Here is a 115,343-nt window from a genome sequence, read left to right on the forward strand (position 1 = left end):
TGCCGGCGAAGCCGGCAGCCGCGCGGCGGTGCCCGCGCAGGCGGCAGCGCCTGCGGCGCATGGCGGCGCCCGCGCAGCGAGCGCCGCTGCTGCTGCTGCTGCTGCTGCTGCTGCTGCGCAGCTCGCGGGCGGCGATGCCTTCGCGCCGCAGCGCCAAGCAGCAGCGCGGCTGCGCAGCGCAGCAGAGCTGCTAGCGCCGCATTCGGCGCTAGCAGCAGCAGCTCGCGCGATGCGCGACAAAGCGGACCGGCTGCAGAGCAGCCGGTTTACGATTGCGCTGTTCGGCGCGTTCAGCGCAGGCAAATCCTCGCTCGCCAATGCGTTAATTGGCGCGCCAGCATTGCCGGTGTCGCCGAATCCGACGACGGCGGCCATTAACCGCATTGTGCCGCCAACCGGCACGCAGCCGCATGGCAGTGCCCGCGTTGTGATGAAATCGAAGGATGGCATGCTCAGCGATTTGCAATATTCGTTGGCGCTGTTAGGCGAAACGGACGTTCCGGCCGATGAAGAAGCGCTCCTTCGCCGCATCGCGGCGCTTAGCCCAGATGCTGTTCAGGCAGGCGGACGGCCGCATTATAGCTTTTTAAAAGCTGCCGAGAGTGGCTGGAGCAGATTCGCATCGCATCTGGGCAGCATATTGTCCGTCGATGAGGCGGAATACCGTTTGTTCGTTGCGGAAGAATCCCGTTCTTGCTTCGTTGCTGAGATTGAGCTCCATTACGGTTGTCCGTTGACTGATGCCGGCATCGTCCTTGTCGACACGCCAGGCGCAGACTCCGTTAATGCGCGGCATACGGGCGTAGCGTTTAACTATATCAAGAATGCGGATGCGGTCTTGTTCGTCACCTATTATAACCATGCTTTCTCGCAGGCAGATCGCCAGTTCCTGATGCAGCTTGGCCGCGTGAAGGATCAATTTGAGCTTGATAAAATGTTCTTCCTTGTCAATGCTGCCGATCTGGCAGCATCGCCAGAGGAATTGGACGGTGTGCTAAGGCATGTATCTGATAATTTGCTGCAGCATGGCATTCGGTTCCCGCGCCTTTATCCCGTTTCCAGCCTGCAAGCGCTGGATGCGAAGATGGATGGCGACCGCGAAGCACTCGCGCAATCTGGTGTAGAAGCTTTCGAGACTTCGTTCACTACGTTCATTCGCGATGATTTAGGGCGGATGGCGATTGAGTCGGCGGACCGTGATTTAGTCCGGACAGAAACCGTCGTAGGCGGCTGGATTCAATCCGCGCAAGGCAGTGCAGCAGAACGGGCAGAAGAACGTACGAAGCTGGCTGCCAGCGCAGATTCAGCGGTTCGTACCGTCCAATCGATAAGCGACCTCGCGGATTTGCAATATGATCGGTTGGCTAGAGAGTTAGAAGAGCTGTTGTTCTACGTGATTCAACGCGTAGGACTACGGTTTAGCGAGTTTTACAATCTGGCGTTTAATCCTTCCACGCTTCGGGATGATGGCCGGGATCTTCGCAAAGCGTTATGGACGTCTTGGCTGGAGCTCGATCGCCAGCTTGGTGTAGAGCTTGCACAGGAACTGGATGCAACGACGCTGCGTATGGATAATGCGCTGTATGCGTTGTTGAAGGAGCGTTACGAGCGTGTGGCAGCCGAGGCTGCCGAACAGCTGTCTGGCTTTGAAGCTGCAGGCTATATGCGGGCGGAGTGGGAAGCGCAAAATGTAGGTCAATTGTGGAGCGTTGGGCCTGTCGACGCCAAATGGTTCTGGAGCCGCTTTAAGTCGCCTCGCCAATTTTTCGAGGGTGATGGAAAAGCAGCAATGCGCACCGCAATCGAAGAGCTGCTAGCTGAGCCGCTGAAACGTTGGTCGGAGCAGGCTGCAGCAGCGTGGAACGCCATCTATGCAACACGGCTGCGCGAATCGGCAAGCACGAACGGCGTGAAGCTGGCCGAAGAAGTGCGTGCGTATGCAGAAGGCAAGTTAGCATCCTTGCAAGACGGCAGCGATCTGGCCCAATTAACGGAGCTTCGTTTGAAGCTGGCGGCTATTCGCCAAAACTAGCTTCTAGTAACGATAATCCAGTTATAGATCTTAACCTATTTGAATTGCAGTACACGCAGAAGAGCGGTCCACAGGGCCGCTCTTCTGCTGTCGAGAAAGACTCGACGGCTATTCACATCTAGCGGGGCAAGTTTTTTTGCCCAATTAATTCAGCCGACTAGCACGCCAGAGCGTCAATAGGGGAGTCCCCAGACCCACAGCGACTATGGGCGGCTAAGGCACACGCCTTGTTTTCACGGCTGCCAACAGTTGGCGTTATGTTTGCACGTGGACTGAGGCGTACATCGAACGCAAGGCAGTATTGGTGTGATCAGTAGCTAGCTCATTGCAGTTTGTACAATAACATCAACTCGAATGTGGAAGCGAGGTGGCGTCATTGCAATTTGTGCAACGGAAAAGGCGGTTTGCTAGGTTCTGGGCACATTTTGGCTCTTATGGGCTGGATCTCGTTGTTGCATGAATTGCAATGGGAACCGTCCAGGCAGGTCCCAAGCTCCCAAAGACCGCGCTCTTTTCTAAATCTCAAAATCGAAAACGCATTCGATTCTCAAAGCCGCTTTTTCCAATCGATAATCAAAAAAATGCTATGGCAATATGTGCAAAAACGGAGGTGGATTCATGCAAAAATGGAGGAATTGTGAGCATATCGAACGGATGGCAGACGATTTAGGAGCATACCCCCCAATAAGTTGCGCTCAGCGTGGCGAAGCGTCACAGAGCGATCCATACGTTCACATACTCTGTTTGAACATTCCATAGGTTGCTGTTACGATTCATTCGTATTTCCAATTCATCTGGGTTAACGGGAGAGAGGGATTCGTTGTGGACGTCTTCAGGCAATTAAAATCATTTTATTGGAGCGAGAAAAAGTACCTCATCACTTCGATTCTCTGCTTAATGGCAGCGACGGGTCTCGGCCTTGCCTATCCGAACTTGCTTCGGATACTTATTGACGATGTGATCATGAAACAAAAGTTCGGCATGGTTCCAACGTTGTCATTGACGGTCGTTGGCGTTATTGCGGTCAAGAGCAGCTTGCAATTTTTACACGGCTTCTTCGGCGGGCGGTTAGGCAACCGGGTCGCTTATCGGCTTCGTAACGCATGTTATGACAAGCTGCAATATTTATCGTTCAAATATTATGATACCGCGAAGACAGGCGACCTCATGTCCCGCCTGACCGCTGATCTTGAAGCGATCCGCAACTTTATCGGCTTCGGCTTTGCGCAAATTTTGAACATGGTGCTTATGATTATATTCGGCGGCATCATGATGCTGACGATCCATTGGCAGCTTACGCTGATGACGTTTGTAACGATTCCGCTGCTTGCGTTTACCGCGATTCGGCTTGAGAAGAACATCCATCCCGCATTCCGTGAGATGCGCCTTGCGATGAGCCGATTAACGACAGCGGTGCAAGAAAATATTACAGGCGTTCGTACGATAAAGTCGTTTGCCCGTGAATCGTTTGAAGTGAACAAGTTTTCGGAGAAGAGCCATGACTATCAAGCGAATCAAATCGGCGTTTCCCAGATTTGGGGCCGGTTTTTCCCGATGATGGAGCTGTTGGCAAACCTGAGCGCTGTGATTTTGCTGGTCGCTGGCGGCATGCTTGTCATTCATGATTCGCTCACAATCGGAGAATTCGTAGCCTTCTTCAGCTTAACCTGGTACATCATTGGCCCAATGTGGGGCATTGGCTTCCATCTTAACAACTATACGCAATCCAAAGCTTCTGGTGAACGGATGCTTGAGCTGTTGAACGAATATGTACATGTCAAAAACACAGAACATCCTGTCCAACTGGATCACGGCACGATGAAAGGGCATGTCCGATTCGAAAATGTAACTTTTGGCTACGGCAGCAGCGTGCCAGCACTTGACGAATTTACGCTGAATGCGGCGCCAGGGAAGGTAATCGGTTTATTAGGCGGCACTGGATCTGGCAAGTCAACGGCAATCCAGCTGCTCATGCGTGCTTACGATGTGAAAAGCGGGCGCATTACAATCGATGGCATCGATGTGCGTGAGCTGGAGATTGAATCGCTTCGCGGCGCAATTGCGCCGGTATTCCAAGAGACGTTCCTGTTCTCGGCTTCGATTCGGGACAACATCGCCTATGGCGCACTGGATGCGACGATGGAAGATATTATCAATGCGGCGAAGCTGTCCAAAGCACATGATTTTATTATGGAACTGCCACTGGGGTATGACACGGTTGTTGGCGAACGGGGGATGGGGTTATCCGGGGGGCAGAAGCAACGGATTGCAATCGCTCGCGCACTTATTCGCAACCCGCGCATTCTGGTGATGGATGATGCGACCAGCGCGGTTGATATGGAAACAGAGCATGAGATTCAAGCGGGCTTCCGTGAACTAATGGCCGGCAGAACGACGTTCATAATCGCCCATCGCATTTCATCGCTTCGCCACGCGGACGAAATTCTCGTACTGGACAAAGGCAAGACGGTACAATTTGGCACGCACGAGCAGCTGTTAGCTGAGCCGGGGCCATACCGCGACGTATACCGCATACAATATGCAGATCGCCCAGATCCAGCAAGTGAAGCGCCAGTGGCTGATGCTTGGGTGCCAGGTGAGCCGGAACCATCAGCGTTGCAGCGCGCTCAAGCTAATGCAGAAAGGGGGGCCATCCATTGAGCAACGAACAGGAGCAGCCAATGAAAAAGAAAGCGGCATCACGCCGCGACAGATTCGTCTATCAAGACGATGAATTGATCGAAAAACCGTTTAACTGGAGCCAGCTTGGCCGGTTATTCAATTATTTAAAGCCGTACCGCAAACAATTGCTGCCGGTCATTCTAGTCGGCATGGTGCTGGGGACGCTGACACGCCTAGCGATTCCGGCAATCGTCATTATGGCGATCGATGAGGCGATTAACCCGAAGTCAGGCGATTCTAGCGTGCCGAAGCTTCTGATATTCGCTGGCCTTATGTTTACCCTTTATATTATTCAATGGGGCTCCAACAGATATCGCATCAAGCATACGAATATTATCGGCCAACGGGTCATTCATGATTTGCGCAGCCATTTGTTTTCCCATATCCAGACGCTTTCCTTTAAATTTTATGACAAGCGTCCAGCTGGCTCCGTTCTCGTTAGGGTCACTAACGACGTCAATGCCTTGCAGGATTTATTTACGAACGGTGTTGTAAACTTGCTGATGGATTGCGTGCAGCTCATTGGCATTGTAATTATTTTGCTGGCGTGGAACTTTAAGCTTGGCCTTGCGGTCATGTTGACCGTACCGCTCATGTTCCTCGTGTCGAGCGCGCTTCGCAAGCGGATTCGGTTCGCATGGCAGGATGTGCGCATTAAGCAATCGCGCATTAACTCGCATTTGAATGAGTCCATTCAAGGCATTAAAGTAACGCAAGCCTACGTGCAGGAGAAAGACAACATTCGGTTCTTTGAACGGATGAACATGAGCAATATCAAGTCATGGAACAAGGCCTCGGCGTTGAACCAATCCTTTGGGCCTATTATTGAGCTGACAAGTGCAGTTGGAACTTTAATTTTGTTCTGGTATGGCTCTTATTTGATTCAACAGGATGAATTAACGGTCGGTTTGCTCGTCGGATTCGCGAACTATATCGGCAACTTCTGGGAACCGATCAACCGGTTAGGCCAAATGTACTCCCAGCTGCTGATCGCGATGGCTTCGTCTGAACGGATTTTTGAATATTTGGATGAGCATCCGGCTGTAGGCGAGTTGCCTGAAGCGAACAAGCTGCCTGATGTGAAGGGCGATGTGTTGTTTGACCGGATCGTCTTCGAATATGAAGCGGGGCGCCCAGCGCTTAAAGGCGTAACGATCGATGTAAAAGCGGGCCAATCAATCGCGTTGGTCGGCCACACGGGCTCTGGCAAAAGCACGATTATGAACCTATTGTGCCGGTTTTACGATCCGGTGGAAGGCCGCGTCGTGATTGATGGTACAGATATTCGCGACGTGTCGATTGAGAGCTTGCGCTCGCAGATCGGGATCGTGCTGCAGGATACGTTTATTTTCTCAGGCACGATCCGGGATAACCTACGATTCGGCCGCCTGAACGCCACGAATGACGAGATCGTCGAAGCGGCAAAAGCAGTGCATGCGCATGAATTTATTATGAATTTGCCAGACGGGTATGATACCGAGGTGCAAGAGCGCGGCAACGTGCTGTCGATGGGGCAAAGGCAGCTTCTGTCGTTTGCCCGTGCGCTGCTGGCGGATCCCCGCATCCTTATTCTGGATGAAGCGACAGCAAGCATCGATACAGAGACGGAGCTAAAAATCCAGAAGGCGCTGCAAACCTTGCTCCAAGGGCGCACATCGTTTATCGTCGCCCATCGGCTGTCAACCATCCGACATGCGGATTCAATCGTGGTGCTGGATCATGGCACAATTGTCGAGCAAGGCTCGCATGATGAGTTAATCGCGTTACGTGGCACGTATAACGGGCTAATTGAAGCGCAATACCGCTTTTTATTGGCATAGCCCAAGGACAAGCTTGATTTTTAACGGCATTCCGTCCAAAATGGAAAGAAAACGCAATACGGCGGCAAGTCTGGTGATGCGAGTGCCCAGGTTTGCCGCCGTCTGCATGATTTCAGGAGGTTCACATGTCTAAGTATGGTTCACCGCTATCGAAGCAAGCACGCCGAATCGTATTGCTCGGATCAGGCGAGCTTGGCAAGGAAGTCATCATCGAAGCGCAACGGCTCGGCATTGAGACGGTTGCCGTAGACCGTTATGCGAATGCGCCAGCGATGCAAGTCGCGCATCGGTCGCATGTCATTGACATGCTGGACGGCGAAGCCCTCCGGCGAATCATTGAGCTAGAACAGCCTGACCTCATCGTGCCGGAGATTGAAGCGATTGCGACAGAGACACTCGTTGAGCTGGAGAAGGAAGGCCGTACGGTTGTTCCTACTGCGCGTGCGGCGCGGCTGACGATGGACCGTGAAGGCATCCGCCGGTTAGCAGCTGAGACGCTGGAGCTTCCCACTGCACCGTATCAATTCGCAGATTCGTTGGATGAGCTTCGCCATGCGGTTGCGGAAATTGGCACGCCTTGTGTCATTAAACCGATCATGAGCTCGTCGGGCAAAGGCCAAAGCGTTTGCCGATCAGAAGCTGATATTGAAGGCTGTTGGGAATATGCAATGGAAGGCGGCCGTGCGAAGAAACAGCGCGTCATCGTCGAAGGCTTTATTCATTTTGATTCCGAAATTACGCTCCTAACGATCCGTTCCGTCTCTGGCACTTCATTCTGTGCGCCGATTGGGCATGTGCAGAAGGACGGCGATTATATTGAATCGTGGCAGCCTCATCAGATGACATCGGAACAGATTCAAGAAGCGGAGCTTATAGCGCGCAAAGTAACTGATTCGCTCGGCGGCTATGGCCTTTATGGCGTGGAGCTGTTCTTGACGAAGGATGGCGTATTGTTTAGCGAAGTTTCGCCTCGTCCGCATGATACGGGAATGGTGACGATGGTGACGCAGGACCTGTCTGAGTTTGCGCTGCACGCACGTGCGATTTTAGGGCTGCCAATCCCTACGATTCGCCTGCTGACGCCAGGGGCGACGCACACGCTGAAGGCAGACCGCGACTGTGCAACGTTCCAAATCGGGGGCATTGAAGAAGCGCTCTCCATTCCGAATACACAAGTTCGCGTGTTTGGCAAGCCAGAGACGAAGAAGGGCCGCCGTATGGCGGTTGCGATGAGCAGTGCGGACGGCGTTGAGCAAGCACGTGACATGGCAAGGCGCGCAGCGCAAGCGCTGCATATCGAGTACGAAGCTTAAATAATCGTTACTGTTTAATATTTAAGTGAATCATTGCCCGTAATGCCACTTATTCGGTGTGCATTACGGGTTTTTTATGGCCCGATTTGCATTCTTTAATCGTTAGATTTATGGTAGAAGGGTAAATTATCCATCGGATAGGGAAAGGAGCTTGTCATGATGAATCGAGGCACTGTCCTCTGGCGTGTGATCGGTATCGTCGCAGTACTTGCAACTATTCTATTGCTTGCCGGATTTGCTTACGCCGTGAAGGATATGCTGCGCCCTGGACAAGCCATAAGCCCGATTGTGGAAGATGGGCCATCAACGCCTAGCTTGGCTGACCAGCCAATCATTCGTGTAACGGCGTTAGGCGATTCGTTAACCAAAGGAACGGGCGATTCAACGGGCGAAGGTTACGTGAAGCCAACGATGAAGCATTTGGAAGAAATGTACGGCAAGCCGGTCAAGCTCTTGAACAATTTAGCGATTAACGGGCTTAGGGCTGACCAATTAAACGAAAAGCTTGAGACGGACAAAGGCTTTCAGCTTGCGGTTCGCGAGTCGGATGTCATTCTTATGACGATTGGCGGCAATGATCTATTTGCTTTCGCTGCGGGGAATGAGAAAGGCGTTGCAGCGAATCAAGGGCAGCTGTCGATGGATGAGCTGAATGCGAACCTCGCCATTGGAACGAAGCGGCTTGAGCAAACGCTTAAACGGTTGAACGAGCTGAATCCGAAGGCAAAAATCGTTTATATCGGCTTATATAATCCGTTTTACGATGTGAAGGACCTTCGCGAAGGCAGCTTGCAGGTGCAGGCGTGGAATAAAGAAGTGTATGCGATTATTTACCGTTATCCCAATATGAGGCTCATCCCAACTTTTGACCTTTTTGAAGCTAATTTGTCCAAATATTTGTCGTCGGATCACTTTCATCCAAACCACGAAGGATATGCTGCGATTGCATCGCGCATCGCACAAGCGATTAACTAGTGGAATGGCTGGCATCAGAGAGGAGAATGAAGGATGGCGTTTGTAACGAAAGCGTCAAGCGCAGCACCAGTTTCCGATGCGAATGCAACGAAGTTGGCACGGGATCGCAATGCTTCTTCGACGGTGTTGTCCGTGAGGGGCGTAACGAAGAAAATTCGCGGCCGTGATATTATTCGCGGCGTTAGCTTTGATGTGAAGGCGGGCGAAATCTTCGGCTTTCTCGGCCCGAATGGCTCTGGCAAAACGACGACAATTCGTATGCTCGTTGATCTCATACGTCCCACTTCGGGCGAAATTGAGATTTGCGGTTTCAATGTCCAGCGCGACCCTGAGAAGGCGCTTCGCCATGTTGGATGCATCGTCGAGAATCCGGAAATGTACAGCTATTTGACTGGCTGGGAAAACCTTGAGCATTTCGCCAGAATGCAGGCAGGCATTGATGAAAATCGCATTCGTGAAGTTGTGGAAATCGTTGGGATGGATGGCCGCATTCATGATAAGGTCAAAACCTATTCGCTAGGCATGCGCCAACGGCTTGGAATCGCACAAGCGCTGCTTGGCAATCCGCGGCTGCTTATTTTGGACGAGCCAACCAATGGCCTTGATCCCAAAGGCATCAAGGAGCTGCGCATCTTTATTCGATCTCTTGCGGAGCAGGGGCTTAGTTTATTTATTTCTAGCCATTTGCTTAGTGAAATCCAGCTGATGTGCGACCGGGTAGCGATTATTAGCAAAGGGCAAGTGTTGGCGGTCGGTGAAGTGGGTGAGCTTATTGCTCATGCGGGCACGTATGTAGTCTGGCAATTCGAGGATCGTGCGGCTGGGCTGCAGCGGCTGCGTAACGAAGCAAGCGTTACCGTATTGCCCGAAGATCAGCCGCAGGTCGATGAGGCTATACTAGCTATGCTGCCAGGCGCGATCGTAACAACTATGCCAATCCGCGATATCCCGGCATTAATCGAGAAGTTGACGCGTGATGGGTTGCGAATCAGCGCTGTGCAGCAAGTTGCGCCAACGCTGGAGGAACTATTTTTGAACATGACGGAGGGCGATGAGGTTGAGTAATCTGCTGCCGCTCGTACGCAACGAGACGATGAAAGTGTGGAAGAAAAAAAGGTTTCTCGTCGTCGTGCTAATTTTGCTTGTTCTCATTCCAGTGTTTACGTATGCTCAAATGAAAATGGCCGTCAACAATCGGGAGAAGTTCGAAGATTGGCGTTTTCAGCTGCAGCAGAAAATAACGGATTACCAAAACCAGCTGTCGAGCGACCGGATTCCCGAAGAATGGAAGCGATATCGCCGAGTTGCTGTGCAGCAGCTGCAATATTATTTGGATCATGATGTTAATCCTGACGCGCCGAATGCCGTTACATTTACAAGAGGGTTTCTCGATGCTTCGGTAACGATGTTTATTCCGCTGCTCGTATTAGCTATCGCTTCTGATTTGGTTTCCGGTGAGCGCTCATCCGGCACGATGAAGATGCTGCTTACAAGGCCGGTGAGGCGGTGGAAAATACTGCTAAGCAAGCTTGTTGCGCTAACGCTATATGTTTCCTTAACGCTCCTTGCAACGGTTGTGTTATCGTATTTAATTGCTGGGCTTGTGTTCGGGTATGGAGGATGGACGCTGCCTGTATTTACAGGATTCGTTATTAATGGAGCTGAATTGGACAGCTCAGCCGTTCATGCCGTGCCGCATTGGCTGTATTTGCTGATGATGTCAGGGCTCGTGTGGGTGTCCGCGATGACGGTAGCTTGCTTGGCGCTTATGGTGTCTGTTCTCGTTCGCAGTACGGCAGCAAGCATCGTTACAATGATGGCTGCGATCATTGCTGGCTCGATCCTCGCAACGATGGCATCATCTTGGCATAGTGCGAAATATATTTTTTCAGTTAACCTGGAATTAAGCAATTATTTGGCGGGTTCGCCGCCGCCGATTGAAGGCATGAGTTTATCTTTTTCTTTAGCCGTACTAGGCGTTTGGACGCTTCTTTCGCTGATCGTTTCGTTCAGCGTCTTTACGAAACAGGATATGTTGAATTAAAATAGACCTCTGACGGCAACTTTTTTATAATAAATCAATCCATAATAAGCGGACATGGATGTCCAACAGGCTACTGACCCGAGGCATCTGGGCAGAGGCAACACACATTTAGGGGGGCGCGTATGGCCGAGCAATTGGATCTGTTCGCGAAGGAATCACCATCCGCCGAACGGAAGTACGACGCGGACGATATACAAATACTCGAGGGGCTGACCGCCGTTCGCAAACGGCCGGGCATGTACATCGGGAGCACGAGCAGCTCCGGTCTTCACCACCTCGTTTGGGAAATTGTAGATAATGCGGTCGATGAGCATCTAGCGAAGTACTGCTCTGCGATCGATGTTACCATACACAAGGACAACTCGATTTCTGTTAAGGATAACGGACGAGGCATTCCGACCGGTATGCATAAAAGCGGGATTCCAACTCCGCAGGTCGTCTTTACAATGCTGCATGCAGGCGGCAAGTTCGGCGGCGGGGGATATAAGAAGTCTGGCGGCTTGCACGGCGTAGGCGCTTCGGTTACGAATGCACTCTCCGAGTGGCTGGAAGTCGAAATTTATCGCGATGGGAAAGTTCATAAGCAACGGTTTGAATATTGGACGGACGCAGACGGCAAGGAGCATGTCGGCGAGCCGGTAACTGGTCTGACTATCGTCGGCAATACGAATCGCACCGGCACGAAGGTTACCTTCAAGCCGGATAGCCGCGTGTTCCAAAGCGGGACGACAATTAATTTTGATTCGCTTTCCGAACGGCTCCAGGAGATCGCATTCTTGAATTCCGGGCTGAAGGTCACGTTAAAAGATGAGCGGAGCGGCAATGAAGTCGTGTTCCACTACGAAGGCGGCGCGAAACAATTCGTGCAGTTTTTGAATGAAGACAAGACGGTATTGCATGATGTTGTCCATTTTGCCGCTGAGAAAGACGACATTGAGGTCGAGATTGCCCTGCAATACAATGACGGGTATACAGAGACGATTGCGTCCTTCGTAAATTCAATCCCAACGCGCGGTGGCGGCACGCATGAGACTGGTTTTAAGACAGCATACACGCGTATCATGAATGATTATGCCCGCAAGAATGCACTCCTTAAGGAGAAAGAGAAGAACCTCGAGGGCAATGACCTGCGTGAGGGCATGATGGTTGTTATTAACATCAAAATGTCTGAGGTTGAATTCGTCGGCCAAACGAAGGACCAGCTGGGCAGTGCATCAGCACGCGGCGCAGTTGATGCGGTTGTAACCGATAAAATGGCTGTGTTCCTGGAGGAAAATCCGCAAGCTGCACAGATGCTCATGAAAAAAGCGATTCAAGCGTCCAAAGCGCGTGAAGCGGCACGCAAAGCGCGTGAAGAGATTCGATCAGGCAAGAAGCGGAGCGAAAGCTCCAATCTAGGCGGCAAGCTCACCCCTGCCCAATCGAAGGATATTGCCCGCAACGAGCTGTTTATCGTGGAAGGCGACTCGGCAGGCGGTTCAGCGAAGCAAGGCCGGGATTCGAAGCACCAGGCTATTTTGCCGCTAAAGGGCAAGCCGATGAATCCAGAGAAAGCGAAGCTGCTCGACATTCTTAAGAACGACGAGTACAAAGCGATAATTGCTGCAATCGGCGCAGGCGTAGGCCCTGAATTCGATGGCGAGGAATGCAACTATAACAAAATTATTATTATGACCGATGCCGACACGGACGGCGCGCACATTCAAGTGCTGCTCCTTACGTTCTTCTACCGGTATATGAAGCCGCTAATTGACGCTGGCAAAGTCTATATTGCTCAGCCGCCGCTCTACAAGCTGACGCGCAAGTCAGGCAAGTTGGAGACGGTTCGGTATGCGTGGACGGACGAACAGCTTCAGAACTATTTGAAGGAATTCGGGAAAAACTATGAGCTGCAGCGGTACAAAGGGCTAGGCGAGATGAACCCGGACCAGCTGTGGGAAACGACGATGAATCCAGAAACGCGCACACTGCTGCAGGTTCAGATTGAAGATGCTGCGAAAGCGGAACGTCGTGTATCCACGCTGATGGGTGACAAGGTCGATCCGCGGAAGCGGTGGATCATCGACAATGTCGATTTCACCGAATACGAGGAGTAGGAGGACAGATCAATGGGTATGCTGGAACAGTTTTTACCGGCGTTTCTCGAAGAGGTCGTAGGGGACCGGTTCGGCCGTTATTCAAAATATATTATTCAAGATCGCGCGATTCCTGATGTGCGGGACGGATTAAAACCAGTGCAGCGGCGCATCCTGTATGCGATGTATGATTCGGGCAATACGCCGGACAAGCCGTATCGCAAATCCGCAAAAACCGTCGGTGACGTTATGGGCAATTACCATCCCCACGGCGATTCCTCGATTTATGATGGCATGGTGCGGATGGCGCAGCCATGGAAAATGGGTCATATGCTCGTCGACGGGCATGGCAACTGGGGCTCGCAGGACGATGATCCGCCAGCAGCTATGCGTTATACGGAAGCAAGGCTGTCGACGATAGCGATGGAGCTGCTTCGCGATATTGATAAGCGGACGGTGCCGTTCAAGGACAACTTCGACAACACGACGAAGGAGCCAGTCGTTCTTCCGTCGCGTTATCCGAACTTGCTCGTGAACGGTGTCAGCGGCATTTCGGCTGGGTTTGCAACAGAAATTCCGCCGCATAACCTTCGTGAAATTATTGATGCATGCTTTGCCTTAATGGCGAATCCTGAGATGACCGTGCCTGAACTGATGAGCATTGTCAGAGGGCCAGACTTCCCTACTGGCGGCACGATTATGGGCGAAGAAGGCATTCGTGAAGCCTACGCATCGGGCAAAGGCAGAATTTACATTCGTTCCAAAGCTGTAATCGAGGATGTTCGCGGCGGCAAGCAGCAAATCGTCATCACGGAAATTCCTTACCAAGTCGTAAAGTCTCGTTTAGTTACAGCAATGGAGACGATTCGCTTAGAGAAGCGGGTTGAAGGCATCGCGGAAGTGCGCGACGAAAGCGGGCGCAATGGGCTTCGCATTGTTGTCGAGCTGAAGAAGGATGCTGATGGGCAAGGGATTCTTGCTTATTTGTTCAAGAAAACAGATCTGCAAGTGACCTTCAATTTCAACATGGTTGCAATTGTTAACAAAGCGCCTAAGCAGCTTGGGCTGAAAGATATGCTGGCTGCCTATATCGCTCACCAAAAAGAAGTGGTGACGAACCGGACGAAGTTCGATTTGGAGAAAGCGGAAGACCGTGCCCATGTGTTAGAGGGACTCGTGAAGGCGCTTAACTTATTGGACGAAATTATTGCAACGATTAAAGCATCTAAGAATCGCGGGGATGCTCAAAATAATCTCGTCTCGAAGTTCGGTTTCACGGAGCGCCAGGCAGACGCAATCTTAACGCTCCAGTTATATCGCTTAACGAATCTCGAAATTACGCAGCTTGAGAAAGAATTGCTAGAAACGCAGAAGCGAATCGCATATTTGCTTAGCATTCTTGCAAGTGAGAAGAAGCTCATTAGCGTCATTCGTGAGGAAATGCTGGAAATTCGGACGAAATACGGCATCGACCGCCGTTCCGATATTCGCGGAGAAGTCGAAGAGCTGAAAGTTAACCTCGAAGTTATGGTACAGTCCGAGGACGTACTGTTGACAGTTAGCCGTGAGGGCTACATCAAACGCACCACGATGCTCTCCTATACCCGCTCTGGCGGCGAACTGGAGAGCGCAGGCGTGAAGGATGGCGATGTTATTCGGCATCTGCTGAATGTTAATACGATTGACAGCTTGCTGCTCTTCACGAAGAAGGGGCAATACTTCGTGCTGCCTGTCCATCAGGTGCCGGAGTTCAAATGGAAAGATAACGGTACGGCACTCGTCAATGTCATTCCGCTGTCGAAGGAAGATAGCGTTATCGGCATCGTGCCGATTCGCGATTTTGATCAAGCAAGCGCGTCGTTATTGTTTATTACGAAGCGCGGCCAAGTTAAACGGACCGAGCTTAAGGAATACAAGTCGAACCGTTCGACGGCAATTGCGGCTTGTAAGCTTGCGGACGGCGATGAAGTGATCGCAGTGCTTGAGAGCAATAGCAACCAGGAACTGCTGCTTGTCAGCCGGCAAGGGATGGCGATCCGTTTCCCTGAGACAGAAGTTAATCCGATGGGACGCGTAGCTGCTGGGGTTAGGGGCATGCAGCTGAAGGACGATGATGAACTAGTCGGCTGTTCGCTTGTCGGAAATGATGAGGGAGAAGTGCTTGTCCTCTCTGATATGGGCTATGGCAAACGTTCCTTGTTAGCGGAATATCCGATCCAGGGCCGTGGTGGCAAAGGGATGGCGACATTCGAGTTTAAAGAAGGCAAACGGGTTCGTCCTAACGGCAATGGGCTTACAGGAGCCGTTTATTGCAAAGAAGAGAAGACGTTAGTTCTCATTGCAGCGAGCGGCGCCTCATGGACACTTTCAACGGATAAAACACCAATCGACGAACGTCGTTCGGTAGGCAAGCCGCTCGTCACACCTGATAAGAACGATCTCATCACAGAATGCTTCACTCGTCTCGTCTCAATTTAGTCATAAGGCAGATGAGGCGGTTCTAACCGCTCCATCACTTCAACTAGCGCTTCCAGAAGGACCCACAATGGTACCGGATCGTCCGGTTTATTCAACCATTGTGGGTCTTTCATTATGCCGTACGCGCGAACTTTCCTCATGATTTCCGCTTTCCGATCATCCATTGCGTAGTCAACCTCCTTCGCGCTGCTAAGCTGCTGGCGTCTTCCCTACAAGAACGTACAAGCTAATGTGTCGTCGACGCAACAAAAATCCGCAACTAAGCCGCATCTGCCTTGCCACGACTCATTGTATGTCTAATCTTGTCATTGCGTTCTCGGCTTTCGTCGATTAATGGCTCAAATTATTAAGTTGATTAACCTTTTATTCGACATTGTGAACTGGTATAATGAGGAATAGCAGGAATATAGTCAGGAAGCGGGGTAAGACGATGATTTCTGAAGATTTTGCTCGATTGTGGATGAAACTGACGAGAGAGTGGAAATTGCATTTGGAAGAAACGTTGGCACCGGGCTTAACAGAAGGGCAACTCAATGTATTGGAGCTGCTTCAGCAGTACCAGCCGATGAAGCCGTCGGATTTGTTGCAATATTTGGAGACGACGCCAGCAGCTATTACGACACTGCTTGATCGGATGGAGCGAAATGGGTTAATCAACCGAAATCGTGACGACTCGGATCGGCGTATCGTATGGGTGACGATGACGAGTAAAGGCGAGCAGGAAGGAAGCAGAGGAGTTGAGGTGCGTTCGGCATTTATTAGCGCAGCACTTAACCGCCTGTCCTCCCATAACCAGCAGCATCTCGTCTACCTATTAGGCAAAGTAATTAACGCACCAGAGCCAATCAGCCGCACATCCTAGTGCCGCCGATCCATTCACTCATTCAATCAGATTGTTTGACGCATATATGCAACAGATTAAGAGGGTGTCCTTACAGCGTAAGCTGGGGGACACCCTTCATTCGTTTTGTATAACAAAAAGAAACCGTTCCGATTGCAAATGGTCATACAGCTCACTCATTTGCAATAGGGACGGTTTTCTTAGGGTATAGCATCTCGAAAACGCTCTAATGGACCCAGGAGCCCTTAATTACCCACAATCAGCCTAATATTTGTTGTAACCGGACCGTACGGCCGCTATTTGGCCAATAATGCCCCGGTAGAGCGCCAAAATGGCTAAATAACGTCCCTCGGGTCCGTTACAAATTCCAAATGCGTGGATGGAGGCGGTAAGCGGCTCTGAGGTCCGTTAAAAAAAGCTTGGCAGGCTTTTATTAGATAAACCGCGTGGCAGCCCGCTCCAAATCATCTGCACTCCAGCGTGACCAGCCAGTCAGGCTGGAATCTGGAGTGGAACGAAACGTCATCATCTCCTTAGAGATGGGATGAGGCATGCTTACCGAAGTGGACCAGAGCAGGACAGAGCCATGCGACGTGTGGCGTTTGTCGTTGCCAGCAGTTGCAGGGGCGCCATACTTCGCGTCACCGTATAACGGGCATCCGATTGCAGCCATCTGTGCGCGAATTTGATGCGACCGTCCTGTATGCAGTTTTACTGCGACTAGCGACAGGCTGCCGATATGGCCCATCACCGCATAGTCGAGTATCGCTTCCTTAGCATCTGCCACAGGGCGATCAAACGTTTCAGACACGTTTCGCTTGCTATCCTTGCGCATATAGTGCTTCAGCGTGCCATAGGGCTGCGCAGGCTCGCCGTGAACGATCGCCATGTATGTTTTGCCAAATACACGACTGCGAACCGTTTCAGACAGCCTAGAAGCCGCCTTGGACGTCTTAGCGAACACCATCGCGCCGCCTACAGGGCGGTCTAGCCGATGCACAAGCCCGAGAAATACGTTGCCGGGCTTGTTATGCCGTTCCTTAAGATCCGCTTTTAAAAGGGTTAGCATATCTGGATCGCCAGAGTCATCCTCCTGTGAAGGAATGCCGGGCGGCTTCACGACAACCAACAAATGATTGTCCTCGAACAGGACCGGGATGCGCGAGTCAGCAGGCGCACCTTGCGATTCCGGCTGGTAGCCGCTTGTCATTCGCCGGACTCCCAGCGTCCCAGAATGCCGCAAGGCAGGTTTAAGCCCGATTGGGAAATCGGCAATCCAATTTCTCCGCAATGGATATTGCCGCCGTGTTTACGCCCGATTGTCATATGCAAAATGTTATGCAGGACCGATGGGGAGATGCCGGTCGTGTAAGAGTTAATCAAGACGAACAATGGCTTGTCCGACAAGATCGTCGTACAAAGCTCGAGGAATGGATAAAGGTTTTCTTCCAGCTTCCAAGTCTCGCCATTCGTTCCGCGGCCATAGGAAGGCGGGTCCATAATAATGGCATCGTACTGCCGCTCGCGGCGCTGTTCGCGCTGTACGAATTTGAATACATCATCGGTAATGTAACGAATTGGAGCATTTTGCAAGCCAGACAGCTCCGCATTTTCTTTGCACCATTGCACCATGCCTTTGGCTGCATCGACGTGCACGACATCAGCGCCTGCTGCTGCACATGCAACCGTAGCGCCGCCTGTATAGCCGAACAGATTAAGCACGCGGATCGGGCGGTTCGCGCTCTTGATCCGGTCCATCATCCATTGCCAATTGACTGCTTGCTCAGGGAAGAGGCCCGTATGCTTGAAATTCGTAGGCCGGATATGAAATGAAAGCGGACCGTACGAGACGGTCCACCGGTCAGGAAGCTTCGTGCGATATTCCCATTGTCCGCCGCCGGAACTGCTCCGGTGATAGTGCCCATCTGCTGTTTTCCATTGCTGTGATTCATTGGCGATTGGCCAAATAATTTGGGGATCGGGACGGCGCAAGATGTACTTGCCCCAACGCTCCAGCTTATCGCCGTCTCCTGTGTCTAGCAGTTCGTAGTCGTTCCAATTGTTAGCGATGTACATGCGGTAATTCATTTCCTTCCTCAACGTTAAATTTATAGCCGACGCCTCGCATGGTCACGATCCAGCGTGGATTTGCAGGGTCTGGTTCAATTTTTTTGCGCAAATTGCTCATATGTACCATAAGCGTTCTTGTATCCCCGATGCTGTTTACGCCCCAGACCGCTTCATACAAGTTAGCCAGCTGGAAAGCGCGATTCGGTTGCGTGGCGAGCAGGGCGAGCAATTCGAATTCCTTGACGGACAAAGATACATATTGATCACAGACCCGAACTGTACGGGCTGTCAGGTCAATGACGAGACCGTCGAATACGAGCTGGTCCCGCGCTGGCTTGTCGCGCTGCTCGGATTGCAGCGATTGCCGGCGCAGATGCGCCTTGACTCTAGCAACTAATTGGCCAGGGCTGAAAGGCTTAGTCATATAGTCATCGCCGCCAACGGACAAACCGTGTATAATGTCGTTATCGTCGCTCTTGGCGCTGACGAACAGCACCGGAACAGCCGTTATTTCACGGATTTGCTGGCATACATCAAGCCCGTTTAATTGTTTCAATAGGACGTCCAGTACAATCAAATCAGGGCGAACCTCGTCCACCAGTCGCAGCGCATCGGTCCCGTTGTCGGCCGCATAAACGGCGTAACCTTCCCGCTGGAGATAGAGGGTCATGAGCTCTATGATTTCCGGTTCGTCGTCTACGACCAAAATTTTGCTCACATTCATCTTCCATCCTCCTTGCTTTCTCGCTTATTATAATCGAAGCGCTGCATTTGAAGCAACGATGATCATAGGGAATGCCGCGATACATATACCCTCTAGGGAGTGATAGGCTATTCGTAAATCCGCTTGGATAATCGTGATCGTATTGATCGCGGTTGTCATATTAAACGTAGGCCTCTTTAATCAATACGATGCGAACAATGGGCCTAAACAGCCAGTTGCTGTTAATGGCGTGCTTGATCTGTCCAACTGGGACATACCGAGCGAAGGAATTGCCAAGCTAGACGGCAAGTGGGCGTTCTATGATGGTAGGCTGTTAGAGCCCTGGTCGAAGTGGGACGCCTCACAGAAAGCTGATTACGTGCCTGTGCCATCCTCATGGAACAGCTATTCCAGCGAGAAGGATTTTGCAAGCGGGCAGGGGTATGCGACCTATCGGCTTACGGTTCGGACACAGCCTAATATGGGAGCGTTGGCGATTCGTGTCCCGAATATCTTTAGCGCTTACAAGCTCTGGATCAATGGGAGACTGCTTGCCGAAGCGGGCCACGTAGCGACGGACAAGTCACATTCCAAGGCTGAGCAGTACCCGCGGATCATTACGTTTAATGCTGACAGCGGAACGGCGGATCTCATTATTCAAGTGTCGAATTACGAGCATCGTAAAGGAGGCATATGGTCCGGCTTTACGATGGGGACGAGCCAACAGATCGTTAGGCAAGAAATTATTGCCGTAGCGGAGCAAATGCTCATCATCGGCAGCTTATTTATTATCGGGACCTATCATCTGGGCCTTTATGCGTTCAGGAGACGAGAGCGGTTCACGCTCCCGTTTGGCTTGTTATGCTTGCTTGTGGCGCTTCGAATGGGCGTGACTGGGGAGACGATGCTGTTCCAGCGGTTCCCTAACTTGCCATGGGAATTTGGCATGCGGATCGAATATATCGCATTTGCCTTAACCGGCGTTGCCGGCTATGCGTACATTTTCCGGATGTTCCCGATGGATGGCTCCAGACGCTTCTTTAAGCTAGCTTATTTGATCGGAATCGTGCTCTCGATCGCAACATTGGCCTTGCCAACGATTATCTTTACGCGGTGGCTCGTCATTTATCAGCTGTTTATCATTTCAGTATGTGCGTATTGCTTCTATGTCGTCGTGAAAGCGAGATTACGAAAGCGAGAAGGCTCAACCTTAGTTCTCACGGGCTTGTCGATCTTTATCGCAACGGTCATTAACGATATTTTGTTCTATGGGGAGCAACTTGTTTCGGTGCAGCTGGTGCCAATCGGCGTGACGTTCTTTATTTTGATGCAATCATTGATTCTATCGAATCGATTCACATTTGCTTTGCAAAAAGTAGAGCTTGTTTCCAAAGAGCTGCGTGAGCTAAACATGCATCTAGAGAAGCGTGTTGTCGAGCGGACAGATGAGCTTCAGCGTTCGTATGCATCACTTGAGCAGTCGACTGGGGAGTTGGAGAAGCAGGAGAAATCAAGGCGGCATCTGTTGTCTAACATATCCCATGATTTGCGGACGCCCATGACGCTGGTGCAAGGGTATCTAGAGGCGATGCGCGATGGGGTCGTGGACGATAAAGAGCAGCAGCGGCGCTACATCCAGATGATGCTCGGCAAGCTGTCACGGCTCAACGGGCTTATTGACGACCTATTCGAGTTGTCGAAGCTAGAAGCAGGGCAGGTCCGGTTCCATTACGAGACAGTTGGCCTTCGGGATTGGCTGGAGTCGCTCTATCTATCGTTCGAAACTGATGTCGCTAAAGACGGCGGGGTATTGGAGTGCTACTACAATGGAGAGCTCCTTGCCTTTGATTCTATTGAGCCTGAAGGCAGTGTTTCTGTAATTTCTATCGACGTGCCAGCTGTTCGTATCGATATGGCTCGCATGGAGCAAGTCATTTCGAATTTGGTTTATAATGCACTGCGCTATTTGCCTGACGGCGGGCCTGAACAGCGGATTCGAATTGATGCGTATGAAGCAGGGGAAGTTGCGTTTATCGAGGTAAAGGATACAGGAAGCGGCATTGATCCTGAAGATCTGCCCCATGTATTTGATCGCTTCTACAAGAAGGATAAGTCACGCAATTCCTCTGAGGCAGGGAGCGGCTTAGGGCTAGCTATCGTTAAGGAAATTGTCTTGCAGCATGACGGCGTAATTGAAGCGCGCAGTGTCAAGAATGAAGGTGCTTTATTTATTATTCAATTGCCGATTGCCAAGTAGTTATGGTTAGGCAAACATCGATTAAGGGAGAGAGACCACTTGAAGAAACAGCAAATGATTGCAGGGGCGGCATTCGTCCTCTGCGTTGCCTTATTTGGTGTGCTTGCATTGACATTGCCTGAGGCAGGGCCATCACGTGTGGATGAGCGTGTTGCTCAGGGCGTCCGTACGATAGCTGGCAACAGCGGGGAGGAGTGTTGGAGAAGTGTGACCCAGCTTGGGTCTTCGGTGGCGATTGTCTATGCGGCATGGTTCGGTTGGCGCAATCGCACGATTAGCGCGTTATTGATACCGATGGCTGGTGCAGCCGCTTATGGCGTGAATCAAGTGTTAAAAGCAATTGTCGATCGGCCACGGCCAGTTGGCGCTTGGGGCATCGAAGTGGACGGTTCCAGCTTCCCGAGCGGCAATGCAATGCTTGCTATGGCAGTCTACGGCACGATTGCGGTTTCCTTCGTCTTGTATGCTGCAGCCAGCCGAGCCGTGAAGGCAACAGTCGGTGCGGTCGGCTTTCTCATCATCATCGCTGTAGGCTTTAGCCGGCTATACTTTAGTGTGCATTATTTCACGGACATCTTGGCTGGCTATGCAGCTGGCGGCAGTATCATGCTCGCAGCGCTCCATCTGCTGAACCTGACGCTGAGCCGGGGCAAGCGTTACTAACAGCGTTGTTGCTGACGGGAGCAATCAGCTATCTTTCTGTTCATCTGGCAGTTAATCTGACTGCCGGATGACGTCCATCATTTTGGTAATGGACTGCTTGCGCTTATCTTGATCCATCGTGTTCAGCAGCCGGAAGATTTCAACCGTCTCCGGCGATAACCCCGCCTCTGATTTTCCGTATTCCCCTCCGATAATATAATCCAATGAAACCTCGAAATAGGATGAAAGTTTAATTAAGGTGTCATAAACGGGTTGCCGATTGTTGATCTCGTAATGACTGTAAGCGGAGCGTGTAATGCCGATTTGTCTCGCCACCTCTTCCTGAGATAAGTTTTTTCGCAGTCGAAGTTCTCTCAATCGATCTCCCATCGTCATCGTCATGTCATTACTCCTTACGGTTAAACTGCAATCGTATTCAGTACTACTATTTAATTTATGATACAAATTGTATCATTGTCAAGTTTTTGAACAACTTTCCGCGCGGAAACGTAAATCTAAAGCAAAAAAGAGCCAGCTGTGGCCGGAATGCAGCCTTGCGCTGCCGTCGAAACAATGGCAAGGCAGTCGCCAATGGAGTATACTTTAAAAATAGACTTTTACCCGCAGGAATACTTCGTGTGGCATTGGAAAGGAAGTTAGGATAGTCATGATCGTTAAGACAGAGGAAGAATGGCAGGGCTTGCGAGAAATAGGAGCGATCGTTGCGCATGTGCGCGATGCGTTGATCGCACAGGTCAAAGTAGGCATCACGACGCTTGAGCTGGACAAATTAGGCGGCGAGCTGTTGGCGAAGCATGGGGCGGAATCGGCTCCAATAAAAATGTATGAGTTTCCAGGCTTCACTTGCATAAGCGTGAATGAAACTGTAGCTCACGGCATTCCAGGTGATTATGTGATCAAAGAAGGCGATATCGTCAATGTGGACGTATCTGCCTATAAGAATGGCTTCTACGCCGATACTGGCGCAACGACGGTTGCAGGATCAGACGTTACTCCACTTAAACAGCGCCTGCTTGAAACAGCAGAGCTCGTTGTTGATGTCTCGATTAAGAAAGCTCGCGCTGGCGCGAAGCTGAACACGCTCGGCGCAGCCGTATACAGGGAAGCGCGCAAACGCGGATTCCACATCGTGCAGAACTTGACTGGGCATGGCATCGGCCGTTCCCTTCACGAAGAACCGGAGCATATCGTAAGCTATTACGATCCAGATGACAAGACCATTTTGGAAGATGGCCAGGTTATTGCATTGGAATCGTTCGTCTCCACTGGCGCAGACCACGTTGTCCAAGGAACAGACGGCTGGGCATTACAGACGACGGATGGCAGCCTTGTTGCGCAGTTCGAGCATACGGTTGTAGTAACAAAGGATAAAGCCGTTATTTTGACGCTTGGCGGCCAATTGAATTAGTTCGTTGTTTAACGAATAAAGAGCATCGGGTGTTCGCCTTGGAAACAAGGAATGCCCAGATGCTCTTTTATTGTGCTATTGGTTATGTCGAACTACAAGGCGTTGTGATTCACTTGCCATTGAATGCCGAATTTGTCAGTGAGGTTGCCATAACTTTCGCTCCAGAAGGTCTTTTGCAGTTCCATCTGGACCGTGCCGCCAACTTTCAGCTTATTGAATACCTGTTGAGTCTCCTCAACACTGTTGCTTTGGTAGGACAAGCTAATGTTTGTGCCCTGCGTGTATGGCATGCCTGGGAATACGTCGGAGAACATCAAGATGCTGCCGCCGATTACGAGGTTTGCGTGCATAACCAAGTTTTTCGCTTCCTCTGGCAGTGGGAAGGAAGGGTCGGATGGCGATTCACCGAACGTATGAATTTGTGAAATTTCTACGTTGAACACCTCAGCATAGAACTCGACAACCTCACGCGTATTTCCGTTAAAGTTCAAGTAAGCATTGATAGACAATTCGATCACTCCTTGATTGGGATTCGGACAAGCTTTAGCCACCTCACCATTGTATACGATCTCATACCGTTCCATAAGTAGGGGAATGTTAATTTTAACAAATATCAACATGAAGTATGTAAATCGAGAGATCGGTCCCATTGGCGAAGCAGATGTCCGATGGCACTATTATCATAGAACATTTGTTCGCATTAATCAAGTGTGGAATATGAGATATTTTACAAAGGAAGGATATTACTTATCATTGTCGAAATATAGGGTTGCAAGCGAGAATTGTCGAATTAGAAGAGAAAAGGGGCTATACAGTGAATCCTAAATTTAGCCATACAAATTATCTGATTAGAAAAAAAGTGCTCTCTTTGGTCGGAGCAAAGTTTCATATTTATGATAAAAACGAGCAATTAGTTATGTTTTCGCAATTAAAGGCGTTTAAGCTGAAGGAAGATATCCGCCTTTATGGCGACGAGTCTATGAATCAAGAGCTGATTACGATTCAAGCGCGCAGCGTGATCGATTTCTCAGCCACTTATGATGTAATCGACGCTGTAACGGGAGAAAACCTCGGATCCCTTCGCCGTAAAGGCATGAAGTCGATCCTCAAGGATGAGTGGGTCATTCTTAGCCCGAATGAATCGGAGATCGGTTTGATCAAAGAAGACAGTACGCTGATGGCGATGCTCAGAAGATTTTTGACGAACTTGATTCCGCAAAAGTTTAACGTTGAGCTGCACGGCAGAAATGTGGCTTTGTTCTATCAAAATTTCAATCCATTCGTTAGCAAGCTGAATGTCGATTTTTCTTTGGATTCGTCCAACCAGTTCGACCGCCGGCTGGGAATTGCGGCAGCCGTGCTGCTGCTTGCAATCGAAGGGAAACAAGGTTAACACGCCTTCATAGTACAATGGCAACAGCGCGTATCGATGTTTAATCGGCGCGCTGTTTGCGTATAACGAATGGGATAGCCGTCAGATCGGTGCACCAAATGTCGGGTTACAGCTCGCAGCTTTTGATAATCTACAGATGAGGGAGGCGTTGTGCATGAATATGCTTGAGAACATGAACAAGGCATTGCGCTATATTGAACAAAACCTGGCAGATGAGATTGATTATAGCGAAGTGGCTAAAAGGGCTGTTTGCTCCGAGTATCATTTTAAACGAATGTTCTCGTTCTTAGCCGGGGTCTCATTATCCGAATATGTTCGTCGCAGGCGGCTAACGCTTGCGGCATTCGAGCTGCAAAACCGTTCAGGCCGCATCATCGACGTGGCGATAAAGTACGGTTATGATTCGCCCGACTCATTCGCTAGAGCCTTTCAAACGCTGCATGGCATCACGCCATCAGAAGCAAGAAACGCAGGGCAATCGTTGAAAGCCTACCCTCAAATGACCTTTCAATTAACGATTCAAGGGGGAAATGAAATGAATTACCGAATTGAGGAAAAGGAAGCTTTTCGTATTGTTGGGCTAATGAAGCGTGTTCCGATTGTGTTTCATGGCGTAAATCCGGACATTGCTGCGATGTGGCAGAGCTTGGATGAACACAAAATTAATGAGCTCAAGCAGCTTTCGAATGTATCGCCAACGGGTTTGGTGAGTGCATCTACGAATTTCTCAGAGGGGCGCATGGAGGAGAAGGGGGAGCTGGACCATTATATTGGCGTAGCTACAACGAACGAATGCCCGGCGCATCTTGCTTCGCTTGAAGTGAAAGCTTCGGCTTGGGCAATATTCGAAGCGGTGGGTCCATTCCCGGCAACGCTCCAAAATGTATGGGGACGCATCTATTCCGAATGGTTTCCTTCATCGAGCTATGAACAAACAGGCGGGCCTGAGATGTTGTGGAATGAGAGCAAGGATATAACGTCGCCGACGTATAGAAGTGAAATTTGGATTCCCGTGTCGAAAATGAAACAAAGCGAAGCTTGAGTTGCTTGTTACGCAACGAACGCAATGAGAAGAGGCAGCCTGAGTGTTTATAGGCTGCCTCTTGCTGTAGGGGAAGGATAGGGCAGGAAAACCTGCCCTATCTAGCCGATTGGCTCGCTAGAGCGCAAATAGGGCAGGAAAACCTGCCCTATGCGCTCACGTTACTTTTTAATTTTGAATCCCAAAGCTTGAGCGAGCTTGTCGAATACTTGTGTATTCTCATAAATGCCCGTGAACAGCTCTGCGTTTTGGCCCATAGCCGTAATTGGAATGTCAACACCTGTATGGCCGGAAGTCGTCCAGTCTACGACGAAATTCAGTTTGGAATTCGCGATCGCGAATGGCCCGTCTTCTTTGGAGATGCCGTCGCCAGTCTCGTCATCCGCATTCACTTCCTCGATCGAGAAGCCGCCAGTTTCATGGTCAGCAAGCACAAGGACGAGCGTGTCGGGATTCTTTTTGGCAAAATCTTTGGCAACTTGAACGGACTTGTCCAGCTCTTGGCCGGCTTTAATCGTCATCTTCGCGTTGTTGCGATGTGCGAACTCATCCGTTCCTTCTTCTTCTACCATTAAGAAGAAGCCTTTTTTGTTAGCGGAGAGCGTTTCGATTGCTTTCTTCGTCATTTCTGGAAGGGAAACGATTGGGTTATAAATGTCGCCTTTGCCTTCCTCGTTTTGTTGGAACATTTCCTCGTTAGCGAACAGCCCAAGCAGCTTGCCGCCTTTTGCTTTTTGCAATTCTGTTTTGCTAGATACGAAGTTATAGCCTAACTTTTTGGCTTTATCGACCAGGTTGCCCTGCGTTCCTTTGCTTTTCTCGGATGGATCTTCTGCAGGCGTATCTTGGAATTTGCCCGGTGTGCCAGCAGGGTACCAGAAATCTTCGCCGCCGCCGAGAATAACGTCGATTTTGCTTTGCGTAAGGAATTGGAGGGCGATATCGCTTTGCTTCGAGCGGTCTTCCACATGAGCGCCGAATGCAGCGCCCGTCGCATCAGTTACTTGGCTTGTCGTAACAACGCCAGTCGACTTGCCCGCGTCTTTCGCATATTCCATAATCGTTTTTACACTTTTCTTATCCGCGTCCATGCCGATAGCGCCGTTGTATGTTTTCACGCCGCTTGCATACGCCGTAGCAGATGCAGCTGAATCGGTAATAGGCACAGTCGAGCTTGTATATATCAGGCCTGCGTATGGCATGGAATCCATTGCAAGGTTGCCTTTCTCACCGACCGTTGCAAGGCGAATCGCATCACGCTGTGCCATGCCCATGCCATCGCCGACGAACAGAATAACGTTTTTCGTTTGCTTAGAAGCTGCGTTCACTTGCTCTGGGGCTTGTCCGCCAATGCTTGCTGTTACGATAAGAGCAGTTGCTGCCGTTCCTAGGATAGCAGCTTTCATGCCGTGTTTTTTTACGAGTTTCACGATGATTCCTCCTCTATTAGGTTTCGACTAGATCTTAGATTACGAGTATTAGGGGATTGTTTTCGTATTATCGAGATAATGTTAAGGCGTAATGCGCATGTGGCAGGCTCAATATTCATGTAAGCCTTTACACTTCCTTCATTTGGGTATAATATCCACATTATGATAACGAAACTTTAGGAGGGATTATGAGATGAGGAAAGCATTCATAGGGTCATTGCTGCTAAGCACACTATGTGTGGGATGTTCGTCACCAAGCGAGGAAGCGCTGAACGGTTCGTCTGGGCAAACAACAGGTGAAACGCAAAACAACGCGGCCCCCAACATCGAGCATATTCAAGTGGACAGCAAGTCTCTTGGCCGGGAGATGGCGGTCGACGTCTATTTGCCGCCAGGTTATGCTGAAAATCAGCAGTATCCTGTTCTGTATATGCTTCATGGGTATGGAGGGAACGCGAGCACGTGGTTTGATTGGCTGGACCTAGATGGGGCTGCTGATCGGCTGATCAATGAAGGGAAGCTGAAGCCAATCATCATCGTAAGCCCGGATATTGCCCGCAGCTTCGGCATCAATTCGATTCCGGGACAAGGCGTCAATCAAGGCGATGTGGATGAAGGTTTATATGAAACTTATTTGAACGAGGAGCTTGTAGCTTATATGGATAGCCATTACCGCACCAATGCTTCACGCGAAAACCGTTATATCGGCGGATTCTCAATGGGCGGTTACGCAGCGCTTTACTTGGCAATGGCACATTCCGAGGATTATAGCAAAGCTGGAGGGCATAGCGCAGCATTGTGGGATTATACGGGTACGGACCTGTATACGGGACAGAGGGATTGGCTGTATCCAACCGAAGAACTACGACAGCTTCGCGACCCGATCTTGATGGCAAGCAACAAGCCCCTGCCTGAGCAGGAGCTGGAAGTGTATTTAGACGCAGGCGATTCCGATGATTTGGCTGAGAAGGACGAGAAGCTATATGACGCGCTGAAAGCGGGCGGTTATAAGGTGGAATGGCATTTATCAGACGGCGGCCATGACATTAATTATTGGTCGAGCCAGTTGGACAATTACCTCTTATTTTATGCGAAAGCACGATAACCACGCACATGATTACAAGGGTAATGCGTAGGTGATTCGACAATTTACTCGTTAAACGAATAGGATAATAGTCTCATTTTAGGTATCGTTAGTTAATTATCTATTATTTTATTTTCTTTGACAAAAGATGGAGACCGGTGATAGAATCCGAATCGAAATAACGATAAACTTATCGCAATGAATCGTTTATTCGCAGCAGCAGTCTGCTTGCTCGAATAGAACGGTTAGAGGAGGTGTTTGTGCAAACGTTTGCGTAATTTGTGGAACATGGTGAATCAATTCGTAAACGAAGCAACGCTAGAAGCATACGAAAGATCGGCAAGACCAATAACGAGAGGGGCGTTTAGAGATGAGTGAATTGGCGGAACAAACAGTATTGGATTTTCGGGTAGATATTAACGGGTATTTGGACGGTTTGAAGGCTGTGCTTGACCAAATGGATTTGGACGAGATCAATACAGTGATGGGAAAATTGGTGGAGGCTAACAAGCGACAGGGCTTTATTTATATTTTCGGCAATGGTGGAAGCGCTTCAACGGCGTCGCATTTCGTGAACGATTTTAACAAAGGCACTAGCGAAAACTTACGCACCAAATTCCGTTTTTACTGCTTGAACGACAGCGTGTCTACTGTTATGGCAATTGCCAATGACATCGGTTATGAGCATATTTTCAAAATCCAGCTCGAAAACCTGTTGACGCCAAATGACGTGGTAATCGGCATCTCGGGCAGCGGCAATTCGAAAAACGTCGTAGCGGCAATCGAATATGCGAATTCAGTCGGAGCGGAAACGATCGGATTGGTCGGCTATGATGGCGGAAAAGTCAAACAGCTGGCCGATTGCTCGATCCACGTCCCGATTCACGATATGCAAAAGGTAGAGGATGTCCATATGATCATGGACCATCTTATGATGGGCATTTTGAAAGAGTATCTGGAGAGGTGCCAGGCATGATTATTAGCCAGACGCCGCTGCGCGTCAGCTTCTTCGGCGGCGGGACGGATCTGAGGGATTATTACGAGTTGCACAGCGGGGCGGTCACTAGCGTGACGATTGATAAGTATGTTTATGTCACCGTAAAACGCCGCTGTGACGACGATATCGTGTTGAATTACGCTGAGCGGGAGCAAGTGCGTAACGTCTGTGATATTCAGCATCCGATTTTCCGGGAAGCGCTTCAAATCGCTGGCATTACGAAAGGGATCGAAATAACGAGCGTTGCTGACATCCCTTCGCAAGGCAGCGGCCTTGGCTCATCCAGTACGTTCACGGTAGGGCTGCTCAATGCATTGTTCGCTTACCAGGGCCAGCCGAAAAATGCGCATGAATTAGCCGAGCTGGCATGCCATATCGAGATTGACCGGCTGGGAGAGCCGATCGGCAAGCAGGACCAATATGCCGCTGCATTCGGCGGCTTCAAGCAATATGTGTTTCAGCCAGATGGCAAGGTGGACGTCGAATCGCTAGGCTTGTCGCTAGAGCAGGCTCGCATGCTGCAGCGCAACGTATTGATGTTCTACACGGGCATCACACGCAGGGCATCGGCTGTTCTAGGTGACCAGAAGGCGAAGACTAGCGGCAATCTCGATCATCTGCATGCGTTGAAGGAGCTGTCCCAGCAAGGCAAAGGCAGTCTTGCTAACTGCGATATCCCGTTAATTGGCGAGCTGCTCGACCGGAACTGGGAGAGCAAGAAGCAGCTGTCAGACAAGATCCATAACGAGGAAATTAACCGAATTTACGATCTAGGCAAACTTGCCGGAGCGTATGGGGGCAAGCTGCTTGGTGCTGGCGGCGGCGGGTTTTTCTTGTTCGTGTGCCCGCCGGACAAGCAGCAGGCTGTCCGCAAGGCGCTTAAGGATTATAAGGAATTGCCAGTCGCGTTCGATGCATATGGCAGCCGCATTATTCTTAACCTGAACGACACCAGCGGATTTTTGCAATATCAGGAAGCAGACGCGCTTGCAACAGTTGGTTAACAATCGCAGCATCGGCCATCCGGCAGCAGGCAGCTATGCCCGTCGCCGGATGTTCGTTTATAGGCACTGCTGTGGGACAGCGGTAGCTGCGGAAAGGAAAGCGAAATGGACGATGAGGTCAAAAGTGCAGTAAAAACGAGGCGTGTACTGGCATATATCCTCTCCTTATGCAAGCCTTACCCTTTTGAAATCGCAATTTGTTTTCTTGGAGCGGTATGCGGCACGTTTTTCGATCTGATTCAAGCCCGGTATTTGAAGGATGTCGTGGACCAAGCGCTTGCAGGCGACAAGAGCGGGTTTCAGATGGCGGTTGCCGCCATCATCGTCATTTTGTTGGCTGGCTGTGCGTTCCGCTATGCGATCAAATATTTCTCGGGGCATCTGGGCATCCGAATTGTGCAAGATATTCGGCGCCAATTGGCTTACCGGTTAGGCCGGCTTCCCTCTGCGTACTTGGACCATTCGCATTCTGGCGATATCGTTGCCCGATTGAATAACGATGTCGGCTCGATTGCAGGGTTTGCCGAATGGCAGCTCGTTAATTTGATCTACTCGCCGCTCGTTATTATCGGCGTCATGTCTTATCTCCTTATTTTCAATTGGAAGTTGCTGCTCGCCAGCATGATCCTGCTGCCTGCTGCGATGTTCGCATCACGCAAGTTGGGCAAAGCCATCAGCAAATATGCGATTCAGCTGCAGAGAAGCTTCGCAGATTATAACGCCGTCATTCAGGACGCGACTGCGGGCATCGTAACGGTGAAAGCTTATCGGCTGGAGCCCGTATTATTTGCCAAAATGCAAAGCGTAACGGAGCGCATCCGCGATCTTCAACGGAAAACCGATTGGCGATGCCTCTTTATTGCGCCGGTATCGATGGTGCTGCAGGTGGCGCCGCAGATGAGCTGTGTGCTGTACGGCGGATATTTGACGACGACGGGCCAGCTGACGCCGGGGGAGCTGCTGACCTTTACGTATTTGCTCGGTTTTGTGACGGGACCATTATCCGGCCTGCCGGGCCTAATTGTGAACGTTAGGGTTACATTGGAGTCGGCAAAGCGAGTTGTAGAGCTGGTTGATGAGCCGGAGGAGCGAAGCGGGGGCGAAGTGTACGCACTGGAAGATGCAGCTGTGCCAGTCCGATTCGACGGCGTTCGCTTCGGCTATGAGGAACGGGAGCTTGTGTTGCACGAGTTTGGCGCGGAGTTTAAGCCAAATGCAATGACTGCAATCGTAGGGCCAAGCGGCTGCGGCAAAAGCACAATCGTTAAGCTGTTATGCGGCTTCGATGAGCGGTACGAGGGCTCGATTGCCTTGTATGGCGGAGAGCTTAAGCGTTGGGATATCAAGGAAGCGCGTGCGCAAATCGCAGTCGTTTCGCAATTTTCCTATTTGTTCCCGGGCTCTGTCTACGACAACATTGCTTACGGCAATTTAAGTGCGACTAGAGAAGAAGTGCTAGAAGCAGCCCGAATGGCAAACGCTGACGGCTTTATTCAAGCTTGGCCCGATGGGTATGACACGATCGTGGGCGAACGCGGAGCCTCTTTGTCGGGCGGACAGCGCCAGCGAATTGCAATCGCGCGCGCATTGTTGAAGAATGCGCCGATTCTTGTGCTGGATGAGCCGACCTCTGCGTTGGACGCCCAGGCCGAGGCTGAGGTGCAAGCCGTGCTGGAACAGCTCGTTCATAGCCGAACGGTGCTCGTTATCGCGCATCGGCTGTCTACGATTCGAGAAGCAGATGAGATTATTGTCATGGCGGAAGGAAAAGTGGCGGATCGCGGAACCCATCGGGAGCTTACGGCGCGCAATGATTGGTATAGCGAGATGTGCAAGCGGCAGCAAGCGGGAACCGAGGTGGGAGAGGCTGTATGATCATTACGCAATATTGGAAGGAATTCGTGCGAGTGATGGCCTATATGAAGCCTCGCGCATGGGATTATGGCATCGGAATTGTAGGCAATAACGCGATTGCTGCCATCGGCTTGAATATCTTGATGGCATTTATGTACAAGGACATCGTCAATGCGGCTGTTCAAGGGGATGGCGCGATGCTCATACGCTCGGTAGCTTCTGCAGTTGGCATATTAGCCGTTTCAAGCTTTGCATGCACGTTCTTAACCTATCGGTACAATACCTGCATCCGGTATACGATGACCGACATTCGGCAGCAGGCGTTCCGACATGTGGAGAAGCTGCCTTTATCCCGATTCGAGAAAACGCATAGCGGCGAGCTGTTATCCCGATTGACGAACGATCTGAATACCGTCGAGCATTTGTATGCGGATTCGCTTGGCGGGCTCGTGTATGCCATCGTCGTCGGCGTTGGCGCGATGATCGCCATGTTTGCTTTGAATGTACAGATCGCACTGTTCGCCATTGGGCTTGGCATCGTCACGTTCTTGTTGAACACAGCTTTTGCCGGGTCATTCCGAAGGATCAACGATGACATTCAGCGCGGCGCGGGCAAAATGACGCAGGCGCTGTCTGATGTATTGGCTGGCATGCCTATCGTCAAAATGTTCGCACTCGACCGTATCATTATCCGCAAATACGATGACACCAATGCGAACGTAGCGAATCTTAGCATTAAGCGCGTCCGCAAATACGCGGTGCTTGATGTCGTCAATTCCATTATGGGGAGCCTCAGCTTCGTCGGCATTGTCATTATCGGAGGCGTGATGGCGCTCAACAAAGGCACGGACTTTGGCACCGTCATGGCGTTCGTGAAACTGCAAGGCAACATTGGGTTTCTATTCGTGTCAGCGGGCAATCTCATGAATGATGTGCAGCGCGTGCTATCGGGCGCGAGCCGGGTATTCGAGCTGCTTGATACGGAAACGGAGCCAGAAGGGTATGCAGAGCGTTTGCCGGAAAGCGGGCCACATGCGATCGAGTTGAACGGGATGTGTTTTGAATATACGGATGGGTTGCCCGTGTTGAATGGGCTCAATATTCAGATCCGAAGCGGCCAGACGATTGCGCTCGTTGGCCCAAGCGGCAGCGGCAAAAGCACGATAGCTAAGCTATTGCTCGGCTTGTATCCGTCTGCCGAAGGCTCGATACGTTACTGGGGAAGGGATGCTTCGGTCTATAGCTTAGCCCAAATCAGAGAGATGATCGCTTATGTGCCCCAAGATGCGTATTTATTCGACGGTACGCTTGAGGAAAATATCAGCTATGGCAATCTCCTTGAGGATGAGGGCAAGCGGGAGCGGATCAAGGGGGCAGCAGCAGCGGCGAATGCGCATGCCTTTATAGCGAAGGAGCCAGACGGCTACGCGACCGAAATCGGTGAAGCAGGCGGGCGATTGTCTGGCGGCCAGAAGCAGCGGGTTGCGATTGCGCGGGCGCTATTAGCGGATGCGCCGATTTTGCTCATGGATGAGCCAACCTCAGCATTGGATGCGGACTCGGAGAGGCAGATCGAGGAGGCGCTTCGCAAGCTGAGAGAGACGCGCAAAGAGCAGACAGTCATCATAATTGCGCACCGCCTGTCGACGATTGAGCATGCGGACCACATCTTCGTGCTGGAGCACGGCCAGGTCGTTGAAGAGGGGGACCATAACGAACTTTTGCGGCAAAAAGGGTTATATGAGCGATTATACCGGCTTCAATGCCAAGCAGCGGCAGGCTAAGGGGGAGCATGATGAGCAAGGCTATTTTATTTGCTGCGGGCTATGTTGATTCGAGTGGCATCGAAACATACAATGCGCAGTTCATGAGCAAGATGCGAGGCAATGGGCTATCGGTGGGCGCAATCGCTCCACTGCACCGAATGGGCGGTGAAACGGCGGAAGGGGCGGAAGGGCGTGTACTGGCCGTATTTGAAGTGGCGATGCCCTATCGCAACGTTCAAGCCGTCATTCGCCGAACGGAACGGTCCGGCATTCCATTTTATTGGATAGATGCACCAACGTATTTCGAACGGACGAACCGGTTCGGCGAGCGGGATGACGCAGAGCGTTATCTCTTCTGGTGCAGGGCAGTGCTTCAAGCGCTGCCAGCTCTGGACATGATGCCGGATTTGATTCATTGCCAGGATTGGCCATCGGCGTTTATTCCGTTTTTGTTGGAGAACCGATATCGTTCGGTTGCCGCATATGCAGCGATTCGTACGGTGTATACATTCCACTCGATTGGCAATCAAGGCATTTTCGATCAGGAAAATAGCGTGTATGCCGGGTTGTCTACGGATGATCTTCTAGAATGTGGGCTGGATTATTACGAGCAGTTGAATTTCATGCAGGCTGGCATTCGCTATGCAGATGCGATTACGACGGTAAGCCCGCAATATGCCCGGGAGCTCGCAACCGAAATGTGCGGGATGACAATGGAGCAGCATATTGCTGATAGGCAGGAGCGGCTGTACGGGATCGTAAACGGTATCGACCACCATGCGTTCGATCCGGCGACGGACCGGCAGATTGCTGCAAATTATAGTGCCAACGATCTATCAGGAAAGAAGGCCAACAAAACAGCGGTTCAAGAAGAGCTGGGCTTGCCTCAACGGGCAGATGTACCCGTTATGCTGTTTCATTCAGCTTTCAGCAGCGAGAAAGGTGCGGATATGCTGCGATATGGCCTGCATGATTTGCTTAAAAGTGATTTGCAGCTGATTGTTCTGCATGCTGGACCGGAAAGCTGCGGATTCGAGGAAGGGCCGTTCATGCGGTTTTTCACAGAGGCGGCGCAATCGCATGGGCCGAAATTCCGGTTTCTCCCGTACGATGCTAAGCTCAAGCGCCGGTTGTTCGCTGGCGCAGATATGCTCTTGATGCCGTCTGCCTCCGAGCCATGCGGGTTCGAGCAGCAGCTCGCGATGCGGTACGGGACAGTGCCAATCGTGCGGGCTGTCGGCGGGCTGGCAGATACCGTTATTCCTTATGGCGACAATCCAGCTGCTGCAACGGGCTTTGCCTTTCAATATGCCAATGAGAAGGTAATGCTGCATGCGGTTCGGCAGGCTATCGGGCTCTACAGAAGCAAGGAACAATGGGAGAAGCTTATCCGAAACGGGATGAAGCGCCAATACAATATGGACGATACAGTCGATGCCTATATGAACGTTTATCGCAAACTCGTCGGAGACCGCATAGGCGTCGCAGCATCCGTGCATGGAAGCGAGGATAACCGATGAGCCGCAATGTGTTGTTCGTCACCTCACAGATGTATCCATTCGTCACGGGCACGATGGGTATTTTCAATTATTCGTTGCCTAAGAAGCTCGCCGAGCTTGGCTGGGACGCGCGGGTCATCGTTCCGCGCATTCGCAATGTCCATCGCGAGTATCCCGAGCAGCAAGAGCATATCGCCCAGTTGTTTATTCCAATAGGGGGCCAGCTGTATGTTGGCCGAGTGGTTTCCTGCCAAGTCGATGGCATCACCGTCTATTTGATTGATGCTCCTGATTATTTTGGCCGGCCGGAGTTGTATGGGTATGAGGATGAAGCGGAGCGGTTCGGATTTTTCTGCAAAGCGGTGTTGGCTGCACTTCCTCTATTGGATTTTAAGCCGAATTTGCTCCATCTGCAGGATTGGCATACCGGGCTCATCCCGATGCTGATGGAAACGAAGCATGCAGAAGATCCGTTCTACCGCGACATTCAAACGCTATTAACGATACACAACCTTGGCTACCAGGGCATTTTTGATCGGGAATATGCGGCATTGCTCGATATCGCTTGGGCGGATTGGGTGAATAGCGGTGCGGATTATTATGATCAAATTAATTTTATGAAAGCCGGCCTTCTGCACGCTGACGCCATTACGACAGTTAGCCCTTCTTACGCCAAAGAAATCGCAACGAAGCAATATGGCTCCACGCTGGAAGAGACGATTCAAGGTCGAAGCGAGCATTTATACGGCATCTTATGTGGGCTTGATCTCGAAATCAACGATCCTGCAACGGATAAACGGCTGATCATGCCGTATGATGCAGATTCCTTAGAGGGCAAAGCGCAGAACAAAGCAGCCTTGCAGCATGCACTCGGTTTTCCAGTTCAAGCGGATATTCCGGTGTTGTCGTTGTTTTCCCGGCTCAAAACGGAGAAGGGGCTCGATTTGGTCGTGAACGCGCTAGACGATCTCATGCGAATGGACGTTCAATTCGTCATCGTTTCGAACGGCGATGATATTTATGAGGACTATTTCCGCGATGCGGCATTACGATATCCCGACCGGTTCGCTTTTGTGTTGTATGATAACGATTTTGCTTACCAAGCTTATGCGGGCTCCGACATGTTTCTGATGCCTTCCGGCTATGAGCCATGCGGCATTGGGCAATTGATCGCGCTGCGGTATGGGGCCGTTCCGATCGTGCGCCAAGTTGGCGGGCTGAGCGACAGCATTCAACCGTTCAACGAGCAGACGGGCGAAGGCAACGGTTTTGTGTTTAAGCCTTATTTTGCCAAAGTGATGGTGTATACGATCCGCAAAGCGATAGAAGCGTTCCGCCGTCCAGACAGCTGGCGAACCGTCGTCCAGAACGGGATGAGGGAAAATCACGGCTGGGACCGGTATACGAAGCAATATGCAGACGTCTATGAGAGGGTGTTGAATGGATGAAAGCTGTCATTATGGCGGGCGGAAAGGGAACCCGGTTAGGGGAACGCACCCTTGATACGCCCAAGCCGTTAGTCCCTGTTCATGGCAAGCCTGTGTTAGAGCATCAGATCGATAATTTTGCAAGATACGGAATCAGGGAAATATGGGTAGTCGTCGGGCATCTGGGGGAGCAAATCGAGCAGCATTTGGGCGACGGCTCGCAATACGGGGTGAGCATCCGATACATCCGCGAGGACCGTCCGCTTGGGACGGCCGGCGCGCTGCATGGCATGAAAGAGGCGCTTGGCGAATCCTTTGTGCTGGCATATGGCGATGTTGTATTTGACGTCAATTTGTACAAAATGATTGACTATCATTATGCGCATCATTGGCTTGGAACGCTTGCGGTTCATCCGAATAATCACCCGTACGATAGCGATGTGCTGAAGGTTGGCGTCGATGGTGCTGTGCAAGCCATATACCCGAAAAACGAAGCGCGTTCGTTCGATTACCGCAATTGCGTGAACGCAGGTTTGTTCGTACTGCGCAGCAGCATCATTGACCATATTGCGCCGGACACGAAGCAGGACTTAGAGAAAGATGTGTTGACGCGCCTGATTAAGGAGGGTGCAATCGGCGCTTACAAAACGACGGAATACATGAAGGATATGGGGACGCCTGACCGATTCGACAAGGTGCAAGCGCATATGGCGCAAGGCGTCGTGCATGCCAAAAACTTGTCCCAGAAGCAGAGGGCAATTTTCCTGGACCGCGACGGCACGATTAACCGTTATGCCGGGCTCGTGTCCCATCCGGACGAGCTGGAGCTGGAACACTTCGTTGTTGATGCATTAAAGCGAATTAATGATTCGCCGTTCCTATGCATCGTCATTACGAATCAGCCCGTCGTTGCCCGCAACATGTGCACAGAGGAAGAGGTGGAGCACATCCACGACCGGATGGAGACGCTGCTCGGCAATGAAGGTGCGTATGTGGACGATATATTGTATTGCCCGCATCATCCAGACCGGGGCTATCCGGAGGAAAATATAGCGTACAAAGTCGCTTGCAGCTGCCGGAAGCCGGATATCGGCATGCTCATGCAGGCAGCCAGCCGTTACAATATCGATTTGTCAGCCTCATATTTCATTGGCGACACTACGGTAGACATTCAAACGGGGTTCAATGCGCAAACGACGACCGTTTTGCTAGGGACTGGGCTTGGCGGCTCGGACAACAAGTATGCGATCGCGCCGGACTACACCGCCCAGCATTTGCTGGAGGCAGTCGACGGCATCTTGTCAGGCGCGTTTGGGCCAAGGAGCGAGAGTGAATATGCCCAGCACAGCTAGTAGGCTATTGCAGACGAATGCAGCGGAACAGTGGAAACGAATCGGCACGGAGCAACGAGTAGGTGTGCTCATGCCGTTGTCCAGCCTCTATTCCAGCCGCAGTGCAGGCATAGGCGATTTCGAAGATTTGAAGCTAGCGGCGGACTGGTGCGCACGAACGGGGCATACCATTTTGCAGCTGCTGCCTTTAAACGATTATTATCATTCGCCTTATTCAACGTTTAGCTTATTCGCGCTTGATCCGATGTACACGGCGCTTGATCGGCTTATCGGCGTGCCGCCAAGCGAGCTGAAGGCTGAGATCAAAGCGATCCGCAGCAGGTTTCCAACTGGGCTGGGCTGCATCGATTACGATATTAAGCAGGCGAAGCTCGATTTGCTTTATGCCGTCTTTTCGAGGCTGGGGCTAGGCGATGCAGTTGATCACAAGGCGTACCGTGACTTCGCAGCAGAGAACAGCGATTGGCTTGACGGCTATGCGCTGTATACGGCGTTGAAATACGATTATTCGCCTGATAGCTGGGAAAATTGGGAGCCCGCTTATCGAGACGCAGTGCCAGCGGCGCTTGGGGCGTTTGCATTAGCGAACGAAACGAGAGTTCAGTTCATAAAGTGGCTGCAGTGGCAGCTGTACGAGCAACTCAAGGCCGCCAAACAGTACGCCAATTCGCTTGGGGTTCATCTCATGGGCGATTTGTTCTATATCGTCTCCCGCGATAGTGCGGATGTGTGGAAGCGGAGGGAATGCTTCTGGCTTGATCTGGTTCCCGGCCTGCCGCCGGAGCCTGCACATATGCAAGGGCAACGATGGGGAGACCAGCCGGTGTACCATTGGGATACGGTTACGGAAGCGGGCGGGCTGATGGAACGGCGCCTGCAGTATTGCGAGCATTTTTATAACATTGCCCGATTGGATACGGTTTCTGCCCTGTTCAAAATGTGGTACATCCCAAGAACGGCGCCGGATGAACTGCAAGGCGTGCCGGGCTTTTATTACCCGGATTCGTCCGGCGATTTCTCACAGCGTGGACGGGAAGCGCTGGCTAAATTACAGGGCTTCACCCGCATGCTGCTCTGTGCAGAAAATCTGTCCCCGGCATGCCTGTCCTATACGCCAGTCATTCGGGCGCTAGGCGTACCGCCGATTAATTTTCAACGATGGGACAAGGATTGGGATGTCCGGCATGATTTCATTCCTCCAAGCGAGCTAGATCCCGTAACGATTTTCACTTTATCTAATCATGATACGTCATTGTGGGCGGATTGGTGGGAACGTGAAGCAGGGACGATTGACGCTTCGAAGCTCGAAGGGTTCTGCCAGCAGCATCAGCTTGATGTCACGCGGATTCGGCATCGGCTGTTCGACGCGAAACGCTCCTCAGCAGGCAAATTGCGTTGGCGAGATACGGTGTCCACTCCGAAAAAGCTTGCTGAGCTAGCCGGATTGCCGATCGAGCGGATCGGGGATTTCATTCATGAATACCGCAACAGCTATGGGGAGAAAGAAAAGCTCTGGGCACAGATGAAGCTCCATGGGCCGATGCGGGAAAAGGCGGATCGGGAAATCGTTCAGAAAGCGATCGAACTCATCATTTCCTCCAACGCGGTATGGTCGATTGTCTCGATGCTGGACTACCTCTGTATGCTTGAAATCATCGGAGGCGATTACGATAATTATAGGCTGAATCGTCCGGGGACCGAGAGAGGCCGCAATTGGACACTAGCGCTTCCTATCCCGTTAGAAGCCTTATTGGAAGAGAAGCATTGCAGCCAGATACAGCAAATCATTGGGGCGGTGGCGGCTACATGAGTAAAGCAAGAAAACCATTAGAGAGGAAAACAGGGGTGTTCGCGCCTTTGTTTTCCGTTCATTCGGCACGAAGCGCTGGCGTCGGCGATTTCGAGGATTTGAAGCGGGTCGTCGATTGGTGCGCCTTAACGGGCCAGTCCATAATTCAATTGCTTCCGATGAACGATCGCTTGACTTCGGTCTACGCGCCTTCGAGTTTATTTGCGTTAGAACCGCAATATATTGCGATGGAGCGGCTGATCGGCGTCGATCAGCATGTGGCTGAATTTGCAGCGGCAGCGATTAGGCGGCATTATCCTGCTGGCCAAGGCTATGTCGATTACGCCGTGAAGGGAGAGAAGTTAAGATGGCTCTATGAGCTGTATGCTGCGATTGAGGATCCGTTGCCGCAAGCGTATTATACATTCGTGCTCGAACAGGAAGAGTGGCTACATGAATATGCACTCTATAAGACCATTAAGCGTGAGCATTCCGAGGACCGCTGGGAAACATGGGATGAACCGCTCAGGGATCGCCATCCCGCAGCGTTAGCCGACTTCGAACGCAAGCATGCGAAGAAGATTCGTTTCTTCAAGTGGCTGCAATGGCAGCTGTTCGAGCAGTTTAGGGAGGCGAAAGCGTACGCTGAATCCCGTAACGTCAGCTTAATGGGCGACTTCTTCTATATCGTGATGAGCGACAGCGTCGATACGTGGGCAAGCCGAGACATGTTCCAATTGGACCGTTGTCCAGGTTTGCCGCCTGAACCGGGAAGCCCGCGAGGGCAACGTTGGGATGATCAGCCCGTCTATAATTGGAAGCGGATGCAAGAGGATGGCTATCGTTTTTTGACTAGGCGAGTGGCGTATCAGGAAAACTTCTTTCATATTTTGCGTATCGACCATATTTCGTCCTTCTTCCGAGTGTGGAGCATTCCAACGAACGAGCCATGGGAAACGCTCGGCTTGAACGGGCGATACGAGCCTTCCACTTATTCGGAATGGGAGGAACAAGGCAGAGCAATGCTGGCGGCTATGCAACTGGGAACCTCGATGGCCTTGTGCGCCGAAAATCTCGGGCCGTTCACAACTTTCTTCACGCCGGCCGTTCGTGATTTAGGCATACCGATCATTAACTTTCAGCGATGGGAAAAGGATTACGACGGTACATGCAAGTTTAAGGCGCTGAAAGATTACGACGAATTGACGATGATCACCTTGTCCAATCATGACACCTCCTGCTGGACCGATTGGTGGGAGAATGAGGCAGGAACGGTAGAAGAGAGCTGGTTCCGGGAATATTGCGGTTATCTCGACCTGCATTATGAGACGGTTCGGGACAAATTATTCAATCTGGAACGCTCTGCAATTGGCAAGCTGCGTTGGCGGGATGATGTTGATACGGTGGACGTTATGCTTGAACGCATTCAGCGGCATGCCTTCCAAGTCGCGGGACTGATCCATCGTTACTATTGTACATTCCAAGAGCGAGAGCAGTTGGTTAACGAGGTGCTGGCAGGAATTGCTGAACCATCGGAGACGGATAGCCGCCGCATGCTGCAAGCGGCCATGATCGGCGCGATGCGTTCGAACGCTGTATTTTGTGCCCATTCCATTATCGATTGGCTCGCAGTGCTCGGCCTTGTCGAGAAGGAAGCGGCTGCCGAGATGCGCATTAGCCGTCCTGGCATCGCAGACGTGAAGGACTGGTCGCTGACGATTCCGATTCCGCTAGAGAAGCTGTTGGAGGAAGCAGTTGTAGCGGAAGCGAAACAGATTGTTGAAGCTGGGCAAGTGAGCAAGGTGGAGCGCTAGAGCAAGAGCTAGAGCAAGTGCGGCATCGAAGCAAAAGGCTAGCTCGATTAGAAAGCGAATGGAAAGGCAAAACCGTCCATTTGGGTGAAGAAGGAGACTCCTTCTTTGCCCTATTTTTCTTATGGAGGCGAATAACAAGACATGCTTAAAATGCTTATTGTAATCGTGATTCTAGTGTTAGGCCTCATGCACTATCGCAGCAAGGATTATGAGCGGGCAATTGGTTATTTTGATCAAGCTATTGCGCTGTCAGAGACGTACAACTTCTCCTATGATTCAAGTTTCCGTAATGTCGTAATGGCCTATGTGAAAGCAGGGAAAATGGAGAGAGCCCGAACCGTGTATGGACAGTTATTAGCTAGAAGCAGCTATGACCGTAAGTTTCTGAAGTTGAAACAGCTTGAGTAACTGATTCACTAGCCAATGGAAATTATGGGTTGACGCGATTCAAAAATATGGTATGATTCTTCTCGGGTCTTAATCGTAATAATTACATATTAAGACGAAATAAGCAACCCACACCATACAGAAGGGAGTGAAGTTGGCATGCAGCGGGAAGTTGATTTTATTAAATTCAATCCCACGCAAAACATGACCATTCTAGTGAAGACCGATCATCCGACCGAAGAGTATAAGCACATTGCAGCGACATTGATGGCTTATGACCATGTGTATGCCGAACAAGTTGGATTTATCGAGAAACCGAGAAAACGAGGGACAGCTGCCTATTTGCAAATGGCTGGCGGCGAGTTTTGCGGGAATGCATGCTTGGCGCTGGCAGCATTAGTCGCGTCTGAGAATGGGCTAACTGGCAATGGATCAACGGAGATTAGGCTTGAAACTTCGGGAATCGAGCATTTTGTAAGCTGCCAAGTTACGAGGCGACAAGAAGGGTATGCTTGCCAGCTGGCCATGCCGATTCCGAACAAGATCGAGCAGAAGACGGTAATGTTTGAAGGCGATGAGTTAAATCTCGTGTTTGTAAGGTACTCTGAATTTTTTCATATCGTCATCGAGGTGGACCAATTCGATCAGCAGGTGAGAACTAAAGCGCAGGCTTTGGCCAAGCTGCTCGGTGTTACGATAGGCGCTAACTTAATCGGCATCTTGCTGTATAAGCCACATTCGAGTGAAATGGCGCCCCTCATTTATGTCCCTTCGTTAGACAGCATGGTTTGGGAACGAGGGTGCGGATCAGGAACAGCGTCGCTCGGCGCTTACCTGTCATGGAAAAACCATGCAGCAATCGCTGAGCCAATCAAGCAGCCAGGCGGCATGATTCATGTAAATGCTGCTTGGGAAAATGAACAGGTAACAGCCTTGGCAATTGAAGCGACAGTTGAAATCGTCGCACGAGGCAAAGCTTTTATTGCGGTTTAGCCACTATCGTGAAGGGGAGTGAAGCAAATGCTAGCAACCGATCAATTTCATCGCAATTTAACCGGCTTTCATCAGCGGTTCGTGGACTTGGCGGATCGTTATGATGGAACCATTCATTGCAGCGCTGAGCTAGAGGCGATTATCGGTGCTTATTCGGCGTTCATAACGGATGAAGCGAATAAGCATGCGTGGAAGCAGCTTGAGCAGCTCGATGAGGGGCCAGCAACTGCCGATTTATCTAATTTGGCAATAGATTTAAGGCAATCATCCGCAAGGTGCGTTGCAATTATGGAAAAATACCGTGCGATAAAGCTGCTGAGCGGAGAGGAAGAGAGCGCGGGCTACTTCAAAAATATCGAGTCGTGCATTGAAGAGGAATTCGGCAATTTCCAGTTGTCTGCGGATTCTAAGGTGCTATTGATCGGCTCGGGTTCATTCCCGATGACGCCGCTGTACATCGCTAAGCGAACAAGTGCGACGGTGATTGGCATCGATATCGATGAAGAGGCGATACATCTAGGGCGAAGCGTGATCGATCGATTGGGCAAAGGATTGAATATCCAGCTGGAGCAAACGTTTATTAACGAGCTGGACGGGATGCAGGACGTCACCCATATCATTTTCAGCTCGACGGTTTCGAATAAATATGGCCTGCTCGAACAGTTGCATGGATTAACGAACGATAACGTAATCGTGGCAATGAGATTCGGTGATGGGCTGAAATCATTGTTTAACTATCCAAAGCAGGAAGTGAACAGGCGGCAATGGACGCTTGTGGAAACGATCGCTCGCCCTCGCCAAGTGTTCGATATCGCCTTGTATCGGAAAACAGGGCAACAAACGGATAGCGAAAGAGGTTTATATGAGCGGGTTTAATCGCATTTTGCTGGCCGGTACAGGTCCCGCTTCGATTCAAATGGCTGTCATGCTAAAGCAATCTCTGAATTGCTGCATCGGAATTGCCGGACGGGAGTCGGTGCGTTCTTCGAGCTTTTTCTCGGCACTTAAGCAAAGCAACGGGCGAATCAGCGCAAGCGTGCAAAATGAAGCGCATCGCCGGATAGCAGGGGATTGCGATATCGATCATATTTTTCACGGATATGGGACGATTGAAGGGGAATGGGATACCGTGTTACTGGCGGTTACGACGGACGCTTACATTGAGGTTTTGAACCAAATCGCGGAGCCAGTATTAAAAAAAGTAAAGTGCATCGTATTGTTGTCCCCGACGGTAGGCTCGAACAGCTTGGTTCGGCATTACATGAACAGCATGCAATCAAACGCGGAAGTTATTAGTTTCTCTACCTACCTCGGCGATACGCGCTGGATAAACGGCATCCCTTCCAATCAAGTCATCACGGCTGGCTTGAAACGCAAGGTGTTCATTGGCTCAAACCGCGGTTCTTCCTGTAACGTGCAGAAGCTTTGCGCTATGTATGGCCGGCTAGGCATCACGCTGGCAACCATGCCTGCCCCTCTCGAGGCGGAGATGAGAAATATATCGCTGTATGTCCACCCTCCCTTGTTCATGAATGACTATTCATTATCTATCATTTGCGGAGAAGCAGCAGTTAAGAAATACGTCTACAAGCTGTTTCCCGAAGGACCCATTACACAGAATGCCATTCACGACATGCTGGCTGCGTGGAAAGAAATGACGAGCCTATTCGGCAAGCTGAAGGCAACGGGGCTGAATCTTCTTCAGTTCATGACCGATGACAACTATCCGGTGCGGGAGGAAAGCTTGTCGCGCGAAGATATTGAGCAATTCGTTCATCGAAATCCCATTCACCAAGCCTATTTGCTATATATCCGATACGCGTCCCTACTAATTGATCCGTTCTCGACGCCGGATGAGGAGGGGAAATACTTCGATTTCTCGGCTGTCCCGATTCGCCAAATAAATAGGAACAGTGATGGCGCTTGGGAAATGCCGCGAATGCCGAAGGAGGATTATTACCGGATCAAAATTATACAGGGCATCGCTAGATTCGTAGATTCGGCCTGCCCGACTATCGATAAGTTCATTGCAGCATACGAAGGGGCAATCGTGCAATTTGCTGAAGCCCATCAGGACGAACGTTTATCGGACGCCTTCACTGTACAGAGCTTCGAAGATGATTTGGAACGGATATGCAGCGACATCGGAGCCATGCTGCAACCGAATACGGCCCATTAATAAATGCTCGAATGAGGAGGATATTTTATGACAAGATCAATGGCTTGCTTCCTATGTCTATCTATTGTTTCTATGCTTTTGCTAACGAGCTGCAGTGACGGCAAGGCTGCAACGGCAGGGGGAACGAAACAAGAGCAAGAGCTGGCCTATGCGACAGCCGAAGATATAAACGATATGAATCCCCACTTGTATCTAGGCTCATTGCCAGCGCAAGGAATGGTCTATGAATCATTAGTGGAGAACACAGAAGATGGCATCAAGCCGCTGCTGGCTGAATCATGGGACGTATCCAAGGATGGGAAGGTGTACACCTTTGATCTGAGAAAGGATGTCAGCTTCCATGACGGAGCGCCATTCAACGCAGAAGCAGTGAAGAAGAACATTGATGCGGTGCAGGATAACGCCAGCAGGCATGCTTGGATCAAGCTGTCTTCCAAAATTGTGAGCTGCAACGTACGCGATGCGTATACGGTTGAGCTGGTATTATCCGAGCCGTATTACCCAACATTGCTTGAATTGTCGATGACAAGGCCTTATGTTTTTATCTCGCCTAACGATTTTCAGAACGGGGGGACGAAGGACGGCGTAAGCGGCTTTCACGGCACAGGCCCTTATCAGCTCTCTGAGCATAAAACGGATCAATATGCCACGTTTACAGCCAATGGGAAGTATTGGGGCGGGGCTCCTAGCATCAAGAAAATAACGGCGAAAGTGCTGCCCGCGGGAGAGACAACTTATTTAGCGCTGCAGAAGGGAGAAGTTAACTTTATTTTCACGGATGATCGGGGCGTTGACAGTATTGATGTGGAAGCGATGAACCAATTGGCGGATACGGGAGATTATCAGCTCGTGCGAAGCAAAGCGGTGAACACGAAAATAATCGTGGCTAATAGCAGCAAATCGGATAGCCCGGTTCATGAAACAGCGGTCCGCCAAGCGCTCTGGCATGCGATTGACCGGGAAACGATTAGCAAGGCGATTTTCCATGGGACAGAAGCGGCAGCCAATACCTTGTTCTCTGCTAACGTCAACTATGCGAATGTCCAGTTGAAGGTTAGGGGGTACGACTTGGAAAAGGCGAAGTCGTTGTTGGAACAAGCGGGCTGGGTGCAAGCAAGCAACAGCGAAGCCAGAATGAAAGCCGGCAGCAAACTCGCGATGAAGCTCTACTATGATGCCAATTCGTCCACGCAGAAAACAGAGGCGGAATTCATTCAAAATACGGCCGAAAAGATCGGCATCCAATTAGCGCTAATCGGCGAGCAATCGTCCTCCCTCGCAACGAGAAGGGCAACAGGCGACTATGAGCTGCTATTCAACCAAACATGGGGCCTCGCGTACGATCCGCAAAGCACAGTTGCTTCCTTTGCGTCCGAGGCTGCTTATTATCATACGACCAGCGGCATCGCCCGGGCTGATGAGTTGTATAACAAAATCGATGAAGTGATAGTGTCCGAGGACGAGAAGGCGCGAAAGTCACTGTACGCGGATATATTGGACATCGTACATGAGGAAGCCGTCTTTATTCCGATTACGAATGGCAGCGTTTCGATCATCGCCCCTAGCAGCCTGCAGGGCATTTCTTTCGAGCAAACGCAATACGAGCTGCCGTTTGAGCGGATGCACTTTCAGCAGAACGATTATTAAGCGAGATTACGATGGGGAGGCATATCATTCAACGGGCATTATTATCGATTCCATTGTTGTTAATTATATCGTTTCTCACATTCGTATTTATCCAGCTAACGCCAACAGATCCTGTCGAAGCTGTGTTGCATGCACAAGGCGTTCCGGCGATAACGGATGAATTAAGGCTGGAAACCAAATCCGCATTAGGGCTGGACCGGCCATTTATGATTCGTTATTTGGATTGGCTGGCAGCTATATTGCAGCTTGATTTTGGCAACTCTTACGTGACGGGCAAACCGATCGGGCCTTTGCTTGGCCCTGCTCTCCTGCATACGGTGAAGCTAACAGGGATTTCCGTCATCGCAATTGTCGCATTGTCAATCGCGTTGGGGGTCATCTGTGCGATGCGGGAAGGTAGAATGATGGATAAATCAGTGCGAGGCGTCTTTTTTATGCTAACATCGATGCCGCCTTACTGGATTTCAGCGCTGCTCATTTGGTATTTTTCTGTTCATTTGGACCTGCTCCCCACCAGTGGCATGGGATCGTTTAGAAGCTATGTTTTGCCGGTGACGGTCATCACGATCAGCTATGCGGGCATTTATTTTCGAGTGGTTAGGAGCGCAATGCTTGCCAATTTAAATGAAGGCTATGTGCTATATGGCAGGGCATCCGGCTTGACCGAGAGGCGAATTACGCTGCATATTTTAAGAAACTCATTACAATCGGCTGTTTCCGTGTTCGGCATGGCGATCCCCGTAATCGTAGGAAGCACGGTCGTTGTGGAAAATCTATTCGCCTGGCCGGGTTTAGGCACGCTTAGTGTGAACGCTATTCTTAGCAGGGATTTTCCAATGATTCAAGCGTACATTCTTGTACTGGCCGTAGGGTTTGTGTTGTTTAATGCTGTTTCTGACATGATCAACGCGCTGCTGAATCCCAAGCTAAGGGAGGATCGTTAATTGAAGCTTTTCAGGCTTGTATGGCAAGATAAGCTAGCCGCTATTGCGTTATTTATTATCGGCTCCACGGTTGCTGTCGGCGTGTTTGCTCCTATTCTTGCACCACATCCGCCTAATGACGTGCACATGGAGCTTCGATTCGCTGCGCCGTCATGGGCGTATCTATTAGGCAATGATGATTTGGGAAGATGCATCCTGTCCCGATTATTGTATGGCATACGCCCTAGCGTGCTATCGGTGCTTGTGGCGCTGTTTCTCTCGGTCGCGATCGGGGCAATACTCGGCTTTATTGCGGGCTACTTTAGAGGGAAAACGGATGCGATCATCATGCGTTGTTGCGATGTGATGCTTTCCTTTCCCTCCTATGTCATGACGTTAGCTGTAATCGGCATTCTCGGGGCAGGACTTACGAACATCCTGCTTGCATTCGTCCTGATGAAATGGGCGTGGTTCGCCCGCATCATCCGAACGTCAGTCATGGATGCTGCGAAATCTGGCTATGTGAAGTTCGCCCAAGTGATCGGGGCCAGCAGCGTTACGATTATGGCCAAGCATATTTTGCCTGTCACGCTTCCGGGCATTGCGGTCATCGCGAGCAGCTCGTTCGGATCAATGATTTTGCAATTATCCGGCTTTTCGTTTCTCGGTTTAGGCATTCAAGCTCCGAATGCAGAATGGGGGATGATGTTGAACGAGGCGAGGAAAGTGATGTTCACACGGCCACAGTTAATGGCAGCGCCCGGATTGGCGATTATCGCTGTCGTTTCAGCCATTCATTATGTATCAGATTCGCTTCAAATGATGTTGGACCCCAAGCTTATGGCTTCCAAGCCTAATGCGTTAGTGAAAGGAGGGATACCATTCGTCCATGAATCGATTAGAAGTGAGAAGCTTAAAGGTTTGGGATAGCGTCACCGGCAGAGTCCTCATTCCGAATAGCTCCTTTCATGTCCAACAGGGAAAATGCCTAGCCATCGTGGGCGAGAGCGGAAGCGGGAAGTCGCTCACAAGCAGGGCCATTATGCGGCTAATGCCGAAGGGCATCCGGCAATCCGGGGATATTTTGCTGGGTGGGGAAAACTTATCCGAGCTTGCAGAGCATGAGATGCGGAAGAGAAGAGGAAGAAACCTCAACCTCATTATGCAAAATGGCATGCATGCCTTCGATCCCTCATGCGTAGTTGGCGTTCCGATACAGGAAACGCTTGCCTTGCATTATGGCTGGAGCCGTTCAGTCATTGAGGAGAAGATGGTGCGGGCTATGGAACGCGTTATGCTTAAAAACCCTATCGGCATGATGAATCAATATCCCCATCAGCTGTCGGGCGGCATGCTGCAGCGGGCCATGATTGCGTTAGCCCTCGTGCTAGAACCTGAAGTCGTCATCGCGGATGAACCGACGACTGCGCTCGATATGATCTCGCAATTCGAGGTGGTCGAGCAGCTTATCCAATTGCGGGACAGCATCGGCTGCGCTATGATCTGGATTTCCCATGATCTATCGGTTGTTCACCAAATAGCGGATGAGGTGCTGGTCATGAAGGAAGGGGAGCTTGTGGATCGTGGGACGCCGCAAGGGATTTTCACCCATGCTGTTCATCCCTATACCCGTGATTTGGCGGCAGCCAAGCAGGCGCTTACGGAACATTTTGAACGAATAATGGGAGGCGGTAGCCCTGCTGTGCGTTGATCAAGTTGACAAATCGTATAAAACAGGCGGGATGTTCTCGACAGAGCGGCGAATGGTGTTGAATAGCATCAGCTTCGAATGCGGGCAGGGAGAATGCTTGGCCGTTATTGGGGAGAGCGGCAGCGGCAAATCGACATTAGGGCGATTGATTCTCGGAATGGAGAAGCCAGATCGCGGAACGGTCCTTATTCGAGGCAAGCGAGTGGAGAATCGAACTGCGAGGCTAGGAGCAGTCAGCGCTGTTTTTCAAGATTATACATCGTCTATTCATCCCTTTTATACCGTTGAACAGGCGCTGCTGGAACCAATGAAGCTGCTCAACGTCTCACGGCAGGACGCGCAGGACAAACTTGATTTGTTGTTGGAGCAGGTTGGGCTACATGTTTCTTATCGGGCCAAATACCCGCATGAGCTATCCGGCGGGGAAGCCCAAAGGGTTTGCATCGCAAGGGCTGTCGCTACGGAACCCGACTGGATCGTTCTCGATGAGGCGACTGGTGCGTTGGATGGCATCGTACAGCGGCAGGTGCTTGAATTGCTGAAGTCTATTCGTAAAATTTACGGAACTGGACTAATCTTTATTACCCATGACATCCAAGCTGCTGCTTATATTTCCGATCGGGTCCTTATCCTCCGTAATGGCAGGGTTGAGGAAATCGCATTAGTCTCGCAATTAAAGGATGTGCAATCCGATTATGCCAAGCAATTGTTAAGGATGGCTCTGCGCTAGCAGATGGGCGCATGAGCAATTGCAGGAGCATCGAGGAAGGAGTTTATCTATTGGGTGGTGCACTGTCATGGCCGTTTATGCGGCTATATATATTAACCTTATTATATTTTAGTGCGAATGCCATCTTAAATGTCATCATTCCGCTGAAGGGTGAGTCACTGGGCGCCTCCAATTCGATGATTGGGCTCATTATGGGCGCGTATCTGTTTACAACGATGATATTCCGGCCTTGGGCAGGCAATTGGATACGAAAGCATGGGCCTATTCGCGTGTTGCGCATCATACTAGTTGTTAACGGCGCTGCGCTCGTCCTGTATACGTTGACTGGCTTGGAAGGATACCTAGCAGCTCGCATGTTGCAAGGCGTATGCACAGCGTTCTTCTCAATGGCGTTGCAACTGGGCATCATTGACGCGCTGCCGGACAAAGAGCGGTCACAAGGCATATCTCTGTATTCCTTATGTGCGACGCTGCCGGGAATGATTGGCCCTCTGTTGGCGATAGGCATGTGGGAGGCGGGAGATAAGGCGGTGTTCCCTTCCGCGATGATCGCGATTGCAATCCTTACAGGCGTGGTGGGCTATAGCGCCAGAGTGAAGCCGAACGCAGCGGAGCAAGAATCGGGGCGATCAGCGCGAGATCAGGGGGCAACGATGCTGCAGTCCTTCGGCCAGCTCTATCGAAACCGGCAATTGCTCAAATGCAGCGTCCTCATGCTTGTTGCTTCCGTTGTATTCGGAGCGGTTACAACCTTTATGCCGCTGTATGCTTCGCAAATCGCAGGCGGCAATGCGGCTTTGTATCTCATGCTACAGGCGGGAACGGTCGTGATCGCACGATTTGCATTAAGGAAAAGAATTCCTTCCGATGGCAGATGGCATTCTGCTTTCGTAATGGCATTAATGCTTCAAGTAGCAGTGGCTGCTCTAAGCGTAAGCTATTCCGCAACAGGCGGTGCTTCGTTTCTATATGCTGGCGCGGCATTAATGGGGCTCGCTCAGGCTTTAATTTATCCGGCATTAACGACGTATTTGACCTTCGTGCTGCCGCCGATCAATCGTAATGTGTTGATTGGATTATTCATTGCTATGGCTGATTTGGGCGTTTCATTAGGCGGTTTCTTAATGGGCCCAATTGCAGACGTGTTTTCTTATGCCTTCATGTACATGATTTGTGCGGGCTTAGGGGCATCGATGATCGCGGTTGCTTATGAACGGCGCAAGCAGGTTGGCTCGTCCTAATGGACAAAGAAAAGTACCCATTTCCCTTACACGTTGTAGATAAGTGGGGGAAATGGGTACTTTTTTATCCGATGCTAGGCAATCACAATCAAGTTACTAACCCTCATACGACAGGCAGCCCGCAATAACCATGCCTACCGCGACCGAGATCACGAGGATCAGCAGGCCAACCGCGATATTGTTGTTATCAACAGCAGACACGATGGTCACTTTGACATTAGCCATTTTGCCAACAAGAATCGAAATGCCCTCCGTAATATAGAAGAGGATGATTAGCGCCACGATTCCGATTAATCCCCAGAGCAGCATATCCGTCAAGGAAACCGAGTTTTCCGCCGCAGCGCGTACAACGATGGCAAGGCCGATGAGCCTTCCGCCTAATGATAGTGCCGCCGATACGTTCCCTTGGAAGATTTGCGCAAACTCTTTATTTTTCGTCGTAATTTCGAATAGGAAAAGCCCCACGATCAGAATCGCGAACCCTACTAATGCATAGGAAATAAAATCAACATACAAATTTTCGTTCATTGCCTATAACTCCCTTTGTTTATGGTTTGGTAATGCCAATTGGCAAAAAATAAGATAAATTGTCCGTAATGCGATTGCCGACGCGAATGCCAATCGCTCCTGCTTGGCCGCCGATTAAGAAGCTGCCGAACATGACGGAGCCATGCTTGATGCCGGTTTCCGAATGGAAGGATGTCATCGGCATGTCAATGTACTTCTGGTAAACGGGCAGAAAGTGGGTATACGATTCGTGCGCGTCCTGCAACTCCATCTCGCCATTCCCGTTGAAAATCGTAACCGTATCGCCTTCTCGTCCGAAGGAAGGCTTCCTGACGTATGGCGTACCGCTGCTCAAGAAAGGGTCGGGCTCTAAGTACGTTGGCAGAAAATAGGATTCGATCCACGCATGCTCGATCTCGTCGAAAAACGGGCTGCGCTCCTCATACAATCCCCAGATGACGGCTTGCACCGCCTTGGACTGCAATAGGAAGGCGGAGGGCGGATTCACGGCCGCAACCTTGTCTTGGGCAATCAGCTCCAGCAGCCATTGGCCAATCGGGTTGCCCTCCTCATCGTGATCATCGATCAGATTCTCGATGGGAAACGTCTGCCGATATAACACATCGATCCGGTCGCCGTTGTCATCATAGAGGCCGTCATTATGCACGATCTGAAGTTGATCCAGCGGCACGAATCGAGCCGGGAAATTCGACAAGCCCATTAAGTAATTGGCCGTATGGAGGTCCTCCATATTGTCCTCATGCGCAGTAAATACGACATTCGGAATCGATAGGCTCGAGTCGAATGATAGCCGGTCGAGGCTTTCTACAATCGCTCGTTCTACCGCTAATGCCAGCTGGCGTTCATAGCCTGTATTCGGGTCGTACATGTTAAATGCTTCGCAAACAAGCCCGTTAATATGATGCAGTTCCTTAATAAAGGTAGGCGTGTCGGCGTTGATTTCCAGACATTTGAACGAACCGTTATGCTGAACGAGATCCAGCCTTGCAATCACGCTCTCAACAGACAGATGGCTGAGCCTTAGGTAAGGAAGCGTCGCTGGCGGAAAGCCGAGGTCGAGCAACGTCTCATCGTCGACGGATCGAAGCAATTGGGCTGTTTTGAAAAAAATATGCCCGATACGCTGTGTCGCTTCCCGCATCTGTAATACATCTTCCTTGGACACCTCGTGGACATCGAATAACGAGTATTCCTGTCCGTATAGATCAGCCCAATAATCGGGGATGGCATCGTAAAATTGGTTGCGCCGTTCGGCTCGTTCGGTATCCATTGGCAATCTAGCCTCCGCTGCTGAAGCTGCCTTTGCCAAATCCGGAGCTCTTCTTCGGCGTTAACGTCGACTTGTACGATTTGTAGGAGCTATCTTTATGCAAGGAGGAGCTGGATGAATAATAGCGGTTGTTATGATAGTAAGAGCGATAATGGGAGGAGCTTGAATCGTCACACTCATAAACGCCTTGATTGCTGTTCCATTCCCAGTCGTTGCAACTGCTATCGTTCGGCGGTCTTGGCGGAGATGGCTCCGGATACGTCGTCTGGCCGCATCCCGACATCGCCGATGCTACCGCAACTGATGAGATGCCCAGCATTACTTTTTTGGTTAAACTGCTCTTCATGAACAAAAGACCCTCCAATTAAAAATTCAAATCGTCTTTCATTATAAAACACATTAAAAAAGAATAGAGCAAAAAACGAAATATTTCTCAAAAAAATGGTATCATCATAAAAAATGGAACTTGGAGTGATAAACCATGAACAAACTTACTTATTATATCAAAACAGGATACGACGAATATCAGCCGTTTATGTCCTATTATTCAGGCAATGTAGGCGTCGATGAAATGTATGCCCGCCAGCTTTGCACCTACCTCGTCGCCAACGGAAGGCAGTACGAGCTGCTATCGAACGAAATGCAATATGACGAAGAAGCGCTAATTGTAAAAGAACTCGGTCCAAATGAAAGGTATATGGACGAAGTGAACTATCGCGGCCAAGGCATATTTGTTGAATTCAGAAGGCCAAGTGAGGGTGGGAGAAGGCTGGCGGAGAAGCATTGTCCGGACCATTACTCGGTGATGAGGTATTTGTTGAAGGATGTTGTGGACGTGCCAGGGTTTGGGCAGATGTGTACGACGTCGACGGAAGTGGATGAGGATCGTGGATGTTATGTGGTTTATGTGAGGGGGTTGGGGGACTGTAGTTGATCAGTGTTACAGTTGTAAATACAAGTAAAGAGGTGATCGAAATTGGATATTAGTGTAGATATGAAAAGCAAAGCAGCATCATTTCGTGATCAACTTGAGTCTCGACTTAAAAGATTTCCTCCTTGGCACTATGCTCCGATAGTTTCGAATATTATCAATGACGTATTTATTGATAGAAAACATATGGGGAGATACCCACTTCATTTTTTAATTCATTCGATTCAGGCAAATTGTAGCTTTTATAACCCTAATCGAAACGATATACTTACTGAAAAAAAACTCCAGCATATACTTAATCACTATAGAAAATATTTTGATCCGGTTGCTGAATATTTTCTTACTCAGGAAAATGGGGTTGAACCATATTTTGTTAATTTATCAAGACAGCAACTATCTTTACAGTGGGGCCATGACGCGAATTCAATGGGGAGATCAATAAAACTTTTTATCGAAAAGACATACCCGAAAAGTGAAAAGTATATTCATGATAATTATAACATTTCATTTAAAGATTGGTTTAAAATCGGCTTTGCTATATCTGCTTTTATTGAAACAAGAAAGCCTATGGTTATTTCGCTCGTACAATTTATAAACTCTCACAAGAAAATTGCAACAGATCAGGCTATAAATTCATTTTTTCAGGAAAACTCGGTTTCCCCTGAAGATATTAAAGAATTTAATATGCAGATTGAGAGTAAAATTGGATCGACGTTCGCTTTGTTCTATGATACTTATCTTCAAGGGGTATTTGTAGATAAACCTATGCTAAGAATAGGTGAAACTGATTATTTAATTATTCACAAAGAACTGTTTATGAGTAGAGTACAAGAAGGTTTATTTACTCTTTGCAAGAAAGGGATACCCAGTGATTTTGGAAATGAATTTGGAAATAATTTCTAACAATATGTAATCAATATAATCAGAGAATTTGTTAACCGCGAAAATGTCTTCGTAGAACATCAATTAAGGCAACTCACGGATCAGAAAATATGTGATATAATGCTAGTTTTTGCTGATTTTATTTTTCTGGTTGAATGCAAAGGTGTTGAATATAGTGCTCATATTGCTACAAAAAATTCTATGAAATCAGACAATTCCTCTAGGAAAATAAGTACAGGACTTGATCAACTATGTTCTACTGCTAGTTTGATAAGAAAAGGAGTATTTAATCAATTAATAGGAGATTGTCAAAATAAGAAAATTATTTCATCAGTAATTACCTACAAACAAATATATCTATCGAATTCAAAGTGGTATTTTGAGAATAATATTGCACCTCATATTAAAACTAAAGAAAACGAATTAAATGAATTATTTGAATTAAGACCACAAGTACTATCTGTTATTGAATTAGAATTACTTCTTAAGTATTCGATTGAATGCGATAAAAATTATTTTGAGATATTTAATGAGCGATTGACAAAAGGGGATCATTTCTTACAAGGGGATTGGTATAATCAACTTAATGTTAAAAATAAAAAAATCAATTCATTGCTAACGAGTTTTAGTAACTTTACAGATGAGATGTTGAGCGATTTAAGGGGCTTTGATAATGGTAAAATGTGAATTTTTTAGTTGGATGCTGTATTGTCAGTGTTGTATATTTATTGAACTCATTCGTATATTCTAAGGGGGTGTGAAATTACTATGCCATTAATAAAAGATGAAATTTATGAACGGTGGGGGAAAGAACTTGAAATATCAAAATCTTTACTATTTGCAAAATCAGCAGAGTATCACAATCTGATTTTAATATTACAAACGTGTGAAATTGTAATGTCAGAAATAAGTTCTAAACAGGCTAAGAAATATAATCAACTTCAAGGTATTAGTCGATTCCTTATGGCGCATGTATTTCAATTAGGCGTAGGTTCATACCAACTCACAAAAACAGGTTTCGGAAGTCCTGCTTTGATATTGTGTCGATCTATATATGAATCACTAGTCGACATGGCATACTTGTGGCTCTGCAAAGAAATTAATGATGGTAACGACATTGAAAGAAACGCGTGGGCTGCTTACTATAAAGTGTCTCGATATAATGTATATACTCATTGGGAAGCTTATAAGAAAAGGCAACTAGCAATAGGAAAGCATGTGGATGAAATTTTTGAAGAAAAGACAGTCGAAAAATTAAAAAAGGATTTTAAGAATTATGAATCAGATTATCCGTATACCAAAGAATTTCGAAATCGTGAATGGAATAAAATAAACTCATTGATTAAGCGTGCGCGAAAATTGGATGATACAAAAAAAATACAAAACGGATTTCCGAATAAGGGTATTATAGGATTTCAAGATTTCTCATTTGAAGCAGAATACGTTACCATATACAAGCACACTAGTGAATATGCACACGGAGAAAGCGGTTCATTACAAACGCTTTTCCAAATAGAAGGGAACAAGGGAGCTATATTAATCGGCGCGAACGACTCGAATGTTAGTAATGCAACTGGATTGGTTACGAATTATCTACTTATTTTCTCATATATGTTTGCGCATATTAATAATATTGAGCTTCAATTTATTCTTGATGAATTAGAACGTCATAAATTTGTTATTCCAACTAAAGAATAAATGTTCAAATGACAGATAAAAAGATAGATAAAACTGGAAGATATAGTAATGAAATTATGGACATCACCAACAAATTAAGGCAACTAGAAATCGACAAATATACGAGTTAACCAAAGTACTGAATTTGTTAATAAAATTGAATATAATAAGGACTCAATAACTGATGAGCTATCAGTAGTTTTCAGAAATATAGATAAATAAAAATAATTTTTTTCAAGTTGTTTGAAATGGAAAAATCAATCTTAAAACAGTTGTGCTCTATTTTATTAATGTATCGCACGGATATTGAATGAGTGATAAAAGGCTTTCCGCAGTTTTCTCCAATAGAGAGGAGTTTTTCGGAAAGCCCTTATCTAATTTGCTTAATTAGGACTAAACTATTCTAAACCACACCACCCTCATAAGCCACCAACACAACCCCTAAATCCTGCTCCAACTGCTGGATCCGCTGCACATCCTCACTGCTAATCTCAGCAACAGGAAAATTCTCGTACACGTCGTGCTGCCCCGATTGATCTTGTACCTCTTGATCCATCGAAAATCCTCCTCCAGAAACAGATAAAAGCATCATACCTATTCTGTCTGCAAAGCGAGGAAATATACGGCAGCACGAAGCTCTACTCACGAGTGTGAATCACTTCATCATTTCTTCCGTAACATCGAAGTCCACAAATCCGTAATCTCATACCCTAACCGCCAGAACGCAACGCCGGCCAAATCATATTGCTGCGCAATCGAAATCCGCTCCAAAATCGTATTCGCGGTCTCGGACCAGAACACGTAGGTGTAGCCGTTCTCGTAATATTTGTATTTGGTTTGCCCAAATTCAGGATCGTAAGTGCCGACAGCTCCTTTGTCCGCAATCAATTTAGGCACTTGGCTCATAATGACAGCGCGGGAAACATACTCGCCGTTACTATCCTTCACAATCTGCCCATTCGCATCGAGCTTCCATTCCCGTACATAGAAAGGAACGCCGAGCATGAGCTTCGAACGCGGGATGCCGTAGTTGAGGTACTGCTGCACACCTTCCTTGACCCAGTCGAGTCCTGCGACGGAGCCTGGGGTATCGCTGCCTTGCCAGTATTGGTCATAAGCCATAATGATGACGGTATCGACGATTTTGCCGATGGCTTCGATGTCATAAGCGGTTTTGTTGTTCCATGCGATGTCGCCGCGGAGCAGGTCGATGGATACTTTCAGCCCTTGCGCATGCGCGGCGGACGTTAGCTGCGAGACAAACGAAGTTAGCGAAGCCCGATTAGAAGCGGCAACGCCTTCAAAATCTAGATTAACACCCTCGGCGCCAAGCGCCTTCAGCCGGCTGACCAGCTTTTGGACAAACTGCTGTCTAGCCTGCGGATTCGAAAGGAATTGGTTCGTTCGTTTCGCATCAAAATCATTATGGACCAGCGGCCATATCCGCAATCCGCGTGAATGGAGCGAAGCTGCTAATTCGTTGTTGGACAAGTCCGTTAATGTGCCTGCGCCGTCCTTAAGCGAGAACCAAGTCGGTGACGTAATATCGAGCCCTTGCGTATTCGCTAGCTGGCTCTGGATCGTGCCGACGGCAGCCGTTCCGTTCCAGCCCAAGTAAGCTAACGACTGCACATTGGACCAAATGGAGTGGCCGTCGGTTGTCGTTACCGTAGTATGGGCGAATTTGGACGCATAGGCCACAGCACCACCGATCGTATGGAAGGCGCCGATTTTGGCATCGCCTTGGTAGACGCCGAGGTAAGGGATGTTCGTCCACATTTCCTTGTCACCTTGCATGACCTGTGCATTCGAGTAGGGCTTCGCTGCGTTAACGGCTGCTAATAATCCCGTGTACGCCCCAATCATGCGGCCATTCTGATGAACCTCAAATGCGGGAGCATTGGAATGAACAATGGTGTTCGTCATCGAGTTAATGACTTGGCTGTTCGGAATTTTGGCTGCTGCTTGAATCGCATCATAGAGGAACGCGTACGCAGCGCCATCCTCCGAGCCAGCTTCCGATGTTACGGTATAAATGGTTGGCCCAGCCTGTTGCTTCTGCTTCTGGGCGGCGGTTAAGTTGCTCCACACCCATTGCTTGGTCGTCAAATCGATCACATGGGCGTTGGACCATTTGGCCGCTTCCTTCTTAGCTGCTGCGAGCGTAGGGAACGACCAATTCGGCTTCGTAACGTCGCCCTGATAAAGCTGGAATAAGGCAATTTGGCTATAAGCCCAGCCCGGCTGCTGCAAATCCCGTATGTAGACGTTGCGCATCGTCTTGGCGAGCTTTAGAGCATCGTTGTACGTTTTGAACTGCCAGCTTGATTTGGTCACGCCGTTCTGGTAAACCGCAAAGCGGGGAATGTTGTCCCATTTCCAGTAGCGCCCTGATATTTTTTCAACATGGCTGTAGGCAAAAGATTTGGCATACGCGATTGCCTGGTTGTAATCAGCAAATTCTTTTAACGCGCTGTCGTTCTGATAAACTCGGTACTGCGTCATTTTGGTGGATGCTGCGGCGGATGCCCAGGCCGTTGACCCAGCTTGAAGGGCTATTACTACCGCTCCCGCCGCAATCCAATGTTTAAGTTGCAAGCTGCTGTTCACGCTCCCTCTGATTGGTCTACTCTATTAGACGCAAGTTTCAGAGAGAGGTTTCTTGGTAATTACTATCATTAATTAATAGAGCGTTTTCACTGGTACCATTGCCGGATGAGTGCCATAACGGTTTTCATTTCCTCATCGGTCCCAATCGAGATGCGAATCTTGTCTTGTAAACGGGGTGCGTCAAAATACCGGACAGCCACGCCATGCTCAGCTAGCTTATTTTTCAGCGCAAGCGCATCGGGAAAGCGATCACCAGTTGGCGGGGCGCATAGGATGAAGTTCGTATCGGACGGGACAACGTCGAACCGAAGCTCGCGAAGCGCGGTTTCGGTTTGCATGCGGGTGCGGCGAATCGTCTCAGCAATTTGCTGCGTATAAGCTTGATCGGCAAGCGCGGCAACCGCAAGCGATTCACTGACGGCGCTAATATTGTAGATGGTTTTGGTCAAATGGAGCGCGGCGACGATGGACGGATCTCCGATGCCGTATCCGACACGCGTGCCAGCGAGCCCATACGCTTTGGAAAAGGTGCGCAGTACCAGCAGGTTTGAGTATCGCTCGACCAGCGGAATAGCCGAATGGGCAAGCCCGGCAAAATCGATATACGCTTCGTCGATGACGACTAAGCCCGCTGCTCTGCTGGTCAACCGTTCAATTTCATCGAGTGCCAGCAGCCTGCCTGTCGGCGCATTCGGATTGATAAGCGCGATCACGGATGCCTGTGCAGCAAGGAGCGCATCGACATCAATCGAGAAGTCGGTGCGTGTTTCCATGCGCATGAGCTTGGCTTGCGCCGCTGCTGCGGCCGTTTCATAGAAATTAAATGAAGGATAAGGCATCGCAATTGTGCCGCCTGGCCCGACGAAGGTGTGGAAAATCATCGTAATCAGCTCGCTTGAACCGTTGCCGCATACGATCTGGGAAGGGGAAACGGCATGGTGCTTCGCAATTGCAGATTTGAGTGTTCCGTAGTCGGCGGCCGGATAGCGGCTGACTGTTTGCTCTAGCAGCTTGTTCATCTGCTCGCGAACGAGCGGTGACGGTGGATAGGGGCTTTCATTTTGATCCAGTTTAATTGTCGTATTGGAATCCGGCATTGCCTGTACCGAAGCCACGCTGCTGTAAGGCTTAAGCTGGCTAACATGGGGGAGTGCGTAAGTCATCGTATTTCCTCCTTGTGAATGGGGTGGTGCTGTTGCTTTTCTTTTGGCCGTCTCGGTGATAGGATGATCTTACGATGTATCTGTCATTTGATAAATGTACAGATTTATATAATTGAAAGTGACAGATTGAGCTGAGGAGGGGAATAGCTATGGCTGAGTTGACACCGTTCATCGACGAGAAATCGGCAGAGCCGATCTATATCCAACTGTACCGCTATATTCGCAAAGAGATGGTGGAAGGGCGGATTGTGGCAGGGACGAAGCTGCCCTCTGTTCGGGAGCTGGCGCAACGATTGAGCATTAGCCGAACGCCAATTGCTCTCGCCTACGATCAGCTGCAGGCGGAAGGGTATGTGAGGACGCGGCCGAGGAGCGGGATTTTTGCAGAAGCGCTGCCGGAAGTGGCTGATTCGATGGGAGGGACGGGTCGCCAGGATCAGGTGAAGCGGGAAGGCAGGAATAACGAGCAGGAACGTACAATTTCTGCGGGAACGACTGCGCTAGCGCATGAGCCTAACGGCCGTGCTATCACCATCGACTTTGGCGTTGGCGCGATTGATTGGTCAAAATTCCCTGCTGCTGCATGGCGCAAATGGATGAATGAATGTTTGCAAACGGACAAAGGCCGATTGTATCAGCATAGCGAGCTACAAGGGGAGCGGGAGCTGCGGGAAGAAATTGCTGCATACTTGCATCGAACGAGAGGCGTACGGTGTACGCCGGAATCGATCGTGATCGGAGCAGGCACGTACCATTCATTAGATCTAGCGCTGATGCTCATCTATAGCGATGGTTCGGAGAAGCATATTGCATCAGAAGCGGCAGTGAATGAGGGTGTGCAACGGTTATTTAAGCGCCATCAGTTGCAGGTACAGCCGATCATGCTCGAAGCGGACGGTATAGCGGTAGACGAATTGCATCATTTACGTTTAGGGTCCGTTCGGGCTGCCTATGTCACGCCTTCGCATCAATATCCGCTAGGCATGACGTTATCGGTCGCCAAGCGAATGAAGCTGCTGCAATGGGCAGCGGAAACAGGCGGCTATATTATTGAGAACGATTATGATGGCGAGTTTCGGTATGCGGGTCGCCCGATTCCCGCGCTTCAGGGGCTGGACGAGCAGGGCTCTGTCGTATACGTCGGAACCTTCTCGCAAGCGGTCACGCCTTCGTTCAGGCTCAGTTATGCGGTGCTGCCGCCAGCACTGTTAACTCGATTTCAGGAGCGGCGGCACAGCTACGACCAGTTCGCATCCCCCGTTTTTCAGCATGCGATGCGATTATTCATGTCATCAGGCGGATTCGGCCGCCATATGCGCACGATGCGGGCGTTGTATCAGCGTAAACGGGACACGGCGCTCCATACGATCCGAAGCGTTTTTCAGATTGAACCGGGAGTGGAACGAAAACCTGCTGTTACTGTTATCGGCGAACACTCCGGTCTCCATATGCTGTTACGGCTGAATAATGGGTTAACTGAACAAGAGATGATCGATCGTGCATCGGCCGTTGGCGTAAGCGTATACCCGATATCCGGGTATTGGTTCCAACCAAGCGACGCTCATCAATACGAATCTACGGTGTTAATCGGCTTCGGCGGTTTGTCGGAGGAAGCCATACGGGTAGGCCTTGCACGGCTGGCGAAAGCATGGGGATTGGGTGAGCGTGATGAATGCTCAATTTAGTGTAAGTAAAAGCTGTCCAATTGCCATTGCCAGTACCAGTACCAGTGGCCTTTTTGGACAGCTTTTCATTAATTTCAAATGTGTTAAGGCATCGCAAGAAAAGGTTGGGTGGGAACAGGAACTTTATTGTGCTGCCATTGCATTTCGTACAATTCGAAAGGCATGATAGGCCTACCCTGGATGTTCCCATTGCAGTTCATGCAATGAGATACGGTCTTGAAGAGCCACGATGTGCCCAAAACATCGAAAGCCACCTCTCCCGTTGCACAATGTGCAATGAGGACTCCACGATTCCGCATTCACGTTGATTCCATTGTATGAACTGCAATGAGGTTGCCGATGCACGCACCAATACCACCTTTAATTCGACGCACAAATAAGGCATGGCTATATCGCGTCACATTATAGTATGATGGGTAGATATCCCAAAGATAGTAGGTGTATACATGAGTGATAGATTTCGCGAAGTGATTGCTACAGGGGAGCAATTTGACGAGCTGCGTGCTCTATGTGGGGGCAATCCTAGCCAGAGAGCATCAGACAAAGTAATAACGACGCTAGATTCACATTGCAGGGAATTTATCGCCAAGTCCCCTTTTTTATCGATGTCTACCTCGAATGCGAGCGGCAGATGTGATGTTTCCCCTCGAGGGGATGAACCTGGGTTTGTGCTTGTTCTTGATGATCATCATTTATTTATTCCAGAACGTCCGGGCAATCGGAGGATGGACTCGGTTCAAAATATTTTGACAAACCCACATATTGGCCTTCAATTTTATATTCCGGGGTTAGGAGAAACGTTGCGGGTGAATGGAAAAGCATTCATATGCCGCGATCTCGAGCTTCTCGAAAGATGTGTTGTCAATGGCCGCGCTCCTGTATTCGGCATTGGCGTCGAGGTAGAGGAATGTTATTCCCATTGTGCAAAAGCATTCATTCGATCGGGCCTATGGTCTCCAGATTCATGGCTCCATAAAGATCAACTTCCTTCACCTTCGCAAATGTTGATTGACCATGCGAAGCTCCAGAATGTGACTGCAGAAGAAGTGGCAATTGACATGAATGAAGGCTATAAGCAACGGCTTTATTGATTACAGGTGATTCTACGCTACTTGAAACGAGGAATAGGAAGATGGCCGAAACAGCGTATAATTTGCAATTTGAGATATTGTGCAATAACTTGCAGCTTGGTGAAATAACTGCGGTGCCAGAAGCGGTATCGGGCGGGCTTATGCACAAAATGTATGCCGTCCAAACCAAGAAAGGCAAGTATGCCATTAAAGCATTAAATCCTCAAATTATGCTTAGGCAGACGGCGTTGCAAAACTATTTGAACTCTGAAAAAATTGCTAATGTTGCTTCAAGGCATGTGCCTGCATTGGCAGCCAAAGCGTTTAATGGCATTTTCATGCACAATATAGCTAATCAATTCTATCTAATATTCGATTGGATAGAGGGTGTAAGCTTGAAATCTGATGAGTTGGATATTATTAACTGTGAGAAAATGGGCAGAATGCTTGCGGATATCCATCGCGCTGATTTTGCTGGGTTAGGTTTGGCTAAAGAGGGTGCAAGCCGTTCGTCGCTAACTGACTGGAATTTTTATTTGAAAAAAGGAAAACAACATCATTCGGTTTGGCTAAGCCAACTGCAACAACATCTTGATCAGCTTGAAGATTGGAATGCGATAGCAATCAGTTCGGCCATACAACTTGAATCAGACATGGTTATAAGCCATAGGGATTTGGAGCCGAAAAATGTGATGTGGAAACAAGGCAATCCTATTCTTATTGATTGGGAGTCAGCTGGGTACATAAATCCTATGCAAGACTTGACAGAAACAGCTATTTATTGGTCGTCTGATGATAGTGGGAACATTGATAAGGAAAAATTCATGGCATTCATCTCAGGTTATAAATCTAAATATGGAACACTTCGTGCAAATTGGAGAATAGTTTTAGCAAATGGGTTTTTAGGCAAATTAGACTGGCTTGAATATAGCTTGAAACGTTCATTGGGAATTGAATGTACGGACATAGAAGACCAGAAAGTGGGGACTTCTCAAGTTATAGGCACATTAGATGCATTAGTTCAATACGCGGATAGGATCACGGAAATAGAGCAATGGTTAAATGAGAGCGATGCTTGAGCTGAGAGGGATATCGGCAACGATACTTGGGGGACGGAACCTATGGATAAAGCAATAGAAATTGAAGACTATAATAATAATTGGGGATTAATGTATGAAGAAGAAGCGAAGGCGATCAAGCAATTGTTAGGCGATACAGCCATCGCTATTGAACATATCGGAAGCACTTCCATTAAGGGGTTAGCGGCTAAGCCTGTTATCGATTTTATGGTTGGAGTATCAGATTTAAAAAATGTCGAACGGTTTATTGAGCCTCTGAAAACAATCGGATATGAGCATGTGTATCATGATGAATTTCCGGAGAGAAGGTTTTTTCGTAGAGGCGAGTGGCGAGCGGGAACGCATCATCTGCATGTTTATCAATATGGAAGTGAACAATGGCATAATCAAATTTTGTTCCGAAATTATTTGAGGGCACATGCTGATGTGCTGGAGAGTTACTCCCAATTGAAAAAAGGCTTATCAGAACAATACCGAAATGACAGAACAGCCTATTCGAACGCGAAACATCCATTCATCGTTGATGTGATTGCGAAAGCAAAGAACGAGCAATTGCATATTAATTCATTTCAAGAATGCCATAGCCTGGCTTCATTAATGAACAATTATGATAAGCCATGGTGTATCGCAGGCGGTTGGGCAATTGACCTGTTTCTTGGGCACGTAACAAGAAAACACGCTGACATTGAAATAATAATCCTGCGGGAAGACCAGGCCGATTTACAACATTATTTGAGCGGCTATTCGTTTCAAAAAGTTCGTAATGGACAGATCGAACCATGGCTGATTAATGAAAAGCTTGAATTGCCGATCCATGAAGCCTACGCAGCGAATGCGAATGCCAAGTTAGAAATTCTGTTGAATGATTCTGTAGCTGATGAATGGGTATACCGTAGAGATGGCAGAGTGAAGCGGCCGCTTTCCGAGATCATTTATTTCTATAATGGGATTCCGTATCTTAATCCTGCTCTCGTTCTGCTATACAAATCAAAGGAACCAAGGGCGAAGGATGAGCAAGATTTCCAAACTGTTTATATGCATCTTGAAAAGCAGGACAAGCTGTGGCTAAAGGATGCTATTAAAATCTGTTATTCCGAACATCGCTGGCTTCACAGCCTTTAGGCAGGAAGAGGCATGATGCAAGTAGGTTGGCTATTCGCAAAGATGTAGCACCTGAATAGCCAGTAAATTGAGCTTATCCCTTATTGAAAAATGGATAAGTTTATGCTAATTTTTAATAAACACCGTTCATTAAATGGAGGCGCAATGACCCAACCAACGGACCCAACCAACCTATCTACTAGACAATTCGGACGCCGAAGGAGGGGGGAACAGAAGGAGCAGCTTAAGGAGCTCATCTTGAAAACGGCCAGCGAGTTGTTTATCGAACAAGGTTACAGCGCCTTCTCGATGCGGAAACTGGCGGAGAAGCTCGGGTATTCCCCAGCTACCTTATATATCTATTATCACGATAAGGATCATTTGCTGTTCAGTGTTGTGGACGATGCTTTTACTCTCTTTCGAATGGAATTGGCGCAAGCCGCGAGCAGCACAAACAATCCGTGGGAACGTCTTAACCGGATTGGAGAAGCCTATATTCAATTCGGGCTCACGCATTCAATTTATTATCAATTAATGTTTATGTGGCGAATCGATTACTTAATTCAAGCGAAGCAAGGGGAAGAAACGCCTCGCCTGGAAGCTTTTCAAGTATTGTTCGATTCGGTCAAATATGCGCAAAACAATGATGCCATCAAAGCGGGAGACCCTTATGTGTATAGTGATATGCTTTGGGCTGCTTTGCATGGCGTTGTGGCACTGTCGATCCAAATGCCTATGTTTACGCCTGAACGATCGGCAAAGCTTGTTGCTGAGACCAAAGAAATGCTTTATATGGCCTTGCGGCCATAATTTTTTTCAAATTAAGTGAACACCGTTCATTATATTTAAAAGGGGACATGAGTCATGGGCACATTACTATTCTTTCATGTGTTAGGCGTTATTTTATTATTGGGAAATGCTTTTACCGTGACGTTCTGGAAGCTTCGGGCAGATTACAGCAATGACCTGTCACTGAAGCTTCAAACGGTGAAAAACATTATGATTTTGGACTACATTTTCACGTTGCCTGCCATCGTCATGATTCTTGGAACGGGACATCTTCTTGCCGGCAGAGCGGGCTATTCGGTATTTGCATGGAGCTGGCTGGGGATTTCCTATGGTCTGTTTATTTTGTCTGGCGTAATATGGCTGTTCGCGCTGCTTCCGTTACAGAGCAGAATGATAAGGGAAGGCAAGCTCTCCTATGAGCAAAATGTGATGACGAAAGCGTTTAGCCGTGCATCACGCACTTGGAACTTTTATGGCGTATTAGCGACCTTAACGCCGATCGCTTCAATGATATTGATGGTTTGGAAGCCAACCTTGTAAGAAAAATTAAAGATACATTAGTATGGCTGCCATCAATTGTGGCAGCCATTTGTTATAATGAACGAGAGCTTGGTTCAAGCAGAATCGGAATAGATTGGGGTGTGGAGAAAATGGGATTCGAACTAATTGCTGCTGCAGAGCGCGGAGATACGAATAAACTCATACAGCTGCTGGAAGCAGGAGCTAAACTAAATGTACAGGATAACAGGGGAAGAACGGCCATATTGGCAGCAACCCATGCGAATAAACCGGACATTGTCCAAATTCTCATTGATGCCGGAGCGGATATTAACCTGCAAGACAATATAAAAGATAATCCATTTCTTTATGCCGGAGCTGAGGGGCGCCTGGACATTCTCAAGCTTCTTATTGAAGCGGGAGCCGATACAACGATAACCAATCGATATGGTGGGTCTGCGCTCATCCCGGCAGCGGAGAAGGGCCATGTAGAAAATGTAAAAGTGTTGCTAACAACGACGGATGTAAACATAGACCACATCAATAACTTAGGTTGGACTGCACTGCTTGAGGTTGCTATTCTGGGCAATGGCGGCACTCGCCACCAACAGATCGCACAGCTGCTCATTGATCATGGAGCAGATATCAACATAGCCGACCGAGAAGGCGTCACTTCGCTGCAGCATGCTCGGAGGAATGGTTTTGCTGAGATCGAACGCATCCTAGCCAATGCCGGCGCAAAGTAATTTGGCCTCCTCTTAAAGCCACCTTAACCTCGAAATTTGGCCGCTTAGCCTGATAACGTTTCTAACCCCTATGCCACCGAGTAGATTAATGTATGAAAATACATGAAGCGAAAGGTGGTTTTTATGAAATTAGCGACTCGAATAATGGTTGGTGTTTTCCTCTTAGCTGGAATCGGATTTGGCGTGTTAGCCTATATGAATCGGCCGATATCAAAAGAGCTTGTTAACAAGAAAATTGAAAAACACCTCCAAGAAATCGTCGAAAACAATGATTCACTATCGAGTGCATTGCTGACGATTTACGATAACCGAACAGGCGATTTGCAACAGTTTGCAGTCGGTACGGCCCATCGGGCTTCCGAACAGCCTGTTCAAGTCGATAGCCCCTATCATGCAGCCAGCGTGGGCAAAACAATGTGCGCTACGGTCTTTGGCATGCTAGTAGATGAAGGCAAAATCAGCTATGGCGACAAAATCAGTACTTGGTTAGCGCCCGATATGCTTAAGGGTTTGTTTGTGATAGATGGCACAGTTTATTGCGATCAGGTAACCATAGGGCAGTTGCTAAGCCATACATCCGGAGTTGGCGATTATTTTGAAGGCCCAGTGAACAAGGGGAAAACGATCATCGAGATCATGGCATCAGAGCCAGAGCACGCATTCAGCCCGCAATCATTAATTGCTTTTACTAGAGACAATCAGAGTGCTATTGGAAAACCGGGACAGCAGTTTTATTATTCAAATACGGGATATATTTTGCTAGGACTGATTTTGGAAGCGATCGAGGAGAAGCGTTATGCAGACATTTTAAACGAGCGAATATTTGAGCCATTGGGCATGGAAGATACGTATCTAATGTGTCAGCGGTTATACGTTCATGACAAGCGAACTCCTTGCCACGATCAACAGTCGCTGTTAAGAAAGCGCGTGTTGAGAGGGAGGTTACTGTCTGCTTGAAAGCCTCTTCCATAGAAGCTGCTGTACGATCAATCATCTTAACGGAATGGTAGAATCTTGTTTTACGTTCAGCAAACGTAGATACACATGCCTTGCTCTTTCCACGGCTAGAAACCATGGTATCCAACTCCCAATGGCCGAACGTTTCTCTTTTACGCACTTCTTTAGGACGCTGATGAATCGATAGCCCAATATTGAAGCGGCCGCTTCCCCTTGTGCCTTAGAAATGCCGTATTGCCTTTAACCAGCAAACCCTGATAGATCCAACGGTAGATCGTTTTAAAAGATACCCGAAGATCGGATTCTTCTTGTTTCATCCTGCCTTCTATCTGTTCCGGAGACCAGGTTTCTGTCAGTTTTGCCGTGATATACTGCTGCCGGGCAGCATTCCATTTCTCATAACGTTTGCAATGCTTTCGTTTCTTTATCTAGTCCTCCTGAGCCTTCTCAGCGCAGTAAGATTCTTGGTTGCCTTGACGCTGTAACTCACGCGATACACTGGAATGGTGATGACCAATTTTGCGAGCAATTGCCCAATCGGTCCATCCCATTCGATGTAGCAATTCTAGCTGACTTCGTTCTCTTGTGGTAAATGCTTATAGCTCATGGCTGATTCCTGTGTAGGGGTTGTGTGGTAACTTCATTCTACACACGAATCAGCCATGGGTCATTTTTATGTGTCGCACTTCATATTACAATCCGTCGTATATAAAAAAATATTTGAATTCTTTGTACAATTATCGAAATATGTTAATGAAAATTCGAGATATTCTGAGTATTTAAATGTATAGCGACCTTTAATCAGAAACTTTGAAAGAGCAGGTTTTTTCATTCTTAGACCACAGGAATTAGAGATACAGAATGTAAAATATATACCACTAAGTGGTTGGTATGATAGATTTGTGTCGACGGTTCCTTATGACTTAGATAATTTGTAATTATCCTGAATTAGAGAACTGGTCGATTGTGGTCAGATACTGCCATGATTGACCTGTTTTTATTATCACAATTGTAGATTAGAAAATAAGTGGATGCAGATTTAGACAGTTTCGATCATTTACCTATAGCACATCAGGGGCCCTGAGCAGTCAGCGTAGAGGTTGCCGGGGCAAAAAGTTAGGATTAAACTAAAAGGTAAACTAGTTAACCTGCGAACTAATCCTGCCCGAGAGGAATTAATCTTATGGATTTAATTAAAGAACCCATTCTCTACAACGACCCTCTGCTTCGCATTCAAGTACGTAGCTTTCATAGTAAGGCCATATGCCAACATGGGTGGCATTTCCATCCACAGGTAGAGATTATTGCTGTACGGTCCGGAACGATGGAAATTCACACGCCAGCTGAAGTTTATCACTTGCGAGCGGGAGATGTCTTGCTTCTGGGATCATGCCAACCCCATCTCGATCTGAGAAAACCAAACGAAGTGGTTGATTATGTTGTGCTCCAATTCGAGCTGGAGGCATTCATCGATTCCAACATGCTTCCGTTCCTTCACTTGTTTCAGGAATCTTTGCTGCCGCTAGCCAAGTTAAACATATTGTTTAAAGAGAATTTGGAATTGCGGCAACAGTTCTACAGCACAGTAATCGAATTGCAACAGGAACATGAACAGATGCAGAGAGGCTATGAGCTGGCGATTAACTATTTGGTGAAAAAATGTATCTTTTTATTGATACGTTATGACCATAAAGGGCTGTTTGAACATAACCTATCGATGAACTATGCCAAGTTAAAGTTAGTTTTCGAGTATGTGGAAGCGAATTTGTCCGATAAAATAACGGTCGAGCAGGCGTGTTTCCTCGTCAATTTTAGCTATACTTATTTCCTTAAATATTTTAAACAGACGATGGGCATGACGTTCACTGATTATGTCATCCATCGCAGAATCAAACATGCAGAACGGCTGCTTCTGACGGAGGACCTCAGTATTGCCCAAATTGCTGAGCAAGTCGGCCTGCCGAACTTATCGCACTTCTACAAGCTGTTTAATCGCGTCCATCAATGTTCCCCTAAAAGCTTTAAAGACGCTATCGTCGCCAGAGCTAATGTAACGATTGAAGGCGGGTCTCGGATGATGACAACAGAATAGCATCATAATGGAGCGGTATCGGATATTGGAAATCGGTTTCTGTGAAGTTACGATAGACGAAGAGATGAAATAACAATCTTCGAGGTGACTTCCTATGGTGCAAGAAGCAGTTTATAACAGAAAATGGTGGAAAGAAAGCGTCGTATATCAAATTTACCCGAGAAGTTTCATGGATACTAACGGGGATGGCATTGGAGACCTGAAGGGGATTACTTCGAAACTTGATTATCTGCGCGATTTGGGCATCGACGTGATTTGGATCTGTCCCTTCTACAAATCGCCAAACGATGATAATGGATATGATATTAGCGATTATTATGCGGTGTCTGAGGAATTCGGAACGATGGAGGACTTTGAACAATTGTTGGCGGAAGCCCATCGCAAGGGAATCAAGGTTATCGCCGATCTTGTCTTAAACCATACGTCAGACGAGCATCCATGGTTCGTCGAAGCCCGGGCATCCCAAGACAGCCCTAAACGGGATTATTATATTTGGAGAGAAGGAAAAGAAAAAAATGAGCCTCCATCGAACTGGGGATCATTTTTCGGCGGTTCTGCATGGGAGTTTGATGAACAATCGAAGGAGTATTATCTGCATATTTTCAACAAGAAGCAACCGGACTTGAATTGGGAAAATCCGCTTTTAATTGAGGAGCTTCATCAAATGGTGCGCTGGTGGCTGGATAAAGGCTTAGATGGATTCCGTATCGATGCGATCAACCATATTGTCAAGCTGGAAGGGTTCCCGGATGTTGAAGCGCCAGCCCATGAGAAGAACGTAACCGCGCATCATTTTTTCTCCAATCTGCCTAAAGTGCACGATCATATTCAACATCTCAATCGGAAAGTGTTCAGCGATTATGACATCATGACGGTTGGGGAAGCTGCGAATACGAGTCCAGAAGAAGCTTTGTTGTATGTGGATGAGAAGCGGGACGAGCTGAATATGGTGTTTCACTTTGAGCATATAAGCATGGACAATAACGGTGAAGGCATCGCAAGCTGGGAGAAGAATCCTTGGCCATTGTCTCAGCTCAAAGGAATTTTAAACCAATGGCAAACGAAGCTTCACGGCAAAGGTTGGAATGCGAATTTTTGGAGCAATCATGACCAGCCGCGGGCTGTTTCTCGATTCGGCAATGATCAAGAATACCGTATAGAGTCAGCCAAGCTACTGGCAACGCTGATGTTTATGTTGGAAGGCACCCCGTATATTTACCAAGGGGAAGAAATCGGCATGACGAATATACAGTTGCCTTCGATTGATGATTATCGGGATAGCGTTACCCATTATTTTTATCGCCAGGCACAGAGGGAAGGCTGGGCGGAGAATCGAATCATGGGGGCCATTCATCAAACAAGCAGAGACAACGCCCGAACGCCTATGCAATGGAATGGCGATGCACATGGCGGATTTACAACCGGAACGCCATGGATTTCAGCTAATCCGAATGCGAGCTGGATTAATGTAGAGTCTGCTGAGCAAGATCCAAACTCTATATTGAACTATTACAAGCAATTAATTGCGCTTCGCAAACAATATCTTGTTGCAGTTTACGGCAAATATGAGGCTATGCTCCTTGAACATCCATCCATACTAGCCTTTACAAGGACTTTGGGGAATGAACAATTGGCCGTTGTCATGAATTTCTCGGCCACTTCAGCACAATTGGACCTCACTGAGGCTCTAGCTGGCAAATCGATGCGATTACTGTTATCCAATGTAGATCGCAATACGAATGAAACGTTGGTTGAGGATCGTCTTGGACCCTATGAGTCCAGAATTTATATAAGGGAGGCCACACCATGCTAACTAAATTTCCAACAAAAGGATCAAACGGTGTGCGATTTGTTTATTATACGGATGCTCCTGTTGATAGTGTTGCTCTAGCAGGGACCTTTAATAATTGGAACGGCGATAGGCATTACATGAACAGGATGGAAGATGGGATAGGCTGGGAGATCGAATTGCCTATTCTCAAGGGACGGCATCTCTACAAGTTTGTGGTGAATGGGGAAGCGTGGATTGTAGACCCGTCGAACCCGAGCATATCCGAGGATGCGCAAAATAACTCGTCCATTACCGTAACGGAAGATGGCGAAGTGCTGATTCGAACAAATGAAATTTCAAAAGAACACCCTGGATATATGTATGAGAACTTCACTGCTCTTGCTAGTCCAGAATGGCTTAGTAAATCAGTCATTTATGAGCTGCATCTTCGTGCTTTTGGAGAAATCGGTTTCCTTGGATTGGCCGATAAGCTGGACTATTTTGAAGAATTGGGTATCAATACATTGTGGCTGATGCCATTCAACGAAGTAGGGCATGAACGCAGAATTGGCAAATACGGTGATCCCTATGCGGTAAAAGATTTTTATTCGATCGATCCACAATTCGGAACGAAAGAAGATTTACTGTTCTTTATGCGTAAAGCTCATGAGAAGGGGATCAAAGTTATTCTGGATTGGGTGTTGAACCGCGCGAGTGTGGATCATATTCTGACAGGCAGCCATCCGGATTATTTTACGCATAATGAACAAGGCGAGATCTACTATGATGTGCCTAACCGTGAATACTTTGCCGGGTTAGAATTTAGCAGCCGTGGGATGAGGAACTATGTCATTGAGGCGATGAAATATTGGATTGCCGAGTTTGATTTTGACGGCATTCGATTGGATGATTCGGATATTACGCCTTATGATTTCCTCGTTGAGATCAAGCAGGCGCTGCGGGAAGTAAAATCTGATCTCATCTTGATCTCTCAGTCATACGATGAATACCATCATCTTGAATCCTGTGATTTGACCTATAACGGAAATCCTCGCATTCTTATTGGCCAACTAATTGACGGAACGATTACGCAGGCCGATTTTATAACGATTTATAACTCTTGCAAGTACAGCTTCCCGAAAAATGCGCTCAGGATGAATTGGCTTGAGGACAAAGAACAGACGAGAATCTGTGAGCATCTAGGCGCGGAGCATGCAGGGCCTGCTGCTTCAATCTTGCTGACGCTAGAAGGCGTTCCCCTCGTCATGATGGGACAGGAGTTTAATGAGAATACGTGGGAAACATGGACATCCCTTTTCGATGAATACAAACTCAACTGGGATTCGTTTGATGCAAGGATGTTTGAGCACTATAAATTCCTGATCCGCCTTCGAACCAATGAACCGGCATTCTGGGCGGGCGAATTAACGTTCGTTCAAAGCTCGGAAAATAGGGTGTTGTCCTACGTAAGGCAGCATGAAGGCGTCAAGTTTTTGGTTATCGTTAATTTGTCAGAGGAGCCTGTGAACGTTCAGTTTGATCATGAAACGGTGGCAAGCGAGTTTATCAAAAATGGGCAGAATCTGCTCTATCGTACAGGAAGTGATGATCTTCACACGGAGGAAGATGGTTCAGCATTACGGGTGGATCGCTGTGAAACAATCATATATAAAGTGAGTAAATGCATGAATGAGGGGGACCTCTAGGATGTACCCCCAATTTGATTTGACAGGCAAGGTTGCCATGATCACGGGAGCTAGCAAAGGGATCGGGCATGGGCTTGCAAAAGCGTTGGCTCACGCTGGTGCGAAGGTTGCAGTTGCAGCAAGAAACCGGGAAGAACTAGAATTATTAGTTTCTGAGATCCGGGCTGGCGGAGGCGTAGCTGCTGCTTTTGTACTAGATGTTCGGAATGTGCAAGAGATTGATTCGGTCATCAATCAGGTGAATCTTCATTTTGGAAGATTGGATATTTTGGTTAACAATGCTGGACTGGGCAATAATCATCCAGCAGTCGATGTGACAGAAGAAGATTGGGACAACATGATGGATGTGAATCTCAAGGGGTTGTTTTTCTGTTGCCAATCAGCAGGAAAGATTATGCTTGCGCAGGGATATGGCAAGATCGTCAATATGAGCTCACAGGCTAGTGTCGTTGGCATCGTAGACCACGCTGTCTATTGCACCTCCAAGGGCGGGGTAAATCAATTGACGCGCGTTCTCGCATTGGAATGGTCTTCCAAGGGCGTGAATGTGAACGCAGTCGGGCCAACCTTTACTTATACGCCGGGCAATTCAGAGCGCCTGGATAATCCCGCTTATTTAGAAGGGGTTCTGGCAAGAATTCCTAACCGGCGTTTGGCTGAGATTAGTGATGTCGCAGGTGCTGTCATTTATCTTGCTTCACCAGCAAGTGATATGGTAACGGGCGTTACGTTAATGGTTGACGGAGGCTGGACGGCGCAGTAAAAGACTAGCGCTGAATCAACGTACTCTGCAATCAGCATAATGCTCACAAATCATAGAAGTGTGGGAACTAGAAGCAACGAAGGCACAGTCCCCAAAGCCCGATGTTGAGACAGGGCTTTTTTAACGGACCGTACAGCCGTTATGGCCCCTCCATATGCGTCGATTACAAATGTAACGGACTCCATGGCCCTTATTTAGCCAATTTTCTGCCTCACGGTAGTCTTTTTAGCTAAATAAGGGCTGGCAGGTCCGTTAGAGCAAAAAAGTGCCCGATTTTGGTCAAATAAGGGCTCCTCGGTCCGTTAGAAATAGATAACCTCATGGATACACAAACAACCCCCGAAGCGTCCTGCTACGCAGTAGCGGATTCGCTTCGGGGGTTGTTCTGTGATCATCTTGCCATCTTCATCAAATCGTGATGTCGGCCCAAAACTCTTCATCGGCATCAAGCGTAATCTGGGAGCGATATACACGTGTATCGTACTGCTCCAGCATGTAACGCTCGATCGCCTCAAGCAGGTTGGCTTCTACGAGATATTGGCTGCGGCCTTGTACCCAAACTTCTGCAGTGAAGCCATACTCCTCATCCCACGACAGCTGCACTTCGACCTCGGTAGGGGAGACGCCCTTCCGGCTTCCGATGTGCAAACAGACGGCATTAATGATCTCATCAGTAAGGAGTCGCATAATTAGTAACGTCTCCGATTGTCATGGTTGTTTCGGTTTCGTCGGAAGTACTGAATAGCAGCTCGGACTAGTGCGAACAAAGCGAAAATCGCAAATACGTTAATGAGCAAACCGATTAGGTTGCCGAAAAATCCCATGTTGGAGAAAATGCCGCCGAACAACAATCCAGCAAGCCCGCCAATCATGAGGCCTTTCATAAAGCTGCCTCCGCTGAAAAATCCTCGTTTGGCGGTCGTATTGGCTGCCGAACCTGATTTGTTGCCAGGATTCGACTGGCTTACGTTATTGGTGTCTTTCTTCGGTGTTTGGGTATAACCTTGCTTAGGAGATTTTACGGATCTCCGCGGCTTTGCGTCGGCCGTTTCCGTCACCACTACGAAGAGCAGAGTGAAAACCATGAATAAAGCTAGTGCTTTTTTGAACAAATTAATCTCCTCCAGTTGCCGTTGTTAGGCTCTCGTTGCACTCTAACCCTATTACGGCTACAATGAACGTTGGTTTCAAAAATATGAAGATCGGGGGATGCTGCAGTAGATGGAAAAACGTTATCCGCTATCATATATATCCTATTTGTCCGAATTTCATGCAACACGCGATTTTTTTGAGTGCCACGAGCTGCTGGAAGAGTATTGGAAAGAGCATCCGAATGAGCCGTTAACCGATACTTGGCACGGCCTTATTCAGCTGGCGGTAGGCTTGTACCATCATCGCAGAGGCAACTGGGCAGGCGCACTGAAGATGTGGACGCAAGCGCTCATTCGGCTTCACGAGGACAAGCTAGAGCAGCTTGGGCTTGATGGAGGCGCGTTATTAAGAGAGTTAACGGAGCGCAGGGATCTGCTGGAACGGGATCATACATACAGCTATATAGACATGACGTTGCAGATTCGTGATGCTGAGCTTAAGGAAGCTTGCTTGCAGCAATGCAGGACGAATGGATGGACATGGGGAATGCCGAGCACAGAGGCAGATGAGTCCGTGATCCAACGCCATAAAACAAGGGACCGCAGCGAGGTTGTAGCCGCTAGGGCGCTTTCGGCGGAGCAGAAGCGGCACGAGCGAATGCAGGGCTAGCTCTTGCAACATGATTAACTAAAAGAGGACACCTAACCGCGCTTGCCGCGTGGAAAGGTGTCCTTCTATAATTTCGTTCCGGTTTCTTTACTCGACTACGAGTGCTTGATAACCTTCTGTTACCACTTCAAGCTTGCCAGTCTCTGGATGGACAATCAGCCCGTGCACCGGCGTGTTCGGCGGAAGCAGAGGATGGTTGCGAATAATATTTACTGAGTTCTCAACGCTCTGGTGAACGTTCTCGAAGCCGCGCAGCCAGCGCATCAGGTCCAGGCCAGAGTTTTTCAGCGTCTTGATGGTGTCGCCGGATACGCCGCGGTCAACCATTTTGCTAATGCTTTTCTCTGGGTTAATGCCTGTCATGCCGCAGTCATGGTGGCCGATGACGACTACTTCATCTGCGCCAAGCTCATAGATAGCGACGAGCACGCTGCGCATAATGTTGCCAAAAGGCTGTGTGACGATAGCGCCGGCATTTTTTATAATTTTGACATCGCCGTTATGAATGTTCATCGCTTTAGGGAGGAGCTCCGTAAGGCGGGTATCCATACACGTGACGATTACCATTTTGCGATTAGGGAATTTATCCGTCTTGTAGGGCTCGTACTGCTTGTCTTGGACGAATTGTTCGTTGTACGCAATAATTTGATCTAATTGGTTCATGTGAAGGTCCTCCTCTGAAGGGGTGGGATGTGTATATGAAGGTACAATTAAAGTTCGCTATTATGGGATCACGATTGCAGCAAGCGCATATGGTTTGTATAAATTTGCCCATCGCTCTTCAAGCTGAAGGCGTGGCGCGATTCATCGAAGTCGACTCGCATCTTAGGCTCGAAAAAAACTTCGAAGCGAGGTTCATACCAAAATGGGAATGGGTCGCCGTTGCCGAGTGCTTCATCGGGCCCGCCGGATTCGACTATTTGCAACGCGGGAACGCCGCTGACGACGCAACCGCAGCCTTCGGTATCATACAACAGTTTAATCTGGCGGTTTCCGTCCGCAAGATACGGCTTGAGCGCTGCTTGTGCCGATGGTGAAAACGTGATATGCATTCGGATTTCCTCCACTCTATCTATCTCTATTATGTGCATTAAAGTTGATTATAAGTGGTTCAAAAAGTATGATCAAGTAGCAAGGATCTGAATGAAAGGTGGAGAGAACGAATGACGACACAAAGCGAGCAGGCATTACATACGTTCAAGGACAAAATTAAGCAAATTAAAAGTTATGATGAAGCGCTAGGCGTGCTGTACTGGGATTTGCGCACCGGTGCACCGCGTAAAGGAACCAACACCCGTTCAGAGGCGATAGGCGTCTTATCGACGGAGATGTTTAAGCTATCTACGTCGGACGAAATGGGCGAGCTGTTGGCCCAGCTTGAAGCGCCTGAAGCGATTGGGCAATTAAGCGATATTGACCGCCGCCTCGTTGCGGAGACGCGCAAGGATTATGACCGCAGCGTTCTCATTCCACCGCAGCTTTATCAGGAATATGTTGTGCTAACTTCGCAATCGGAGTCGGCGTGGGAAGAAGCGAAGGAGAAGGGCGATTACGATGAGTTCCGTCCTTATTTGGATAAAATCATTAATTACACGAACCAGTTCATCGATCTATGGGGCGCCAAAGAGACGCGTTATGACACGTTGCTTGACCAGTATGAGCCTGGCATGACCGTAGATGAGCTGGACCGGGTGTTCAGCGGGCTGCGCGACAAGCTGGTTCCATTGGCATCTGCAATCGCGGCGTCGCCGCATCAGCCGGATACATCGTTCTTGAAGCAGCAATATGCGAAGGAAGCGCAAAAATCGTTCAGCTTGTTCGTCCTTGGGCAGATGGGCTTCGATTTCGAGGCTGGAAGGCTCGACGAGAGTGTACATCCTTTTGCTACAGGGCTGAACCCGGGCGATGTGCGGATTACGACACGCTATTTGCAAGATGATGTTACGAGCGCGTTGTTCGGCACGATCCATGAAGGCGGCCATGCGCTGTATGAGCAAAACATTCGCCAGGACTTAATCGGTACGACGCTTGCAACGGGAACCTCGATGGGCATTCATGAATCACAGTCCCGTTTCTGGGAAAATGTGATCGGGCGAAGCCGCCCGTTCTGGGAACGTTACTACGGCGATCTGACGAGCCGCTTCCCAGGGCAGCTGGACCATGTGCCAGTGGATGATTTCTACCGTGCGACGAACGTCGTAGCGCCTTCGCTCATCCGGATTGAAGCTGACGAGCTTACTTACAACCTTCATATTATCATCCGTTATGAAATTGAAAAGATGATCTTTAATGAAGGGGCCAAGGCGGCGGACCTGCCTGCGATCTGGAATGACAAGTACCGTGAGTATCTGGGCATCGTGCCAGATAGCAACGCTAACGGCGTGCTGCAGGATGTGCATTGGTCCGGCGGCGCGTTCGGGTATTTCCCTTCGTATTCGCTCGGCAATATGTACGCGGCGCAAATCGCAGATACGTTGGAGCGTGAGCTGCCGAACTTCTGGCAGTTGGTAGGCAGCGGAGATTTGCTCCCGATCAAGCAATGGCTGACCGAGCGTGTGTACCAATGGGGCAAAGCGCGGACGCCTTCCGAAATTATCGTGGGCGCAACGGGCAAGCCGCTAGATCCATCGCATCTCGTGACGTATTTGGAACGGAAATATAAAGATATTTATAAACTGTAAGCCCAGAAATGTGCCCTATTCGGCCAGCTATCGCGTTAGAGCGCGAATAGGGCAGAAAAATCTGTGTGCCCCCAAGTCTACTTGCGGGCACTTTTTTGCGTGGCAAGAAGTTCAACTATACCCTTCACTTGCCATGCACCTCCGCATTCGCCCATGCATAGGTTGTAGTACTCAATAATAGGCACCGGTTCGTTAACGAAATAACGAATGCACGGATGACGGAGGGATCGAGATGGCGAGGAGCATAAGGAAGGGCTGGATTGCAGCAGCGCTAGCTATCGTAATGGCAGCGGCACTGCTAGCTTCATGCGGCAAGCCAAGTGACGGCAAGACGAAGGTTACGATTGGAGAGGTAACACGATCGCTGTTTTATGCGCCGGAGTATGTAGCGATTGCCAAAGGTTTTTTTGAAGCGGAAGGGTTAGATGTCGAGTTGACGACGACGCCAGGCGGTGACAAGACGATGACGGCGCTACTGTCGAACACGATTGATGTAGCGCTGGTTGGCTCGGAAACGTCGATCTATGTAGCGCAGCAAGGTGCGGACGATCCGGTCATTAATTTTGCACAGCTGACGCAGACGGATGGCACGTTCCTCGTGGCGCGCAAGCCCATAGCTACATTTGATTGGTCTTCGCTAAAGGGTGTTGATTTCCTGGGACAGCGCAAAGGCGGCATGCCGCAGATGGCTGGCGAATTCACACTCAAGAAGCATGGCATTGATCCGAAGAAGGATTTGAATTTGATTCAAAATATTGATTTTGCCAACATTCCTGCGGCATTCTTGTCTGGCACTGGCGAATATGTACAATTGTTCGAACCGCAAGCTTCGATTATTGAGAAAGAAGGCAAGGGCCACGTTGTTGCGTCGTTCGGCGTAGAGAGCGGCCATCTGCCATACACCGTATTTATGGCGAAGCAAAGCTATATCAACAAGCATAAAGATGCCGTGCAATCGTTCACGAACGCGATTCATCAAGCCCAGTTGTGGGTGGCGGATCATTCGGCAGACGAGATCGCCGATGTCATCCTTCCGTATTTCCAAAATACAGACAGAACCATAGCGGTTAGTGCAATCGACCGCTACAAAAAACAAGGCTCGTATGCATCCGATCCAATCGTTGATGAGGCGGAATGGAACAACCTGCTCGACGTAATGTCTACAGCTGGCGAGCTGAAAGAGCGTGTGCCGTACGAGAAGTTAGTCGACACGAAGTATGCACAAGGAGCCATCAGCGCTACTAAATAATTGCGGTGAGCGATAAAGGAGAGGGCGAGCAATGCTGGAGCTAAAGAAGCTGCAGCTGAGGAACGTTTCGCATGTGTACGTCAACGACAAAGGTGCTTCGCTTGCCGTTGAAACCATCGATCTGGCGATCCGTGAAGGCGAATTCGTTAGTCTAGTCGGGCCTAGCGGCTGCGGCAAAACCACGCTGCTGCATCTCATTGCAGGCTTGTTGAAGCCTACGCGAGGCGAAGTGTTGATTGGGCACAAGCCGGTGAGCGGGCCATCTACAGCAGTCGGCTATATGCTGCAGCAGGATTATTTGTTCCCTTGGCGGACGATTAAGGATAATGCATGTATCGGCCTTGCAATTAGCGGCAGGCTGACGAAGGAGGGGACGGCTCGTGTCCAGCGCTTGCTGGAGGAGCTAGAGCTCGGAGGTACGGAAACGCGTTACCCGCAGGAGCTGTCAGGGGGCATGCGGCAGCGTGTCGCGCTTGCCCGGACGCTCGCTACAGAGCCGGATATCATGCTGCTTGATGAGCCGTTTTCCGCCTTGGATATGCATATAAAGCTGCAACTGGAGGATCTCGTGTGGCAAACGATTCGCCGGCGCAAGCAGACGGCCGTACTAGTCACGCATGATTTGGCTGAGGCTGCGGCGATGAGTGACAGGGTTATTGTCCTTGGGCGAAACCCGGGGCATATCCGGCTAACGGTCGATATTCCAGATGAGCTTCGATTGATCCCGCCAATGGAGGCGCGCCGGCATGCGATGTTCCAATCCGTGTTCGAACGATTGTGGACAGAGCTTGATCATACCGAATTGGCAACAAGTGAGCTGGAGGAAAGGGGAGGGCCATATGCATAACGAGCTAAACAATCAGCCAGTGGCCCATACGAGCGCCTCCAGCGAATGGATGAAGCCTTTATATGCGGAACATCAGAAACGGGCGCGCCGCCGCACCGCAGCAGTGTTTGTTGTTCGAACCGTTATATTGGTTCTCTTCATTGGATTGTGGGAAGCTGCAGGACGAAACAAGTGGATAGATCCCCTTCTGTTCAGCTTTCCTTCACGAATAGTAAACCTGCTCGGCGACATGGTACAAGATGGAACGTTATGGCCGCATGTTGGAATGACGGTCGGCGAGACAGTTGGCGGCTTCATTCTTGGCACGTTGATGGGCACGCTGCTAGCTGCGCTGCTATGGCTATTCCCTTTTGTATCGCGCGTATTGGATCCTTACTTGGTTGTCTTGAACAGTATGCCGAAGGTTGCGCTTGGGCCAATCTTCATTGTCGTGCTGGGACCGGGATTTCTCTCGATCGTCGTCACGACATTGTCGGTGACCGTCATCATTACGACCCTTAACATATACAATCAATTCCGTGAAGTGGAAGAAGGCTATATTAAAGTTGTTCGCCTGTTTGGCGCTTCCCGGCTGCGAACGTTCTGGTACGTCATTGTACCGGCCTCGTTCCCCGTTATCATATCGACGTTGAAGGTGAATGTCGGCTTATCGTGGGTCGGCGTCATCGTCGGAGAATTTCTCGTTGCGAAGCTAGGGCTTGGGTATCTCATTATTTACGGCTTCCAAGTGTTCAACTTTACGCTCGTTCTGGGCAGTTTGTTCGTTATTGCAATCGTTGCGACGGTCATGTACCAGCTTGTGGCTATCTTAGAGCGCAGGTTGACGGGCGGACGGCGCGAGCGGTAGGATATAAGAACAAAATTGGTTGTTCGGATGAGGGATGCTGTGATGGGAATTCGTGTCATTAAAACAGCGTTAGCCGCCTTAGCGGCGATCTATACGGCTGTCTACTTCGATTTGAGCCCGCCGTTATCGGCGGGCATTTTGGCTATTCTCGGCGTTGAGGTTACGCGAATGAAGGGGCTGAAGAGCTCGCTCGTTCGATTCGTGGCCGCTGTACTCGGGTTATTTCTTGCATCGATTCTTTTTGAAACACTAGGGTTTCATATCTGGGCCGTCTCGTTGTTCATTCTCGTTACGTTTCCGCTGCTTGCGCGATTTCAGCTGAAGGATGGGATTGTCACATCCTCGGTCATCGTCTTTCATATATTTGATCATGGCGAAGTGACAACAGCGCTTATCCGCAATGAAATTATGCTGCTGTTGGCTGGCTTAGGCTGGGCGACGATCATTAACCTCATCTATATGCCGACGGAGGAGAAGCGTTTGGCTGCGATGCGTTCGGAAACGGAGCGGCTGTTCGGCGAAATTTTCCGGCAGATGGCTCATACGCTTCGCGATCCGGCTCATGTATGGGATGGCAACGAGCTGCTGGAGGCGCATAAGGCGATCGACCATGGCATATTTCGAGCGGCGGTTAGCCGGGAAAACCGCTTCGGCCGAGGCGAACGGTATTGGGAAGTGTATTTTCTCATGCGGAAGTATCAATTGGATTCCATCCAGCAAATGCTCGTCCTGCTTGCATTCGTCTATGAGAGCGTGCCTCAGGGCGAGCAAATCGCAGAGCTGCTGGAATCGCTGATGGATGATGTGAAATCGGATGTTTATGAAGGAAAGGTGGAAGAACGCCTGACGGCACTGGAGAACGAGTTCCGGTCGATGGATCTTCCCCAAACCCGTAAGGAGTTCGAGGTGCGTGCTTCGCTGTTTCAGCTGTGCAGGGAGCTCGAACGTTATCTCGCAACGGCAAAACGTAGCAAACGAAAGAAGAGTCATGTTCGCGATTCTAAGGCCATACAATAGATAGGGAAGAAAATTCGTTGAGGCGTTACAAAGATTCAGTCACCCTAGACGAATGTCCTGCATACACTTTAAATGAATGATTGTATGGAGGAGGTTATAATCGATGGCACTTGCAGATAAACAGCTTCAGTACAGAGAGATTATCACGAAAGCTGTCTGCGGCAAAGGTCGTAAGTTTTCCACAGTGACCCATACCGTAACACCGCCTCATAATCCCACGAGCATCCTCGGCGCGTGGATTATCAACCACCAATATGAAGCGGTTCGTTCGGGCGACGGCATCGAGGTTATTGGTACTTACGATATTAACATCTGGTATTCTTACAGCAAAAACTCGCAAACCGAGGTGGCGAAAGAAACGGTATCCTATGTGGAAAACATACCGCTTTCGTATGTAGACCCGAAACATCGTGCGACGACCGAAGAGGTGTCGGCTGATGCAACGCAAGAACCGAACTGCATCGAGGCAAACATCTCGTCGAACGGTTCGAGCGTCACCATTCGGGTGGAGCGGGAATTTGCCGTAGAGATGATCGCCGAGACGAAAGTGTTTGTAGCTTGCGTTCCAGGCGGTGTGGAAGATCTCGACGGCAAGGATATCGAGTATGGGCTCGGCGACGACGGAGACTACGAGGATCTGGATCCGGATCTGCTCGACGACGAGGTGTAAGGGGTAAGCCGCCTTCAGGGGGCGGTTTACAAATAGGATATGCGCCGCATGCGGCGAATTCGAGGGCGTCAGCCCTCTTTTTGTTTTTTGGGCTTTCTTGCAGAGGAAGTTCGAGGGAGGGTCGCCGTATGCGGGAAGGCAGTGCGACGGCAGCACGTGTTTGGGTGTGGGATGAGCGAGCTGGGGCAAGTGGGCTTGCGAGAGTAGATGCCGTTGGAAATGCGGCGAACGAACAGGGGAGCGGCTATCGCGAAGCGAATGCCGCTTCTTTCATTGCGCAGCAAGATGCTGTTATCGTGCTGGGCAGAGGCGAAGGCTCATGGTTGGCCGCTCGTGAAGGCGAGAGAGGCTGGAGCGATGAAACAGGGAAAGCGGCAAGTGACCAAAATAGGCCGTGGACGCTTTATGCCGCCGGTACGGCTGGAACAGGGGTGGCGGATCATCGCAGCGTGCTCCGCCGCTGGCGCAGGGCTGGATTGCTTTGGGAGCTGCATTCGGCTTCGGCTAGTGATAGGGAGAAGCTGGACAGCTCAGCAAGAGATAGCGATGCTGGCTTGTTATCCCGTGATGAGCGGATAAACGCTGCGATTGCCGAAGGCTGTCGTGTGTACTGCGTGTCGGTTTTTCATCTCGAACCGATTGCGATGCAGCGGTGTGGAACAGCGGCGTTGATGCGCCAGCAACAGCAGGCTCAAGCTGCACCAGCTATTGCGGTTATGCTAGCTGCTGACCCGATGCTGCGCCGCGTAGCACGGACGGCCGTGCGGGCGGTATATGCGGCAGGACTGGATTTAGCGGATGTTTTCATCGCGCTCAGTGGCGAGGGCAAAACGGCAGCGCTTGCGATAAGCCGACCGAGCCGGGAAGGCGGCAGGCTTGCGGGGATTTGGCGGGATGCGATCGGCGCTTTCGATGCACAGTACGCTGTAATGCGGGCAAGCGCGCCAGCACAAATTCTTATCGGCGCAGATCCTGAATTTGTATTGCTACGGGCAGATGGGAGAATTGCGCCAGCTGACCGCTATCTGGGGAGGATGGGCGGAGCGGGCGCAGATGCGCTATTGGTCCGTAACCGGCTGATGTATCCAATCGGCGAACTGCGGCCTGATCCGTCGCCAACGCCGGAGGGGCTGGCACGGTCGGTTCGCCATCAGCTGGCAAGGGCGAATGAGCGGGTGAAGGATAGGACGCTACGGTGGGCTGCTGGAGCGATGCCATTACCTGGCATCGCGCTTGGCGGCCATGTCCATGTGAGCGGAGCCGCACTTACTAGCCGAATCTTGCGCCAGTTGGACCGTTATCTCGCTTTGCCCATGGCAATGGTAGAGCATGAGCGCGGGCAAGCCCGCCGGCCGCGTTATGGATTGTTAGGCGACTTTCGCCGACAGGCACATGGCGGTTTTGAATATCGGACGCTCCCTAGCTGGCTTGTCTCTCCTGCTGCAGCGAAAGCGTCTTTCGCGCTGCTGCTTCTATGTGCACAAGACACTTGGCGGCTGCCATATAGGCCGGCGCTTGATGAGCAGGCGGAAGCTGCCTTTTATGCAGGAGACCGTTCCATGCTTGTGAACGAATTAGATTCGATTACATCTGAACTTGCTGCCGCCCCATCCTATGCTCAGTATTTCCGGTTGATCGAGCCTTTGTTCGAAGCCGCGCACAGGGGCTCAGTTTGGAATGAGGATGCTGATATTCGGATCAAATGGCGTGTTGGGCCATTGGCCTAACCTCAATTTGCCTTTGATAACATCCCATGCGGCCCTTCCTACTTCGTGCTATAATGAAGGATAGTGTTTAAAATCATTCATTCGTACGGAGGGGCTTCATGGCACCGACTTATACCCCGATGATGCAACAATATTTGTCCATCAAGGAGCAAGCGAAGGATGCGTTCCTCTTGTTCCGTCTCGGCGATTTTTATGAAATGTTTTTTGATGATGCAGTGCTAGCTTCACGTGAGCTTGAGATTACGTTAACGGGGCGGGAAGCAGGCGGAGCTGAACGGATTCCGATGTGTGGCGTGCCTTACCATTCCGCTGAAAACTATATCGCTCGCCTTATTGAAAAAGGCTATAAGGTTGCCATCTGCGAACAGGTGGAAGACCCTGCGGCAGCCAAAGGCGTCGTTCGCCGTGAGATCGTTCGCGTCGTTACGCCCGGCACGGTTATGGAATCGAAGTCGCTCGCAGATAAAGCGAATAACTTCATCGTAGGCGTTGCGGAGCAGGAGGGGCGAATCGGCTTTGCTGCATGCGACCTGTCGACAGGTGAGTTGTATGTTACATCGTTCGCAATGGGCGGCGTCGAGGCTGTCCTTGACGAGATAAACGTCTATCATCCTGCCGAGATCGTCGGGGATGAATCGTTGCTAGAGCAGTTGAAAGCCTACGCAGCTAGCTGGCCGCGCCCGATCGTACTGACGCCGCGGGAGCCTATGGCATTGTCTGGCGTTGTGGAGCAGTTCGGCGAGCAGCCGCTGCAGGGGCTGGAGCAAGAACGTTTGCTCGTCATTGCAACCCTTACCGGCTACCTTGCCGATACACAAAAACGTTCCTTCGGCCATGTGCGGACGATTCGCCGTTATGAGCCGAACCAATATATGATTTTGGATCCGTTCACGCGCCGCAATCTCGAGCTGACGGAGACGGTCCGCGACCGGAGCAAGAAGGGCTCGCTCCTATGGCTGCTGGACCGAACGCAAACGTCAATGGGTGCAAGGCTGCTTCGCCGCTGGGTAGACAAGCCGTTGCTTAGCGTTGTTGCGATAGAAGAACGGCTGTCTGCGGTATCTGCATTATTCCGCGATTTGATTTTGCGGGACGATGTTCGCCGAGAGCTTAGTGAAATTTATGATCTAGAGCGGCTTGTTGGCCGCGTGGCATTCGGCAGTGCAAACGGGCGAGACCTCAACGCATTGAAGTTATCGCTGCGCCGTGTGCCAGCGCTTGCCGCGCTGTGCGCAAGTTCAGGAGATGCGACGCTGCAAGCTTTGTTCGATGCTCTCGATGAATGCTCCGATATAGCGGATGCAATTGAGCGGGTGATCGTCGATGAGCCGCCTGTTTCCGTACGTGAGGGCGGCCTCATTCGCTCGGGGACGGATGAGTATTTGGACCGGCTGCGGGAAGCTAGCACAGACGGCAAACGCTGGCTCGCAGAGCTTGAACGGTCGGAACGTGAAGCAACGGGGATCAAGTCGCTTAAGATCGGCTACAACAAAGTATTTGGCTATTATCTTGAAGTGTCCAAGGCGAACATCGCTGGGCTCCCAGAAGGCCGCTATGAACGGAAGCAGACGCTTGCGAATGCTGAGCGTTATGTGACGCCGGAGCTGAAGGAAAAGGAACGGCTTATTCTCGAAGCGGAAGAGAAGATGGTTGATCTAGAGTACGAGCAGTTCGTTCAGCTACGCGAGCAGATTGCTGGCCAATTGAGCCGCCTGCAAAAGCTTGCGGAACGGATTGCTTCTCTTGATGCACTGCAATCGCTTGCTGCCATTAGTGCCGAGCGGCGTTTTGTTCGCCCAACGGTTACGGATGGCTTCGACATGTTCGTAGAGGATGGCCGACACCCGGTCGTAGAAGCCGTTATGGACGGCGCGCCGTTTATGGCTAACGGCACGCAGCTTTCGAAAGAAAGCCAGTCGATGCTCTTGATCACCGGACCTAATATGGCGGGCAAAAGTACGTATATGCGGCAAGCTGCGTTACTTTGTGTCATGGCGCAGATTGGCTGCTTCGTGCCTGCTAAGTCGGCGACGTTGCCGCTTGTAGACCGGATATTCACGCGAATTGGCGCAGCCGATGATCTTGTCGGAGGGCAGAGCACGTTCATGGTCGAAATGAAAGATATTCAAGTCATGACCGAAAAGGCGTCTAGCCGCAGCCTCGTCATCATTGATGAGCTGGGACGGGGAACCTCAACGAACGAGGGCATGGCCATTGCGCAGGCGGTCATCGAATATGTCCATGATGAAATCGGCTGCAAAGCGCTCGTTTCGACCCATTTTCATGAATTGTCGCATCTGGAACAGTCGCTGCCTTCGTTATCTAACGCATGCATGGCCGTTCGCGAGGATGGGGACAATGTTACATTTTTGCGAAAATTGGTTCCGGGAGCTGCGAGCTCAAGTTATGGCGTTTATTGCGCAAGGCTTGCCGGGCTGCCTGACTCCATTATCGGCAGGGCTTATTCGTTATTAGAAGAAGGCGATTCGACAGCTACGCTTTCAGAAAACAATGCACGTTCGCCGAAGGCGGTTCAAGATGGCGCAAGCGCGATGATGCGTACAATTGAGCAAGAGGCATTGCATGAGACAGCGGCAGCCTATGATGGACTGCTGGAAACAACGGAACAGCAGCCAACGTCTGCTGCCGTTGCGACTGAACAAACGATAAGCGGCCCAATCGTACAGCTTTCGATTTTCGGGGATGAGCCTGCAGCACCAGCGGCGCCCGTGGAAAATCAGCAAGAAAGCAACAAGCGAAAGCTCTCGCCTAAGGCGGAACTCGTCTCCGAGCGATTGCGCAAGCTTGATGTGTTGAACATGACGCCGATGCAGGCGCTGCAATGGCTCAATGAAATGAAAATGAAGCTGAATGACCTTTAAGATTAACGGATAGCACGTGTTTGGTTTGGAAGCATGCATGGCGAGGAGGAGTACGGGATGGCGAACATACGTGTATTGGATGAACAGCTAGCTAACCAGATTGCAGCTGGCGAAGTTGTTGAGCGTCCGGCATCTGTCGTTAAGGAGCTAGTCGAAAATGCGGTTGACGCCGGTGCGACGACGATTGATCTCACCATAGAGGAAGGTGGCTTAAACCTAATCCGGGTCATCGATAATGGCGCAGGCATCGAGCCTGACGAAATTGAAACGGCTTTCCAGCGGCATGCGACGAGCAAGCTGCTGTCCAGTGCGGATTTGTTTCGGATTGCTAGCCTCGGTTTCCGGGGCGAAGCATTGCCAAGTATCGCGGCTGTGTCACGCGTAACGTGCATCTCTTCCCCGACGGCGGATGGGCTTGGCAAGCAATTGGTCATCGAAGGCGGCACAGTCCAGCAATCTGGGCCTGTTAGCGCTCCGCAAGGCACGGAAATGAGCGTTAGGGACCTGTTTTACAACACGCCCGCGCGTTTAAAGTATATGAAGTCGATTCAGACGGAGCTCGGCCATATTAGCGATTATGTGAATCGGATCGCGCTTGCACATCCTGGCATAGCTTTCTCGTTGAAGCATAACGGCAATGAATTGCTGCGTACGCCAGGCACTGGCGACCGATTGCAAGTCATCGCTGCTGTGTACGGGACAAGTACGGCTAAGGCTATGTTGCCGGTCGAAGGCGAAACGCCCGATTACATGTTGAATGGCTATGTGTCCAAACCAGAGCTGACCCGTGCGAATCGCAATGCAATAACGGTGATCGTGAATGGACGATATATTCGAAGCTTTTCGGTTAACCAAGCGCTGCTGCAAGGCTACCATACGTTGCTTCCCATTAACCGGTTCCCGCTTGTCACGCTTGAGATTGCGATGCATCCGTCCTTGCTGGACGTGAACGTCCATCCATCCAAAATGGAAGTTCGCTTCAGTAAAGAATCGGAACTAAGGGAGCTCATCGAGCAAGCGGTCCGCAAAACGTTGGGGCGTGACCGTTACATTCCAGAACCAGCTTCAGGGGACGACGAAGAGCGTTCGAAGCCTGTATATGTGCAGGAGCGAATTGCTTTTCATCGGCCGGAGCCGGGCTTCCCTTCTGCGTTGCGTGGCGGGGAATCGGTAATCGGACGCACTGGGTTAGGGGCATCGCCTGGCGGAAAAGTTTCAAGCGGCAATGCTTCAAACTCAATAGGCAGCGGATCTTTCAGCTTGGGAGCAGGCAACTATGGCTCATCGTGGCCGGCAGGCCGCTTAAATGGGCAGGGGGCACGCGATAATGTGCCTCCTGATGCAACGGAACGGCTTTATGCCAAGCCAACTGCATCTGCTGAGCCAAGCCAGGTGTTGCGTGAAACGCCTGGTGACGATGCTGATTTTTATGCGCCTGCGCCAGAAGAACAATCAACTGCAGAAGCGACGGCAGCGAATTTGGCGACTTCACCGGGCTTAGCAGCATTTCAACAGTCGGAAGCAGTTACGGCAACGATGCCGAACCGCTTGGCAGACGATAGGCAGCTAACAGGATTGCCTCCTAGATTGGCTGTCGAACGTGACCCGGAGACGCCGCCTTTTCCCGAGCTATCATGGATCGGGCAACTGCACGGCACATATCTAATCGCGCAGAGCGAAGACGGGCTGTACATGATCGACCAGCACGCTGCGCATGAACGGATACATTACGAATACTATGTGGAGAGGTTCGGCAGGCCGCAGCAGGCTGCCCAGCAGTTGCTCGTGCCGATCACGCTGGAGCTGACAGCTGGAGAAGCAGCGCAACTCCATGATAAACTGGAGCTGCTCGCAGAAGTTGGCTTGGAGCTGGAAGCGTTCGGCACGAATACGTTTCTTGTGCGCGCCCATCCTGAATGGCTTCCAGCTGGGGATGAGCAGCCGATTATTGAAGAGATGATTGAGTGGGTGCTGCAGGAGCGGAAGAACGTCGATATTCAGAAGCTTCGGGAAAAATCCGCTATCATGTGCTCATGCAAAGCATCGATTAAAGCGAACCAGCGGCTGACGCGAGAAGAAGGCGAAGCGTTGATGGATCGGCTCGGCGCATGCGGGCAACCGTATACATGCCCTCATGGCCGCCCGATCGTCGTGCATATCTCGTCCTATCAATTGGAAAAAATGTTCAAACGGGTGATGTCATGATTGTAACGACGGCTTCTAAGCCATCAGAGACGTCCTTGGCGAAAGCGAGGGCGCTGGCAGAGGAACTGTCGGGCCGGTTTCTGCTTCGCCGGGGGCGTACGTTAAGCCAACTGATAGATGATAACAAGGAGAACCGCCTGCTGGTCGTATTGGAGAATGAAGTCCGATTCTACGAAGGGGCAACGTCTGGACAGCCGCTATATTATCATCCCAGTATGGCGTTTGTGCGTGTGAAGCGGCTGCTGCGAGGCGAGCCAGATCCGTTGATTGAGCTGTCAGGATGTGCTCCCGGCGATTCGGTCGTGGATTGTACAGCTGGCATGTGTGCGGATTCGCTCGTCTTTTCAGTTGCAGTCGGCGCTGAGGGTACGATAACGGCGCTGGAAAGCGAGCCTGTCCTATATGCGGTCATTCGCGAGGGCTTGCAAAGCTATAAATCAGGGCTTCCTGATGCGGATGACGCGATGCGGCGAATCACGATGCGGCTAGCGAATCACACGGAATACTTGTCCCAACTGCCGGATAAGAGTGTAGATATCGTCTATTTTGACCCGATGTTTCAGGAGGCGATCGAGGAGTCTAGCGCAATCGGGCCGCTTCGCGCGCTTGCGAACTACAATCCCTTATCCAGCGAAGCTGTGGAGCAAGCCAAGCGGGTAGCGCGCAAATGCGTGATGCTAAAGGAACAGAAGGATTGTGCAGAGTTCGAGCGGCTAGGCTTCACGCGCTGCAAAACAAAGAAAACATCGAAAATTACGTACGGAGTGATTCGAGTTGACGCAGGACAATAACGCCGCAGCATCATCGAGCGAGACAGTGAGCCAATCAGGTCGCGGCGAAGGCAAGCCTAAGCTGCTAGTGCTTATAGGGCCAACAGCGGTTGGCAAAACGCAATTAAGCCTGGACATTGCTAAAGCTTACAATTGCGAGATTATTTCTGGCGACTCTATGCAGGTATATCGAGGCATGGATATCGGAACAGCAAAAATAATGCCCGACGAGCGGCAAGGGATCGTCCATCATTTGATTGACATTCGCGAGCCGGACGAGCCCTATTCGACAGCTGATTTTCAAGCGGAGTGCCAGCGCCTTATTCAGGAGATCACAGCACGCGGCAAGCTGCCTTTTATCGTTGGAGGCACCGGGTTATATGTAGAGTCCGTTTGCTATGGTTTCGAGTTTGCGGAGAGCGGGTCGGATCCTGCGTTTCGAATGGAGCTAGAACAGTTTGCCGAGGAGCAAGGCGCCGAGGCGCTTCATGCCAAGCTTGCGGAGGCTGATCCCGAATCAGCTGAGCGGTTGCATCCTAATGATCGCAGGCGCATTATCCGTGCGTTAGAGATCTATAAGCTGACTGGCGAGAAAATGTCCGAGCAGCTCGGCCGCCAGACCAAAACCTCGCCTTATGACTTGTGCATCATCGGTTTAAACATGGATCGCCAGAAGCTTTATGCGCGCATCAATGCCCGAATCGATTTGATGATGGAGCAAGGGCTTGAAGCGGAGGCGCGGCGCATTATTGAAACAGGCATCGCCCATGATGCTGTATCGATGCAAGGGCTTGGCTATAAAGAGTTTTTGCCCTATTTGGCAGGGGAATGCTCGTTAGCGGAATCTGTCGAATTGTTGAAGCGGGATACAAGGCGGTTTGCCAAACGGCAACTATCGTGGTTCCGCCATATGAAGGATATTGCGTGGGTAGAGTCCGATGAAAATTTTCACAACAAAATAGCAGCAGTTCATGATATAATAGCAGGAAAGATCGGGGTACGAATTGAATATACTTCTAATCAATCTTTTTTAGACGGGGGTAACGGCCAATGAACAAAACCATTAACATTCAGGATACGTTTTTGAACCAGCTGCGCAAGGACAGCGTCCCGGTAACGGTCTATTTAACGAACGGCTTCCAAATTCGTGGCGTCATCAAAGCGTTCGATAATTTTACGATCGTCATCGATAGCGAAGGCCGTCAACAAATGGTCTACAAGCATGCGATCTCGACGTTTACCCCACAACGTAATGTTTCACTGATGCAAGATCACTCCAACGATCATTAATAGAGGCTGTTCAGGCAAGATGAAACCTTCATCCGGACCAATTCGTCTATCAGAATAGCGGCATGAATGAACAACCCGCTCTTAGAGTGGGTTGTTCTTTTCATTTGCGGGTAATGATACGCATAGATAAAGATTTGTATAGGAGGGAGTCATCACCATGACGGAGGAACAACCACGAACTAGGCAAAGTAAAGCCAAGAAACCAAGAAAGAAGAAACGGTTATCATCCAAGAAAGTGTTTCTTATTTTGTTTTTTACAGCTGCACTTGCAGTCGTGTGCGGCATTATCGGGTATTTATTTATTATTTTGAATGGCGAGCGCATCTTGACCGCTAACCAAGAAAAGTTGATTTTGCCCGAAGCTTCCCACGTCTATGATAAGAACAATAACGAAATTGCTTCGTTATACAATGTGAATGATGCACGTGAGAACATTGAGCTTTCCCAAATTCCGAAGACGCTGCAAAATGCGTTCATTGCAACTGAGGACCAACGGTTTTATCAGCACTCGGGTATTGATTTCTTCTCGATCGGCCGGGCGATTGTGAAAGACGTCGTCGCTAGAAGCGCGGTAGAGGGCGGCAGTACGCTTACACAGCAGTTGGCCAAAAACATTTTCTTGTCGGCTGATAAAACGTTCTTCCGCAAAGCGACAGAGGCTTCAATCGCCATTGCGCTAGAGAACAATAAGACCAAGGACGAAATATTGGAAATGTATTTGAACCGGATCTACTTCGGCAAAGGCATGTATGGCATTAAGCAGGCGTCCGAGTATTATTTTGGCGTTGAGCCGAAGGATCTGAAATTATGGCAGATGGCGACGTTGGCAGGGATGCCGAAGGCGCCTAACCGTTACAATCCAATTAATGATCCTGATGCGTCCAAAACACGCCGCGGCGTTGTGCTGAAGCTAATGCTGGACCAAGGGTATATTACGCAGGCTGAGAAAGACGAAGCAGCGGCAGCGGAATATAAGCCATCGATGATGAATAAGCAGGCGAATCCGCAGCTGTATCCTGCATTCGTCGATTATATTATTGATGAAGCGGTTGAGAAGAGCGGCATTAGTGAAGAGGAGCTGCGGATCGGCGGCTACAAAATCCATACGACGCTCAATCCGGTCGCCCAGAAAGTGGTAGAAAAAGAATTTTCGGATGATGATAACTTTGAGAAGAGTGTTGACGATATAAAAGTGCAGGGCTCTATGATGATATTGGACCATCGCAATGGCGAGATTCAAGCGATTGCAGGCGGCCGGGACTACGAGAAAAATTCGTGGAATCGCGTCACCAAGCAAAGGCAGCCAGGCTCATCATTTAAGCCGATCTCTGCCTATGGCCCAGCGCTGGAATCAGGCGAATTTACGCCGAATTCGACTTTGCGTGACGATAAGCAATGCTTCGGCAAATATTGCCCGACTGACTCTAATAAAGTGAAATATATCGGTGCAGTTAGCATGAAGCAAGCAATTAAAGAGTCCCGTAACTTGCCAGCGGTCTGGATGCTGAATCAGATCGGCATCGATAAAGGGCTGGATTTCGCCAAGAAGCTAGGCTTCGAGCTTAGCGACCAAGACCGCAACTTAGCCATTGCATTAGGCGGGTTGACCAATGGCGTATCGCCAGAACAGATGGCAACGGCCTATAGCGTATTTGCGAACGAAGGCAAGAGTGTGGATCCGCATTCTGTCACGAGCATTGACAATAAAAATGACGATCCTGTCTACACGTATCATGAACCGAAAGCAAAGCAGCTGATTAAAGAGTCGACGGCGTCTGGCTTAACTGAGATTATGTCCGGCGTAACCGAACAAGGCGGCACAGGCACGAAAGCGCGTCTGGATCGTCCGGTCGCAGGCAAGACAGGCACGACACAGCACGGCGTCAAAGGGCTTAAATCGAGTGCCAACCGTGATGTCTGGTTCGTAGGATATACACCTGAATGGACAGCAGCCGTCTGGATGGGTTACGATAAGACGGACAAGGATCATTTGCTCACGAAGAGCAGCGGCCAGGCAGCGGCGCTATTCGGCAAAATCATGTCCGAAGCGATGAAGGATGTGCCTCGGGATAGCTTCCATAAAGTTGAACAAGAAGAGCCTGAGGAAACGGCTAAAGAGCTTAAGCAAGTGGCTGGTTTATCCGCCCAGTATGATGCCAACACTCATACGGCTAAGTTGATCTGGCAGCCTGCTGCTGGCGAAAACCTCGTATACCGCGTATATCGGAAAGAGACGAGCGAAGCTGATTTTACACGTTTATTAGATGTCGCATCAGGCTCTTCTGCTGAGGATATGGGCGTAGCGCCAGGATTATCGTACCAGTATTATGTGACTGCGTATGATGCAGCTACGGATACGGAAAGCACGCCTTCCGCAGCAGTTGCACTCGTTGTTCCGCCGGAGGAACTAGAGCCTATGGAGCCTGTTGAGCCAACGACGCCAGTTGAGCCGCCTACAGATGGTAATGAAGGCGGAGATGGCGGTGCTACCCCTGGCGATTCGGGGAACAACGGTTCGGGTAACGGCCAAGGCAATGGGAATGGACAAGGCAATAACGGCAACGGCAACGGTATTGGAAATGGAAACAACGGGAATTCGAGCGGCACTGGCAATAACACGGGTACGGGCAATAACAACAGCAATTCTGGAAATTCGAATAGCAGTGAAGCAGGAACAGGAAACAACAGCGGGCAAGGGGACACTTCTGGCACCACCAATGGCAATGCTGGCGGGGAATCTACAGGTGGCAACGCTGGTGCGGTTAACGGGGGGACTGCTGGCCAAGATACGCCAGCGACAAGCAGCAATGGCGATGAGAATGTAACGCCGCTCGTGCCAGATCCACTTGTTCCAACCCCTTAGGCGGCTACGCGCTCGGCTGTCCGGTTCCGGCTGACCATACAAGTCTGAATGACTGGAGAGGCGAGGGTTAACCGATGATGAAATTATCTAGCAAGCAATTACGTATGGGTGTTCTGCTGCTGTCGATTCTGCTGTTAGCATTAGCAACAGCAGGATGCGGCAGCAAGAATGCCAATGCGGGAGTGAAGCAGCTAAGCAAAATGCCAGAGATGGAGATCGATCCGAACAAAACGTATAGCGCCGAGTTCCACACGAGCAAAGGCGACTTCAGTATCGATTTGTTTGCGAGCGATGCACCAACAACGGTTAATAATTTCGTTTATCTGGCCAAACAAAAGTTTTATGATGGCGTACTATTTCACCGTATCATCGAGAGCTTCATGATTCAGACCGGAGATCCTACTGGCACTGGTTCTGGCGGTCCGGGATACAATATTCCGGACGAGCTTGGGTCGGATCATAAATATGGCTTAGGCACTGTAGCGATGGCCAATTCAGGATCGCCGGATTCCGGCGGAAGCCAGTTCTTTATTTGTACAGGCCCAGACTGTGCAAACTTGAATTTGCAGCCGAACTATACGATTTTTGGCCAAGTAACTGAAGGTATGGAAGCAGTGCTGGCGATTGCCAAATCGCCCATTATTGAGGACGGCGAGTATAACTCCAAGCCGAAAGAAAAAATAACGATTAACAGCATTGATATTAAAGAGAAATAATGAGCATAAAAGATAGGAGGAGCGTTTCTTGCGCTTCTCCTTTTTCTATAGGGACAACAGTGCTTGGTTTATTTTGTGCGTACGCTGGTGATGGAACCTAGATTGTGGTAAGCTTTTTTTAAGGTAAATTGTTGGAAGCGACGTGTTGGAAGGAAGGGCTCGCCACAGGGGTTGGCGGCTTTTTTCGCATCTTAACGGAAAGGTACGTTCCGCATGAAACGAAAATTTTCGGACCGGGCTAACTGGCGGCGTATTTTGCGTAAGAGCTATATGTGTCTTGCCATGGACGGAGACGAGTTTCGAGGGCTCGTCACTTTTTATCGGATTCATGAACTAAGGGAACCGCTCTGGAAAGAGTATAACGGCAGGCGGCATTGCCTTGCAGATCGCGGTTATTTATGGATGCAGCATTTTCCGCGGGGCGAACACTTTGTTGTGACGACGATGTTCGATGACAAAGGGCGCGTTGTCCAATGGTACATTGATATTTGTAAGACACAAGGAATGACGGACCAGCAGGTCCCATGGTTTGATGATTTGTATTTGGATATCGTAGTTTTGCCAAGCGGTGAAGTTTTCCTGCTCGATGAAGATGAGCTAGAGGATGCAATTAGGCAAGGAGATGTAACAGGCAAAGACGCCGCAATGGCACGGAAGACAGCAGGAAGGCTATTATCTGCAATCCGCAATGGGCGGTTTCGTTATTTTACGCTCAGCCTCAAGCATCGAAAGAGCTTAACCGAGCGGTCGGGAGAGCTTAGCGAATCATGAGGAGCGTTGTGATGAACAAATCGAAAATGGGCAGCGGTGCCCGGCGTCGCCGGAAGCGTTCGCCGCTGCTCCTATTGTTACGCATCGTCGCCTGGGTAGCTGTACTGGGCGTCCTTTGGTGCGGCTATTTACTCTGGCTCATTAACGATGTGAAGAGGCCAATGCCACAGTCGCTGCCTAAGGCAGATGTGATGATCGTATTAGGGGCAGCCTTATGGGATGACAAGCCAAGCCCAGGGCTCAAGGAGCGGTTGGATTACGCATACAGCCTGTATAAGCTAGGAAAAGCGGACAAGCTGATCTTAACCGGCGGATTAGATGGCAATGGCTCAACGATAACGGAAGCGGAAGGCATGCGCCGTTATTTGACCGCGCGCGGCATCCCCAATTCCAAGCTGTTAATCGAGAATAAGGCGACCAGCACTTATGAAAATCTGTTATTTAGCAAGCAAATTACGGATCGTGATGGGATGAAGCAGGTGCTCATCGTCACCCATGACTATCATGCGTCCCGCTCAGCCGAAATTGCCCGATATGTAGGTTTTCATAAGCCAGTAATGGCACCGTTCAAATCTAAAGTTTTGAAGATCAAATACAATCAATCGCGAGAGGTGTTAGCCTACACCAAATGGAAAGTAGATGCGGTTGCGCTACGATTTGGCTGGAAAGTGAAAGTGCCTGAGATCGCGTATTTTAACCAGTAGTGTGAAGTTGCCCGATCAAAACCATACTTTTTGCCCGACTTCCAGAATAAGCTGTATATAGCGATAGCTGGCCCGCGCATGTCCGTGCATAGCCAGCTGTTAGCAGCGACGGGATTGAAGGGACAGGTGATCGAGCGAAATGAACGACCAAATCGCGTCGGGGGCGAAGAGCGGAACTCGGCCATCCCGCCAAATCAATGTAGTGCTACGCAGTCATGATTCGAATGGCGCTGCTGCGCCTATAGCTGACCAGGAACCGCTCGCAGCTGTTAAACCGCTGCCACCCGGTGACCATTATGCCGACATCCAGAAAGAACTCGATGTAATGGTCGGCTTGGATAATGTCAAATCGCTTGTCTATGAAATATATGCGATGCTTCAAATTGCACAAATGCGATCTGAGGCTGGGCTGCATGGCGGCGCCCATGTTTACCACATGATTTTCAAAGGCAATCCAGGTACTGGAAAAACAACAATTGCACGTATTGTTGCGAAGCTGCTGCAGAAGATGGGCGTGTTAACGAAAGGCCATCTTATTGAGGTTGAACGGGCAGATCTTGTTGGCGAATACATTGGGCATACAGCCCAAAAAACACGTGATCTCGTACGGAAAGCCGTTGGCGGCGTATTGTTCGTCGATGAAGCATACAGCCTCGCACGCGGTGGCGAGAAGGACTTTGGCAAGGAAGCGATTGATACGCTTGTAAAAGCGATGGAAGACATGCGTAATCAATTTGTGCTCATCTTAGCGGGCTATCCGGCGGAGATTGAGCATTTTCTCATGACGAACCCGGGCCTTCCGTCACGTTTTCCGATCCAGATTGATTTTCCGGATTATTCGATTGACCAATTAATTCAAATTGCTGAGCTAATGGCCAAAGACCGTGATTATGCACTGCTGCCGCAGACTGTATTCAAGATGCGCCAGCATCTGATGCAGGAGAAGCATATGTCTATATTCTCATTCAGCAACGCACGATATGTTCGGAACATGATTGAAAAATCGATTCGCCATCAAGCCGTGAGGCTGTTATCGCAATATGCGAACAGCTCGCCGGGCAAGCAAGAGCTGATGGCCATCCGGCCTGAGGATGTGAAGCTGGAAGGGCAGTCTAGCGGCGGAAGGCGTGAAGTTGGTTATACTTAAGCTGTAGATTGGTTTGGAAGGAGTGCACCGACAAACGATGCGCAACGTTACCCACGAGGTAGAATACGGCTTAGCTGAACGTGCAGTCCTAGTCAGTTTAGTAACGCCTGAAAATAAACGAAGCGGCATGAATCCCGAGCATTCACTCGATGAGCTCGTCAACCTGGCCGAGACGGCTGGCGTGGAAGTGTTGGCGACTTTGACACAGAACAAGGAATCAAAAGATACGAGATGGTTTATTGGCAAAGGCAAGGTCGAGGAGCTTCGTGCTATTGCTGAAGAAATGGGCGCGACTACGGCGATATTCGACCAAGAGCTGTCAGGTGCTCAGGTTCGAAATCTCGAGGAATCACTGGATCTCAAAATTATTGACCGTACGCAGCTTATACTCGATATTTTTGCGCAGCGTGCCAAGACGCGTGAAGGCATTATTCAGGTAGAATTGGCGCAACTGAGCTACTTGCTTCCTCGGCTATCCGGCCATGGCAAAAATTTATCGCGATTAGGCGGTGGCATCGGAACGCGCGGACCCGGCGAGTCTAAGCTTGAGACCGATCGCCGGCATATTCGGGATCGCATCTCTGATCTGAAAGGTGTGCTGGAAGAGGTGGTGCGCCACCGCAAGCTTCACCGTGAACGCCGCAAGAAAGCGGGAGCCGTACAGGTTGCGTTGGTTGGCTATACGAATGCTGGCAAGTCTACCTTGCTCCGTGAGATGACGGATGCCGATGTATATGTCGAAAACCAATTATTCGCAACGCTGGACCCAACTTCCCGATTGCTGGAGCTGCCGAGCGGCAAGGAAATCATTCTGACCGACACAGTAGGGTTTATCCAAAATCTGCCGCATGATCTGGTTGCTGCGTTTCGTGCGACGCTAGAAGAAGTATGCGAAGCAGATTTGGTCCTCCATGTCGTGGACAGCTCGTCGCCTACAAGAGCGGACCAAATGCGGGTAGTGGATGAGGTGCTAGGCCAACTCGGCGCGTCAGGGAAGCCGACTTTAACTATTTATAACAAGAAGGACATGTGCCCGCCACAAGAGCGTATGCTGTTGCCAGACGGGGGCGAGTCGATGGTCATTAGCGCTTACGAGCTTCTCGATCTTGATCGGCTGCGCCAGTCGATACAAGACCATTTGACAGGAGATACGCGAACCTTTGGCGTGCCTGCAGATCGCGGTGATTTGGTTGCGCTTATTTACCGAACAGGAGAAGTACGGTCTCAAGAAGTTGACGGCGAGCAGCTATTGCTGACTGTTGAACTGAATAGGGCAGATTACGAAAAGCATCTAAAGACACTTGAACCATACATGATGGTTACGGAATAAGGGAGAGTCGAAATTGCCATGCATCAAGATGATAACGTGTGGACACACTTGGAGAGTTGGGCGGAGGCGGCCGAACGGCGCGTTTCCGCTTCTTTTGCGCTGCTAGACAAGACGGCGGAGCGCAACCAATGGAAAGTGATTCAAGCTTTTCAGAAGCATAAGGTTAGTGATTTTCACTTTAATGGCTCAACGGGATACGGGTATAATGATCGCGGCCGAGAAGTGCTGGATCTCGTTTATGCAGACGTATTTGGAGCAGAGGCGGCGCTCGTGCGCCCACATTTTGTCTCTGGCACGCATACGATCGGAACAGCGTTATTTGGCGTGCTTCGTCCAGGGGATGAGCTATTGTACGTAACAGGCAAGCCGTACGATACGTTACATAAAGTTATCGGCAAGCCGGGCGACGGGACAGGGTCACTGCAAGACTGGGGGATTGGGTATGGCGAAGTTGAGCTGCTCCCAGATGGTTCGGTAGATTGGGATTCTGTCGCACAGCGTATGACCGAACGGACCAAAGTGGTCGGCATTCAACGTTCGCGTGGTTACGATTGGCGTTCCTCCTTTACTGTTGCGCAGATTGAAGAGATGGTCCAGCGTTTGAAAGCGATCAAGCCTGATGTTATTGTGTTTGTCGACAACTGCTATGGCGAGTTTACCGAGTTAGCAGAGCCAACGGAGGTTGGTGTTGATTTAATGGCAGGCTCGCTCATCAAAAACCCAGGCGGGGGAATAGCTGCAACCGGCGGATACATTGCTGGCAAAGCTTCACTCGTAGAGTCTGCTGCATTTCGCTTGACGGCTCCTGGCATTGGCGGAGAAGTTGGTGCGACATTAGGGACATTGCGCGGCATGTATCAAGGGCTTTATTTGGCACCCCATACGGTAGGACAAGCATTGCGCGGGTCTGTACTGGCTGCTGCGCTATTCGAAATGCTCGGATTCGAAACGAAGCCGGCATGGAATGAGCCTCGTACCGACCTTATCCAAGCGATTCGGTTCGGCAGTGCAGAACACCTTATTGCCTTCGTGCAGGGCATCCAGAAATCGTCGGCAGTCGATGCCCACGTTGTACCTGAACCATGGGACATGCCGGGATATGAGCATCCCGTAATTATGGCAGCTGGCACGTTCATTCAAGGGGGAAGCCTAGAGCTTTCGGCTGATGCCCCAATAAGGGAGCCATACATCGCTTATATGCAAGGTGGCCTGACCTATGCTCATGTGAAATATGGTATACTCACAGCGTTAAGCCAGATGGCGGAACGCGGAATATTGCGCATTAAACCTTCCACAACTTGACGTGTCATGTTAGCAACGTTACAATAAAAACATAACACGGCTACTGGAAGGTTGATGCGAAAATGGGTGACGAAATACGGAGAAATATGGCGCTGTTCCCGATTGGGATCGTCATGAAGCTCACGGACTTGACCGCACGTCAAATTCGCTACTATGAGCAGCATGAGTTGATCGTGCCTGCCCGCACCGCGGGGAATCAACGTTTGTTCTCCTTTAATGATGTTGAACGTCTGCTGGAGATCAAGTCGTTAATCGAGAAGGGCGTCAACATTGCCGGAATCAAGCAAGTCATGAACCCACTGAACATGGAATCTGAAGAAGCGACGGTCATGAGTGAACAATCAGAAGTTAAACGGCGCGAATTGTCGGATGCCCAGCTTCATCGTTTGCTGAAGCAACAGCTGCTGGAGAAACGTCCTGGCAAAGCTTCTATGATTCAAGGCCAGCTATCCCGATTCTATAACAAGCATTAAAAGCGCTCTCATTATTGGGAATAGCCTGCAACAATTGCGCACCACTGACTTACCTATAACCATTATTATTCGTTGAAGGAGATGATCTCGTGAGCTACACAAAAGAGGACATCCTGCGTATTACGAAAGAAGAGAACGTCAGATTTATCCGTTTGCAGTTCACTGATCTGCTCGGCACGATTAAGAACGTCGAAATTCCGGTTAGCCAGCTGGAGAAGGCACTCGATAACAAAATGATGTTTGACGGATCGTCGATTGAAGGTTACGTCCGGATTGAAGAATCAGACATGTATCTGTACCCGGATCTTGATACGTGGGTTGTATTCCCTTGGGTAACGGAAGATCGCGTTGCACGCTTGATTTGCGACATTTATATGCCTGATGGCACGCCGTTTGCTGGTGACCCGCGCGGCATTTTGAAACGTGCCCTGCAAGAAGCTGAAGAAATGGGCTATACCGCAATGAACGTTGGTCCAGAGCCTGAGTTCTTCCTGTTTAAGACAGACGAGAAGGGTAATCCAACGACTGAGTTGAACGACCAAGGCGGATATTTTGACCTCGCACCAATGGATCTTGGCGAAAACTGCCGTCGTGAAATCGTTTTGACGCTCGAGGAAATGGGCTTCGAGATCGAAGCATCCCATCATGAGGTTGCTCCAGGCCAGCATGAGATCGACTTCAAATATGCCGATGCGATCAAAGCAGCTGACCAAATCCAAACGTTTAAGCTCGTCGTTAAGACGGTTGCCAGACAACATGGCCTGCATGCTTCCTTCATGCCTAAGCCGTTGTTCGGCGTAAACGGTTCAGGCATGCACTGTCACCAATCGTTGTTCCAAGGCGATGTGAATGCTTTCTATGACGAGAGCGATAAACTCGGCCTGAGCCAAACGGCTCGTTATTATATGGCAGGCATTCTGCGCCATGCACGCGCGTTTGCTGCAATCACGAACCCTACGGTCAATTCGTACAAGCGTCTTGTTCCGGGTTATGAAGCACCATGCTATGTTGCATGGTCGGCGAGCAATCGCAGCCCGATGATTCGTATTCCAGCTTCCCGTGGCCTAAGCACGCGCATTGAAGCTCGGAATCCAGATCCGGCAGCGAATCCATACCTTGCACTTGCTGTAATGTTGAAGGCAGGTTTGGATGGCATTAAAAACAAAATGACGCTGCCTGCACCGGTTGACCGTAACATCTACATCATGAGCGAAGAAGAGCGCGTCGAAGAAGGCATTCCTAGCTTGCCAGTAGACCTCGCAGAAGCGCTGCAAGAAATGCTGCGCAGTGACGTGGTATGCGATGCGCTCGGCGAACATGCTTTGGCTCACTTCTACGAGTTAAAAGAAATTGAGTGGGATATGTATCGCACGCAAGTCCACCAATGGGAACGCGATCAGTACTTGACGCTGTACTAAAGGTTTCATGAGATAAGAGGGAGTCCCACGAGCGTAAACTTGGGGGACTCCTTTTTTCCGTTTGAAGAACAAAATAGTAACCATTTACCGGGAGACTAACGGACTAAAGCCGCCTTTGCAATAAAACAACCCCAGCTAGGCATGGTGCCAGGCTGGGGTTGTATGTCGTTCAGGTAAGGATAAGGCGAGCGAATTAGTGAATATCGCGGAATAATCCGATTACTTTACCTAGAATGGTTACATTCTTAAGAAGAATTGGTTCCATCGTTGGGTTCTGAGGCTGGAGGCGAACATGATCCTTTTCTTTATAGAAGGTTTTCACTGTTGCTTCATCTTCCTCGGTCATTGCTACAACGATGTCTCCATTCGATGCTGTTGGCTGCTGGCGGACGATAACGTAGTCGCCATCGTGAATCCCAGCTTCAATCATACTTTCGCCCATAACGCTTAGGATGAATACGTCATGATCGCCAACCATGTGGGATGGAAGTGGGAAGAAGTCTTCAATATTCTCAGTAGCTGTGATCGGCACGCCTGCCGTTACTTTGCCGACGATCGGTACTTTAGCGAATGACATAGCGAATGAGGAATCAAGATCCGCATCGCCGTCTAAAATTTCAATTGCTCTAGGCTTCGTAGGATCCCGGCGAATAAAGCCTTTCTTCTCCAGTCTGTCTAAGTGGCCATGTACGGTAGAGCTGGAGGCAAGTCCGACCGCTTCGCCGATCTCACGAACGGAAGGCGGATATCCTTTATCCCGAACTTCGTTCTTGATAAATTCAAGAATCGCCTGCTGGCGGTTGGAAAGCTTCGACACCATCATCACTCCAAAGGTAAGATTATAGCAAATTATAACACAGAACCGGAGTTCGTACAAACATAAGTTCGAGGGCACACTCGTTCGCAAAATGATGAGAACAAATGTTCCGAAATCAGCTTGACCCAAACAAATGTTCGTGGTATATTATGGTCATCAAGAACAAGAACAAATGTTTGGGGTGCTGATAAATGTACATTAGTAGCGGAATTTCTTCAACTTCTTATAATAGAACGAGTCGGGTGGCGCTGAAGCAAACTCGTAACGAACGGCGGAACACTTGGGTTATTTTCATGAAATGGGGGTTTGCACTAGCGTTCGCTATTATTTTGTTCTGCGGTGCGCTTCTTGTTATTACGGAGGCATCAAGCGAGCAGCCGGCTTCACCAATGGAAGGTGAGACCATCGTGTACGTCGCGCCGGGCGACACATTATGGGAGATCGCATCTACAGCCATTGGGCATCATGGTGATATTCGTGAAATGGTGCATGAGATTAAAGTGAGGAATGGGCTGGATTCTGAGTTGCTGCAATCAGGGCAAATGCTAATCATCCCGAATTGACAGCAGGTTCATCATAGGAGAAGCAAGTAAAGGCCGGTCCGGATGGGATTGGCTTCTTTCTCGTTGCCTCGTCCTTGACAACCTATTGATGATAATGTCAAAGTAGTAAGGGATATCGCATCATGTATATATAGAGAGGAGATTACGGAGATGGAAGAGCTAATTGCGAGGATTAATGAATTGTCCCGTAAACATAAATCGGTAGGTTTGACAGAAGCCGAGACAGAGGAGCGAGCAGAGCTTCGCCGCAAATATTTGGAGATTTTCAAAGGGAATTTCCGAAACCAATTGGATAACATCGTAATTGAAGGCAACGAGAAGGACGAAGGCGACAAACCTCCAATTAAACATTAATCCGATCAGAATGTTATGCTTAACGGGATTGGCTAAATAAGGTATGATGATGAGAGATCATGGATACGTTGAGGAGGGGATTTATGCAATATCGTTTACTCGGACGAAGCGGCCTTGCCGTATCTGAGCTATGCCTGGGCACGATGACATTCGGAAACACGACGGATGAACAGCAATCCAATCGAATGATCGATCAGTTTCTGGATGCTGGCGGCAATTTTCTGGATACAGCTGACGTGTATGTGAGCGGCCGTTCGGAGGAAATCGTCGGCAAGGCGATTAGCTCGAAGCGGTCCGATGTTATTCTGGCTACGAAAGTGCGATTCCCTACTGCTTCCCATGTGAATGGGGCGGGCTTATCCCGTAAGCATATACTCGATGGAGTTGAAGCAAGCCTGAAGCGCCTAGGCACGGATTATATTGACTTATACCAAGTACATACTTGGGATCAGGCAACGCCTATCGAAGAAACATTGCGTGCGCTAGATGATCTCGTTACTGCCGGCAAAGTCCGTTATATTGGATGCTCTAATTTCTTTGCTTGGCATTTAATGAAGTCGCTTGCGGTTAGTGAAGCGCAGCGGTTTGTGCGATTTGTCGCGATTCAACAGCAATACAGCTTAGTTAGCCGTGAGATGGACCGTGAATTGCTGGAACTATGCATTGAAGAAAATGTTGGTGTTATTCCATGGGCGCCAATCGGCGGGGGCTTCTTGACCGATCGATATGGTTATGAACTCCCTACGGAAGGCCGGTTGGCTAATCCTAATGGGGGAGAAAGCTCATGGGCTGTACGCGGAACAGAACGCAACTTGTCCATTCGCGATGCTGTAAGGCAGACAGCGAAAGAGCTGGAGCGCACGACAGCTCAAGTGGCATTGCGTTGGCTAATTCAACGGCAAGGCATCATCTCGCCGATTTTTGGCGCGCGAACGCTAGAGCAATTCGAAGATAACATGGGAGCGATCGGCTGGGAGCTATCAGCAGAATCGTGGAATAAGCTTGATGAAGCTAGCGCGTTGCCTGCTGAATATCCGAATCGTTTTATTCAGAAGTTCAGCCGAGGGCTGAAGTAAGCGATTGGAAGCGGCGCTCTAAACGCAATGCAATATAGGTTTAACGCATTTGAAGGAGGGCATTATTCGTGTCACGTTCGTGGGAACGCAAAGTTCGCAACAATATGAACCAATTAAACAAACAACGCAAAAAACAAGGCATTCAAGCGGTTGTGCCCAATGCGGAGCGTTCTGATATTTACAAAGGCAGAAGCTTCATTGGACCGATTCTGCTTCTTTTCATTGTGATGGCATATGCGTTGTTAGATAGCAATCCCAAAGCCTCACAAAGCAATTTGTATTGGATAACAATTGGCTGTTATATTTTGCTGGCTGTTATTATGCTCCTTCGCCGCCCTTACCTAAAGATCGGGCAAGACTACGTCCAGACGCGTAAATTTTCGGGTGACAGGCGCCTGAAGGCTGAGGAAATGAAAGCCATTAACGTCCAAGATGGATATATTGTCATTTCGCGCCATCGTGGCGGAAATTGGGTGTTTGCACGCATCACGAATTTGTATCCGACTGCCGCTATGGCGGAGCGGCTCAAAACTTTCGCGCAGCAAAATCAGGTGCCGTACAACGTAAAGTAAACGTCACAGTGCCTTTTTTGATAGATAAAGCCGAAAAACTCATTAAAGAATCAGGGAGAGACAGTGGATTATGACGAAGAAAGCCGTACTATTTGATTTGGATGATACGTTATTGTGGGATGACCGAAGCGTACAAGAAGCGTTCGACGCAACTTGCCGGTATGCTGCAGAAGCGACTGGAGTAGAAGCAGCCGCACTTGAAGAGGCGGTTCGCCATGAAGCTCGAGAACTGTATGCGACCTACGAGACGTTTGAATTCACCAAAATGATCGGCATTAACCCATTTGAAGGGCTATGGGGCAACTTCACGGGCGGCGAGCTGGAATCGTTCCGCAAGCTGCAAGCGATTGTGCCAAGCTACCGGACGGAAGCATGGACACGCGGCCTTCGTGCACTTGGTGTCGAGGATGCAGCGCTTGGTGAAAAGCTTGGCGAAATGTTCCCGGCAGAGCGCCGTTCGCGTTCGCATGTATATGAAGAAACGTTCCGCCTGCTTGACCGGCTGAAGGGCAAATACAAGCTGCTGTTGCTTACAAACGGTTCCCCTGACTTGCAGCAAGAGAAGCTGGACGGCGTGCCTGACTTGGTTCCTTATTTTGACCATATTATCATCTCTGGCGCATTTGGCGAAGGCAAGCCAGCAGCATCGATTTTCCGCCATGCCTTGGACAAGCTTGAGATTGAGCCTGAAGATGGCGTGATGGTTGGCGACAAGCTGACGACAGACATTCTCGGCGCAAACACCGTAGGCATGACATCTGTATGGATCAATCGCCATGGTGTAAAACGGACGGACGAAATTGTGCCCACGCATGAGATTTCGCATTTAGAGCAACTGTTGCCGATTATCGAGTAAAGTCGAGCGGGAACAGCAGTGCCATTTGAACAAAAGAAGAAGCCCGCAACGATCGTTGCAGGCTTCTTCTTTTGTATTTATGCTTTTTGGAAAGTTGGATCGGCATAAGGGTATGCAATCCAGCCGTCTTTCTCGATGAAAAGGCGAATCGCAACGATTTGGCGATTGTCCATCAGGGTGAAGAAGTGGGCAACGTTCTCAGGTACAGAGATAATGTCGCCTGGCTCGAGCTCGACATCGAAGTAGCCTACGTCGTCGGAGCCTTTAATGATAAAGATGCCGCGTCCGCCAACGATTGCTCGGATTTCATCTTCGGTATGCGTGTGAACGTCTTCGAATTTTTTCAGAAGCTCATCAAGGTTTGGCGTTGCATCAGAGAGGGTGATGACATCCCACGTCTGATAGCCGCGGCGAGCGGCCAGATCGCGAATTTCAGCGTCATACGTCGACAGGATTTCAGCTTTCTCATCGTCTGTTAGCGTGAATTTCTCTTTCAGCTGAGCAGGAAGCTTCGCCATGTCCCATTTCTCGTAGATAACGTTCTGGTTGTTAAGGAACTCGCTTACGTTAGCGTCGCCTTGGATGCGCTCGTTCGTATTGCGAATGCGTATTTCTGCCATTTGCCATTCCCTCTTTTCCAATAGGAATTAAATTTCAGTGCGTAATATCCTATATTATAAAACAAAAAAAAGTGCCTGTCGACCAATTGACCTTTTCACATTAGAACCTTTCTGGTAGACTAAATGTTAATGATTTTTGTCGAAAGTGGTGTGGAGAAACGCATGACGAAACCTAGCTTAAAGCAGTTGATGCAGGAACGCATTCTTATTATGGACGGCGCGATGGGCACGATGATTCAGCAAGCGGATTTGACGGCTGACGATTTTGGCGGTGACGATCTCGACGGCTGTAATGAAATCCTTGTGCTTACGCGGCCTGACGTCATTCAATCCATACATGAACAATACCTTGAAGCCGGAGCCGACATTCTCGAAACGAACACGTTCGGTTCAACGAGCGTGGTTTTGCAGGAATATGATATTCCCGAGAAAGCGCGTGAGCTGAATCTAGTGGCAGCGAAGCTGGCGGTTGATGCGGCGAATAAATATTCGACGCCTGAGCGGCCTCGTTACGTAGCAGGCGCGATGGGACCGACAACGAAAACGCTGTCCGTTACAGGCGGCGTCACATTTGATGAGCTGGTTGATAGCTACTACGAGCAAGCTGTTGCGCTTATTGAAGGAAAAGTAGATGCGCTCTTGTTGGAGACGAGCCAAGATACGCTGAACGTAAAAGCGGGCAGCATCGGAATTAAACGCGCTTTCGAAACGACAGGCATTGAGCTTCCGATTATGATCTCTGGCACAATTGAACCGATGGGTACAACTCTCGCGGGACAGACAATTGAATCGTTCTATCTCTCGCTTGAGCATTTGAAGCCGGTATCGATGGGGTTGAACTGTGCAACTGGGCCGGAGTTCATGCGTGACCATATTCGTACGTTGAGTGAAATTGCATCATCTGCAATTAGTTGTTATCCGAACGCGGGCCTCCCTGATGAGAACGGGCAATACCATGAAACGCCGGAATCGCTTGCTGCCAAGATGGCGGGATTTGCCGAGAGCGGCTGGTTAAATATCGCCGGCGGATGCTGCGGTACAACGCCTGCACATATTCGCGCGATGGCGGATGTGATGGCGCGTTATGAGCCACGCCGCAAACTGGGCGAGCATTTGCCAGCGGTAACTGGCATTGATACCGTTTATATCGAAGACGCGAACCGGCCAATTATGGTCGGCGAACGGACAAACATCTCAGGCTCATTAAAGTTCAAACGATTGATTAAGGAAGGCTCATTCGATGAAGCTTCCGAAATCGCGCGGTCACAAGTAAAGAACGGCGCGCAAGTCATCGATATTAACTTGCAGGACACGGATGTGGACGAAGAGTACGCGGTCCATCAATTTATTCCACAAGTTGTGAAGAAAATTAAAGCGCCACTTATGCTTGATTCAACCTACGACCATATCATTGAGTTGGGGCTGAAATATTCGCAAGGCAAAGCGATCATAAACTCGATTAACCTCGAAGATGGGGAGTCGAAGTTTGAGAAGATCTTACCGCTCATCCATCAATATGGCGCTTCTGTTGTTTGTATTCTCATCGACGAGCGCGGCCAGGCGGTTTCGCGTGAAGCGAAGGTTGAAGTTGCGGACCGAGCGTATGATTTGCTCGTGAACAAATATGGTATGACGCCAGATGACATTATTTTTGACCCGAATATGTTCCCTGTCGGTTCCGGTGACCCGCAATACATCGGTTCTGCTGTCGAGACCATTGAAGGCATTCGCCTTATTAAACAAAAATACCCGCGCGTCAAAACGATTCTCGGCCTCAGTAACATCTCGTTCGGTTTGCCGCCAGCCGGCCGCGAGGTGCTGAACTCCGTTTATTTGTACGAATGTACGAAAGCGGGTCTTGATTATGCCATCGTAAACTCGGAAAAGCTGGAACGGTATGCATCGATTCCGGCAGAAGAGCGCAAGCTGGCAGAAGACCTTATTTTCCATACGAGCGATGAGACATTAGCTTTGTTCGTCGCAGCTTTCCGTGAGAAGAAGGTTGAGAAGAAGGAGAAAACGTCCAATCTGACGTTGGAGGAGCGCCTTGCTTCCTACATTGTCGAAGGGACAAAGGAAGGGCTTATTCCAGACCTCGATGAGGCGCTCAAAACTTATGCACCGCTCGCAATTATTAACGGTCCGTTAATGGCGGGAATGGAAGAGGTCGGCCGGCTGTTTAATGGCAATGAGTTGATCGTAGCGGAAGTGCTCCAGAGCGCAGAGGTTATGAAAGCTTCCGTCGCGCATCTTGAGCAGTTTATGGAGGTAGAAGAGTCGTCAGTTAAAGGGAAAATTATCCTTGCAACTGTTAAAGGCGACGTGCATGATATCGGCAAAAACTTGGTCGAGATCATCTTGTCGAATAACGGCTACAAAATTATTAATCTCGGCATCAAAGTACCGCCAGAGCAACTGATCGAAGCGTATCGTAAAGAAAAAGCCGATGCCATCGGATTGTCGGGCTTGCTCGTTAAATCAGCCCAGCAAATGGTCATTACAGCGCAAGATTTGCGCAGCGCAGGCATTGATGCGCCGATTCTCGTCGGTGGTGCTGCACTTACGCGCAAGTTCACAAAGACGCGGATTTCGCCAGAGTATGATGGGCTTGTCCTGTACGCGAAGGATGCGATGGACGGGCTCGACATAGCGAATAAGCTTGTGACGCCTGATCATCGTGAGCGACTAGAGCAGGAGCATGAGGAGCTGCGGGCATCTGGCTTCGGCATTACCGAAACGGTTAAGCCGATGCCAGAGTTATCGCGCGCAGTTCGTTCGAATGTGGCGACTGATGTGCCTGTCCAAATCCCGCCGGATTTGGAGCGTCACGTTATGCGTAACATTCCAATCCCGCATGTGGTGCCATATGTGAATATGCAAACGCTGATTGGCCACCATCTCGGGCTTCGCGGCAATTTCGATAAGTTGATAGCAGATGGCGATGCGAAAGCGGAGCAGTTGAAGGAAACAGTCGACGGCATTTTCCGTGATGCAACGGTTAATGGTTCGATCAAAGCGCACGGCATGTACCGGTTCTTCCCGGCACAATCGGAAGGAAACGACATTCTCGTCTATGATCCAGCCGACCATACGAAGGTGCTGAAACGGTTCTCGTTCCCTCGCCAGCATGTTGAGCCTTACCTCTGCTTGGCTGACTTCCTGCGTTCGGTAGAGAGCGGTGAAATGGACTATGTTGGTTTCCTCGTCGTAACGGCGGGCCACGGGATTCGGGAACGGGCGGAAACGTATAAGGATAACGGCGATTACTTGTTATCGCATGCGATTCAAGCGACGGCGATTGAGTTGGCTGAAGGGCTCGCGGAGCGTGTCCATCACATCATGCGCGACATTTGGGGCATTCAGGATCCTGTTGACATGACAATGGCACAGCGCCATGGCGCTCGTTATAGAGGCATTCGCGTATCGTTCGGATACCCTGCATGCCCGAATTTAGAGGATCAGGGGCCATTGTTCGAGCTGATGAAGCCAGAGGACATTGGCGTCGAGCTGACAGAAGAATTCATGATGGAGCCAGAAGCGTCTGTATCTGCAATGGTGTTCTCGCATCCAGAAGCTCGTTACTTCAACGTCGATAAAGCTTAATAGCCGTTAATCCCATATGACAGATAACCTCCGGTATGCCGCCCATTCGAGCGGCTTGACCGGAGGTTTTTTCCCAAGGAAAGGATGGTGTCGAAGTGGAGCTTACTTTTCTAGGCACTGGCGCTGGCAGGCCAAGCCGATTGCGGAACGTTACATCAGCCGCGTTAAAGCTGCCTGCGCCTTCGCAGTCGGTCTGGTTATTCGACGCCGGTGAAGGCACGCAGCATCGGCTGCTTGATACGCCGATTAAACTGAACCGCATTGACCGCATTTTTATAACCCATCTGCATGGTGACCATACGTTCGGCTTGCCTGGGCTGCTAAGTACGCGAGCTTATGATGGCGGCGTTGGGCCGGTTACGATCTACGGGCCAACTGGCGTGCAGCAGATGGTCGAGTGCTTGTTCGAGCTGAGTGGAACGCATATCGGTTATGACATACAGTATGTGGAAGCGTTCGATGGCGTAATTTTCGATGACGGGCAATACCGGGTCGAAGCTGCGGCCTTGGAGCACCGGATTCCTTGTTTTGGGTATAGGGTAGTAGAATCGCCTCGTCCTGGGCGGTTGGACGCTGACAAGCTGAAGCAAGCAGGCGTTCCTTCGGGACCGTTATATGGCAAGCTTAAGGCAGGCGAAGATGTCACCTTGCCTGACGGCAGGGTGATCAAATCATCTGATGTAACGGGGGCTTGCATCCCCGGGCGAATCGTTACGATTTTAGGCGATACGAAGCCATGCAGCAATGCCGTTCGGCTTGCCGACAATGCCGACCTGCTCGTACACGAAGCAACCTTCGAAGCTGGCTTGGAAGAAAAAGCAGCGTTGTACGGCCATTCGACGACGGTGCAAGCTGCTGAGGCAGCTAAGCAAGCAGGTGCGCACAAGCTTGTTATGACCCATTTTAGCTCGCGTTACGAGTTAGAAGATGCGGTGCAGCTTACGAATGAAGCGAGAGAAGTATTTCTGAACACCGAAGCGGCATTTGACGGAGCTGTGTTCGACATTCCATGCCAATGCTAGAACGGAAGGTTAGCCAGTAACGGCCCTTACAATAACATAACGATTCCCAAACAATCCGATAATGGACTTCAGGTAGGATATTGCCAACAAAGCTGTGGTTGCAATCCTAAGCTGAAGAGGTGAGCGCGTTATGGATACGGGAAGCCATTTGCTATTCGGATTTACGCTTGCGGGGGCAGCTTTGCTCGTGCCAGAGGTTGCAGGAGACGCTTCGCTTATACATGCGATGGTAGCGGCGTCGATGATCGGAAGCCATGCGCCTGATTTCGATGCAGTCGTTAGGCTGAAAGGGGAAGCGGCTTACCTGCGTAACCATCGTGGGATTACGCACTCCTTGCCTGCGCCGTTCGTATGGAGCTTGATGATCGGCTTGCCTTGTGCGGGCTGGTTTGGGGTGATGGAGCATGCGCTGTTAGTCATCATGTGGTCGCTGCTTGCGGTTGTTTTTCATATCACGCTCGATTTGTTTAACGGCTATGGCGTACAATGCTTGCGGCCATTTTCGAGCCGGTGGCTGCATCTGGACGCATTATGCTTGTTTGATCCTTACCTGTTCGCCGCACATTTAGTTGGGGCTTTGTTATGGATTAGCGGGCTGCTGCCGCAGCCGGGGCTTATGTTTTCGATTCTATATGCGGCAACGTGCGCCTATATCGGATGGCGATGGTTCGAGCACCGGCGCAGGCTAAAACAGGTTGAGGCCGTGATGGGTGCAGGACTGCGCGTGACGCTTCTGCCAAGCATGAGAGGCGCTACATGGCAATTCGTGGCGGAAGGCGCAGATGAGTACCGGACCGGCAATGTCAGCAATAAAGGCGTGCAGGTAGAAGCAACGATTCACAAGTCTCTTTCTGGCCAATTGCCTGACGCGGCGCTTGCAACGATGGCAACGGACGGCGTTCGGGCATTTTTGAATTTTGCTGAAAATGTTCATGTCAATGTGCAAGAGCGGCTCGACGGGTATGAGGTAACGTGGAGCGATGTGCGGTTTTGGCATAATCATAAAATGCCTTTCCATGCAGCGGTAACGCTCGATCGGCAAATGAATGTTCGCGATTGCAGGCTCGGTTGGGACAAAAAAACATGGGAACCGCCGCATGTGTAACGAATAACTCACACGACTTAGAAGCAGCCCGCCACAGCGATTAACGCCCGCTTGGCGGGCTTTTGGTACACGGCTCTTGTCCATCGTTACCATTGCCAGCCGAACATGCATTCTGTACAATGGAGGGATAGAAAAACGCGAACGGAAAAGCGGAGGGGACAACATGAACCGATGGACGGGCAGGGCATCTGATTTGGACGAATGGCTGGAAGAGCTAAAGCAAGAGCCGGAATTAATGGACAACGTAACCCATTGGCATACGATTCCGCCTCGATCGGCAAGGACGGCGCCTCTTCCAGAGGATTTAGCGCCGCAATTGGCGGATGCGCTTCGTGCGAGAGGCGTAGATGAGCTGTATGTACATCAATCATTAGCTTACCGTGCGGTAAGAGAGGGCAATCATGTGGTTGCCGTGACGCCGACGGCGTCGGGCAAGACGATGTGCTACAATTTGCCAGTGCTGCAATCGCTATTAGAAAACGATGATGGCAGGGCGCTGTATATGTTTCCGACCAAGGCGTTAGCGCAGGACCAAGTGGCAGAGCTGCAGAAGCTGGCCGATATAATGGGAGCGCCGATTAAGACACATACATACGATGGCGATACGCCGCCTACTGTAAGGCAAGCGATCAGAAATGCAGGGCATATTGTCGTGACGAACCCGGATATGCTGCACTCGGCCATTTTGCCGCATCATACGAAGTGGGTAAAGCTATTCGAGAACATCCGATATATCGTCATTGACGAGCTGCATGCCTATCGCGGCGTATTTGGCAGCCATGTCGCGAATGTCATTCGGCGTTTGAAGCGGATTTGCAAGTTTTATGGATCTTCGCCTCAATTTATTTGTGCGTCTGCAACGATTGACAATCCGCAGGAGCATGCGGAGCGGCTCATTGGCGAATCCGTTGCGCTTGTCAATGATAACGGAGCGCCAATGGGTGAGAAGCATTTTGTATTCTACAATCCGCCCGTGGTTAATGAACAGCTAGGCATTCGCCGCAGCAGTGTGCTTGAGACGAGGAAACTGGCTGGCATGCTACTGAAGCAAGGGGTGCAGACGATCGTGTTCGCGCGGAGCCGAGTGCGAGTGGAGCTGCTTTTAACTTATTTGCAAGAGCTGGTGAAGGATAAAATTGGGGAC

General features: G+C 49.7%; 101 protein-coding genes and 1 pseudogene (1 of these 102 running past the window's edge). 82 read left to right on the forward strand and 20 right to left on the reverse strand.

Going from position 1 to position 115,343, the window contains the following annotated elements:
• From GON22_RS08270 to gyrA, 9 genes are all read left to right on the forward strand, one after another.
• Nucleotides 1–2,032: dynamin family protein (locus GON22_RS08270; RefSeq protein WP_202113153.1), on the forward strand; the 2,032-nt coding region annotated here is incomplete at its 5' end.
• A gap of 822 nt (nucleotides 2,033–2,854) precedes the next feature.
• Nucleotides 2,855–4,693 carry an ABC transporter transmembrane domain-containing protein gene (locus GON22_RS08275; protein WP_160395648.1) on the forward strand — a complete coding sequence of 613 codons (1,839 nt, stop codon included), beginning with the start codon at nucleotides 2,855–2,857 and terminating at the stop codon, nucleotides 4,691–4,693.
• Between the two features lie 20 nt (nucleotides 4,694–4,713).
• The gene (locus GON22_RS08280) at nucleotides 4,714–6,534 is read left to right on the forward strand and encodes an ABC transporter ATP-binding protein (protein ID WP_160395791.1); all 1,821 of its coding nucleotides are present in this window, start codon (nucleotides 4,714–4,716) and stop codon (nucleotides 6,532–6,534) included.
• 125 nt (nucleotides 6,535–6,659) lie between these two features.
• The gene (gene purT, locus GON22_RS08285; protein WP_160395649.1) at nucleotides 6,660–7,847 is read left to right on the forward strand and encodes a formate-dependent phosphoribosylglycinamide formyltransferase; all 1,188 of its coding nucleotides are present in this window, start codon (nucleotides 6,660–6,662) and stop codon (nucleotides 7,845–7,847) included.
• Nucleotides 7,848–8,006: 159 nt separating this feature from the next.
• The gene (locus GON22_RS08290) at nucleotides 8,007–8,822 is read left to right on the forward strand and encodes a GDSL-type esterase/lipase family protein (protein WP_160395650.1); all 816 of its coding nucleotides are present in this window, start codon (nucleotides 8,007–8,009) and stop codon (nucleotides 8,820–8,822) included.
• Between the two features lie 33 nt (nucleotides 8,823–8,855).
• Nucleotides 8,856–9,887 (forward strand): ABC transporter ATP-binding protein, encoded by a 1,032-nt coding sequence (locus GON22_RS08295; RefSeq protein WP_237179078.1) that lies wholly within the window; start codon nucleotides 8,856–8,858, stop codon nucleotides 9,885–9,887.
• The gene (locus tag GON22_RS08300) at nucleotides 9,880–10,866 is read left to right on the forward strand and encodes an ABC transporter permease (protein ID WP_160395651.1); all 987 of its coding nucleotides are present in this window, start codon (nucleotides 9,880–9,882) and stop codon (nucleotides 10,864–10,866) included. Before GON22_RS08295 ends, GON22_RS08300 begins: the two co-directional genes overlap by 8 nt.
• 122 nt (nucleotides 10,867–10,988) lie before the next feature.
• Entirely contained in the window at nucleotides 10,989–12,962 is a 1,974-nt protein-coding gene (parE, locus tag GON22_RS08305; protein WP_160395652.1) for a DNA topoisomerase IV subunit B, read from the forward strand.
• Nucleotides 12,963–12,974: 12 nt separating this feature from the next.
• Nucleotides 12,975–15,419, forward strand: a complete 2,445-nt coding sequence (gyrA, locus tag GON22_RS08310; protein ID WP_160395653.1) for a DNA gyrase subunit A — start codon at nucleotides 12,975–12,977, stop codon at nucleotides 15,417–15,419.
• Here the strand turns inward: gyrA and GON22_RS25695 are convergent.
• Nucleotides 15,416–15,583 carry a hypothetical protein gene (locus GON22_RS25695; protein ID WP_202113154.1) on the reverse strand — a complete coding sequence of 56 codons (168 nt, stop codon included), beginning with the start codon at nucleotides 15,581–15,583 and terminating at the stop codon, nucleotides 15,416–15,418. The genes gyrA and GON22_RS25695 overlap by 4 nt on opposite strands.
• A 266-nt stretch (nucleotides 15,584–15,849) precedes the next feature.
• Between GON22_RS25695 and GON22_RS08315 the strand changes: the two genes are divergently transcribed.
• Entirely contained in the window at nucleotides 15,850–16,281 is a 432-nt protein-coding gene (locus GON22_RS08315) for a MarR family winged helix-turn-helix transcriptional regulator (protein WP_160395654.1), read from the forward strand.
• Nucleotides 16,282–16,693: 412 nt separating this feature from the next.
• Here the strand turns inward: GON22_RS08315 and GON22_RS08320 are convergent, their stop codons facing one another.
• From GON22_RS08320 to GON22_RS08330, 3 genes are read right to left on the reverse strand one after another with little or no spacing between them, the layout of a single operon-like run.
• Nucleotides 16,694–17,470 carry an RluA family pseudouridine synthase gene (locus GON22_RS08320; RefSeq protein WP_160395655.1) on the reverse strand — a complete coding sequence of 259 codons (777 nt, stop codon included), beginning with the start codon at nucleotides 17,468–17,470 and terminating at the stop codon, nucleotides 16,694–16,696.
• On the reverse strand, nucleotides 17,467–18,336 hold the full coding sequence (locus tag GON22_RS08325; protein ID WP_160395793.1) for a class I SAM-dependent methyltransferase: 870 nt from the start codon (nucleotides 18,334–18,336) through the stop codon (nucleotides 17,467–17,469). The genes GON22_RS08320 and GON22_RS08325 overlap by 4 nt, the downstream gene beginning before the upstream one ends.
• The gene (locus GON22_RS08330; protein ID WP_160395656.1) at nucleotides 18,323–19,054 is read right to left on the reverse strand and encodes a response regulator transcription factor; all 732 of its coding nucleotides are present in this window, start codon (nucleotides 19,052–19,054) and stop codon (nucleotides 18,323–18,325) included. Before GON22_RS08330 ends, GON22_RS08325 begins: the two co-directional genes overlap by 14 nt.
• 133 nt (nucleotides 19,055–19,187) lie before the next feature.
• Between GON22_RS08330 and GON22_RS08335 the strand changes: the two genes are divergently transcribed.
• Together GON22_RS08335 and GON22_RS08340 are read left to right on the forward strand one after the other, a co-directional pair.
• Nucleotides 19,188–21,290 (forward strand): ATP-binding protein, encoded by a 2,103-nt coding sequence (locus tag GON22_RS08335; RefSeq protein ID WP_160395657.1) that lies wholly within the window; start codon nucleotides 19,188–19,190, stop codon nucleotides 21,288–21,290.
• A gap of 39 nt (nucleotides 21,291–21,329) precedes the next feature.
• Nucleotides 21,330–21,953 (forward strand): phosphatase PAP2 family protein, encoded by a 624-nt coding sequence (locus GON22_RS08340; RefSeq protein ID WP_160395658.1) that lies wholly within the window; start codon nucleotides 21,330–21,332, stop codon nucleotides 21,951–21,953.
• 51 nt (nucleotides 21,954–22,004) lie between these two features.
• Here GON22_RS08340 and GON22_RS08345 read toward each other — a convergent pair whose 3' ends face one another.
• A complete protein-coding gene (locus tag GON22_RS08345; RefSeq protein ID WP_160395659.1) occupies nucleotides 22,005–22,334 on the reverse strand; it encodes a helix-turn-helix transcriptional regulator in 330 nt (109 codons plus the stop codon).
• A 265-nt stretch (nucleotides 22,335–22,599) separates the two neighbouring features.
• On the opposite strand from GON22_RS08345, the gene map reads away from it, so the two are divergent.
• On the forward strand, nucleotides 22,600–23,361 hold the full coding sequence (gene map / locus GON22_RS08350; RefSeq protein ID WP_160395660.1) for a type I methionyl aminopeptidase: 762 nt from the start codon (nucleotides 22,600–22,602) through the stop codon (nucleotides 23,359–23,361).
• Nucleotides 23,362–23,453: 92 nt separating this feature from the next.
• Here the strand turns inward: map and GON22_RS08355 are convergent, their stop codons facing one another.
• The gene (locus tag GON22_RS08355) at nucleotides 23,454–23,870 is read right to left on the reverse strand and encodes a VOC family protein (RefSeq protein ID WP_160395661.1); all 417 of its coding nucleotides are present in this window, start codon (nucleotides 23,868–23,870) and stop codon (nucleotides 23,454–23,456) included.
• A gap of 407 nt (nucleotides 23,871–24,277) precedes the next feature.
• Between GON22_RS08355 and GON22_RS08360 the strand changes: the two genes are divergently transcribed.
• Entirely contained in the window at nucleotides 24,278–24,754 is a 477-nt protein-coding gene (locus GON22_RS08360) for a hypothetical protein (protein WP_237179079.1), read from the forward strand.
• Nucleotides 24,755–24,908: 154 nt separating this feature from the next.
• On the forward strand, nucleotides 24,909–25,796 hold the full coding sequence (locus GON22_RS08365) for an AraC family transcriptional regulator (protein WP_160395663.1): 888 nt from the start codon (nucleotides 24,909–24,911) through the stop codon (nucleotides 25,794–25,796).
• Between the two features lie 161 nt (nucleotides 25,797–25,957).
• Here GON22_RS08365 and GON22_RS08370 read toward each other — a convergent pair whose 3' ends face one another.
• Nucleotides 25,958–27,202 (reverse strand): alkaline phosphatase, encoded by a 1,245-nt coding sequence (locus GON22_RS08370; RefSeq protein WP_160395794.1) that lies wholly within the window; start codon nucleotides 27,200–27,202, stop codon nucleotides 25,958–25,960.
• A gap of 217 nt (nucleotides 27,203–27,419) precedes the next feature.
• Here GON22_RS08370 and GON22_RS08375 point away from each other — a divergent pair, with 217 nt between their 5' ends.
• The 20 genes from GON22_RS08375 (at nucleotide 27,420) to cntE (ending at nucleotide 51,623) form a co-directional block, all read left to right on the forward strand.
• Nucleotides 27,420–28,331 (forward strand): alpha/beta hydrolase, encoded by a 912-nt coding sequence (locus GON22_RS08375; RefSeq protein WP_160395664.1) that lies wholly within the window; start codon nucleotides 27,420–27,422, stop codon nucleotides 28,329–28,331.
• 349 nt (nucleotides 28,332–28,680) lie between these two features.
• Complete coding sequence (locus GON22_RS08380) at nucleotides 28,681–29,286, forward strand: SIS domain-containing protein (protein WP_160395665.1); 606 nt, start codon at nucleotides 28,681–28,683, stop codon at nucleotides 29,284–29,286.
• Nucleotides 29,283–30,311, forward strand: a complete 1,029-nt coding sequence (locus tag GON22_RS08385) for a GHMP family kinase ATP-binding protein (protein WP_160395666.1) — start codon at nucleotides 29,283–29,285, stop codon at nucleotides 30,309–30,311. Before GON22_RS08380 ends, GON22_RS08385 begins: the two co-directional genes overlap by 4 nt.
• Nucleotides 30,312–30,416: 105 nt before the next feature.
• Nucleotides 30,417–32,186 (forward strand): ABC transporter ATP-binding protein, encoded by a 1,770-nt coding sequence (locus GON22_RS08390; protein ID WP_160395667.1) that lies wholly within the window; start codon nucleotides 30,417–30,419, stop codon nucleotides 32,184–32,186.
• Nucleotides 32,183–33,949, forward strand: coding sequence for an ABC transporter ATP-binding protein (locus GON22_RS08395; RefSeq protein WP_160395668.1), 1,767 nt, complete (start codon nucleotides 32,183–32,185; stop codon nucleotides 33,947–33,949). The genes GON22_RS08390 and GON22_RS08395 overlap by 4 nt, the downstream gene beginning before the upstream one ends.
• Before the next feature lie 11 nt (nucleotides 33,950–33,960).
• On the forward strand, nucleotides 33,961–35,451 hold the full coding sequence (locus GON22_RS08400) for a glycogen synthase (protein ID WP_160395669.1): 1,491 nt from the start codon (nucleotides 33,961–33,963) through the stop codon (nucleotides 35,449–35,451).
• Nucleotides 35,448–36,878, forward strand: coding sequence for a glycogen synthase (locus tag GON22_RS08405; protein WP_160395670.1), 1,431 nt, complete (start codon nucleotides 35,448–35,450; stop codon nucleotides 36,876–36,878). Before GON22_RS08400 ends, GON22_RS08405 begins: the two co-directional genes overlap by 4 nt.
• Complete coding sequence (locus tag GON22_RS08410; protein ID WP_160395671.1) at nucleotides 36,875–38,209, forward strand: HAD-IIIA family hydrolase; 1,335 nt, start codon at nucleotides 36,875–36,877, stop codon at nucleotides 38,207–38,209. The genes GON22_RS08405 and GON22_RS08410 overlap by 4 nt, the downstream gene beginning before the upstream one ends.
• Complete coding sequence (locus GON22_RS08415; RefSeq protein WP_160395672.1) at nucleotides 38,193–40,019, forward strand: 4-alpha-glucanotransferase; 1,827 nt, start codon at nucleotides 38,193–38,195, stop codon at nucleotides 40,017–40,019. Before GON22_RS08410 ends, GON22_RS08415 begins: the two co-directional genes overlap by 17 nt.
• Nucleotides 40,016–41,812 carry a 4-alpha-glucanotransferase gene (locus GON22_RS08420; protein ID WP_160395673.1) on the forward strand — a complete coding sequence of 599 codons (1,797 nt, stop codon included), beginning with the start codon at nucleotides 40,016–40,018 and terminating at the stop codon, nucleotides 41,810–41,812. Before GON22_RS08415 ends, GON22_RS08420 begins: the two co-directional genes overlap by 4 nt.
• 141 nt (nucleotides 41,813–41,953) lie before the next feature.
• Nucleotides 41,954–42,220 carry a tetratricopeptide repeat protein gene (locus GON22_RS08425; RefSeq protein ID WP_160395674.1) on the forward strand — a complete coding sequence of 89 codons (267 nt, stop codon included), beginning with the start codon at nucleotides 41,954–41,956 and terminating at the stop codon, nucleotides 42,218–42,220.
• A 138-nt stretch (nucleotides 42,221–42,358) separates the two neighbouring features.
• Nucleotides 42,359–43,192 (forward strand): diaminopimelate epimerase, encoded by an 834-nt coding sequence (locus GON22_RS08430; protein ID WP_160395675.1) that lies wholly within the window; start codon nucleotides 42,359–42,361, stop codon nucleotides 43,190–43,192.
• Nucleotides 43,193–43,219: 27 nt separating this feature from the next.
• Nucleotides 43,220–44,068, forward strand: a complete 849-nt coding sequence (locus tag GON22_RS08435) for an SAM-dependent methyltransferase (RefSeq protein WP_160395676.1) — start codon at nucleotides 43,220–43,222, stop codon at nucleotides 44,066–44,068.
• On the forward strand, nucleotides 44,055–45,371 hold the full coding sequence (locus GON22_RS08440) for an opine metallophore biosynthesis dehydrogenase (RefSeq protein WP_160395677.1): 1,317 nt from the start codon (nucleotides 44,055–44,057) through the stop codon (nucleotides 45,369–45,371). Before GON22_RS08435 ends, GON22_RS08440 begins: the two co-directional genes overlap by 14 nt.
• Nucleotides 45,372–45,398: 27 nt before the next feature.
• Nucleotides 45,399–47,018: a staphylopine-dependent metal ABC transporter substrate-binding lipoprotein gene (gene cntA / locus GON22_RS08445; RefSeq protein WP_160395678.1), complete on the forward strand. Its 1,620-nt coding sequence runs from the start codon at nucleotides 45,399–45,401 to the stop codon at nucleotides 47,016–47,018.
• Nucleotides 47,019–47,029: 11 nt separating this feature from the next.
• Nucleotides 47,030–47,962 (forward strand): nickel/cobalt ABC transporter permease, encoded by a 933-nt coding sequence (opp1B, locus tag GON22_RS08450; RefSeq protein ID WP_160395679.1) that lies wholly within the window; start codon nucleotides 47,030–47,032, stop codon nucleotides 47,960–47,962.
• Nucleotides 47,963–48,871 (forward strand): staphylopine uptake ABC transporter permease subunit CntC, encoded by a 909-nt coding sequence (gene cntC, locus GON22_RS08455; protein WP_160395680.1) that lies wholly within the window; start codon nucleotides 47,963–47,965, stop codon nucleotides 48,869–48,871.
• Complete coding sequence (gene cntD / locus GON22_RS08460; protein ID WP_160395681.1) at nucleotides 48,831–49,652, forward strand: staphylopine uptake ABC transporter ATP-binding protein CntD; 822 nt, start codon at nucleotides 48,831–48,833, stop codon at nucleotides 49,650–49,652. Before cntC ends, cntD begins: the two co-directional genes overlap by 41 nt.
• The gene (locus tag GON22_RS08465) at nucleotides 49,639–50,382 is read left to right on the forward strand and encodes an ABC transporter ATP-binding protein (protein ID WP_160395795.1); all 744 of its coding nucleotides are present in this window, start codon (nucleotides 49,639–49,641) and stop codon (nucleotides 50,380–50,382) included. The genes cntD and GON22_RS08465 overlap by 14 nt, the downstream gene beginning before the upstream one ends.
• 50 nt (nucleotides 50,383–50,432) lie before the next feature.
• The gene (gene cntE, locus GON22_RS08470; protein ID WP_160395682.1) at nucleotides 50,433–51,623 is read left to right on the forward strand and encodes a staphylopine family metallophore export MFS transporter CntE; all 1,191 of its coding nucleotides are present in this window, start codon (nucleotides 50,433–50,435) and stop codon (nucleotides 51,621–51,623) included.
• 96 nt (nucleotides 51,624–51,719) lie between these two features.
• On the opposite strand, the gene GON22_RS08475 is transcribed toward cntE, so the two are convergent.
• Genes GON22_RS08475 through GON22_RS08485 form a run of 3 tightly spaced genes read right to left on the reverse strand, consistent with a single transcriptional unit; the run spans nucleotide 51,720 to nucleotide 53,767 of the window.
• The gene (locus GON22_RS08475; RefSeq protein WP_160395683.1) at nucleotides 51,720–52,151 is read right to left on the reverse strand and encodes a DUF350 domain-containing protein; all 432 of its coding nucleotides are present in this window, start codon (nucleotides 52,149–52,151) and stop codon (nucleotides 51,720–51,722) included.
• Nucleotides 52,152–52,170: 19 nt separating this feature from the next.
• Entirely contained in the window at nucleotides 52,171–53,421 is a 1,251-nt protein-coding gene (locus GON22_RS08480; RefSeq protein WP_160395684.1) for a glutathionylspermidine synthase family protein, read from the reverse strand.
• 7 nt (nucleotides 53,422–53,428) lie between these two features.
• Nucleotides 53,429–53,767, reverse strand: coding sequence for an aminotransferase yhxA (locus GON22_RS08485; RefSeq protein ID WP_160395685.1), 339 nt, complete (start codon nucleotides 53,765–53,767; stop codon nucleotides 53,429–53,431).
• Between the two features lie 135 nt (nucleotides 53,768–53,902).
• Here GON22_RS08485 and GON22_RS08490 point away from each other — a divergent pair, with 135 nt between their 5' ends.
• The 4 genes from GON22_RS08490 to GON22_RS08505 all read left to right on the forward strand — a co-directional run bounded on the left by GON22_RS08490 (nucleotide 53,903) and on the right by GON22_RS08505 (nucleotide 56,932).
• Nucleotides 53,903–54,355, forward strand: coding sequence for an RNA helicase (locus tag GON22_RS08490; RefSeq protein ID WP_160395686.1), 453 nt, complete (start codon nucleotides 53,903–53,905; stop codon nucleotides 54,353–54,355).
• A 42-nt stretch (nucleotides 54,356–54,397) separates the two neighbouring features.
• A complete protein-coding gene (locus GON22_RS08495) occupies nucleotides 54,398–55,255 on the forward strand; it encodes a hypothetical protein (protein ID WP_160395687.1) in 858 nt (285 codons plus the stop codon).
• Between the two features lie 99 nt (nucleotides 55,256–55,354).
• Nucleotides 55,355–55,921, forward strand: coding sequence for a hypothetical protein (locus GON22_RS08500; protein WP_160395688.1), 567 nt, complete (start codon nucleotides 55,355–55,357; stop codon nucleotides 55,919–55,921).
• Between the two features lie 81 nt (nucleotides 55,922–56,002).
• Nucleotides 56,003–56,932, forward strand: coding sequence for a DUF5677 domain-containing protein (locus GON22_RS08505; RefSeq protein WP_160395689.1), 930 nt, complete (start codon nucleotides 56,003–56,005; stop codon nucleotides 56,930–56,932).
• A gap of 382 nt (nucleotides 56,933–57,314) precedes the next feature.
• Here GON22_RS08505 and GON22_RS08510 read toward each other — a convergent pair whose 3' ends face one another.
• The 3 genes from GON22_RS08510 to hisC all read right to left on the reverse strand — a co-directional run bounded on the left by GON22_RS08510 (nucleotide 57,315) and on the right by hisC (nucleotide 60,684).
• Nucleotides 57,315–57,467: a hypothetical protein gene (locus GON22_RS08510; RefSeq protein WP_160395690.1), complete on the reverse strand. Its 153-nt coding sequence runs from the start codon at nucleotides 57,465–57,467 to the stop codon at nucleotides 57,315–57,317.
• Between the two features lie 107 nt (nucleotides 57,468–57,574).
• Nucleotides 57,575–59,509 carry a glycosyl hydrolase family 18 protein gene (locus tag GON22_RS08515; RefSeq protein ID WP_237179080.1) on the reverse strand — a complete coding sequence of 645 codons (1,935 nt, stop codon included), beginning with the start codon at nucleotides 59,507–59,509 and terminating at the stop codon, nucleotides 57,575–57,577.
• Between the two features lie 98 nt (nucleotides 59,510–59,607).
• The gene (hisC, locus tag GON22_RS08520; protein WP_160395691.1) at nucleotides 59,608–60,684 is read right to left on the reverse strand and encodes a histidinol-phosphate transaminase; all 1,077 of its coding nucleotides are present in this window, start codon (nucleotides 60,682–60,684) and stop codon (nucleotides 59,608–59,610) included.
• A gap of 149 nt (nucleotides 60,685–60,833) precedes the next feature.
• Between hisC and pdxR the strand changes: the two genes are divergently transcribed.
• The 8 genes from pdxR (at nucleotide 60,834) to GON22_RS08560 (ending at nucleotide 68,609) form a co-directional block, all read left to right on the forward strand.
• Nucleotides 60,834–62,369: a MocR-like pyridoxine biosynthesis transcription factor PdxR gene (gene pdxR, locus GON22_RS08525; RefSeq protein WP_160395692.1), complete on the forward strand. Its 1,536-nt coding sequence runs from the start codon at nucleotides 60,834–60,836 to the stop codon at nucleotides 62,367–62,369.
• A 446-nt stretch (nucleotides 62,370–62,815) separates the two neighbouring features.
• Nucleotides 62,816–63,460, forward strand: coding sequence for a pyridoxamine 5'-phosphate oxidase family protein (locus tag GON22_RS08530; protein WP_160395693.1), 645 nt, complete (start codon nucleotides 62,816–62,818; stop codon nucleotides 63,458–63,460).
• Between the two features lie 41 nt (nucleotides 63,461–63,501).
• Nucleotides 63,502–64,518, forward strand: coding sequence for a phosphotransferase (locus GON22_RS08535; protein WP_160395694.1), 1,017 nt, complete (start codon nucleotides 63,502–63,504; stop codon nucleotides 64,516–64,518).
• Between the two features lie 42 nt (nucleotides 64,519–64,560).
• The gene (locus GON22_RS26545; RefSeq protein WP_160395695.1) at nucleotides 64,561–65,640 is read left to right on the forward strand and encodes a GrpB family protein; all 1,080 of its coding nucleotides are present in this window, start codon (nucleotides 64,561–64,563) and stop codon (nucleotides 65,638–65,640) included.
• Between the two features lie 144 nt (nucleotides 65,641–65,784).
• Entirely contained in the window at nucleotides 65,785–66,429 is a 645-nt protein-coding gene (locus GON22_RS08545) for a TetR/AcrR family transcriptional regulator (RefSeq protein WP_160395696.1), read from the forward strand.
• A gap of 54 nt (nucleotides 66,430–66,483) precedes the next feature.
• Nucleotides 66,484–66,948, forward strand: coding sequence for a DUF2269 family protein (locus tag GON22_RS08550; RefSeq protein ID WP_160395697.1), 465 nt, complete (start codon nucleotides 66,484–66,486; stop codon nucleotides 66,946–66,948).
• Between the two features lie 110 nt (nucleotides 66,949–67,058).
• On the forward strand, nucleotides 67,059–67,652 hold the full coding sequence (locus tag GON22_RS08555) for an ankyrin repeat domain-containing protein (protein WP_160395698.1): 594 nt from the start codon (nucleotides 67,059–67,061) through the stop codon (nucleotides 67,650–67,652).
• Between the two features lie 195 nt (nucleotides 67,653–67,847).
• Nucleotides 67,848–68,609: a serine hydrolase domain-containing protein gene (locus GON22_RS08560; RefSeq protein ID WP_237179086.1), complete on the forward strand. Its 762-nt coding sequence runs from the start codon at nucleotides 67,848–67,850 to the stop codon at nucleotides 68,607–68,609.
• Here GON22_RS08560 and GON22_RS25990 read toward each other — a convergent pair.
• Nucleotides 68,554–68,769 (reverse strand): annotated as a pseudogene (locus GON22_RS25990) (IS30 family transposase); the annotation flags it as partial. The gene GON22_RS08560 and the pseudogene GON22_RS25990 sit on opposite strands and share 56 nt — an antisense overlap.
• A gap of 1,023 nt (nucleotides 68,770–69,792) precedes the next feature.
• Between GON22_RS25990 and GON22_RS08575 the strand changes: the two are divergent.
• The 4 genes from GON22_RS08575 to GON22_RS08590 all read left to right on the forward strand — a co-directional run bounded on the left by GON22_RS08575 (nucleotide 69,793) and on the right by GON22_RS08590 (nucleotide 74,941).
• The gene (locus tag GON22_RS08575; RefSeq protein WP_160395701.1) at nucleotides 69,793–70,701 is read left to right on the forward strand and encodes an AraC family transcriptional regulator; all 909 of its coding nucleotides are present in this window, start codon (nucleotides 69,793–69,795) and stop codon (nucleotides 70,699–70,701) included.
• A gap of 94 nt (nucleotides 70,702–70,795) precedes the next feature.
• Entirely contained in the window at nucleotides 70,796–72,514 is a 1,719-nt protein-coding gene (locus GON22_RS08580; protein ID WP_160395702.1) for a glycoside hydrolase family 13 protein, read from the forward strand.
• A complete protein-coding gene (locus GON22_RS08585) occupies nucleotides 72,508–74,178 on the forward strand; it encodes an alpha-amylase family glycosyl hydrolase (RefSeq protein ID WP_160395703.1) in 1,671 nt (556 codons plus the stop codon). The genes GON22_RS08580 and GON22_RS08585 overlap by 7 nt, the downstream gene beginning before the upstream one ends.
• A 1-nt stretch (nucleotide 74,179) precedes the next feature.
• Nucleotides 74,180–74,941, forward strand: coding sequence for an SDR family NAD(P)-dependent oxidoreductase (locus GON22_RS08590; protein WP_160395704.1), 762 nt, complete (start codon nucleotides 74,180–74,182; stop codon nucleotides 74,939–74,941).
• A gap of 408 nt (nucleotides 74,942–75,349) precedes the next feature.
• On the opposite strand, the gene GON22_RS08595 is transcribed toward GON22_RS08590, so the two are convergent.
• Nucleotides 75,350–75,628, reverse strand: coding sequence for a YxcD family protein (locus tag GON22_RS08595; RefSeq protein WP_160395705.1), 279 nt, complete (start codon nucleotides 75,626–75,628; stop codon nucleotides 75,350–75,352).
• A gap of 2 nt (nucleotides 75,629–75,630) precedes the next feature.
• Nucleotides 75,631–76,053, reverse strand: coding sequence for a hypothetical protein (locus GON22_RS08600; RefSeq protein WP_160395706.1), 423 nt, complete (start codon nucleotides 76,051–76,053; stop codon nucleotides 75,631–75,633).
• Nucleotides 76,054–76,162: 109 nt separating this feature from the next.
• Between GON22_RS08600 and GON22_RS08605 the strand changes: the two genes are divergently transcribed.
• A complete protein-coding gene (locus GON22_RS08605; protein WP_160395707.1) occupies nucleotides 76,163–76,702 on the forward strand; it encodes a DUF309 domain-containing protein in 540 nt (179 codons plus the stop codon).
• Between the two features lie 87 nt (nucleotides 76,703–76,789).
• Here GON22_RS08605 and GON22_RS08610 read toward each other — a convergent pair whose 3' ends face one another.
• Nucleotides 76,790–77,365, reverse strand: coding sequence for a beta-class carbonic anhydrase (locus tag GON22_RS08610; protein WP_160395708.1), 576 nt, complete (start codon nucleotides 77,363–77,365; stop codon nucleotides 76,790–76,792).
• A 68-nt stretch (nucleotides 77,366–77,433) separates the two neighbouring features.
• Entirely contained in the window at nucleotides 77,434–77,754 is a 321-nt protein-coding gene (locus tag GON22_RS08615) for an iron-sulfur cluster biosynthesis family protein (protein ID WP_160395709.1), read from the reverse strand.
• Nucleotides 77,755–77,865: 111 nt separating this feature from the next.
• Between GON22_RS08615 and GON22_RS08620 the strand changes: the two genes are divergently transcribed.
• From GON22_RS08620 to glnA, 21 genes are all read left to right on the forward strand, one after another.
• The gene (locus GON22_RS08620) at nucleotides 77,866–79,383 is read left to right on the forward strand and encodes a carboxypeptidase M32 (RefSeq protein ID WP_160395710.1); all 1,518 of its coding nucleotides are present in this window, start codon (nucleotides 77,866–77,868) and stop codon (nucleotides 79,381–79,383) included.
• Nucleotides 79,384–79,615: 232 nt separating this feature from the next.
• Complete coding sequence (locus tag GON22_RS08625; protein ID WP_160395711.1) at nucleotides 79,616–80,632, forward strand: ABC transporter substrate-binding protein; 1,017 nt, start codon at nucleotides 79,616–79,618, stop codon at nucleotides 80,630–80,632.
• Between the two features lie 31 nt (nucleotides 80,633–80,663).
• A complete protein-coding gene (locus tag GON22_RS08630; RefSeq protein WP_160395712.1) occupies nucleotides 80,664–81,479 on the forward strand; it encodes an ABC transporter ATP-binding protein in 816 nt (271 codons plus the stop codon).
• Between the two features lie 49 nt (nucleotides 81,480–81,528).
• Complete coding sequence (locus tag GON22_RS08635) at nucleotides 81,529–82,326, forward strand: ABC transporter permease (protein WP_442954366.1); 798 nt, start codon at nucleotides 81,529–81,531, stop codon at nucleotides 82,324–82,326.
• Between the two features lie 42 nt (nucleotides 82,327–82,368).
• Nucleotides 82,369–83,343, forward strand: coding sequence for an aromatic acid exporter family protein (locus GON22_RS08640; protein WP_160395714.1), 975 nt, complete (start codon nucleotides 82,369–82,371; stop codon nucleotides 83,341–83,343).
• Nucleotides 83,344–83,446: 103 nt separating this feature from the next.
• On the forward strand, nucleotides 83,447–84,013 hold the full coding sequence (locus tag GON22_RS08645; protein WP_160395715.1) for an outer spore coat protein CotE: 567 nt from the start codon (nucleotides 83,447–83,449) through the stop codon (nucleotides 84,011–84,013).
• A gap of 128 nt (nucleotides 84,014–84,141) precedes the next feature.
• Entirely contained in the window at nucleotides 84,142–85,740 is a 1,599-nt protein-coding gene (locus tag GON22_RS08650) for a putative amidoligase domain-containing protein (protein ID WP_160395716.1), read from the forward strand.
• 98 nt (nucleotides 85,741–85,838) lie between these two features.
• A complete protein-coding gene (gene mutS, locus GON22_RS08655; RefSeq protein ID WP_160395717.1) occupies nucleotides 85,839–88,622 on the forward strand; it encodes a DNA mismatch repair protein MutS in 2,784 nt (927 codons plus the stop codon).
• Nucleotides 88,623–88,679: 57 nt separating this feature from the next.
• Nucleotides 88,680–90,827: a DNA mismatch repair endonuclease MutL gene (gene mutL, locus GON22_RS08660; protein ID WP_160395718.1), complete on the forward strand. Its 2,148-nt coding sequence runs from the start codon at nucleotides 88,680–88,682 to the stop codon at nucleotides 90,825–90,827.
• Nucleotides 90,824–91,618, forward strand: a complete 795-nt coding sequence (locus GON22_RS08665) for a class I SAM-dependent methyltransferase (RefSeq protein WP_160395719.1) — start codon at nucleotides 90,824–90,826, stop codon at nucleotides 91,616–91,618. Before mutL ends, GON22_RS08665 begins: the two co-directional genes overlap by 4 nt.
• A 25-nt stretch (nucleotides 91,619–91,643) precedes the next feature.
• Nucleotides 91,644–92,651 carry a tRNA (adenosine(37)-N6)-dimethylallyltransferase MiaA gene (gene miaA, locus GON22_RS08670; protein WP_160395797.1) on the forward strand — a complete coding sequence of 336 codons (1,008 nt, stop codon included), beginning with the start codon at nucleotides 91,644–91,646 and terminating at the stop codon, nucleotides 92,649–92,651.
• Nucleotides 92,648–92,887: an RNA chaperone Hfq gene (hfq, locus tag GON22_RS08675; RefSeq protein ID WP_006036762.1), complete on the forward strand. Its 240-nt coding sequence runs from the start codon at nucleotides 92,648–92,650 to the stop codon at nucleotides 92,885–92,887. The genes miaA and hfq overlap by 4 nt, the downstream gene beginning before the upstream one ends.
• Before the next feature lie 157 nt (nucleotides 92,888–93,044).
• Entirely contained in the window at nucleotides 93,045–95,750 is a 2,706-nt protein-coding gene (locus GON22_RS08680) for a PBP1A family penicillin-binding protein (protein WP_160395720.1), read from the forward strand.
• 74 nt (nucleotides 95,751–95,824) lie between these two features.
• Nucleotides 95,825–96,466 carry a peptidylprolyl isomerase gene (locus tag GON22_RS08685; protein WP_202113156.1) on the forward strand — a complete coding sequence of 214 codons (642 nt, stop codon included), beginning with the start codon at nucleotides 95,825–95,827 and terminating at the stop codon, nucleotides 96,464–96,466.
• Between the two features lie 213 nt (nucleotides 96,467–96,679).
• Nucleotides 96,680–97,237, forward strand: coding sequence for a DUF402 domain-containing protein (locus GON22_RS08690; protein WP_160395721.1), 558 nt, complete (start codon nucleotides 96,680–96,682; stop codon nucleotides 97,235–97,237).
• A gap of 11 nt (nucleotides 97,238–97,248) precedes the next feature.
• Nucleotides 97,249–97,941 (forward strand): YdcF family protein, encoded by a 693-nt coding sequence (locus GON22_RS08695; protein ID WP_160395722.1) that lies wholly within the window; start codon nucleotides 97,249–97,251, stop codon nucleotides 97,939–97,941.
• 139 nt (nucleotides 97,942–98,080) lie between these two features.
• Entirely contained in the window at nucleotides 98,081–99,088 is a 1,008-nt protein-coding gene (locus GON22_RS08700) for an AAA family ATPase (protein ID WP_160395723.1), read from the forward strand.
• A 37-nt stretch (nucleotides 99,089–99,125) separates the two neighbouring features.
• Nucleotides 99,126–100,418 carry a GTPase HflX gene (gene hflX / locus GON22_RS08705; protein ID WP_160395724.1) on the forward strand — a complete coding sequence of 431 codons (1,293 nt, stop codon included), beginning with the start codon at nucleotides 99,126–99,128 and terminating at the stop codon, nucleotides 100,416–100,418.
• A gap of 18 nt (nucleotides 100,419–100,436) precedes the next feature.
• Nucleotides 100,437–101,720 carry a methionine gamma-lyase family protein gene (locus GON22_RS08710; protein ID WP_160395725.1) on the forward strand — a complete coding sequence of 428 codons (1,284 nt, stop codon included), beginning with the start codon at nucleotides 100,437–100,439 and terminating at the stop codon, nucleotides 101,718–101,720.
• A 62-nt stretch (nucleotides 101,721–101,782) separates the two neighbouring features.
• Complete coding sequence (locus GON22_RS08715; RefSeq protein WP_006036770.1) at nucleotides 101,783–102,193, forward strand: MerR family transcriptional regulator; 411 nt, start codon at nucleotides 101,783–101,785, stop codon at nucleotides 102,191–102,193.
• A gap of 89 nt (nucleotides 102,194–102,282) precedes the next feature.
• Nucleotides 102,283–103,611 carry a type I glutamate--ammonia ligase gene (gene glnA, locus GON22_RS08720; protein WP_006036771.1) on the forward strand — a complete coding sequence of 443 codons (1,329 nt, stop codon included), beginning with the start codon at nucleotides 102,283–102,285 and terminating at the stop codon, nucleotides 103,609–103,611.
• 193 nt (nucleotides 103,612–103,804) lie between these two features.
• Here glnA and lexA read toward each other — a convergent pair whose 3' ends face one another.
• The gene (gene lexA / locus GON22_RS08725) at nucleotides 103,805–104,428 is read right to left on the reverse strand and encodes a transcriptional repressor LexA (RefSeq protein WP_160395726.1); all 624 of its coding nucleotides are present in this window, start codon (nucleotides 104,426–104,428) and stop codon (nucleotides 103,805–103,807) included.
• Between the two features lie 293 nt (nucleotides 104,429–104,721).
• Between lexA and GON22_RS08730 the strand changes: the two genes are divergently transcribed.
• The 5 genes from GON22_RS08730 (at nucleotide 104,722) to GON22_RS08750 (ending at nucleotide 107,849) form a co-directional block, all read left to right on the forward strand.
• Entirely contained in the window at nucleotides 104,722–104,991 is a 270-nt protein-coding gene (locus tag GON22_RS08730; protein ID WP_160395727.1) for a LysM peptidoglycan-binding domain-containing protein, read from the forward strand.
• Nucleotides 104,992–105,141: 150 nt separating this feature from the next.
• A complete protein-coding gene (locus GON22_RS08735) occupies nucleotides 105,142–105,345 on the forward strand; it encodes a DUF896 domain-containing protein (RefSeq protein ID WP_160395728.1) in 204 nt (67 codons plus the stop codon).
• Between the two features lie 83 nt (nucleotides 105,346–105,428).
• Nucleotides 105,429–106,421, forward strand: a complete 993-nt coding sequence (locus tag GON22_RS08740; RefSeq protein WP_160395729.1) for an aldo/keto reductase — start codon at nucleotides 105,429–105,431, stop codon at nucleotides 106,419–106,421.
• 68 nt (nucleotides 106,422–106,489) lie between these two features.
• Complete coding sequence (locus GON22_RS08745) at nucleotides 106,490–106,993, forward strand: hypothetical protein (protein ID WP_160395730.1); 504 nt, start codon at nucleotides 106,490–106,492, stop codon at nucleotides 106,991–106,993.
• A 70-nt stretch (nucleotides 106,994–107,063) separates the two neighbouring features.
• Nucleotides 107,064–107,849, forward strand: coding sequence for an HAD family hydrolase (locus tag GON22_RS08750; protein ID WP_160395731.1), 786 nt, complete (start codon nucleotides 107,064–107,066; stop codon nucleotides 107,847–107,849).
• A 77-nt stretch (nucleotides 107,850–107,926) separates the two neighbouring features.
• Here GON22_RS08750 and GON22_RS08755 read toward each other — a convergent pair whose 3' ends face one another.
• Nucleotides 107,927–108,469 (reverse strand): 1,2-dihydroxy-3-keto-5-methylthiopentene dioxygenase, encoded by a 543-nt coding sequence (locus GON22_RS08755; RefSeq protein ID WP_160395732.1) that lies wholly within the window; start codon nucleotides 108,467–108,469, stop codon nucleotides 107,927–107,929.
• A gap of 162 nt (nucleotides 108,470–108,631) precedes the next feature.
• Here GON22_RS08755 and metH point away from each other — a divergent pair, with 162 nt between their 5' ends.
• From metH to GON22_RS08775, 4 genes are all read left to right on the forward strand, one after another.
• Nucleotides 108,632–112,072: a methionine synthase gene (metH, locus tag GON22_RS08760; RefSeq protein ID WP_160395733.1), complete on the forward strand. Its 3,441-nt coding sequence runs from the start codon at nucleotides 108,632–108,634 to the stop codon at nucleotides 112,070–112,072.
• A gap of 95 nt (nucleotides 112,073–112,167) precedes the next feature.
• A complete protein-coding gene (gene rnz, locus GON22_RS08765; RefSeq protein ID WP_160395734.1) occupies nucleotides 112,168–113,094 on the forward strand; it encodes a ribonuclease Z in 927 nt (308 codons plus the stop codon).
• 130 nt (nucleotides 113,095–113,224) lie between these two features.
• Nucleotides 113,225–114,199, forward strand: coding sequence for a metal-dependent hydrolase (locus GON22_RS08770; RefSeq protein ID WP_160395735.1), 975 nt, complete (start codon nucleotides 113,225–113,227; stop codon nucleotides 114,197–114,199).
• Between the two features lie 163 nt (nucleotides 114,200–114,362).
• On the forward strand, nucleotides 114,363–115,343 hold the start of the coding sequence (locus tag GON22_RS08775) for a DEAD/DEAH box helicase (RefSeq protein WP_160395736.1). The gene runs 1,305 nt beyond the window's last position; 981 of the gene's 2,286 nt are visible here — the first part of the coding sequence; the start codon lies at nucleotides 114,363–114,365; its stop codon lies beyond the right edge, outside the window.

Source organism: Paenibacillus sp. MMS18-CY102, assembly GCF_009789195.1.
Classification (GTDB): Bacteria; Bacillota; Bacilli; order Paenibacillales; family Paenibacillaceae; genus Paenibacillus_T.

Bases quoted from the DNA above. Each gene is read 5' to 3' on its own strand.
- cntD (WP_160395681.1), top strand. From the start codon at position 48,831: ATGAATCGATTAGAAGTGAGAAGCTTAAAGGTTTGGGATAGCGTCACC.
- GON22_RS08580 (WP_160395702.1), top strand. From the start codon at position 70,796: ATGGTGCAAGAAGCAGTTTATAACAGAAAATGGTGGAAAGAAAGCGTC.
- GON22_RS08435 (WP_160395676.1), top strand. From the start codon at position 43,220: ATGCTAGCAACCGATCAATTTCATCGCAATTTAACCGGCTTTCATCAG.
- cntA (WP_160395678.1), top strand. From the start codon at position 45,399: ATGACAAGATCAATGGCTTGCTTCCTATGTCTATCTATTGTTTCTATG.
- GON22_RS08695 (WP_160395722.1), top strand. From the start codon at position 97,249: ATGAACAAATCGAAAATGGGCAGCGGTGCCCGGCGTCGCCGGAAGCGT.
- GON22_RS08505 (WP_160395689.1), top strand. From the start codon at position 56,003: ATGCCATTAATAAAAGATGAAATTTATGAACGGTGGGGGAAAGAACTT.
- GON22_RS08585 (WP_160395703.1), top strand. From the start codon at position 72,508: ATGCTAACTAAATTTCCAACAAAAGGATCAAACGGTGTGCGATTTGTT.
- GON22_RS08685 (WP_202113156.1), top strand. From the start codon at position 95,825: ATGATGAAATTATCTAGCAAGCAATTACGTATGGGTGTTCTGCTGCTG.
- GON22_RS08595 (WP_160395705.1), bottom strand. From the start codon at position 75,628: ATGCGACTCCTTACTGATGAGATCATTAATGCCGTCTGTTTGCACATC.
- GON22_RS08610 (WP_160395708.1), bottom strand. From the start codon at position 77,365: ATGAACCAATTAGATCAAATTATTGCGTACAACGAACAATTCGTCCAA.
- GON22_RS25695 (WP_202113154.1), bottom strand. From the start codon at position 15,583: ATGGATGATCGGAAAGCGGAAATCATGAGGAAAGTTCGCGCGTACGGC.
- GON22_RS08405 (WP_160395670.1), top strand. From the start codon at position 35,448: ATGAGCCGCAATGTGTTGTTCGTCACCTCACAGATGTATCCATTCGTC.
- GON22_RS08770 (WP_160395735.1), top strand. From the start codon at position 113,225: ATGGATACGGGAAGCCATTTGCTATTCGGATTTACGCTTGCGGGGGCA.
- purT (WP_160395649.1), top strand. From the start codon at position 6,660: ATGTCTAAGTATGGTTCACCGCTATCGAAGCAAGCACGCCGAATCGTA.
- GON22_RS08320 (WP_160395655.1), bottom strand. From the start codon at position 17,470: ATGACAAGCGGCTACCAGCCGGAATCGCAAGGTGCGCCTGCTGACTCG.
- GON22_RS08480 (WP_160395684.1), bottom strand. From the start codon at position 53,421: ATGGATACCGAACGAGCCGAACGGCGCAACCAATTTTACGATGCCATC.
- opp1B (WP_160395679.1), top strand. From the start codon at position 47,030: ATGGGGAGGCATATCATTCAACGGGCATTATTATCGATTCCATTGTTG.
- GON22_RS08740 (WP_160395729.1), top strand. From the start codon at position 105,429: ATGCAATATCGTTTACTCGGACGAAGCGGCCTTGCCGTATCTGAGCTA.
- GON22_RS08485 (WP_160395685.1), bottom strand. From the start codon at position 53,767: ATGAAGAGCAGTTTAACCAAAAAAGTAATGCTGGGCATCTCATCAGTT.
- GON22_RS08590 (WP_160395704.1), top strand. From the start codon at position 74,180: ATGTACCCCCAATTTGATTTGACAGGCAAGGTTGCCATGATCACGGGA.
- GON22_RS08635 (WP_442954366.1), top strand. From the start codon at position 81,529: ATGAAGCCTTTATATGCGGAACATCAGAAACGGGCGCGCCGCCGCACC.
- GON22_RS08690 (WP_160395721.1), top strand. From the start codon at position 96,680: ATGAAACGAAAATTTTCGGACCGGGCTAACTGGCGGCGTATTTTGCGT.
- GON22_RS08280 (WP_160395791.1), top strand. From the start codon at position 4,714: ATGAAAAAGAAAGCGGCATCACGCCGCGACAGATTCGTCTATCAAGAC.
- GON22_RS08625 (WP_160395711.1), top strand. From the start codon at position 79,616: ATGGCGAGGAGCATAAGGAAGGGCTGGATTGCAGCAGCGCTAGCTATC.
- GON22_RS08380 (WP_160395665.1), top strand. From the start codon at position 28,681: ATGAGTGAATTGGCGGAACAAACAGTATTGGATTTTCGGGTAGATATT.
- GON22_RS08370 (WP_160395794.1), bottom strand. From the start codon at position 27,202: ATGAAAGCTGCTATCCTAGGAACGGCAGCAACTGCTCTTATCGTAACA.
- GON22_RS08315 (WP_160395654.1), top strand. From the start codon at position 15,850: ATGATTTCTGAAGATTTTGCTCGATTGTGGATGAAACTGACGAGAGAG.
- GON22_RS08650 (WP_160395716.1), top strand. From the start codon at position 84,142: ATGCGGGAAGGCAGTGCGACGGCAGCACGTGTTTGGGTGTGGGATGAG.
- GON22_RS08410 (WP_160395671.1), top strand. From the start codon at position 36,875: ATGAAAGCTGTCATTATGGCGGGCGGAAAGGGAACCCGGTTAGGGGAA.
- GON22_RS08750 (WP_160395731.1), top strand. From the start codon at position 107,064: ATGACGAAGAAAGCCGTACTATTTGATTTGGATGATACGTTATTGTGG.
- GON22_RS08680 (WP_160395720.1), top strand. From the start codon at position 93,045: ATGACGGAGGAACAACCACGAACTAGGCAAAGTAAAGCCAAGAAACCA.
- GON22_RS08735 (WP_160395728.1), top strand. From the start codon at position 105,142: ATGGAAGAGCTAATTGCGAGGATTAATGAATTGTCCCGTAAACATAAA.
- GON22_RS08550 (WP_160395697.1), top strand. From the start codon at position 66,484: ATGGGCACATTACTATTCTTTCATGTGTTAGGCGTTATTTTATTATTG.
- mutS (WP_160395717.1), top strand. From the start codon at position 85,839: ATGGCACCGACTTATACCCCGATGATGCAACAATATTTGTCCATCAAG.
- GON22_RS08425 (WP_160395674.1), top strand. From the start codon at position 41,954: ATGCTTAAAATGCTTATTGTAATCGTGATTCTAGTGTTAGGCCTCATG.
- GON22_RS08755 (WP_160395732.1), bottom strand. From the start codon at position 108,469: ATGGCAGAAATACGCATTCGCAATACGAACGAGCGCATCCAAGGCGAC.
- hfq (WP_006036762.1), top strand. From the start codon at position 92,648: ATGAACAAAACCATTAACATTCAGGATACGTTTTTGAACCAGCTGCGC.
- hflX (WP_160395724.1), top strand. From the start codon at position 99,126: ATGCGCAACGTTACCCACGAGGTAGAATACGGCTTAGCTGAACGTGCA.
- mutL (WP_160395718.1), top strand. From the start codon at position 88,680: ATGGCGAACATACGTGTATTGGATGAACAGCTAGCTAACCAGATTGCA.
- GON22_RS08645 (WP_160395715.1), top strand. From the start codon at position 83,447: ATGGCACTTGCAGATAAACAGCTTCAGTACAGAGAGATTATCACGAAA.
- GON22_RS08535 (WP_160395694.1), top strand. From the start codon at position 63,502: ATGGCCGAAACAGCGTATAATTTGCAATTTGAGATATTGTGCAATAAC.
- GON22_RS08345 (WP_160395659.1), bottom strand. From the start codon at position 22,334: ATGACGATGACGATGGGAGATCGATTGAGAGAACTTCGACTGCGAAAA.
- hisC (WP_160395691.1), bottom strand. From the start codon at position 60,684: ATGACTTACGCACTCCCCCATGTTAGCCAGCTTAAGCCTTACAGCAGC.
- map (WP_160395660.1), top strand. From the start codon at position 22,600: ATGATCGTTAAGACAGAGGAAGAATGGCAGGGCTTGCGAGAAATAGGA.
- GON22_RS08500 (WP_160395688.1), top strand. From the start codon at position 55,355: ATGCTAGTTTTTGCTGATTTTATTTTTCTGGTTGAATGCAAAGGTGTT.
- gyrA (WP_160395653.1), top strand. From the start codon at position 12,975: ATGGGTATGCTGGAACAGTTTTTACCGGCGTTTCTCGAAGAGGTCGTA.
- GON22_RS08640 (WP_160395714.1), top strand. From the start codon at position 82,369: ATGGGAATTCGTGTCATTAAAACAGCGTTAGCCGCCTTAGCGGCGATC.
- GON22_RS08375 (WP_160395664.1), top strand. From the start codon at position 27,420: ATGAGGAAAGCATTCATAGGGTCATTGCTGCTAAGCACACTATGTGTG.
- GON22_RS08630 (WP_160395712.1), top strand. From the start codon at position 80,664: ATGCTGGAGCTAAAGAAGCTGCAGCTGAGGAACGTTTCGCATGTGTAC.
- GON22_RS08710 (WP_160395725.1), top strand. From the start codon at position 100,437: ATGCATCAAGATGATAACGTGTGGACACACTTGGAGAGTTGGGCGGAG.
- GON22_RS08365 (WP_160395663.1), top strand. From the start codon at position 24,909: ATGAATATGCTTGAGAACATGAACAAGGCATTGCGCTATATTGAACAA.
- GON22_RS08440 (WP_160395677.1), top strand. From the start codon at position 44,055: ATGAGCGGGTTTAATCGCATTTTGCTGGCCGGTACAGGTCCCGCTTCG.
- GON22_RS08555 (WP_160395698.1), top strand. From the start codon at position 67,059: ATGGGATTCGAACTAATTGCTGCTGCAGAGCGCGGAGATACGAATAAA.
- GON22_RS08560 (WP_237179086.1), top strand. From the start codon at position 67,848: ATGAATCGGCCGATATCAAAAGAGCTTGTTAACAAGAAAATTGAAAAA.
- GON22_RS08700 (WP_160395723.1), top strand. From the start codon at position 98,081: ATGAACGACCAAATCGCGTCGGGGGCGAAGAGCGGAACTCGGCCATCC.
- GON22_RS08430 (WP_160395675.1), top strand. From the start codon at position 42,359: ATGCAGCGGGAAGTTGATTTTATTAAATTCAATCCCACGCAAAACATG.
- GON22_RS08490 (WP_160395686.1), top strand. From the start codon at position 53,903: ATGAACAAACTTACTTATTATATCAAAACAGGATACGACGAATATCAG.
- GON22_RS08715 (WP_006036770.1), top strand. From the start codon at position 101,783: ATGGGTGACGAAATACGGAGAAATATGGCGCTGTTCCCGATTGGGATC.
- GON22_RS08385 (WP_160395666.1), top strand. From the start codon at position 29,283: ATGATTATTAGCCAGACGCCGCTGCGCGTCAGCTTCTTCGGCGGCGGG.
- GON22_RS08420 (WP_160395673.1), top strand. From the start codon at position 40,016: ATGAGTAAAGCAAGAAAACCATTAGAGAGGAAAACAGGGGTGTTCGCG.
- GON22_RS08530 (WP_160395693.1), top strand. From the start codon at position 62,816: ATGAGTGATAGATTTCGCGAAGTGATTGCTACAGGGGAGCAATTTGAC.
- metH (WP_160395733.1), top strand. From the start codon at position 108,632: ATGACGAAACCTAGCTTAAAGCAGTTGATGCAGGAACGCATTCTTATT.
- GON22_RS08475 (WP_160395683.1), bottom strand. From the start codon at position 52,151: ATGAACGAAAATTTGTATGTTGATTTTATTTCCTATGCATTAGTAGGG.
- GON22_RS08605 (WP_160395707.1), top strand. From the start codon at position 76,163: ATGGAAAAACGTTATCCGCTATCATATATATCCTATTTGTCCGAATTT.
- GON22_RS08665 (WP_160395719.1), top strand. From the start codon at position 90,824: ATGATTGTAACGACGGCTTCTAAGCCATCAGAGACGTCCTTGGCGAAA.
- GON22_RS08325 (WP_160395793.1), bottom strand. From the start codon at position 18,336: ATGTACATCGCTAACAATTGGAACGACTACGAACTGCTAGACACAGGA.
- GON22_RS08290 (WP_160395650.1), top strand. From the start codon at position 8,007: ATGAATCGAGGCACTGTCCTCTGGCGTGTGATCGGTATCGTCGCAGTA.
- GON22_RS08330 (WP_160395656.1), bottom strand. From the start codon at position 19,054: ATGAATGTGAGCAAAATTTTGGTCGTAGACGACGAACCGGAAATCATA.
- GON22_RS08295 (WP_237179078.1), top strand. From the start codon at position 8,856: ATGGCGTTTGTAACGAAAGCGTCAAGCGCAGCACCAGTTTCCGATGCG.
- GON22_RS08395 (WP_160395668.1), top strand. From the start codon at position 32,183: ATGATCATTACGCAATATTGGAAGGAATTCGTGCGAGTGATGGCCTAT.
- GON22_RS08620 (WP_160395710.1), top strand. From the start codon at position 77,866: ATGACGACACAAAGCGAGCAGGCATTACATACGTTCAAGGACAAAATT.
- GON22_RS08575 (WP_160395701.1), top strand. From the start codon at position 69,793: ATGGATTTAATTAAAGAACCCATTCTCTACAACGACCCTCTGCTTCGC.
- pdxR (WP_160395692.1), top strand. From the start codon at position 60,834: ATGGCTGAGTTGACACCGTTCATCGACGAGAAATCGGCAGAGCCGATC.
- GON22_RS08390 (WP_160395667.1), top strand. From the start codon at position 30,417: ATGGACGATGAGGTCAAAAGTGCAGTAAAAACGAGGCGTGTACTGGCA.
- GON22_RS08730 (WP_160395727.1), top strand. From the start codon at position 104,722: ATGAAATGGGGGTTTGCACTAGCGTTCGCTATTATTTTGTTCTGCGGT.
- GON22_RS08360 (WP_237179079.1), top strand. From the start codon at position 24,278: ATGTTTTCGCAATTAAAGGCGTTTAAGCTGAAGGAAGATATCCGCCTT.
- GON22_RS08415 (WP_160395672.1), top strand. From the start codon at position 38,193: ATGCCCAGCACAGCTAGTAGGCTATTGCAGACGAATGCAGCGGAACAG.
- GON22_RS08400 (WP_160395669.1), top strand. From the start codon at position 33,961: ATGAGCAAGGCTATTTTATTTGCTGCGGGCTATGTTGATTCGAGTGGC.
- GON22_RS08510 (WP_160395690.1), bottom strand. From the start codon at position 57,467: ATGGATCAAGAGGTACAAGATCAATCGGGGCAGCACGACGTGTACGAG.
- parE (WP_160395652.1), top strand. From the start codon at position 10,989: ATGGCCGAGCAATTGGATCTGTTCGCGAAGGAATCACCATCCGCCGAA.
- GON22_RS08545 (WP_160395696.1), top strand. From the start codon at position 65,785: ATGACCCAACCAACGGACCCAACCAACCTATCTACTAGACAATTCGGA.
- GON22_RS08615 (WP_160395709.1), bottom strand. From the start codon at position 77,754: ATGCATATCACGTTTTCACCATCGGCACAAGCAGCGCTCAAGCCGTAT.
- GON22_RS26545 (WP_160395695.1), top strand. From the start codon at position 64,561: ATGGATAAAGCAATAGAAATTGAAGACTATAATAATAATTGGGGATTA.